The sequence below is a fragment of the Vibrio gelatinilyticus genome, assembly GCF_022836845.1.
Taxonomy (GTDB): domain Bacteria; phylum Pseudomonadota; class Gammaproteobacteria; order Enterobacterales; family Vibrionaceae; genus Vibrio; species Vibrio gelatinilyticus.
Genome location: NZ_JAJNNZ010000012.1, coordinates 1 through 115,343, shown reverse-complemented (window position 1 = coordinate 115,343; position 115,343 = coordinate 1). Strand labels below are relative to the sequence as shown.

The following is a 115,343-nucleotide window of genomic DNA, read 5'->3' as shown; positions in this document are numbered from 1 at the left end:
GAAAAATCGCGACGCTGACAGACTCACAGCAGCAAAGCACAGAAATGATCGCTACGGCCATGACAGAAATGGCATCGTCCGCCAATCATGTAGCGGACTCTGCAAGTGACACGGCAATTAACACAGATAATGCAGATAGCCAGAGCCAGCACGCTCAGAAGCTGATACAGGCAACGGTTTCAAATATTGAAGGATTGGCTTCGCAACTTTCTGAGGCAAGCCATGCGCTTTCTCAGCTGGATGGAGAGGTTAATAACATTGCCAGTGTGTTGCAGGTCATTGGCGATATCGCTGAGCAAACCAACTTGCTGGCCCTGAATGCAGCAATTGAAGCGGCTAGGGCTGGAGACCAAGGGCGAGGTTTTGCGGTAGTAGCTGATGAAGTTCGTAACCTTGCAGGGCGAACTCAAGAAAGTACCAAAGAAATCCAGCACAGGATGCAGAACTTACAGGCGGGTTCGGCTCAGGCGATCAAGAGCATGCAGATCTGTGCAAACACCAGTAAAGCTACAGTGAGTGAATCAATTAATGCCTCCAGCGCTCTGCAGGATGTCGTTGTTGCGCTTGAGTCTATATCAGCAATGGGCCACCAAATTGCAACGGCAGCAGCACAGCAGACTCAAGTGGGTGATGATATCTCCCAGCGTATCAATATGATCGAACAAAGCGGTATTGAACTTCGCCAGGTGGTAACGGAAACGCATGGAGCGACACAGGCATTAAGCACTTTGGCGAATGAGCTAAGCCAATGGATAAGTCGATTCGAAGTAAAATAGGAAAAATGTTCAAAAGAGCGGAAATGAGGGGGGGCTGTTTTTGTCGTCTTTCTGCTTTTTTTTTACGGTATATTAGAAAGTTTCTCGGTTTTTAATTCTATTGTATATAGTGCTCTGGGTTGATTGTGGGCACTAGATGCATAAAAACAGAGCGCTAAGTATAGAAAATCGACAAACGATATTTTTTTTGCAATTTAGTGTTGACCTAAAGCACGAAAAACCGTTTAATACACCTCGTCGCCCGGATAGCTCAGTCGGTAGAGCAGAGGATTGAAAATCCTCGTGTCGGTGGTTCGATTCCGCCTCCGGGCACCACAATTTAATATTGTTGGTGCTGTTAGACAGTACGAGCATTTAGAAGAATTTAGTGTGCCGACTTAGCTCAGTAGGTAGAGCAACTGACTTGTAATCAGTAGGTCACCAGTTCGACTCCGGTAGTCGGCACCATTCTTTATTCCCCCTTAGTTCAGTTGGTAGAACGGCGGACTGTTAATCCGTATGTCGCAGGTTCGAGTCCCGCAGGGGGAGCCATTTTCACTCAAGTCAATCTTGAGGAATATGAGCCGACTTAGCTCAGTAGGTAGAGCAACTGACTTGTAATCAGTAGGTCACCAGTTCGATTCCGGTAGTCGGCACCATCTTCTTAGTAGGAAGATGAAAAAAGTTTATTCCCCCTTAGTTCAGTTGGTAGAACGGCGGACTGTTAATCCGTATGTCGCAGGTTCGAGTCCCGCAGGGGGAGCCACATTAAGAAGCCTCATCGAAAGATGAGGCTTTTTTCTTACCTGCTATTTTTGTTCGCTAATTCATATCGATTTTAATGTTCGCAAGAGACGAGCTTTTCTGGCACTCAGTGGGTTGATTGCGCTTGAGCATTATTCTTAGATCGTTGGCAGAATCGGCGCAGCTTAATGCGTCGCTTTCACTAATTTTCTCTGCTGTGACCAGCGTATACAGAGCTTGATCAAATGTCTGCATACCAACGTCTTTAGAGCTAGCCATCGTCTGTTTTATTTTATGTAACTCTCCACGCTGGATGAGCTCAGAAACTCTTGGGCTGTTAAGCAGAACTTCAAAAACGCCATGACGACCTTTCCCTTCGCGCTTGCGTACTAATTGCTGTCCTAGAACCCCGCGTAAGTTATTCGATAAATCGAAGAGCAGCTGCTTTTTCTGATCTTCTGGAATGAGGTGAAGGATACGCTCTAGTGCCTGATGGGCATTATTCGCATGTAAGGTTGCCATACACAGATGGCCGGTTTCTGCAAACTGTAGAGCATACTCCATAGTTTCTCTAGTGCGGATCTCACCGATTACAATGACATCTGGAGCTTGTCTAAGGGAGTTTTTAAGTGCGACGGAATAGCTCTCAGTGTCGAGTCCAATCTCACGTTGGCTTATTAAGCACTTCTTGTGTTGATGGACAAACTCGATGGGATCCTCAACCGTTAAAATATGCCCAGTACGATGCTCATTTCGGTAGCCGACCATTGCCGCTAATGTACTTGATTTGCCCGAGCCCGTGGCCCCAACAATAAGCACTAATCCTCTCTTCGCAATCGAAAGATCTTGCAGAACGTCGGGAAGCCCTAGAGTCTCAAAGGTCGGAATTTGCGATTCAATGCGCCGAACCACTGCAGTAGCAAGTTCTCTTTGATAAAAAGCACTCACTCTAAAGCGACCATATTGATTGGCAATAGCAAAGTTGGCTTCCTTAGTGCGCTTAAAGGCTTCGAGTTCTGATTCGCCCAGCATCTGGGATAGTAAAGTTAAAATGTCAGTATGCGATAGGCGCTGTTGGTTTTGTTTTAGCTCGCCATCAATACGAAAGAGTGGTGAGGCGTCTACGGTCAGGTATAGATCAGAGGCTTTTGTCTCCACCATGTTCTTTAATAAGTCATTCAACTTCATTTGGCTAACCTAAATGGCCTGATGAAGCCACATCAGAGTGGTCTGGTGAAATCAAACCCTGGCTGATTAGCTTTTGCAAAGATTGCTCCATGGTTACCATTCCCATTGCAGAGCTGGTTTGGATAACCGAGTACATTTGCGGGATTTTGTCCTCACGGATCAAGTTCTTGATGGCCGGAGTGGCAAGCATGATTTCATGGCATGCGACTCGGCCACCCATATTCTTTTTAATTAACTTCTGAGCAACAACCGCTTGCAAAGACTCTGAAAGCATCGATCTAACGGCACTTTTTTCTGATGAGGAGAACACATCAATGATTCTGTTTATTGACTTCGCTGCGGATTGTGTGTGGAGTGTGGCCAGTACAAGGTGGCCGGTTTCTGCGGCGGTAATTGCTAGGCTGATTGTTTCCTTATCGCGCAGTTCACCAACTAAGATCACATCAGGGTCTTCCCTTAAAGAAGCTCGTAGAGCGGCTTGAAAGCTGAGAGCGTCTCTACGTACCTCTCTTTGATTAATCAAGCACCTTTTATTGGAATGAACGAATTCAATGGGATCTTCAATCGTCAGAATGTGTTTATTTTTGTTTCGATTTATATGGTCCACTATGGCCGCAAGGGTAGTGGATTTTCCCGAACCTGTGGGGCCTGCAACAAGTATTAGTCCGTGCTTTAATTCAGCTAACTGATTTAAGATACTAGGGGCGTTAAGGGTTGCTAATGTTGGAATGTCAGTAGGTATTAGACGAATGGATGCGGCGTTCCCTCTGGCTTGGTGAAAAATATTGGCACGAAAGCGCCCTAATGTTGGCAATTCAAAGCAGAAATCAACATCCAATTGTTCTTGGAATGCTTTTTGTTGATTATCATTCATGATTGCAAATATTAACTTATGAACATCGGATTGTGACAAGGCTGGTACGTCGAGCTTTCTAACCTCACCATCAATGCGTACCATAGGAGATACACCAGCAGAAAGGTGTAGATCTGACGCATTATGCTTTACACTAAATTCTAATAACTCAGTGATATCCATTCATTTTCCTTTTTTAATAGTGAACCATGAGCAATATTCAACAAAATATTCAACATATCACCTCGCAGATCAACGCTGCTGAGAAAAAGTGCGGTCGACCACAAGGTGACGTGCAACTGTTAGCGGTAAGCAAAACAAAACCTGTGGCCGCAATATATGATGCGCTACAAGCGGGTCAATGTAAGTTCGGTGAGAATTACGTACAAGAAGGGGTTGATAAGACCCAGTATTTTGCTGACAACCACCCTGAGCTATCAATAGAGTGGCATTTTATTGGCCCAATTCAGTCGAACAAAACTCGACCGATTGCCGAAAGCTTTGCCTGGGTGCATTCCATTGATAGAGCCAAGATTGCACAACGTCTAAATGATCAGCGTCCAGTCGCATTACTACCGTTGCAAGTGCTTATTCAAGTCAATACCAGTGGTGAAGCGAGTAAATCTGGGGTATCTGGCGACGAAGTATTTGAGCTCGCACGGTTGATATCCGAGCTTCCTAACCTCACCTTAAGAGGGGTGATGTCCATACCAGAGAACGTCAGTGACTATCAATCTCAGCTTGCGGCCTTCAAAACCCTCGCAGAGGTAAAAGACGCGTTGGTAAAGCAGTACCCACAAGTTGATACACTATCGATGGGTATGAGTGGTGATATGGAAGCTGCGATAGAAGCGGGCAGCACACTTGTTCGCATCGGCACCGCAATATTTGGCGCAAGAGATTACAGTAACAAAGCTTAGTTAGCGGCGCTCACAAGCTTTCATTTAGGATAAGTTTCATGGAACAAAGAAAAGTAGCCTTCATTGGCGCAGGTAATATGACCCGCTCAATCGTCGCAGGGCTGGTAGCTGGTGGTTACGATCCAAGTTGTCTTATTGCGACGAATCGTAGCAAGGGTAAGCTTACCGCTTTAGAGCAAGATTTCGGTGTCCAGGTCACTACAGACAATGTCGCAGCTGCAGAGCAAGCTGATGTCGTGGTGATGGCCGTCAAACCGCAGTTGATGGAGGAGGTGGCAAAACCACTACAAGCCATCGACTTCAGCAGCAAGTTAGTGATTTCTATTGCAGCGGGAATCAACGTGGAACGACTGCAGCAGATGTTCGCTTGCGAACTTAACTTGATCCGCGTGATGCCAAACACACCTTCGCTTGTCGGCAAAGGAATGAGTGGCTTATTTGCTTCATCAGTGACCCCGCAGGCAGATAAACAGTTTGCTGGTGAGCTAATGCAAGCCGTAGGCAAAGTGTGCTGGGTCGAAAAAGAGTCGGGTATTAATGATGTTATAGCCGCGGCAGGTAGTGCGCCCGCATACTTCTTCTTGTTTATGGAAGCGATGCAACAGCAAGCTATCGCAAGTGGTTTTGACGAAGAGACGGCAAGGCTGTTGGTTCAACAATCTGCGTTGGGCGCCGCTGAAATGGTGATAGCGAACCCGAATATAAAGCTTTGCACACTGCGTGAGCAGGTAACCTCTAAAGGCGGTACAACCGCTGAGGCCGTAAGAACATTTGAACAGAGCGATCTACGAGGTATTGTATCCAAAGCGATGCAAGCTGCAGTCAATCGAGCTGAAGAGATGGAAAAATTATTTTAGTCGCACCAGCGATGCTGATTTGTAGTAAGGGCTACGTATGAATGCAATGAGTTTCTTGGTATCAACACTGTTTGATCTTTATATTATGGTGGTAATTTTGAGGATCTGGCTCCAAGCTGCCAGAGCGGACTTTTACAATCCATTTTCCCAGTTTATTGTGAAAGCAACTCAGCCAGTGGTTGCTCCGCTGCGACGCCTAATTCCATCAATAGGCAGTATGGATATGGCAACGCTGCTGTTTGCGTATGTACTATGTGTCGCAAAGTATGTCGCCCTGGTACTAATTGCTGCGGGAAGTAACTTCTCTTTCGGTGTTGATTTCTTATTCCTGGGTCTGCTGTCCCTAATTAAAGCGGCTGGTGGCTTGCTGTTCTGGGTACTATTGATTCGCGCACTACTAAGTTGGATAAGCCAAGGACGCAGCCCCATTGAGTATGTGTTTCATCAACTAACAGAGCCTATGTTGGCCCCAATTCGCCGTATCATTCCTGCAATGGGCGGCTTTGACTTAAGTGTATTGGTGCTGTTTATTGTGCTTCAGTTCGCGAACTTCCTAATGGGCGACTTTATTGGACCGATTTGGTACCAACTATAGTGGCTGTTGCTGTTCGCGATGGAGTGGATCTCATTCTTAGGGTGTACGTTCAGCCTAAAGCCAGTCGTGACAAATTGGTTGGAGTGCATGGTGATGAATTTAAAGTGGTCATCACCGCTCCGCCTGTAGATGGTAAAGCCAATGCGCATTTGACTAAATATTTAGCACAGCAGTGCAAAGTGGCTAAGAGTCAAGTCATCATAGAAAAGGGAGCGCTTGGCCGACACAAGAAAATTCGCATTGAATCACCGGCCGTGTTGCCTGAACAACTAAAAGCCCTCCTGTGAGGGCTTTTTATATAGGAGAAAAACATGAAAAAATGGATGCAATTGTTGCTTATCATGTGTGTATCGGGGTCGGTCAACGCAGAACAGTTTAAAACCATAAAAGATGCAGAAGTGCATTACGTGGTTTTTAATTCGACGTTTTTGGCACCTAAAGTAGCTCGCAGTTACGAGTTAAAGCGTAATGGTTATATTGCTACCATCAACGTCTCGGTTTTAGATCGTATGAGTAATGGTAAGCCAGCAATGGACGTTGCGATCACGGGTACAGCTAAGAACCTTGTCGGCCAGGTAAAAACGCTAGAATTTAAACAGGTAAAAGAAGGCGAAGCGATTTACTACTTAGCGCAGTTTCCTTTTGCCAATGAAGAAACCTATAATTTCACATTAAACGTTGATGCTGGTATTAAGGGCAAAGGCCCGATCAAATTCAGCCAAAAATTGTATGTTGAAGAGTAATCAAAGAGATCACCGAATGAACAAAAAAATAGTGTTAGCAACGGGCAACCAGGGCAAAGTAAAAGAGATGTCAGATCTGCTGGTAGACTTTGGTTTTGACGTTCATGCTCAAAGTGATTTCAATGTATCTGATGTTGAAGAAACAGGTACAACATTTATTGAAAACGCGATCATTAAAGCGCGTCATGCGGCGAAAGAGACCGGCTTGCCAGCCATTGCTGATGATTCAGGCCTTGAAGTGGATTACCTTAAAGGGGCGCCGGGCATCTATTCCGCTCGTTATTCAGGCGCAGGCGCAACCGATCAACGCAATCTAGAGAAAGTGCTAAACGAAATGGATGGTGTTGATGACAGTCAGCGCAGTGCACGCTTCCATTGTGTATTGGTGTTGATGCGTCATGCTGATGACCCTACGCCTTTAGTGTGTCATGGTCAGTGGGAAGGAAAGATCCTGACTCAAGCACACGGTGATAATGGTTTTGGCTACGACCCGATCTTTTGGGTACCAGAAGAAGGCTGTGCGTCAGCAGAACTAGACGCGACACGTAAAAAGCAGTTGTCTCACCGCGGTAAGGCATTGAAGCAGCTGTTTGCTCTTATAGAATCAAAAGGTCTCTAAGTATGAAGATCTTACCTCCTCTGAGTTTGTACATTCATATTCCTTGGTGCGTACAAAAGTGCCCTTATTGTGATTTTAACTCGCATGCCCTAAAGGGAAATATACCTGAACAGCAATACATTAACGCGCTAGTTGAAGATTTAGAGCAAGATATCAGCCGCTATCAACTGACGGATGATGCGCGGTTATTACAATCAATCTTCATCGGTGGCGGTACGCCGAGTTTGATCGATCCAAGTTATATCGGTCAACTTTTGAGTGAGGTTAACCAACGCATTCCTTTTACCAAAGACATCGAAATTACCATGGAAGCAAACCCTGGAACGATTGAAGCGGCGCGATTCGCTGAATATCGACAGGCAGGAGTGACAAGGATCTCTATTGGGGTGCAGAGCTTTCAACAAGATAAGCTAAAGCGCTTAGGGCGAATTCATGGTCAATCCGAAGCGAAAAAAGCCGCTCAATTAGCACATCAGATCGGCCTTAATAGCTTTAATCTAGATCTTATGCATGGTTTACCCGATCAGACGGTTGAAGAAGCGTTGAGTGACTTACAGCAAGCGATTGAGTTGGAGCCTCCACATTTGTCATGGTATCAACTGACCATTGAACCTAATACCTTATTTCATTCTCGACCACCGACGTTACCTGACGATGATGCCTTATGGGATATCTTTGAACAGGGACACAAAATATTGACCGAGGCTGGATATCAACAATATGAGATCTCCGGTTATAGTAAGCCAGGCTATCAGTGCCAGCATAACCTCAACTATTGGCGATTTGGTGACTATCTTGGGATTGGCTGTGGGGCCCACGGTAAGTTAACGCTTGCCGATGGTCGCATAATGCGCACCGCTAAAGTTAAACATCCGAAAGGGTATTTGAATATGCTAAAACCCTACCTGGATTCCGAAAATTATGTTGATGATGTCGACAAGCCATTTGAGTTTTTCATGAATCGTTTTCGCCTGGTTGAACCTTGCCCCAAGGAGGAATTTGTTGAACGAACTGGTTTGCCGATCAGTGCTGTGCAGGAGACTATTTCGTGGGCGTTAGAAAAGCAATATCTAATTGAAGATGAGACAACATGGACAGTGACCGCAAAAGGTAAACTGTTTCTCAATGATTTGTTAGAAGCGTTTATGTAAATATCACCGGTGCTCCTTATGAACGATAAAGAGCACCGTAATGGCACCGTTAGAAAATTGAGCGGCCGATGCGCTCAGAAAGAAGCTCTAACGCTTTGGTACCAGCCAGTGAGTTTCCTGAAGTATCGAGTTCAGGAGACCAGACCGCAATGGTCATCTCTCCCGGTACAATAGCAATTATCCCGCCACCAACGCCGGATTTTCCAGGCATACCGACACGATACGCAAACTCTCCTGCGCCATCGTACAATCCACAGGTCGCTAACAATGCATTGAGCTGTTTGGTCTGCATTGGAGTGATAATTTGTTTACCAGTTTGTACAGAGGTGCCCTTGTTGGCCAGATAACTAAAAGTTTTCGCCAGATCGATGCAGTTCATTTTCAGAGCACACGCATGAAAGTAATTATTGAGCACTGGGATCACATCGTTATCGAAGTTTCCAAAAGAGCGCATCAGATAGGCGATGGCGGCATTGCGGTCGCTGTGCATCATTTCTGACGCCGCTACGACTTTGTCATAAACAATATGTGTGTCGCCAGACAGTTTACGAACAAACTCCAACAGACGCTGTCTCGGTGCCGATAAGCGGCTTTGCAGCAAATCAGCGATGACAATCGCACCAGCATTGATAAATGGGTTGCGAGGGATGCCACGCTCCATTTCAAGCTGGATCATTGAGTTAAAGGCTTGCCCAGAAGGCTCTTTACCGACTCGAGACCAGATTTCTTCAGGCTTGTAGAGCATCATTGCTAAAGTTAGGCTCAGCGCTTTCGAGATAGATTGAATCGAAAAAGCTTGCTCAGCATCACCGGCTTGTATCACTTTGCCGTCATTGGTATACACCGCTATTCCGAGGTTATGCCTCTCAACTCTTGCTAGGGCCGGAATATAATCGGCTACTTTGCCCTGGCCTATGAGAGGTCGAACTTCAGACAGTATTTGTGACAGTATTTGTGGTGTTGGTTTCATGCGAGATGCCCATTTGCTAGCAGGGTCAAAAAAGCCAACTTAATGTTGGCTTTTTTAGTTTAGTTTGTGCGGCGGTATTTGATATCCCAAACACCGTGGCCTAACCGGTGGCCTCGTGCTTCAAACTTGGTGAGTGGCCTCTCCTCTGGGCGAGGAATATAGTCACCGTCTTGAGCAATATTGCTAAAGCCTGGTGCCTGGTTCATCACTTCAATCATATGTTCAGCGTAATTTTCCCAATCTGTTGCCATGTGGAATACGCCACTATCGAGTTTAAGCTTCTGACGGATCATTTCAGCAAATTCAAGCTGAACGATACGACGCTTATGGTGACGCTTCTTATGCCATGGGTCAGGGAAGAACAACTGCAACGTTGTGAGGCTGTTATCAGGGATCATGTTCGCGAACACTTCGACAGCATCGTGGCACATCACGCGCAAATTCGTTATTCCTGCGTCGCGGGCTAATGACAAGCAGGCACCTACACCTGGGCTATGTACTTCGATACCGATGAAGTTAGCCTCAGGAGCATTCTTAGCCATCTCAACCAAAGAAGCGCCCATACCGAAACCAATTTCTAGTACCACTGGGTTGTCATTGCCAAAAACTTGCTGCCAATCAAGCAAAGTGTCTTGATAATCAATACCCATTGTCGGCCAGCATGCTCCCATCGCGGCTTCTTGCCCTTTTGTTAGGCGTCCTTCGCGACGTACAAAACTGCGTATCTTACGTACGAGTTTGCCGTCTTCAGTGTATTCATTTGTTGTCACTTCACTCATTGTTCTGCCTGTTTAATCAATAATCAGAGCGGGAATTATCCAAAGAAATGACATCGGTGCAAGTGTTATTCGTCATCATTAAACAGATATTTCCCAGTTCGTTTTACAACCTAGGCTAAGTGTGGTGCAATTTCGCCTTAAAAAGAAGAATGGAATGAGAAAAATTGTGACGCCTTTTGCACGCTCAATTTTGCAGTGGTATGACGATTACGGTCGTAAAACGCTACCATGGCAGCAAAACAAGACCCCTTATACAGTCTGGTTGTCGGAAATTATGTTGCAACAAACTCAGGTTGCCACGGTAATTCCGTACTACCAAAAATTTTTAGAACGCTTCCCGACAGTCGGTGATCTTGCCAAGGCTGAGCAAGATGAGGTTCTGCATTATTGGACGGGATTGGGCTATTACGCCCGTGCGAGAAATCTGCACAAAGCTGCGCAAGTGGTTATGAATGAGCATAGTGGTGAGTTTCCTACTACCTTAGAAGAAATGAACGCTTTACCTGGTGTAGGTCGCTCTACAGCAGCGGCCGTTCTTTCATCGGTTTTTAAGCTTCCCCATGCCATTTTAGATGGCAATGTGAAAAGAACTCTGGCTCGAAGCTTTGCTATCGAAGGATGGCCAGGTAAAAAACAAGTTGAGAATCAGCTGTGGCAATTTGCTGAGATGCACACCCCTGGGCAAGATGTCGACAAATACAACCAAGCCATGATGGATATGGGCGCCTTGGTGTGCACGCGTAGTCGCCCTAAGTGTACGCTTTGTCCCGTGCAGTCATTCTGTCTGGCAAATAAGCAAGGTAATCCGCTCGATTATCCGGGGAAAAAGCCGAAAAAGCAGAAACCAGAGAAGCAAACTTGGTTTGCTATTTGCGTGCATGAACAGCAAGTATGGTTGGAGCAAAGACCATCTTCAGGGATCTGGGGCGGGCTACATTGTTTTCCTCAAAGTGACAGTAGTGATATTTCTCTTTGCTTGGATTCGCTTGGTGTAGTGGATCATCAAATTATGAGTCAAACCGCACTCATTGCCTTTCGACACACCTTTAGTCACTATCATTTAGACATTACGCCTGTTCTCGTGAAGTTGAGCTCGCTTCCGAATCAGGTTATGGAAGACTCTAAGGGTCTCTGGTATAACTTAAACAAGCCAAATAAGGTTGGACTGGCAGCGCCTGTTAAGCAGCTGCTCGATACCCTTAACTATGAATTAAACTGAGGAATAAAGAATGAGCCGTACGGTTTTTTGTGAGCATTTAAAAAAAGAAGCTGAAGGTCTAGATTTTCAGCTTTATCCAGGTGACCTTGGCAAAAAAATCTTTGATTCGATATCTAAGGAAGCGTGGGGGCAATGGCAACTAAAGCAGACCATGCTCATTAATGAAAAAAAGCTTAATATGATGGACCCTGAGCACCGTAAGCTGCTTGAAACAGAAATGATTAATTTTCTCTTCGAGGGCAAGGATGTCATCATCGAGGGATATACTCCGCCGTCGGAGTAGGATTTAGCCTAAAAACACCATACTTCGTAAGAAGTGTGGTGTTTTTATGAGGAGCTTATGAAAAAACTGTTTTATTTTTTTATCCCTCTTTTGCTGGTGGGCTGTAGTCGTGAGTTGATTGAAAGAATCTACGATGTGAACTATCAACCAACAAACCGCTTTGCAAAAAACTTAGCCGAACTTCCCGGACAGTTTCAAAAAGACGTCAAAGCGCTGGATGCATTAATCAGTAGTTTCAACGGTAATATCGAGAAGCGTTGGGGAAGTCGTGAAATTAAAGTCGCGGGAAAAAGTAACTACGTAAAGTATATCGACAACTACCTTAGCCGCACGGAGGTCAACTTTAGCCGCGGTACCATCATTGTTGAGACCGTTTCGCCAACAGAGCCCGAGAAGCACCTTAAAAACGCCATAGTGACCACCTTACTGACTCCTGACGATCCCGCGAACGTTGATCTATTCTCTTCGCGCAGTATCACGTTAGAAGGGCGTCCATTTTTGTACAATCAAGTGGTGGATCAAGACAAGCAACCGATACAGTGGTCTTGGCGCGCCAATAAATACGCCGATTACCTCATTGCCAATAAACTGAAAACAAAACAGGTCGATTATAAAAAGGCGTATTACGTTGAGATCCCTATGGTGGCTGACCACGCAGAGAAACGCAGCTATAAATACGCCGATATTGTTCGTCGCGCCTCACAGAAATACGACATTCCAGAAGACTTGATTTACGCCATCATCAAAACAGAAAGCAGTTTTAACCCGTATGCGGTAAGCTGGGCAAATGCCTATGGGTTGATGCAGGTGGTTCCCAAAACTGCAGGGCGAGACGTTTTTAAATTAGTCAAAAAGCAACCAGGTGAGCCATCACCAGAATATTTGTTCAATCCAGAAAAAAACATCGATACGGGAACCGCGTATTTTTATATTTTGAAAAACCGTTACCTGCGCGATGTAAAACACCCCACGTCATTGGAATACAGTATGATTTCGGCATACAACGGCGGAACGGGTGGAGTGCTCAATACCTTTAGTAAGGACAGAAAACGAGCAATGAGCGATCTGAATTCTTTGCAACCGAATCAGGTTTATTGGGCATTAACGAAGAAACACCCAAATAGCGAATCGCGAAGATACCTAGAAAAAGTAACAAAATTCAAAAAGGATTTTAACGCAGGGAAGGGCTAAAAGCTGTTTTTGCTGAAAAATGCAGCAGTCGCGCATGTTTTTGAAGTTTTTTTAAAAAAGCAGTTGACGGGAGAGCCGAAAATCCGTTTAATAGCGCTCCGTTGCCCGGATAGCTCAGTCGGTAGAGCAGAGGATTGAAAATCCTCGTGTCGGTGGTTCGATTCCGCCTCCGGGCACCACAATTTGATTTGTTGGTGCCAACGATTTTTTAAATTAGCAGCACGAACAGAAGCATAAAGAATTTAGTGTGCCGACTTAGCTCAGTAGGTAGAGCAACTGACTTGTAATCAGTAGGTCACCAGTTCGACTCCGGTAGTCGGCACCATTCTTTTGCCTCGATAGCTCAGTCGGTAGAGCAGAGGATTGAAAATCCTCGTGTCGGTGGTTCGATTCCGCCTCGAGGCACCATTATTTGGTGCTTAGCATGAAAATGCTAACACAAATAATTCCCCCTTAGTTCAGTTGGTAGAACGGCGGACTGTTAATCCGTATGTCGCAGGTTCGAGTCCCGCAGGGGGAGCCACATTTTAAAGGCTGCATCTTATGATGCAGCCTTTTTTCGTTTTGATACGATAAATTTTCTGTGGTCAAGCTTTACACCGACGTTGCCAGATAATGCCCGCCCAACCAACCTTGGCCCTTAGACCGATCTCTTGATAATAAGTAGCCCGTAAACAAGCTGCTTTTGCACATCGATATCCGGCGTTTATTAGAGCATTACTTATTGCGGTACTGCCTGATTTTAGTGACGGCGATGATTCTAAATTCCAAATGGATATAAGCCCTGATAAGAATGTTGATTGTTAGGCTATTTAGCCGTCTAGATTTCTATTGTTTCTGTGATAGGATGTCATCAGTGAAAAAGGAATGAGGCAGTACTGTGGGACAAAATCTAAGAAACATAATTGAGAATCAACTTAAACAGCGCATACTACTGATTGATGGTGGTATGGGTACGATGATCCAGGGCTATCAGTTGGAAGAAGCGGATTATCGTGGCGAACGCTTTGCCGATTGGCACAGTGATTTAAAAGGCAATAACGATCTTCTTGTCCTTACTCAACCTGATTTAATTAAAGAAATCCACAGTGCTTACCTAGAAGCTGGCGCAGATATTCTTGAAACCAACACTTTTAACGCAACGACAATTGCCATGGCTGACTACGACATGGAAGAGTTGAGTTACGAGATTAACTTTGAAGCGGCAAAAATAGCCAGAGCGGCGGCTGATGAGTGGTCTATCAACACCCCAGAAAAGCCTCGTTTTGTAGCCGGTGTTCTTGGGCCAACGAATCGAACGTGTTCGCTTTCTCCTGATGTTAATGATCCTGGGTTTCGAAATGTTACCTTTGATGATTTGGTTGAAGCTTATTCAGAATCAACGCGTGCGTTGATTAAAGGTGGTTGTGACCTCATTCTTATTGAAACTATCTTTGATACACTTAATGCCAAGGCCTGTTCTTTTGCAGTTGAGTCGGTGTTTGAGGAGTTGTCGATTGAGCTGCCTGTGATGATCTCGGGTACCATTACCGATGCATCAGGACGAACGCTCTCAGGCCAAACGACAGAAGCATTCTACAATGCGATGCGCCATGTTAATCCAATTTCCTTTGGCCTTAACTGTGCACTTGGGCCTGATGAACTAAGACAATACGTAGACGAACTTTCGCGTATTTCAGAATGCCATGTCTCGGCTCACCCAAATGCGGGTTTACCCAATGCCTTTGGTGAATACGATCTATCGCCAGAAGATATGTCAGAGCATATATCGGAATGGGCGCAGAGCGGCTTTCTAAACCTTGTGGGCGGTTGTTGTGGTACTACGCCTGAGCATATCCGCCAGATGGCCAAAGCAGTTGAAGGCGTCACACCTAGGGCACTACCAAAATTAACTAAAGCGTGCCGCTTATCGGGTCTTGAGCCACTTACCATAGAGAAAGACACACTGTTTATCAATGTTGGTGAAAGAACCAATGTGACGGGCTCTGCACGGTTTAAGCGCTTAATTAAAGAAGAGCTGTACGATGAAGCTCTTGAAGTTGCTCGTCAACAAGTTGAAAACGGCGCGCAAATCATTGACATCAATATGGATGAAGGCATGTTGGATGCCGAAGCGTGTATGGTGCGTTTTCTTAATCTGTGTGCCACTGAGCCGGAAATATCCAAAGTGCCTATCATGGTGGACTCGTCCAAGTGGGAAGTCATCGAAGCTGGATTGAAGTGTATTCAGGGCAAAGGCATCGTGAACTCTATTTCTCTTAAAGAGGGGAAAGAGAAGTTTGTTGAGCAAGCTAAACTGATTCGCCGTTACGGTGCAGCCGTAATTGTGATGGCCTTTGATGAAGTTGGGCAGGCTGATACTCGTGAGCGCAAAGTCGAGATTTGTACCAAGGCTTACCGAGTTCTCGTCGACGAAGTTGGCTTTCCACCAGAGGATATTATCTTCGACCCAAACATCTTCGCTGTCGCGACCGGTATCGAAGAGCATAACAATTATGCGGTGGACTTTATTGAGGCGGTGGCAGACATCAAACGTGATCTGCCGTATGCAATGATTTCTGGCGGCGTCTCAAACGTGTCCTTCTCATTTAGAGGCAACAACTACGTTCGTGAAGCCATTCATGCAGTATTCCTATACCACTGTTTCAAAAACGGTATGGATATGGGGATCGTTAACGCCGGACAATTAGAAATCTATGACAATGTGCCAGAGAAACTTCGCGAAGCGGTAGAAGATGTGGTGCTAAACCGCAGAGACGATGGTACAGAGCGTTTGCTGGATATTGCAGCAGAGTTCGCAGGTAAAGGCGTTGGCAAAGAAGATGATGCTACAGCTCTGGAATGGCGAACCTGGTCAGTAGCCAAACGCTTAGAGCATGCGTTAGTGAAAGGCATTACTGAGTTTATTGTTGAAGACACCGAAGAAGCTCGTATTAATGCAGAGAAACCACTGCACGTGATTGAAGGTCCATTAATGGATGGCATGAACGTAGTCGGAGATTTATTTGGTGAAGGTAAAATGTTCTTACCTCAGGTGGTGAAATCCGCCCGAGTAATGAAACAAGCGGTTGCGCATCTAGAGCCATATATCAATGCGGAAAAACAAGCAGGGGCAACAAACGGTAAAATCCTGTTAGCGACGGTGAAAGGCGATGTTCATGACATCGGCAAGAACATCGTAGGGGTGGTTCTGCAATGCAATAACTATGAGATCGTAGATCTCGGCGTCATGGTCTCGTGCGAACACATCCTAAAAGTCGCTAAAGAAGAAAACGTTGATATCATCGGATTATCAGGCCTTATTACACCATCATTGGATGAGATGGTGCACGTTGCTAAAGAGATGGAGCGTCAGGGTTTCGATTTACCTTTACTTATTGGTGGTGCCACCACCTCTAAAGCGCACACAGCGGTGAAAATTGAACAAAACTATTCTCACCCAGTGGTGTATGTAAACAATGCTTCTCGTGCTGTTGGGGTTTGTTCATCATTGCTTTCCGATGAGTTGCGCCCTGCCTTTGTTGAAAAACTTGAACTCGACTATGAGAGAGTACGAGATCAACATAATCGTAAAAAACCGCGCACCAAACCCGTCACTCTCGAGGAAGCTCGGGCTAACAAAGTTGCCATTAACTGGGAAAGCTATACACCTCCAGCGCCAGTAAAACCGGGTGTGCATGTCTTTAGCGACGTTGATGTTGCTACCCTGCGCAAATACATCGATTGGACACCATTCTTTATGACGTGGACGTTGATGGGCAAGTACCCAAAAATCTTCGAACATGAAGAAGTGGGTGAAGAAGCCAAGCGCTTGTTTAAAGACGCCAACGACCTGATCGATAGAGTTGAGCGTGAAGGCTTACTTGAAGCTAGAGGTATTTGTGGACTGTTCCCAGCAGCGAGCGTTGATGATGACATTGAGGTTTACACCGATGAGTCTCGCAGCGAGGTTGCAAAGGTACTGTGCAATTTAAGGCAGCAGACTCTGAAGCCAAAAGGTTACAACTACTGTCTATCTGACTATGTTGCCCCGAAATCAAGCGGTAAGCTGGACTGGATAGGAGCCTTTGCCGTTACTGGCGGAATTGGTGAGCGCGAACTGGCCGATCAATACAAAGCGGCAGGGGATGACTATAACGCCATCATGATTCAGGCGGTCGCTGACCGTTTGGCTGAGGCATTTGCCGAGTATCTACACGAAAAGATCAGAAAAGAGATTTGGGGCTATTCACCAGATGAAACGCTCGATAATGAAGATCTGATCCGTGAAAAGTATCAGGGGATTCGTCCAGCACCGGGTTATCCTGCGTGTCCTGAACATACTGAAAAAGGGCCACTTTGGGAGTTACTTGCGGTAGAAGAAACCATTGGAATGTCGCTGACTTCAAGCTACGCCATGTGGCCAGGAGCATCGGTGTCTGGCTGGTATTTCTCGCACCCTGATTCTCGCTACTTTGCGATTGCCCAGATCCAAGAAGATCAACTCGATAGTTATGCGGACCGTAAAGGTTGGGGTCGGCTTGAAGCGGAAAAATGGTTAGGGCCTAACCTTAACTAAGAGTTATGAAGGCAGTTCGATTGGAAATAAAAAGCGGCTTGATTACAAGCCGCTTTTTTTAACATTACGATAAGGTATTGCTTAACGCTTTGGGAAAACTTTGACCATTTTAATGCGATTCTCTTCAAGCTCAACAATTTCCATCTGATGCTTTGCAACTTTGATGCTGAGGTGGCTTTCTGGGATCTCTTCGAGATATTCGAGTATCAGACCGTTAAGTGTACGTGGCCCATCAGTAGGCAAGCTCCACTTTAAGCCTTTATTAATATCTCGAATATTGGCACTCCCCTCAATAAGGAAGCTACCATCACCTTGCGGTGTAATTTCTTCAGAAAGGCTAGGGGCAATAGAGGTGGTGAATTCACCGATGATCTCTTCAAGGATATCTTCGAGAGTTACCAGACCAACAATATCACCATACTCATCAACGATTAACCCAATACGCTCTTTGTTGCGCTGAAACTTCAGCATCTGGATATTTAACGGCGTGCCTTCGGGAATAAAGTAAACTTCATCTGCCGAGCGCAGTAAGGTTTCTTTATTAAACTCATTTTTTTCGAGCATTAAGCGATAGGATTCACGCAACCTCAACATGCCAACCACTTCATCTATTTGATCGCGATAAAGTACGACTCGACCGTGTGCCGAGTGAGTCAGTTGGCGGACAATGGATTTCCAGTCGTCGTTGATATTGATCCCGGCGATCTCGTTACGAGGGATCATGATGTCGTTGACCGTCACATGCTCGAGATCTAAGATAGAAATCAACATATCCTGGTGACGTTTGGGAATTAAAGTGCCAGCTTCATTTACTACGGTGCGCAGTTCATCTGAACTGAGGTGATCATCACCATTATGATCGACTTTGATACCTAAGAGGCGAATAAAACCATTGGTAATGAAGTTCACTAATACCACCAAAGGCGACAGCAACTTCATCAGTAACGTGAGCAATATGCTACTGGTAAACGAAACTTTTTCTGGATATAACGAGGCCAAAGTTTTTGGCGTGACCTCGGCGAACACAAGAATAACTAGCGTTAAAGCGCCAGTGGCAATTGCCACTCCGATGTCGCCATAGAGACGCAAGCCCAAAACGGTCGCAATCGCTGAAGCGAGAATATTCACCAAGTTGTTCCCGATCAGAATAAGACCGATAAGGCGATCTGGGCGACTAAGCAGTTTTTCTACCCGCCTAGCCCCTTTGTGACCGGTTTTTGAAAGGTGTTTGAGTCGATATCGGTTCAAAGACATCATCCCTGTCTCTGAACCAGAAAAGTAGCCTGAAATAATAATAAGACCAGCTAGTATGGCAAATAATATAGCGGTGGAGATGTCTTCCAAAGCGAGTTAATTCCTTTTAATAGTAACAGGTTAATTTATGTACAATGTTGTCGTTGTTGTCAATGAGACTTTTGCACTAGAGAGCAGCACCGAACAGCACTGTTAGTTAGGTCAATATAATTTCTTTAACGAAGCGGCTACCAAAGTAGGCCAGCGTTAGTAATGTCGCGCCAGCGATGGCGAACCAGGTGACCCGGGTGCCTCTCCAGCCTTTCTGATAGTGTCCCCACAGCAACACGCTATAAATGACCCATGCAATAAAAGACAGGATGGCTTTGTGAGCCTTTCCTTGAGCAAACATATCTTGTACAAACACAAAGCCAGTGGCGAGCGTTAGGGTCAGTAAGGCTGTTCCGATCAAGATAATCTTGAAAAGTTGCCTCTCCACCATCATTAAAGGAGGGAGGTTAGGGTTAATGGTGAGCGCTTTCTTGCTTTTTAGCTTGTGATCCAACCAAGCCAGCTGGATCGCATAGAGTGCGCCGATGGATAAGGTTGAATAGGAAAACAGCGCCAATGAAATGTGCAGCAATAGTTCTGGATTGTGTTCTAAATGAGTGATGAAGGTATTCGGTACAAATGTCGCTACAGCGAGATTAATGGCAGAGAAGCTATACACCACTGGTAATAGGAACCAGATGCGTGTTTTAAGCATCGCGACACTCATCACGACCGAGATAATAAAGCTAATTAGTGAGGCGACATTAAGAATGCTAAGGTTTTGCCCAGAGCCTTCCAATATTAAGTCACTGAGTAGCCAAGCATGGAATAACAGTGCCAAAGCGGCACTGATGAAAACCGTTTTAGCTCGAATTCCAATATGTTGTACTAGGCCTGGGATAATTGTAGCGATAGAGGTTGCGTACAAAATTACAGCGGCAATTGCAATTATATTGTCCATTATTCCTAACAAAATCGGTTGCTTAATTAACGAATTATACCCTGCATCGGACCAATGAGCTATGGTCGATGCAAAACTATTGAATGACATTGAGAGTAGAATATGACTCTCTGTTCTGGCTAAGGTATACTCAGCCTAATTGATCGCAGATTTGAGCGAAGAGACAGATATGTTTGAAAATTTATCGGATCGTTTATCCAAAACGCTGAAAAACATCAGCGGTAAAGGTCGTTTGACCGAAGACAACATCAAGGAAACCCTTCGTGAAGTGCGTATGGCGCTGCTCGAGGCCGACGTGGCTTTGCCGGTTATTCGTGATTTTATTAAAGGTGTTAAAGAGCGCGCCGTTGGTGTAGAAGTATCAAAATCACTCACACCGGGCCAAGAATTCATCAAGATTGTCCAGTCTGAACTTGAAGCGGTTATGGGCGCTTCGAACGAGGCTCTTGATTTGGCGGCTCAGCCTCCAGCTGTGATCTTAATGGCTGGTCTACAGGGTGCGGGTAAGACAACCAGTGTTGGTAAGCTCTCTAAGTTATTGCATGAGCGTGAGAAGAAGAAAGTGCTGGTGGTTTCTGCCGACGTTTATCGCCCAGCGGCGATCAAACAGCTAGAAACGTTAGCTGGTGATATCGGTGTCGACTTCTTCCCTTCGTCAGCTGATCAAAAACCAATTGATATTGCTAACAGCGCTATCGATCACGCTAAGAAAAAGTTTTATGACGTATTGATTGTCGATACTGCAGGTCGCCTAGCGGTTGACCATGAAATGATGAATGAGATCAAAGATCTGCATTCAGCCATTACTCCGGTAGAAACTCTGTTCGTTGTTGACGCTATGACAGGTCAAGATGCGGCCAACACCGCAAAAGCCTTTGGCGATGCACTGCCGCTGACCGGTGTGATCCTAACTAAGGTTGATGGTGATGCCCGTGGTGGTGCGGCATTGTCTGTACGCCACATTACAGGAAAGCCTATTAAATTCTTAGGCGTCGGTGAGAAAACCGATGCTTTAGAACCGTTCCACCCAGAGCGTGTGGCCTCTCGTATTTTAGGTATGGGCGATGTGCTTTCTTTGATCGAAGATTTGCAGCGCAATGTCGATACAGAGAAAGCTGAGAAAATGGCGAAGAAGTTCAAGGAGAAGAAAGGCTTTGACCTTGAAGACTTCCGCGAACAACTTGGTCAGATGCAAAACATGGGCGGCATGATGGGCATGATGGACAAGCTTCCTGGCATGTCTAACCTACCTGACAATGTTAAAGATAAAGTTGATGACAAAGTTTTCAAACAAATGGAAGCGATCATAAGCTCTATGACCATGAAAGAGCGTAAACGCCCTGAGCTTATTAAAGGTTCTCGTAAAAAGCGCATTGCTGCGGGTTCTGGCACTCAAGTTCAAGACGTTAACCGTTTACTCAAGCAGTTCACCCAAATGCAAAAGATGATGAAGAAAATGCAAAAAGGTGGCATGCGCGGCATGATGCGAAACATGCAGGGTATGATGGGTGGCATGGGCGGCGGTGGCGGATTCAATCCATTTGGGCGATAGAAAGTTAGTTTTCAATCTGTTAACTGGCTCACAGTAAACGTTCTATTCACCAACTGGTGAAAAAATAGCTAAACCCCTTGCAATGCCCCGGAATAAGAGTAAAATTCCGGGGCTTTATTTTGGCACGAGACCTCATGTTGCTCACTAGAGAAACTCTGAGGTCATTTTTATTATTGAGAAAGCAAAAGAGGACGATATGGTAACCATTCGTTTGGCACGTCACGGCGCTAAGAAGCGTCCATTCTATCAAATCGTAGTAGCGGATAGCCGCAACGCTGCAACTGGCCGTTTCATCGAGAAAGTGGGTTTCTTTAACCCTACTGCTACTGGTCAAGAAGAAGGTCTACGTCTAGACCTAGACCGCGTTAACCACTGGGTTAGCCAAGGTGCTTCTGTATCTGACCGTGTAGCTAAGCTAGTTAAAGACGCTCAAAAAGCGGCTTAATTATTAGTTTAGAAAGCAGTATGTCGATGAAAGGTAAAGAACCAATGAGTGAGCAAGACGAAAAAATTGTTGTAGGTAAGTTTGGTGCTACTTATGGCATTCGTGGCTGGCTTAAAGTGTTCTCCTATACAGACAATCCCGAAAGCCTATTTGATTATCGACCTTGGTTTATTAAGCACAAGGGCGAGTGGGTAGAAAAGAAAGTTGAGAGTTGGAAACGCCATAACAAAGGTATGGTGTGTAAATTAGAAGGGCTAGAGGTTCGCGAGGACGCTCACCTACTAACTAACTTTGAAATCGCTATCGACCCAGCATCACTACCAGAATTGTCAGAAGATGAATTCTACTGGCGTGAATTGTTCGGTATGCAGGTTTTTACCACGAAGGGCTACAACTTAGGTGAAGTCTCGGACGTGTTAGAAACTGGCTCGAATGATGTTTTGGTTGTGAAAGCAAATCTAAAAGATGCTTTTGGACAAAAGGAACGGTTGATACCGTACCTTGAAGAGCAAGTGATCAAAAAAGTTGATCGCGAAGCTCAACGGATCGAAGTTGACTGGGATCCTGGATTCTAATTTACTTTATTTTCGGTAACACCTTATAGAGCGAGAGAACAGATGTGGGTTGGCGTAATTAGCCTGTTTCCTGAAATGTTCCGTTCTGTTACTGACTATGGAGTAACAGGTCAAGCGGTAAAAAAAGGTCTTTTGTCGATAGAGACATGGAATCCTCGTGATTTCACTCACGACAAACATCACACTGTTGATGATAGGCCTTATGGTGGTGGTCCTGGGATGTTGATGATGGTTCAGCCTTTGCGCGATGCCATTCACGCAGCAAAACAAGCCTCACCAGGAAAGACGAAAGTCATCTACCTATCACCTCAAGGTCGCAAGCTCGACCAACAAGGTGTGGAAGAGTTGGCTCACAATGAAAGCTTAGTGTTGATTTGTGGCCGCTACGAAGGAGTAGATGAGCGTATCATCCAAACCGAGGTTGACGAAGAATGGTCAATTGGGGATTTTGTGATGACGGGGGGAGAAATCCCAGCCATGACACTTATAGATTCGGTCTCTCGGTTTGTTCCGGGTGTTCTCGGAGATATGGCGTCAGCAGAAGAAGACTCTTTTGCCAATGGTTTATTAGATTGCCCACACTATACGCGCCCTGAAGTGTTAGATGGACTCGAAGTACCAACGGTACTGAAATCTGGAAATCACAAAGGAATTCGTCACTGGCGAGAAAAACAATCGCTGGGCCGTACTTGGCTAAGAAGACCAGAACTCCTGGAAAACCTAGCTCTGACTGACGAACAGGAACAATTACTGGCCGAATTCATTAAAGAGCATCGCTCTGGTGAAAAGTAAGCAGTAACCTATTTATTTTAGTATCAGTTTATTCTAGGAATTTAAAACATGAGTAACATCATCAAGGCTCTTGAAGAAGAGCAAATGAAATCAGACCTACCTAAATTTGCACCAGGTGACACTGTTGTAGTTCAGGTTAAAGTAAAAGAAGGTGACCGTGAGCGTCTACAGGCGTTCGAAGGTGTTGTGATCGGTATTCGTAACCGTGGTCTTCATTCAGCATTTACTGTTCGTAAAATCTCGAACGGTGAAGGTGTTGAGCGTACGTTCCAAACTCACTCTCCAATGGTTGATAGCATCGAAGTTAAACGCCGTGGTGCAGTACGTCGTGCCAAGTTGTACTACCTACGTGAGCGTTCTGGTAAGTCAGCTCGTATCAAAGAGAAACTTGCTAAGAAGTAATGCTATTTTGCTAGCGTTCTCAAATGAAAACGGAGCCCATACGGGCTCCGTTTTTTTATGTGTGAATCACTTTGGAAAGTGGAAAAAGATAACAGTACGCTATTCCTGCGCAGGCAGGAATCTACTTAAGGCTTGGTGATTACGTCGATAACATCCCTACCTGTGCAGGGATGATGTCCAACTTGATAGGGATGTGTATCTTCAGAAGTAAGCTTTAGGGAGAGCGAAGTTTTGCTCTTAAGTGTAGGGACTAGTAATTATCTTCAGACCAGCCATCGCTGTCAGACATATCTGGAGCACCTGCAATGCTATTTTCTTCATCGGCCCACTCACCAAAATCAATCATCTGACATTGTTTCGAGCAAAATGGACGATATGGGCTTTTGTCACTCCATTCGACATCTTGCTTACATTGTGGGCACGGGACGATGGTTAGCTTGGTCATGGATTATCAATTTCCTAATTATATTAACTACAAATGGCGAGTTCGAACTCGACATCATAAGGAAAGGCTTGCCCGGTTTCAAATGAGATAAACTTTATCGCAAATCTATTTTTATGACCCGAGATCATAGGATAGACACCATACTCCATCGGAATGCTCAGGCGAAGAATACTGGCATCTTCGGCATCACTTTGGAAAAAGCCAGTTCGGCCTATTTTAGGAACAAAACGTCCAGTCTCTCGTGTTAGTTTTAGCCAAAGGTTTAAGGCATTAATAAGAGGTTTAAGAGTGTCTAGCCATTGAGAAGCATCTTTAATTCGAGTTTCTAATGGTAGGTGTAACCAGTAGTGCAATGCAGGAAGGTCAAAACAGCATGCTCCACCGGGCAAACCAAAGCGTTGGCGAATAGCGCTTAAGAAACGATCTTCTTTTAGTGACTGACCAAAGCGCTCTGCGGCCATTAGATTGCGATGAACCTCGTTGAGATCATCGAGAATTTTCCCAAGCATGTTTTGATCAACGTCTTCAACATCGAGCCAGGCACGATATGTTTGACGCTGTTTCTCAAGATCTTTTGCCAGTTCACTTTTCAGTTGGATCTGATCGAAGATCTCAAGTAAATCAAATAAGGACTTCAAGAACAGTTGATACTGATGATTGTCCGCAAAAGACGAAGAAAACTGAAGCTGTCTCAATAGAGATTCAACTCTTAGATAGATACGTGTTTTTTCGTTAAGAGGGTGTTCGAATCTATTTTTGATCATTTAGCTAGCCTTAATACGCTTCTACGCTATTTTCACCGATTTTCACTGCACAATGCTAGGTACTTTTGATGCAATTTTGTGATTTGGGACAAAAGTTGAGCACCTTCTGCGTCATTGTTAATCACATCATCGGCGTGAGCAAGTCGAGCCTCACGTTCTGCTTGTGCTTTGAGTATAGAACGCACTTGAGACTCAGGCACCCTGTCTCTTGTCATTGTTCGGTTAATTTGAGTTTGCTCACTAACATCAACCACTAAAACTCGATTTGCCATGTGCTGAAGATCATTCTCAACCAGTAGTGGCACTACCAGTAAACTGTAGGGAGATGTGGAAAGTTGCAACTGGTGCTGCATCTCCTGACGAATTAGTGGATGCAATAAGTTGTTGATCCATTCCTTGTCCTGACTGTTGCTGAAAATCTTTTTTCGTAGTGCGGCGCGATCGAGTGTGCCATCTGGGTTTAAGATAGACCTCCCGAAGTGCTCGACAATTTGAGTAAGACCTTGTGTTCCCGGTTCAACAACTTGCCTTGCGACGACATCGGCATCAACCAAATGAATCCCAAAATGTTGATGAAACAAATTCGCCACGGTGGTTTTGCCGCTGGCAATTCCTCCGGTGATGGCAACGACAAGAGACATGGTGTTAGGTCCTTACTATGGTAAATAAATAATAATGGATGAGTTCATCTCCCCATAACGCGCCCAACCAACCCGCGATTGCAAGGTAGGGACCAAAGGGAAATGGCTTGCTGACGCCTTTGCGTTGCATTCTAAGTTGAATAACACCAAATACAACACCAATAACAGAAGAAAACAGAATGATTAACGGTAATTGTTGCCAGCCGAGCCATGCTCCTAGTGCTGCAAGCAATTTGAAATCCCCATACCCCATGCCTTCTTTGCCGGTAAGCAACTTAAATCCCCAGTAGACTAACCACAAACTTAAATAACCGCACATAGCACCAATCACAGAGTCAACTAAGGTGACTGGAGAAATGGACAGTAATGAAAGTGCGATACCAGCCCACATTAAAGGTAAGGTGAGCAGATCGGGTAAGAACATGGTGTCGATGTCGATAAACGCAGCAGATATTAGGGTAAAGGTAAAAAACAGCAGTGCCACGCTGTAGCCACTAACGCCCATTTTCAAGCTAACAATTAAGCAAAGCGACGCGGTTAAGGTTTCAACCAGTGGGTAGCGAGCCGAGATGCTTTGATGGCAATAGCGACACTGTCCTTTCAGCCACAACCAGCTGACAATGGGAATATTGTCCAACACCCGAAGTGGGGTTTCGCAGTTAGGGCACCTTGAGCGCGGAACGGCAATATTAAAGCGCTCTTTGTTTACGCTAAGCTGGCTGTCTGGAAAGGCCTCTGCACACTCTTGACGCCATTCTCGCTCCATCATTATCGGTAGGCGGTGAATCACCACATTGAGAAAGCTGCCAATGATCAGTGCAAAAATCGTTGCCAGAGTGGGGAACAGCCATGGATAGAAGTAAAACAGTTCCATAAGTGAAGTCATAAAGCCAAAAAATCAGTGAGTTAACTGTAATACTAGCTTATTACAGACATTAGGTTAAAGATAGGCAAATACATCGCAATCACTAATCCACCAATGAATACGCCAAGAAATAGTATGATCAACGGCTCGATGATCTTGCCAAGGTTATCGACTTTATCGTCGACCTCAAATTCGTAAATATCGGCTATCTGGTTCAGCATGTCATCAAGATTGCCTGTTTCTTCGCCAATCAAGATCATTTGCACTACTAACTCAGGAAATGTTTTGGTGTTTCTCATGGCATTGTGGATTGGCATGCCTGCAACGACATCGGAATGAATGGCCAAAATAGATTGCTGATAATGGTAATTGTCGGCTGTTTTAGCACTGGCTTGAATGCTGACAAGTATCGGGATCCCAGAACTGAAGCTGGTGGCCAGTGTGCGACAGAATTTGGCGATTGAGGCTTTAGCAAGGATCTCACCAACAATCGGGGAAGCAAGGGCGAGCCGACTGAGCTTTAATTGAACTGTGGTGCTTTTCTTTCTCATTACGGTAAGTAGTAACACCATTAACATTATCGTTAAAGCAGCGCTGCCAGTGTGGCGCTTTAGAGTGTGCGAGATATCGATGATCAGTTCAGTAAACCAGGGAAGTGAGGCACCAAATCCCTTAAACATCGCTTCAAATTCCGGAATAACCTGGGTCATCATCATCAAACCGACGAGTATTGAAGTGATCAACACCATAGCAGGGTAGATCATGGCCTTAATCACTTTTGAGCGCAGCGCTTGCTGTTTTTCTCTGTAGTAGGCTAGCCGCTCAAACACTTGCGCTAAATTGCCAGAGGCTTCACCAGTTGCAATCATATCCACGTAGAAACCATCGAAATGAGGGGATGCTGCTTGCAATGCTTTGGATATCGATACACCGGACTCTACGCTTTTGCACAGCATCAGTAACACTGACTTCATTTCAGCCTTTGGGTTGTTGTTTCGAATCAGATTAATGGCCTCTATAAGTGGAATGCCAGTATTCAAAAGAGTTGCAAACTGACGCGTCAGAAAAGTGATGTCTTGACGATTGATCTTGTGTCTCAATTTGGCAAGACTGGAAACACTTTGGCGAGTAATTCTAATGATCTGTATGCTTTGCTTTTGCAAGCTATCGCGAACCTCGACAGATTCGAAAGCCATCGACTTGCCAGAGATCTTTTTGCCACTCGCATCTAAGCCTTTCCAGCGAAAAGTGTGTAATTGATGTTTAGGTACCTTGACCATGATCGACGCGACTCCTTTAGTTCATTCGGTGACTAGCAATAAAGTACGCGCTGCAACTCTTCAAAACTTGTCACTCCCAAATGCATTTTTTCTAACCCAGACTGTTTGAGAGTTTGCATCCCTTGGCTTACGGCAAGAGCTTCTATATCAGAGATGCTGTGTTCTTCCATAACGGCGTTGGCAATGGTTTGGGTAAAGGGCAGCACTTCGTATATTCCAACCCTGCCAGCATAACCATAAGTACATTGATTGCAGCCTTGGTTGTTGGCGCGATAAATCGTGTCATGACTCAGATTTTCAAAGACGTTTTTTATGGGCTCAAGCTGCGTTTCGGGTTGCTTGCAATGTACGCAAAGAGTACGCACCAGTCTCTGGGCGATAATGAGCGACAGTGATGACACGAGGTTATAAGGCTCCACGTCCATGTTTTTGAGACGAATGATGCTTTCTGCCGCCGAGTTAGTGTGCAATGTTGATAGTACTAAGTGGCCGGTTTGAGAGGCTTTTACTGCAATTTCGGCGGTTTGCTTATCACGGATCTCACCAACCATCACCACATCAGGATCCTGTCGTAGAAAAGCGCGGAGCGCTTCGGCAAAGCCAAAGCCAATCTTATTGTTGAGCTGTACTTGATTTATGCCATCTAAATGAATCTCAACAGGATCTTCAGCGGTAGAAATATTACGCTGAGCATTGTTTAGGATCTTGAGGCCGCTATAAAGTGACACGGTTTTACCGCTCCCCGTAGGCCCTGTCATTAATATCATGCCTTGGGGCTGTTTGAGAGCGTCAAGGTAACGTTTTTTCTGATTTACGTTGTAACCAAGTTGATCGATGTCGAGATTAACAGCACCACCATCAAGGATCCTCAGCACAACCTTTTCTCCCCAGATCGTCGGTAAGGTTGATACACGAAGATCAATGGTTTTCAAGTCTGAAATGGCGAGTTTGATGCGGCCGTCCTGAGGGATGCGTCGTTCGGCAATATCGAGCTTTGCCAAGATTTTCAACCGTGAGGAGAGGCGTCGACTTAACCGGCTTGCAGGGTGATGCGATTCAATCAGAATTCCATCACATCGTAGTCGAATTCGATATTGGTTTTCATAGGGCTCAAAGTGGATATCAGAGGCTTTTTTTCTTACGGCATCAACAAGTACCTGGTAAATAAAACGGCTCACCGGGGAGTCATCGATACTCAGGTCGTCACTGGATTCGAGCTCACCTTCAGTGAGCGTTACCAGTGACGCGAGATCATCTTCCGTTAGTTCTAACGGTTGGTTGTCTGCTGATCCGCTTGATTCACCATAGAGGTGGCGTATGGCGCCGCGAATGTCGCTAGGATTGGCGAGAGCGAGATCGACATGGTAACCACTGGCAAAACGAAAGTCGTTTTCAATGTCCTGCACAGTCGGATCGCCAACGACAACGGTGAGTCTCCCATCGGCTAAGCGCACAGGCAATGCATGGTAGCGGACAATGAGCTCGCGCAGGCCAAAGCGCTGACAGAGTGATTGATAGTCAGATTGCGCTAATTCGATATGCTCAAGGCCGAACAGCAAAGTGAGCGTTTGAAAAAGCTCGCCACTGCTCAATATCCCCAATTCAATGATGCTTTCAATGACAGAACGATTGGCGGAAGTGGTGAGTTCATCAATGGTGCTTTGTTGCGACACGCTAATCACTTTCGCTTGCCGTAAAACGGCGCTAAGAGGGCTCATATTTACGCTTAGCCTAAGGTATTGTTTGGGCGGCGGTACATGACTTAGGTAATAGATCTTTATCAGAGACTGCATGCGTCGCTATACATTTCCAGCTTCCTTCACCGTCTCTTTGGAGCGCCATCTTTTTAGTTTTGTTTTGCGGTGTGGCATAGACGAATTCCATTATGATCTTTCCAGCGCCAGCAGTGCCAGACAAGGGAGCCAAAGAAAGGGTACCAATAGCAGCTGACGGCGATACACCCAGATCGGAGACGCTACTCGGGAAGGTGCCTTTCATTAGAGTTTCAGTTTCAACGACGGTTTTTAATGACGAAAGAGTCGCCAATACTGAAGATGTCTCCGTTTTCGCGATATGAGTTTGATACGCTGGGATAGCTATGGAGGATAAAACGCCAATGATGGCGACGACAATCATCAGTTCAATTAAGGTGAAGCCTTTTGTGTGATTTCTCATAGTCAGGTCCAAAAATTAAGAGAAAAAACAACGATAAAGATATAGAGATAGACACAAAACTACCGGGGTAGAGCGGCGCGAGTCAGTTAATAATAAATGTAACTAATTGCATACTTTACCAGTGAGAATGCGAGAGGCCTAATAGAAAAAGGCCTAGGTTTATTACCCAGGCCTTAAATCAATGAATATGGAATCGGCTGTATGGAGTGCTATTTAAAGCGCATAGAAAGATCCATTGCTGTCAGGTGTTTGGTCAGTGCGCCTACCGAGATGTAATCTACGCCAGTTTCAGCAAACTCAACAATAGTATCGAAAGTCACATTGCCAGAGTTTTCTAATGCTGCACGTCCTGCGTTTAGTTTGACGGCTGCACGCATCATGTCGGTCGTGAAGTTGTCGAGCATGATAATGTCAGCACCAGCTTCGATGGCTTGCTCAAGCTCTTCCAGAGATTCTGTCTCGACCTCAACAGGCTTACCTGGATTGAGTTTTTTCGCGGTTTCAATAGCTTTAGTGATGCCACCACAAGCGATGATGTGGTTTTCTTTGATAAGGTACGCGTCAAATACACCAATACGGTGGTTGAAACCGCCACCGCAAGCAACAGCATACTTTAATGCGCTTCTTAAACCCGGAATGGTTTTACGAGTGTCAAGCAGGCGACATTGGGTATGCGCGATCTTGGCTGCGTATTGAGCGGTTAATGTTGCACAACCAGACAGCGTTTGAATAAAGTTCATCGCATTACGCTCGCCTGTAAGCAGATCACGAGCTGGGCCTGACAAAGTACACAGGGTTTGATTTGGTTTCACCTTATCGCCATCTTCCACATGCCATTCGATACTCACCTGATCACCAAGCTGCTTAAATACTTCGTCAGCCCACATTTTTCCACAGAAAACACCATGCTCACGAGTAATAATAGTCGCTATATTTTGCGCCTCTTCTGGGATCAGGCTTGCGGTAATATCGGCGCTGGCGTCTAGAGTTCCGCCAAGATCCTCACGAAGAGTATCAGCGACGGCACGAGTGATTTCATGGGGAAGTTGCTGTTTTAGGTAATCAAGGCGTTCTAGGCTATTGTGTGTATTTTTCATCGCTAAGGAAATAAGGTGAGGAACAAAGTGGGCATGATACTCTGGGTTGATGCTAATTTCAGCTGTTAATCTCGCATTTTATTTCGGCTAGGGTAAAATCCTAGGGGAATACGAATGGCTAACAGGGTTCACCTATGCAAAATATGAATGATAGCAAGTTTTCGATTGACGAGCTTGGTTGGTGCCAACCCTCGCGACACGTACCATCGCCTCATTATGATGCTCGCCCGCCAGCCAGCGATGTATCCCTTTTGGTCGTACATAATATTAGCTTGCCACCGGGCCAATTTGGGGGTGATAGCATTGAGAAGTTTTTCCTCGGTCAGCTCAAGCCGAGTGACCACCCTTTCTTTTCTGTTATTGCCAATATGAAGGTGTCTGCTCATTGCCTTATTAGACGAACGGGTGAGGTAGTACAGTTTGTATCTTTCAATGATAGAGCTTGGCATGCTGGAAATTCCAGTTTTGCAGGGCAAGAGCGCTGTAATGATTATTCAATTGGTATCGAGCTTGAAGGCGTTGACTCCGTTGCATATGAGCAGGCGCAGTATCAGGCATTAGCGCGGCTGACTTTTGCCCTTCAGCAACATTACCAATTGATAACTAATGAGAGAATTACTGGACATCAGTATATCGCTCCGATAAGAAAAACCGATCCAGGTTTGGTGTTTGAATGGCCGAAGTTTCGCAACTTATTGAATTATATATCAACAGAGTATTAACCTCCCGGTTAACGCGCTTTCACTTCGCAAACACTCATTTTTTTGCCCTTTCCCTAGCACACACATAGTCAGTAGAACTACGTGTTAGCATCTCACCATTGCCCCCATAATCATCAGTGATCATATTTATCTTGGAGGTTTAACTTTGGTGTGTCTCGCCTTTGTCACTGAAATATATAATCTTTTCTAGCACGAGAAACACCAGGTAAGTTTCACTGATGTAATTGGTCTGACCGGTGCTGTTGGTGTTTTAAACGATTTTTGTTTTACTTATGTTAACGCGCGCCCTGTTCTATGATTTGAATCAACTTTTTTCTGGACAGTGGCGTTTTAATTATGTTAATTTTTACGCCATTCTTAAATTGGTAATACCAATTGACTGCAAAAAAAGTAAAACAATAACTATGGCTTATCAAAGGATTCGCCAGCCCAAGCTATCCGATGTCATTGAACAGGAGCTTGAGCGGCTGATAGTAGAAGGAACCCTTTCCGCAGGGCAGCAACTGCCACCGGAGAGAGAGTTAGCTAAACAATTTGATGTTTCTCGGCCATCGGTGCGAGAGGCCATTCAACGCCTTGAAGCCAAGCGTTTATTAACGCGCAAGCAAGGTGGCGGGACTTTTGTCAGTGAAAATGTTTGGACCAGCTTTTCGGACCCTTTATTGGAACTGCTTGCCTCTCATAGCGAAACTCAGCTCGATCTTTTAGAAGCGCGTCATGCAATGGAAGGTATTTCAGCTTATTTTGCGGCACTTCGAGGTACCGCTGAAGATTTTGCTCAAATTGAAGATTGTTTAACTAATATTTGTAGTGCGCAAGAAAACGGAAATATTGAAGCGGAAGCTTCAGCTGTTATGGCGTTTCTGACAGCATTGACAGAAGCGGCGCATAATGTCGTTTTATTGCACATAGTGAAAAGCTTAGCGCCTTTGCTCGAGCAAAACGTTTTGCAGAATTTGAAGCTTTTGCATCGCCGTTCAGAGGTGGTGGAAAAAGTGAGTAAACATCGCGCTAATATTGTGGATGCGATTGTTTCGGGCCAACCAGAAAAAGCCCGGGAAATGTCCCATTCCCATTTAGCTTATATTGAAGAAACACTGCTGGATCTGACAAGAGAAGAGTCGCGACGCGAGCGTTCCTTACGTCGAATTCAGCAGGGTAATGATTCATAACATTCTTGAATCGTTACGTGTTAAGTAGAATCCAACTAACAAAAGGATAGATTGCCATGTCTGACATGAAGCATGACGTTGATGCTCTAGAAACTCAAGAATGGTTACAAGCGCTTGAGTCGGTGGTACGTGAAGAAGGCGTAGAGCGTGCTCAGTTTTTATTAGAACAAGTTCTAGATAAAGCGCGTTTAGACGGCGTTGATATGCCAACAGGTATCAACACGAACTACATCAACACCATTCCAGCAGCACAAGAGCCAGCATACCCAGGCGACACAACACTAGAGCGCCGTATTCGCTCAATTATTCGCTGGAACGCAATCATGATCGTACTGCGTGCTTCTAAGAAAGACCTAGACCTAGGCGGCCACATGGCTTCTTACCAGTCGGCAGCGGCATTCTACGAAGTTTGTTTTAACCACTTCTTCCGTGCTCCAAATGAGACAGACGGTGGTGACTTGGTTTACTACCAAGGTCACATCTCTCCAGGTATTTACTCTCGTGCATTCGTTGAAGGCCGTTTAACAGAAGAGCAACTAGACAACTTCCGTCAAGAAGTGGATGGCAAGGGTGTTCCTTCATACCCGCACCCTAAACTGATGCCTGAGTTTTGGCAGTTCCCAACCGTTTCTATGGGTCTTGGTCCAATTTCTGCTATCTATCAAGCACGTTTCCTTAAATACCTTGAAGGCCGTGGCCTTAAAGATACATCTGCTCAACGTGTATACGCTTTCCTTGGTGACGGTGAGATGGATGAGCCCGAATCACGCGGTGCTATTTCTTTTGCGGCACGCGAGAAGCTAGACAACCTATGTTTCCTTATTAACTGTAACCTGCAACGCCTTGATGGTCCGGTAATGGGTAACGGTAGCATCATCCAAGAACTTGAAGGCCTATTTAAAGGCGCGGGTTGGAATGTTGTAAAAGTGATCTGGGGGAGCAACTGGGATGCTCTACTGGCGAAAGATACCTCCGGTAAGCTGCTTCAGCTTATGAACGAAACGATCGATGGCGACTACCAAACCTTCAAATCTAAAGATGGTGCCTACGTGCGTGAGCACTTCTTTGGTAAGTACCCGGAAACTGCTGCACTAGTAGCAGACATGACTGACGACCAAATCTTCGAATTGAAGCGTGGCGGTCACGATTCTTCTAAGCTGTTTGCTGCGTTCAACAACGCGAAAGAGACTGGCGGTAAACCAACAGTAATCCTAGCTAAAACGGTTAAGGGTTACGGCATGGGTGAAGCGGCAGAAGGTAAAAACATCGCTCACGGTGTGAAGAAGATGGACATGACGCACGTGCAATACTTACGTGATCGCCTAGGTCTACAAGATCTTCTTTCTGATGAGAAAGTAGCTGAACTTCCTTACCTAAAACTGGAAGAAGGCTCAGCTGAGTACCAATACCTTCACGCTCGTCGTAAAGCTTTAAAAGGGTATACACCTCAGCGTCTGCCTAAGTTTACTCAAGAATTCAAAGTGCCTGAATTGGATGCATTTGCTCCGTTGCTTGGTGAGCAAAAGCGTGATATCTCGACCACTATGGCTTATGTCCGTACGCTAAACATCCTTCTTAAAGATAAGAATATTGGTAAGAACATCGTTCCTATCATTTGTGATGAAGCTCGTACATTCGGTATGGAAGGTCTATTCCGTCAGGTAGGTATCTATAACCCACATGGTCAAGAATACACACCTGAAGACAAAGGCATCGTTTCTTACTACAAAGAAGCAACCTCTGGACAAGTTCTTCAAGAAGGTATCAACGAACTCGGTTCAATGGCGTCCTGGGTTGCTGCAGCGACGTCTTACAGCACCAACGATCTACCAATGATCCCGTTCTACATCTACTACTCAATGTTCGGTTTCCAACGTATTGGTGACATGGCATGGTTAGCTGGTGACCAACAGGCTCGCGGTTTCCTATTGGGTGCGACGGCTGGTCGTACAACGCTGAACGGCGAAGGTCTACAGCACGAAGATGGTCACTCGCACATTCAAGCGAACACTATCCCTAACTGTATTTCTTACGACCCAACGTTTGCTTACGAGCTAGCGGTAATCATGCAAGACGGTATTCGTCGTATGTACGGTCCTGAGCAAGAGAACGTTTACTACTACCTAACAGTAATGAACGAAAACTACGCTATGCCAGCTATGCCAGAAGGCGCTGAAGAAGGCATCCGTAAGGGTATCTATAAGCTAGAATCTCACGAAGGTGCTAAGGGCAAAGTACAGTTAATGAGCTCTGGTACTATCATGAACGAAGCGCGTAAAGCGGCTGAAATTCTAAGCGAAGAGTACGGCGTAGCCTCTGATGTCTTCTCTGTTACGTCGTTCAACGAACTGACTCGTGACGGCCAAGCGGTAGAGCGTGACAACATGCTTCACCCAGAAGCTGAAGAGAAAGTCCCGTATATCACAACCGTTCTTGGTAAAGAACCTGCTATCGCAGTGACTGACTACATGAAGAACTACGCTGAGCAAGTACGTGCATTTATGCCAAGCGAATCATACAAAGTACTGGGTACTGATGGTTTCGGTCGCTCTGATAGCCGTGAAAACCTACGTCGTCACTTCGAAGTTAACGCCGGTTACGTAGTAGTAGCAGCACTGACTGAGCTAGCTAAACGTGGTGATGTTGAAAAATCAGTGGTTGTAGAAGCGATTGCTAAATTTGGCATCGACACTGAAAAAACTAACCCGCAATACGCATAAGACTTCCATTAAGGTAGGAAATTACAATGACAATCGAAATTAATGTACCAGACATTGGTGCAGATGAGGTTGAAGTAACTGAGATTCTGGTTAACGTTGGCGACAAGGTTGAAGAAGAACAGTCACTGATCACTGTTGAAGGCGATAAGGCTTCTATGGAAGTTCCTGCGTCTCAAGCGGGTATCGTTAAGGAAATCAAAGTAGCAGAAGGCGATTCTGTTTCTACGGGTTCTCTTATCATGATTTTCGAAGAAGAGGCGGGTGCTGCGGCACCTGCTCCTGAAGCTGCAACAGTGGCTCCAGCTGCGGCAGCCCCTTCTGTTGCCAACGAGATTAAAGATGTTCACGTTCCAGATATCGGTGGTGATGAAGTCGAAGTGACTGAAATCATGGTCAAAGTGGGTGACGCAGTTGAAGAAGAACAGTCTCTTCTTACTGTGGAAGGTGACAAAGCGTCTATGGAAGTACCAGCACCATTCGCAGGTACTGTCAAAGAGATTAAGATTTCTGAAGGCGATTCAGTTACCACAGGCTCTTTGGTCATGGTATTTGAAACTGCGGGTTCAGGCACGGTAACTCCAGTAGCAGAAGCTCCGGCAGCACCAGCAGCGGCACCTTCGGCTGCAGCGAATCAAGACGTCAACGTACCAGACATTGGCGGTGACGAAGTTGAAGTTACTGAAGTTATGGTTGCGGTTGGCGATACTGTTGAAGAAGAGCAATCTCTCATCACTGTAGAAGGCGATAAGGCTTCTATGGAAGTACCAGCACCATTCGCTGGTACCGTAAAAGAAATCAAGATTGCAGCTGGCGATAAAGTCACGACTGGCTCACTGATCATGGTATTCGAAGTGGCCGGCACTCCGGTTGCTGGCGCAGCTTCAGCTCCTGTAGCAGCACAAGTACAAGCAGCAGCTCCCGCTCCAGTTGCTCCTGCAGCGAAAGCAGATGCAGCACCGAAAGCTAACGATTTCAAAGAAAACCACGAGTATGCACATGCTTCGCCAGTGGTACGTCGTATTGCTCGCGAATTTGGTGTTAACCTTTCTAAAGTGAAAGGAACGGGTCGTAAGAGCCGCATCCTAAAAGAAGATGTACAGTCTTATGTGAAAGAGGCACTGAAGCGTCTTGAATCTGGTGCAGCAGCATCGACAAAAGGCGGTGACGGCAGCGCTCTTGGCCTTCTACCTTGGCCAAAAGTGGACTTTAGTAAGTTTGGTGACACAGAGGTTCAGAAGCTTTCTAAGATCAAGAAGATCTCAGGCGCTAACCTACATCGTAACTGGGTAATGATCCCGCATGTAACTCAATGGGATAATGCTGATATCACGGCGCTTGAAGCATTCCGTAAAGAGCAAAATGCGATTGAAGCGAAGAAAGATACAGGCATGAAAATCACACCATTGGTGTTCATCATGAAGGCGGTAGCGAAAGCTCTAGAAGCCTTCCCTGCGTTTAACTCTTCTCTGTCTGAAGATGGCGAAAGTATCATTCTTAAGAAGTACGTTAACGTAGGTATCGCGGTCGATACACCAAATGGCCTTGTGGTTCCTGTCTTTAAAGACGTGAATAAGAAAGGCATTTACGAGCTATCCGAAGAGCTAATGGTTGTCTCTAAGAAAGCACGTTCAGGTAAATTGACTGCAGCTGATATGCAAGGTGGCTGCTTTACGATTTCTAGCTTAGGCGGGATCGGTGGTACAGCATTCACGCCAATCGTTAATGCGCCAGAAGTGGGTATTCTTGGTGTGTCTAAGTCTGAAATGAAGCCTGTTTGGAACGGTAAAGAATTTGAACCGCGACTACAGCTACCACTTTCGCTTTCATACGATCATCGTGTGATTGATGGCGCTGAAGGTGCTCGTTTCATCACTTACCTAAACAGCTGCTTGAGCGATATTCGTCGCTTAGTACTGTAAGTAATATTAAAGGAAAGGGTGGCACTGATAATGCCGCCCTCATTTACGTTATATAGCGACAATTTGAAAATTACTTCGTTTTTTACAAATCGAATTGTTGTCTAGCTCACAGGCTAAATTGATTTACTTTTCACACCATTAACATCTCTGTAAACTGTTGGCGGTCTGAACATACTCTGTTTAAAAAAATAATTTGGACATAGCAAGAATCAAAATTTATTCAGCCTGTTAGGGATAATGACTACAAGAGGTCAAAATGAGCAAAGAAATTAAAGCCCAAGTGGTAGTGCTTGGTGCCGGTCCTGCTGGTTACTCCGCTGCATTCCGTTGTGCCGATTTAGGCCTAGAAACAGTTCTTATCGAGCGATACAGCACGCTTGGCGGTGTATGTTTGAACGTGGGTTGTATTCCATCTAAAGCACTTCTTCACGTATCAAAAGTGATAGAAGAAGCGAAAGCGCTCGCTGAGCACGGTATCGTGTTTGGAGAACCTCAAACTGACATCGATAAAATCCGTCTTTGGAAAGAGAAAGTTATCAGCCAGCTAACGGGTGGACTTGGCGGCATGGCTAAAATGCGCAAAGTTACGGTTGTTAATGGCCTTGGCCAGTTCACAGGTCCTAACTCTATTGAAGTTGACGGCGAAGATGGAAAAACGACGGTTAACTTCGACAATGCGATTGTTGCTGCTGGTTCTCGTCCAATTAAACTGCCATTTATCCCACATGAAGACCCAAGAATTTGGGATTCTACTGATGCTCTAGAGCTAAAAGAAGTCCCAGGAAAACTGCTTATCATGGGCGGTGGCATCATCGGTCTAGAAATGGCGACGGTATATCACTCTCTAGGCTCTCAGATTGATGTCGTCGAAATGTTCGACCAGCTGATCCCTGCGGCTGATAAAGATATGGTTAAGGTCTATACCAAGCGCATTAAAAACAAGTTTAACTTGATGCTGGAAACTAAAGTTACCGCAGTTGAAGCGAAAGAAGATGGTATCTACGTTTCAATGGAAGGTAAAAAAGCACCAGCAGACGCTGAGCGTTATGACGCGGTACTTGTGGCTATCGGTCGTGTACCAAATGGTAAGCTATTGAATGCTGAAAAAGCGGGTATCGAAGTGGATGAACGCGGCTTTATCAATGTCGATAAGCAGATGCGTACTAATGTTCCACATATCCACGCTATTGGCGATATTGTTGGTCAACCAATGCTTGCTCACAAAGGTGTGCATGAAGGTCACGTAGCGGCAGAAGTCATTTCTGGTAAGAAGCACTACTTCGATCCAAAAGTGATTCCATCAATTGCTTATACTGAGCCAGAAGTGGCTTGGGTTGGGAAAACAGAGAAAGAAGCGAAAGCGGAAGGCATTAACTACGAAACGGCAACATTCCCGTGGGCTGCGTCAGGTCGAGCTATTGCATCTGACTGTGCCGACGGTATGACCAAGCTTATCTTCGACAAAGAAACCCATCGTGTTATCGGTGGTGCGATTGTTGGTACTAACGGTGGTGAATTGCTTGGTGAAATTGGTCTGGCAATCGAGATGGGTTGTGATGCTGAAGATATCGCATTGACGATTCACGCTCACCCAACATTGCATGAATCTGTTGGTTTGGCTGCAGAAGTGTTTGAAGGCACCATCACAGACCTTCCAAATGCGAAAGCTAAGAAGAAAAAGTAATTAACGCGCATAAACGCAAAAAGCCGCTCTAGTGAGCGGCTTTTTTTGTCCATTGAATATCGTAACTAACGATTAATGGGCATTGTCGTTTTTATAGATGCACACCATGTCCATATAGCAATCAGTCAACGACTTGATGTTGTCAGAATTTTTAGTGCGGTTTGCTTCAATAAACAGCGAGTAGCAAATGCCGTGGAATAGACTGGTGAGATGCTCAACCTCGTGATGCGGGCAAACTTCGCCACGTTCACGTGCTTTAATGAACATGTTCGAGATTAATGCCTGACTTGTTTTGTTTGAAGACACAAACAACGGCCAAACTTCATCGCGTGTCGAGGTGCTCCATTCAAACCAGACTTTCATCCAGTGGCAATCTTCGATAACCATATCGACAACACCGTCTAGGATGGTGCTTAGGTTCTCTTTAGCAGGTAAGTCTAGATCGATGCGGTTTGAGAGGAAATTGGAAAACTGAAAGACCACGTGGTTGAGTACTTCATCCACCAGATCTTCGCGAGTGGGAAAATAGTTAAACACAGTCGCTACCGATACTTGCGCGATCTCGGCGATATCAGCGTGCCCGCCGCGTCCAATACCACGAGTTGCAAAAACTTCTAAGGCAATCTCCATCAGTTGAAGCTTTCGCTTCTGTGGGGAAAGTCGGGTTCTCGGTCTTTTTTGTATTGAGTCCATGATTAAATTCCTTGCCAACGTTGTTTATTAGACGGGAGACTCTGAGAGCTCATCCCCTTATTTTTAATAATTTTTATAAATCAGAGCGCTACAAGTGATGTATTAAATTCTGTTCACTAGTCGTGGGTAACGTACAAAAGTGACATAACAATCAATAAAGTGACACTCTGCTCATTTTTTATGAGTAAATAAGTGTAATGGTGCATATGCGATCGGGTCAATACACATACAACAATAGTTATCAAAATTATTAATTATTTATTCTGTCATCACGATTATTGTTGAAAAACTTGGCAAGTTACAATTTGGGGAGTGGGTGAGTTCACCTAATTTTTGTTGGGGTTTTAGGGGCACTATTGGTCTTTTTAACTATAATTTCTCTCAATCGCGGTGAAGTGTTACTATACGCCGCCAAGAGAAATACCGTTGTCGTCACTATAGATCGTATTGTTATAATTTATACAATATTACGGCCTTTAACCTTTTGTTTTATTACTAAGTATCAGTGTGGCGATTAAAGAACGTTAAAATGAGAATACTATGAAGCATACTGTTGAAGTTATGATTTCTGAACAAGAGGTTCAGGAACGAGTTACTGCGTTAGGTAAAGAAATCACAGAATTTTATCAAGGTAGTGAAAACTTAGTTATGGTTGGACTACTACGCGGCTCCTTTGTGTTTATGGCTGACCTGACTCGAGCGATCAGCCTAACTCATCAGGTCGATTTCATGACGGCTTCTAGTTACGGTAACACAATGGAAAGTAGCCGCGATGTTCGAATTCTTAAAGACTTAGATGACGACATCAAGGGAAAAGACGTGCTTTTAGTTGAAGATATTATTGATACCGGTAATACCTTAAATAAAGTCAAAGAGATTTTGGAGCTAAGAGAGCCAAACTCAATTCAGATTTGTACATTGCTTGATAAGCCCTCCCGCAGAGAAGTGCATGTGGATGCGAAGTGGATTGGCTTTGAAATTCCAGATGAGTTTGTTGTTGGTGTTGGTATAGATTACGCACAGAACTATCGTCATCTACCCTACATAGGTAAGGTTGTGCCGCAGGAATAATGTTGACTGCTTAGCGAATATAAAAAAGTGCCCACCTCATTGAGGTGGGCACTTTTTTATCGTAGGGCTATTTAAGTACTTCAGTGCTTAAAATTTTTGACATAGCGGCTTGATAGTTTACTTCGAGGCTTTCTCTGCTCGAACACCGCACGCCAAGATCTTGCAGTTTTCCATCACCGATCCCGTAAACGACACCGTGAATTTCAACATCTTGGCCTCGTTCCCACGCATTTTGCATGATTGTTGAGTTGCCCAAATTATACACTTGCTCGGCAACGTTAATCTCACAAAGCTTGTCACCCCAAGTATCACGTGGCAACTCGCCAAGCCAATTGCGATGTTTGAGGTATAAATCGCGAATGTGCAATAGCCAGTTGTTGATGAGTCCTAATTGAGGGTTTTCAATCGCCGCATTGACACCGCCACACCCATAGTGACCACAGACAATAATGTGTTTGACTTTAAGAACATCAACCGCATATTGCACAACGGATAGGCAGTTGAGATCAGTATGAATTACTTGGTTGGCAACATTACGGTGGACAAAGAGTTCGCCCGAATATAGCCCAGTAAGTCGCTCGGCAGGTACGCGACTATCGGAACAGCCAATCCAAAGGAATCCAGGGTTTTGGCCTTCCTCTAGCTTGGTGAAATACTCTGGTCTTTCAGAGCGAATCTCTTCAGACCACTTTGAATTGTTTTCAAAGAGTTGTTTGATTTCCGGCATATTACTTCCCTTCAATGATTCCAGATACTATACACAAAGTTACAGCTTGAATCTTGAGAAAATAATATCAAGGTGTACTCATCTGAGGTGTTAGTGAGACTAGAATCATCGGCTAAACCTACCAGTGAAATTTACTTATATCTTATGTAAATAGAATGACTGTTATTACTTATTAACTTGATGTCACATTTGTTAATATAAGGCAATTTTGTGGTTGTTTCTCAAGGATAGTAATGAAGTTAGGACATCGTTTTGAAGATATGAGCCTGAAAGGGGATCTGTTTGGTGGGGTAACCACTGCGATTATCTCATTACCTTTAGCGTTGGCGTTTGGAGTGGCGTCGGGTGCAGGTGCTGAAGCTGGCCTATGGGGCGCCATTATGGTGGGGTTGTTTGCCTCGTTGTTTGGTGGTTCTTCCAGCTTAATCTCAGAGCCGACAGGCCCCATGACGGTGATCATGACCGCGGTTTTGACGGCTATGATGGCCAAATACCCAGAAACCGGCATGGCAATGACGTTTACTGTTGTGATGATGGCTGGCGTGTTTCAAATATTACTTGGTACCTTAAAGCTTGGTAAATATATCACTCTGATGCCTTACAGTGTGGTCTCTGGATTCATGTCCGGAATCGGTGTCATTTTAGTTATATTGCAGCTGGCACCTTTGCTTGGTCAAGCCGCGCCGACGGGAGGCGTGATAGAAACCATTAAGGCTATTCCAGAACTGATGGCAAATATTGATTTCGCGGAGCTGTTTCTGGGGTTGCTTACCTTGGCGATTTTATTCTTGCTACCTAAAAAGTATCGTCAACATGTCCCGCCTCAACTCGTGGCATTGGTGTTGGTTACACTGATTTCTATGCTGTTTTTTAGTAGTGATAGTATTCGACGAATCGGTGAGATCCCGGCGGGTTTGCCATCGTTGGTGATACCGCATTTTAACGCTGAAATGCTAACAACTATGCTCATCGATGCCTTGGTGCTTGGCACGTTGGGTTGTATTGATACTTTGTTGACTGCGGTGATTGGCGACTCGCTAACACGTAAAGAGCATGACTCGGACAAAGAACTACGAGGTCAGGGATTAGCGAATCTGATTGCTGGTCTTTTTGGCGCCCTACCAGGGGCGGGTGCAACTATGGGAACCGTGACCAATATTCAAGTCGGCGCGCGTTCACCTCTATCAGGGGTGGTGCGTGCACTGGTCCTTGCCTTAGTGGTGCTGGTTGCTAGCAATCTAACAGAACCAATCCCAATGGCAGTGCTGGCAGGCATCGCGGTGTATGTTGGTTTTAACATTCTGGATTGGAGTTTTATTCAGCGTGCCCATAAAGTCAGTTTGCCAGGCATGGTGATCATGTATGGGGTTATGCTTCTGACGGTCTTTGTTGATCTTATTGTTGCCGTCGGTCTTGGGGTGTTTATTTCCAATATCATTATTATTGAGCGTTTGAGTCGAGAGCAAGCAAGGCAAGTTAAGGCGATAAGTGATGCAGACGACGATGATGTTCCCCTCAGCCAAGCGGAAAGAGAATTGCTCGACCGCACTCAAGGTAAGGTACTGTTTTTTTATCTATCTGGGCCAATGATTTTTAGCGTGTCCAAAGCGATTTCTCGCCAGCACTCAAGTATTGCAGATTACCAAGCGATGATTCTTGATTTGACGGACGTACCGATGATCGATGTGACGGTTGGATTGGCATTAGAAAATGCGATAAAAGATGCCAAGGATGCGCAGTGCCAGGTGTATCTGTTATGCCCAAATCAACAAACTAGACAACAACTCGATAAGTTTCATGTTATCGATCTTGTGTCATGTGATAACATCTTCTCTCAACGAGAGCGTGCATTGGAAGCCGCGTATAACGCTACAGTTTAAGTATTATTGAAAAGCGAGTATCAGCAATACTCGCTTTTTTATCATCAATGTTTTCTAGTCACTTGAAAACGGATCAATTCATCATCATGTCTAGAAGCATATTCTTATTTTTCGATATCATTGGAAATATCAAATTATTCCAATGAGACATTCTTCGGTGCAAAAAATATGGTCGCATTAGAAATAAAACAGCTTAGAAAAACATACGCTGGTGGGTTTGAAGCGCTCAAAGGTGTCAGCTTAACCGTCGAACAAGGTGACTTTTATGCTTTGTTGGGGCCGAATGGTGCAGGGAAGTCGACAACGATTGGGGTGATCACTTCTTTAGTGAACAAAACATCGGGCTCAGTAAAGGTGTTTGGTTACGATATAGACAAAGAGTTGGAGCTTGCAAAGCAGCAACTTGGCTTAGTACCTCAAGAGTTTAATTTCAATCAGTTTGAAACTGTGCAGCAAATCGTATTGCAGCAGGCTGGTTACTATGGCGTTCCAAAAGATTTAGCCAAAGAACGTGCCAAAAAGTACCTTAGTCAGCTGGATCTTTGGGAAAAGAAGGATGAACGGGCACGTAACCTATCAGGGGGCATGAAGCGCCGTTTAATGATCGCTCGTGCGTTAATGCACGAACCTAATCTACTTATTCTTGATGAGCCAACAGCGGGTGTCGACATCGAGTTACGCCGTTCTATGTGGGACTTTCTAAAAGAAATTAACAAGCAAGGTATCACGATTATTTTGACCACTCACTACTTAGAAGAAGCGGAGTTGCTGTGTCGTAATATCGGGATAATCCAACGTGGTGAGTTGATTGAAAATACCTCAATGAAGTCACTATTGAACAAGCTACATGTCGAGACTTTTGTACTGGATGTTGATACTAACCAAACGATTCCTGAGTTGTCGGGTGTGAATTCACAACAAGTCGTTAATGGATCTTTGGAGATCGAGTTAGAGAAGACGAAAGGGCTCAATCACGTATTTGAGCAATTAAGTCGAGCTGATATCAAAGTGTTATCCATGAGAAATAAAGCCAACCGACTGGAAGAATTATTTGTGTCTATTGTACGTAAAGAGGAGCGATAAGATGTATCAAGTCTACTGGACTGCGTTTAAAAGTTTGCTCGCCAAAGAAATCAATCGCTTTACTCGAATTTGGGTACAAACATTGGTTCCGCCAGCGATTACTATGACGCTGTATTTCATTATTTTTGGTAATCTGATTGGTTCCAGAATTGGACAAATGAATGGTTTTAGCTACATGGAGTACATTGTACCCGGTCTTATCATGATGTCGGTGATTACCAATTCTTACTCAAACGTTGCCTCATCATTTTTTAGCGCCAAATTTCAACGTAATATTGAAGAGCTACTGGTTGCCCCGGTACCCAATTACGTCATTATTGGTGGTTTCGTTATGGGGGGCGTGGTACGCGGTCTTCTAGTGGGCACCATAGTAACCTTTGTATCTCTGTTCTTCGTTGATCTGCAAGTTGAACACTGGGCGGTGATTATTGCGACAGTCTTTATGACTTCCGTCGTGTTCTCGTTAGGCGGTCTTATTAATGCTGTTTATGCAAAGACGTTTGATGATATCTCGATCATCCCTACTTTCGTATTAACGCCATTGACCTATTTAGGAGGGGTTTTCTATTCAATTAGCTTGCTACCTGAATTTTGGCAAGGCGTGTCCAAAATTAACCCAATTGTCTATATGGTCAATGCGTTCCGCTATGGCTTTTTAGGCGTGTCGGATGTAGGGATTGTGACATCTTTTGGCGTACTCTTTGTATTTATCGTGATACTTTATGGGGTAGCCCATCATTTGGTGACTAAGGGAATTGGCCTTAGAAGCTAGAGCGTAGACCTAGCGTTATACACTAAAAACACATTGAATAAAGTGGTGGCGATGGCCGCCACTTTTTGTTTCAGCCGAGACAAGGACGATAAATGCAACTTCCAGTGGAACTACAAACCGATGCTCAACGTGCTTTTGAGCGAATTCAAGATACCTATTCAGATCTTTCTCATTGGAGCTCAGAACAGCTGGGCCAGCTCAAATATGTTGTGACAATGAGCAGCTTCGTGGAAGAGACATTGCTAAAAGATGATGGACTTTTCGCCGTGTTTCCGGAGATGTTGACACATACTGAGCGAGCAGAGCAATATCGGTCTTTATTGGCCAGTAAACTGCAAGCATGCAGCACGGAGATGGATGGGCATCGAACTCTGCGTCAATTCCGTAATAGAGAAATGAGCTATATTGCGTGGCGCGACTTTGTCGGCAGTTGGCGGCTGGAACAAAGCCTGCATCACCTTTCAATGTTGGCTGAAGCCATGATTTTTGAAACCTACAAATGGCAATACGAGCTGTGTTGTAAAGAGTGGGGAACACCATGTAACTCGCAAGGACAGGCGCAGCCCATGCTTGTTATTGGGATGGGCAAGTTAGGGGGCGGTGAGCTCAACTTTTCATCTGATATTGATCTGATTTTCACCTACCCAGAAAACGGTGATACACAGGGTGCGCGTCGCTCTATTGCCAATGCACAGTTCTTTACTCGCCTTGGTCAACGTATTATTAAAGCGCTCGATCAGCAAACATTTGATGGATTTTGTTATCGTGTGGATATGCGATTGCGTCCCTTTGGAGAAAGTGGACCGTTAGTGATGAGCTATGCTGCGCTCGAAGACTACTATCAAGAGCAGGGGCGTGATTGGGAGCGCTATGCGATGGTAAAAGCTCGCGTGATGGGCAGTGAAATGTACCCGCAATACCAAGAGCTTCGTCAAATGTTGCGTCCGTTTGTGTTTCGCCGTTATATCGATTTTAGCGCGATCCAATCACTGCGACGTATGAAATCGATGATCAGCAGTGAAGTGCGCCGAAGAGGATTAGGCAACAATATTAAACTGGGCCCAGGTGGAATTCGTGAAGTGGAATTTATTGCTCAGGTATTTCAATTGATCCGAGGCGGACGTGAGCCTAGCTTACGTGGTCGAGGCTTATTAGAAACACTTGATGCGATTGAAACGTTGAATTTACTCGGTGCAGAGGAGGTTAAACAACTTCGTTCAGCATATTGCTTTTTGCGTCGCCAAGAAAACCTGTTACAGGCCATGGCCGATAAGCAGACGCAAACATTACCTGAAAAGCTCTGTGAACAACGTAAACTCGCGTGTGCCATGCGGTTTGAGAGCTGGTCGCAAATGGTTGAAGCCACTGAGCAACATATGTTGAATGTGCATCAAGTGTTTTCCAATTTAATTGGTGAAGACGAGGGGGAAGAAGAGGCCAACCCAATAGCGAAATACTTCCATGAACTCTGGGATATGGCCCATAGCCCTGAGGTGGTCGAGAGCGTTTTACAACAAGATTTGAATGTTCAAAATGCGGCGGATAAGCGCAGTATTATTTGCCAGTTTAAAGAAGATCTTGCAAAAAAAACCCTCGGCCCAAGAGGACGAGAGGTGATCAATCGTTTGATGCCCAAAGTCTTCAATGCCATTTATGCTCATAAAGACGCTGAGTTTGGTCTTGCGCGAGTGCTGCATGTGTTACATAAAATTGTTACCCGGACCACGTATCTTGAGCTTCTCGAAGAGCACCCAGCTGCGCTCGTTCAGTTGGTCCGACTGTGTACTGCGAGCCCAATGATCTCAGAGCAATTGGGGCGCTACCCAATATTGCTTGATGAGCTGCTCGATCCTGCACACCTCTATAACCCAGTGCCTCTTGAATCTTATAAAACAGAACTTAGAGATTATCTGGCTCGTATTCCTGAAGAGGATATGGAGCAGCAGATGGAAGCACTACGGCAGTTTAAACAAACGTGTATTTTGCGGATAGCGGCAGCAGATATCGCTGGCGTGTTGCCCGTCATGAAAGTAAGTGATCACTTAACCTCTCTAGCCGAGGCCATCGTCGATGCTGGAATCAATCAGGCTTGGCAACAAATGGTCGAGAAATTTGGAGAGCCGACCCACCTCAAGGACCGAGGTAGTAAAGGCTTCGCCGTCATCGGCTATGGGAAAGTGGGTGGCTGGGAGTTGGGGTACAACTCTGATTTGGACATTGTCTTTATGCACGACTGTCCGGTTCATACTTATACTGATGGTAAAAAAGAAATAGACGGGCGACAGTTCTACCTGCGCTTGGCACAACGCATCATTCATATTTTCTCTACCCGTACCGCGTCAGGGATACTGTATGAAGTTGATACTCGTTTAAGACCCTCTGGGATTTCTGGTTTGCTTGTAAGCCCAGCGGACGCGTTTGATGAATACCAGCATAACGATGCATGGACCTGGGAACACCAGGCATTGGTCCGTGCCCGAATGATCTATGGTGATGCATCTCTTCAGCAAGCATTTGATACCACACGGCATAACGTGTTGTGTTCGGAGCGCGATCAATCAGAGCTTAAACAGCAGGTGTGTGAAATGAGAGAGAAGATGCGTCAACACTTAGGGGGTAAGAAGCAACAGCGTTTTATGCTCAAGCAAGATGCCGGTGGAATTACTGATATCGAATTCTTAGCTCAGTATCTGGTGCTTCGTTATAGTCATGACAAACCCAAATTGACGCGTTGGTCTGACAATGTTCGTATTTTTGAATCCATGTGGCAACAAGGGGTGATAAAACAAGAGCAGGCGATGAGCCTAACCCATGCCTACACGGCAATGCGTGATGAAATTCATCATCGAAACTTGTTAAACCTAGATGCTGATGTAGCTGAAGATAAGTTGCGTGGTGAAAGAGAGGCTGTTAAGGAAGCGTGGTCACATTGGTTGGCTTAATCGCATCTGCTAGCCGATCTAGGATAAGGTATACAGTTATGTTTGTGCTACTATCCTTGTCATAGAAACATAATGCAAAAAAAACGGATTGGCTCATGCCTTTCCGAGATGAAAGATTTGGAGTAACTAAATGAAACCCATCCTACCCGACTACAATGAGTCTGGCGTATTAATTGTTGGCGATGTTATGTTGGATCGCTATTGGTATGGGCCGACTGGCCGAATTTCACCTGAAGCGCCAGTGCCGGTGGTTAAAGTTGAGAACAACGAAGAGCGTCCTGGTGGTGCTGCAAACGTTGCGATGAATATTGCATCGCTTGGCGGTCACGCTCACACCATAGGTTTGGTTGGTATGGATGAGCCAGCAAAAGTCTTAACCGAAACTTTATCAGCACTTAAAGTGAATTGTGATTTTGTTGCTCTTCCTGATTATCCGACTATTACAAAGTTACGAGTGTTGAGTCGCGGCCAGCAGTTGATCCGTTTGGACTTTGAAGACAAATTTGAAAATACTGATCCACAACTGGTGTTGTCTAAAATGGATCAAGCTCTACCGAATGTGCGTTCAGTGATCTTGTCTGACTACGCGAAAGGGGCTCTTGAGCATGTTCAACAGTACATCCAAAAGGCGAAAGCAGCGGGTGTTCCGGTCTTTATCGATCCGAAAGGAGCTGATTTTGAAAGGTATCGTGGCGCGACTCTGTTAACGCCGAATATGGCCGAGTTCGAGCACGTCGTAGGTAAAGTGAAATCTGAAGAAGAGCTTGTCGAGAAAGGACTTAGTTTGATTGAGAAGTTCGATTTTGAAGCCTTACTGGTGACACGGAGTGAGCACGGTATGACCTTATTGCGTCGCAATGAAGAGCCGTTCCATTTGCCAACTCAAGCAAAAGAAGTGTACGACGTAACGGGTGCTGGCGATACCGTGATTTCAGTACTGGCCGCTTCAGTTGCCGCGGGTAAACCGTTAGATGAAGCATGTGCTCTGGCTAACGCTGCTGCTGGCATTGTTGTCGGTAAGTTGGGAACCTCAACGCTATCAACCATTGAACTTGCCGAAGCGGTTCACGGTAGTCAAGATACTGATTTTGGCGTTATCACAGAAACTGCCCTTATCGAAGCGGTTAAGAAAGCTCGCTCTAAAGGTGAAACTGTAGTAATGACCAACGGCTGTTTTGACATTCTTCATGCCGGACACGTATCTTATCTGAACCACGCAGCTGAGCTGGGCGATCGCCTGATCGTTGCAGTGAATACCGACGAGTCTGTACGCGGTCTTAAAGGTCCTGGTCGACCGGTTAATCCGACAGACCGTCGCATGGCGGTACTTGCCGGTTTAGGCGCGGTTGACTGGGTGGTACCATTTTCTGAAGAAACGCCCCAACGCCTGATCTCAGAAGTGTTGCCAACTTTGTTAGTGAAAGGTGGAGACTATAAACCAGATGAGATCGCTGGTGGCAAAGAGGTTATCGCGGCGGGTGGTGAGGTCAAAGTACTGAACTTTGAAGACGGCTGCTCGACCACTGAGATCATTGAAGCGATCAAAGGTGGCAAAGGCTAATTTTGACTCAATGAAATACAAAAAGGGACGCTCTTATAGAGCGTCCTTTTTTTAGTGGCTGTCGTGGTTAGCGGTGATTATTTTGCAGCTTTAAGACCTGCGTTAATATCCACAATGTCTTGCTCACTTAGGGTTCCAACGGCCTGACGCAGCTGAAGAACACTTAAAATGTAATCGTAGCGAGCATCCGATAGATTGCGACCTGCGTTGTAGAGTGCTTGTGTTGACTCAAGTACGTCAACAATGGTACGCGTACCGACATCAAAACCTGCTTTGGTCGCTTCTAGTGCTGACTCAGCAGACACTACCGATTGTTCGAAAGCACGGATGGCACCGATAGATGAATTAATGTTGTTGTTAAAGGCACGAACATCTTTTACCACACCACGGTAAGTCTGTTCGAGCTCTTCGCTGCTTGCCACGTATTGATATTCAGCTTGTTTGGTCAATGAGGTCGTATTACCACCAGTGTACAAGGGTACCGCAAGGTTAATCCCTGCATTGAACGAATTCGTCGCACCTGCTCTAGAGGTAATGGTGTCGTTTCTCTCATTGCCGTAGTTGTATCCACCATCCAGCGTCAGCCTTGGTAGGTGGCCAGAGCTGGCAAGTGTGATGTTGTCTTTAGCCACGTCTTGACCGATGCGGGCAGCCAACAAGCTTAGGTTTTTGGTTTGGGCTTCTTCAAGTAAGAAGTCGACTGATTTTTCTGGGCGTGTCGCAGAGAAACGATCGGTATCAAGAACGTTCAAGTCACTATGTGCCTGACCAGTGATTTCGCGAAGTAATTCGTATTTATTAACTAGCGCGTTCTCAGCCAAGACTTCATCGGCCAACACTCGGTCGTACTGTGCCTGGGCATCGTGCACGTCGGTAATCGCAGAAAGACCCACTTCAAAACGTTGTTTTGTTTGTTCTAGCTGACGAGCCACTGCCGACTTTTCAGCGCGTACAAATTCGAGGCTGTCAGATGAACGCAAGACTTCAAAATAGGTTTGCGCAGTACGCAGAATGAGAGCTTGTTGTACGGCAGCGTATGAACTATCTGCTTGGCGCGCCGTTTTTTCGGCGGTATCAAGGGTGATCCAGCTCGCTCGGTTGTAGAGTTCTTGTGAAAAGCCAATACCTGCAGTTAAACGATCGCTATCCTGAAAGTCATCATCACTACGGTTAATATTGTAACCTGCAGTTAGGTTAATCTGAGGTAATAAGCTACTACGTGCTGAGTTGATGCCTTCAAATGCAGCATCACGTTGCGCAGCGGCACGCAGCAATTGAGGATCATTTTGTTTCGCTTGATCATAGATTTCAGTGAGTGAGTCAGCCCACGTTGCCGCACTTATACTTCCTAGTGCAGCAGAGATAACAATTGGAAGCAGTTTTTTCATCTGTCCTAATCCTGCCTGTTGATACTTGTAGAGGGTATGATTCACAGTTTAACTTAAATTGAACGTAATACACTCGAAACTTTACTCTTTTTTACGTGTGATCATGTTAATAAATGATAAAAAAACGATTGGATTGAAAATATTTTTGAATCATTGCACCAAAAGTTGAAGCTCATCCTTGGTAGATTGGGTGGACCTTGAGTACACTATAAGATTGACCAAAAGAGGGCGAGTGATGCAGCAACGTGATAAACCACAAATACAGTTTTCTACAGAGGACGTAAATGTACTCTCAAAAGAAACCGTATTTAAAGGTTTTTTCCAGATGGTGAAGTATCGTTTTGAGCATCGGCTGTTTAAAGGTGGCTGGAGCCGTCCAGTGGATCGTGAAATGTTAGAACGAGGTCATGCTGCAGCCTTATTACCGTATGATCCTCAAAGTGATGATGTGGTGTTGATTGAACAGATACGAGTCGGCGCACTCGAGCACGCTCAACCCTGGCAAATTGAAATTGTCGCTGGCATCGTTGATAAAGAAGAAAGTGTCGAACAATTGGTTCGCAGAGAAGCTATGGAAGAAGCGGGCGTTGAGGTGGGTCAAATTGCCCCAATCACTTCATATTACCCCTCAGCGGGTGGCTGCTCAGAAAAAATCGATGTCTTTGTCGGTAGCGTTGATGCCACAACGGCAGCGGGTATTCATGGTTTATCCAGCGAAAACGAAGATATTCGAGTGATGGTGGTTTCTCGCGAACAAGCTTATCAAATGGTATTAGACGGGAAAATCGAAAATGGCGCTTCGATAATTGCTTTACAGTGGTTACAACTTAACTATCTGACGTTAAAGAAAGATTGGCAAGGTGGCAGTGATGGCCAAACTCGCTGATAATCGACCTTATCATGTCGATCTTGCTGAACTTATGCGTATTTATGAGACTAATTACGCTAAATTGAATCGATTGATACCGCTCCAACCATTGGTGGGTGATATACGTTGTTATCAGGCAGGGCGCTTGACTTATCAGTTAGAAGTGTCAGAAGTGACGAAGTACACAACATTAGTAGAAATATTCCAAGATGATGAGCTTCCTGTTTTCCCTTTGCCTAAAATGACGGTGCGCTTATATCACGATGCAAAAGTTGCAGAAGTTTGTCATTGTGAAAGTGCAACACGAGTGAAAGCGCGCTACGATTATCCGAACGCGAAAATGTTACAGAGAGACGAAAAGTTTCAGTTAAATCAGTTCTTAAGTGATTGGTTAACTTTTTGTTTGAAAAATGGAATTAGTCGAGCACCGATCATGTATCGGGGCTAACGACAAGTATAAAGTTTAGGTCTTACGATTTTGAATACAACGCCCAGTGATGAACTTCAGTCAAGCAGCGTCAAGCTATTGCAATTGACGGACACGCATCTCTTCGCACCTCGTGACGGTTGCTTGCTGAGCGTGAATACACAAGATAGTTTTAAAGCAGTCGTTAATGAAGTTGTGCTACAGGAAAAAATATTCGATGCGCTGCTAGCAACGGGTGATATTTCTCAAGATCACAGTGAGCATTCATACCGAAAATTTGAAGACGGAATTCAGCCGCTCAATTTACCTTGCTATTGGTTACCAGGTAATCACGACTTCAAGCCCAGCATGAACAGTTTGATTCCGTCACAACAGATCCACAGCGTGGATCATGTTTTGCTAGGTGAACACTGGCAAATAGTGCTTCTTGATTCGCAAGTCGTTGGGGTTCCTCATGGTCGGCTCAGTGAGCAACAGTTATCTAACCTCGAGCGGTACTTAAGCGACAATTCGCAGCGGCATACACTCATCCTACTGCATCACCATCCAATTCTAGTGGGCAGTGCTTGGCTTGATCAGCATAGCCTCAAAGATGCTGATGAGTTTTGGAGTATTGTTGAGCAACACAGCAACGCCAAAGCGGTATTGTGTGGGCATATCCATCAAGATCTGGATCGCGAGCGATCTGGAGTTCGAGTGATGGCAACACCGTCAACTTGTGTGCAGTTTAAACCTCAATCCAATGAGTTTGCTTTAGATACGCAGTCTCCAGGTTGGAGAGAGTTGGAATTGTTTGCTGATGGGAGAGTTGAAACGCAAGTGCATCGTTTACCATCTGGCAGTTTTCGTCCAGATTTTAGCGCCGATGGTTATTAGGAGTTTTTTTATGTCAGATAAACCTGCATTGCTGCTCTATATCCACGGTTTTAATAGCTCGCCGCAGTCGCTCAAAGCTAAGTTGATGGCAGAGTATTGTGCAGTGCAGCGACCTGATATTAAACTGATTGTGCCTCAATTGCCTTGTTATCCTAAGCAGGCTGCAGCTTATCTCGAAAGTATCGTTGAACTTCACCTTGAGCATTATAATATCGGATTAGTGGGCAGTTCATTAGGGGGCTACTTATCTACATGGCTTAACGATAAATATGGCGTTAAAGCGGTGGTGGTCAATCCGGCGGTGAAACCCTACGAGCTATTGGTGGATTATTTGGGTGAACAAACCAACCCCTATACAAACGAAACTTACACCTTAGAGCCGCATCATATCGATGAATTAAAACAGCTTGAAGTTCACAGCTTGCGCTCCCCTGGTGATTTTTGGTTATTGCAACAAGAAGGTGACGAAGTGCTTGATTATCGACAAGCGGTCGATAAGTTTCGAGATTCAAGACAAACGGTGGAGCCAAATGGCGATCATAGCTTCATTGATTTTGAACGCTATCCACAAAAAATTGTCGAATTCCTTACCCTTTAGAAAATATCACTTCAATTCATTGAGGTGATAGTCATAGTTTTACCTCCCACTTACTTGCGAGACTTGACATCGATCCAGGTGTTCCAGAGTATGGTGAGTCTATACTTGCGCATGAAGGTCCTGTTTTATTAGGATGTGGCTCAGCTTCCAATAAATCCCCTTGGATACTCGGTGCATAGGCTATGTAGTGATACACTGGTAAATCAGAGTCTGAGGGTACAACAGTTGTAAACTGCTTCTCGCAAATTGCTGCAAAGTATCGCTTAAATTATTTGAGTAAAATTCCGTATTATGACAGAACAATATAATGCTGGAGCCATTGAGGTTCTTAATGGTTTAGAGCCAGTACGTCGCCGACCAGGGATGTATACGGATACAGCGCGCCCAAATCACTTGGGACAAGAAGTTATCGATAATAGTGTCGATGAAGCGCTTGCCGGACATGCCTCAAAGGTACAAGTCATCCTCCATGCTGATCAGTCGTTAGAAGTTATTGACGACGGGCGAGGCATGCCTGTTGATATTCACCCAGAAGAAAAGATATCGGGAGTGGAACTTATATTTTGTAAGTTGCACGCTGGTGGTAAGTTTTCCAATAAAAACTACCAATTCTCTGGCGGTTTACATGGTGTAGGCATCTCGGTTGTGAACGCGCTTTCTAAGCGTGTAGAAGTGACGGTTCGACGTGAGGGTCAGGTCTATCAAATGGCCTTTGAGAACGGCAATAAAGTTGAAGAACTCACGGTTACCGGCACCTGTGGCCGCAGAAATAAAGGCACCAGTGTTCATTTCTGGCCAGATACGAGTTATTTCGATTCAGCCAATTTCTCGGTAACCAGGTTGATCAACAACCTGCGAGCAAAAGCCGTTCTATGTCCAGGGCTTGAAATCACTTTCTCTGACAAAGTTAATGAGAAAGAGCATCGCTGGTATTACGAAGATGGCTTAAAAGACTACCTGGCCGAAGGCGTCAAAGGTTATGCAGTATTGCCAGAGCAACCGTTTACCGGTGAATTCTCAGCAGAAACTGAAGCGGCAAGTTGGGCGCTAATTTGGCAGCCTGAAGGCGGTGAAATGATCACCGAGAGTTACGTCAACTTGATCCCTACCGCTCAGGGCGGTACACACGTTAATGGCCTGCGCCAAGGTTTGCTTGACGCTATGCGTGAGTTCTGTGAATTCCGTAACTTGTTGCCACGTGGTGTGAAGCTAACCGGAGATGACGTCTTTGATCGTTGTTCATATGTTCTGTCGATCAAAATGCAAGATCCTCAGTTTGCGGGGCAAACCAAAGAACGCTTATCTTCACGCCAGTGCGCGGCGTTTGTTTCAGGTGTTGTAAAAGATGCCTTTAGTTTATGGCTGAACGAGAAACCACAGCTAGCTGAACTACTAGCGGAAGCTTGCATTGCCAATGCTCACCGCAGAATGCGAGCAAGTAAAAAAGTGGTTCGTAAGAAAGTGGCTTCTGGACCAGCCCTACCGGGTAAACTAACCGACTGTTCTGTTCAGGATCTTAACCGTACTGAAATTTTCTTCGTGGAAGGTGACTCTGCGGGTGGCTCAGCTAAACAAGCACGAGATCGTGAATTCCAGGCCGTGATGCCACTTCGAGGGAAAATCCTTAACACTTGGGAAGTCTCCGCTGATCAGGTTCTGGCCTCTCAAGAAGTTCATGATATTTCAGTCGCATTAGGTATTGACCCCGATAGTGATAATTTAGAAAGCCTACGTTACGGCAAGATCTGCATTCTTGCCGATGCGGACTCCGACGGTTTGCACATTGCGACTTTATTGTGTGCACTATTTACTAAGCACTTTAGACCACTTGTTGAAGCTGGACATATCTATGTCGCGATGCCTCCACTCTATCGTATCGATTGCGGTAAAGAGGTGTACTACGCATTAGATGATGCAGAAAAAGATGGCATTTTAGAACGTTTAAGTAAGAAGAAATCGAAGATCAACGTACAGCGCTTTAAAGGATTGGGTGAGATGAACCCACTGCAACTGCGTGAAACTACGATGGACCCAAATACCCGTCGATTGGTTCAGTTGACTATCGATGATAGTGAAGCCACCAACGAAATGATGGATATGCTCTTAGGTAAGAAACGCGCCGACGATAGACGTTCTTGGCTGCAAACTAACGGCGATATGGCAGAGGTTTAAACAATGTCGACAGATATGTCTTTTGATGGCGTAGAACAACTACCAATGCGTAAGTTCACCGAAGACGCCTATTTGAATTATTCAATGTACGTCATTATGGATCGTGCATTGCCTTATATTGGTGACGGCCTTAAACCAGTACAGCGTCGTATTATCTATGCGATGTCTGAGTTGGGTTTATCTGCTGCCTCCAAATATAAGAAATCCGCTCGTACCGTGGGTGATGTTTTAGGTAAATATCACCCCCACGGTGACTCAGCGTGTTATGAAGCAATGGTATTGATGGCTCAGCCATTTTCGTATCGTTATCCGTTGGTAGATGGTCAAGGCAACTGGGGTGCTCCGGATGACCCGAAATCTTTTGCTGCGATGCGTTATACCGAAGCAAAACTCTCTAAGTTTGCCGAAGTTCTGCTGGGTGAATTAGGTCAAGGTACCGTGGATTGGCAGCCTAACTTTGATGGCACGATGAAAGAGCCACAAATGTTGCCTGCGCGTCTACCGCATATTCTACTTAATGGCGTTACAGGCATTGCGGTGGGCATGGCGACCGATATACCGCCTCACAATGTGCGAGAAATTGCCGATGCAACGATCCACCTGATCGACAATCCGAAATCGGAACTGAATGATGTTATGCAGTTCGTCAAAGGCCCGGATTATCCAACAGAAGCTGAGATTATTTCTCCGCAAGCGGATCTCGAGAAAATTTACCGTACCGGTCGCGGCAGTGTCAAAATGCGTGCTGTGTGGCACAAAGAAGGCTCGGACGTTGTCATCACGTCATTACCACATCAGGTGTCTGGTGCAAAATTACTTGAGCAAATCGCCAATCAGATGCGAGCTAAGAAGCTGCCGATGGTGGATGATCTTCGAGATGAATCGGATCATGAAAACCCAACACGCATTGTGATTGTGCCACGATCAAATCGTATTGATAGTGATCAGCTGATGAATCATTTATTTGCATCAACTGATCTTGAGCGCAGTTATCGCGTTAACTTAAACATGATAGGTCTTGATAACCGACCTCAAGTTAAAGGGTTAGTCAGTATTCTGTCTGAATGGATAGAGTACCGCCGTGCTACTGTTCGTCGCCGACTACAATATCGTTTGGATAAGGTATTATCACGATTACACATCTTAGAAGGTTTACTCGCCGCTTATCTAAATATCGATGAAGTGATCGAGATTATTCGTAACGAAGATGAGCCGAAGCCTGTTTTGATGAGCCGCTTTAATATCTCTGAGATCCAAGCGGATGCAATCTTAGATATTAAATTACGTAATCTCGCTAAGTTAGAAGAATTTAAGATTCGAGCAGAGCAAGATGAGCTAGCGAAAGAACGTGATAAGCTCGAGAAGTTGCTTGGCTCAGAACGTCGTCTAAATACACTGATCAAAAAAGAGATTCAGGCTGACGCTGATAAATATGGTGATGAGCGTCGTTCACCGATGGTAGAGCGTGCTGAAGCCAAAGCTATGACAGAGCGAGATCTAGTGCCTAGTGAACCAATCACGGTAGTGTTGTCTGAAAAAGGTTGGATACGTCATGCTAAAGGTCACGAAGTGGATGCAGCAGGGTTGAACTACAAGTCTGGCGACCAGTACTTAGCGAGTGCCAAAGGTAAGAGCAATCAACCTGCGATATTTCTCGGAAGTGACGGGAGAAGTTATTCACTTGAATCGCACTCTCTGCCATCGGCAAGAAGTCAAGGTGAGCCAATTACGGGCCGCTTAAATATCAGTGCGGGAAGCAGTATTCGTCAGGTGATCATGGGGGAAGAGAGTCAGTTGTGGCTTGTGGCCTCTGACGCTGGGTATGGCTTTGTGTGTAAGGGTGCAGAGTTCTTATCCAAAAACCGCAGTGGTAAAGCTTTGGTGAATTTGCCAAAGGGTGCTGAGATCCTGACTCCAAGTACCATCAGTGACTTGGACAGTGACGAAATCATGGCAATCACTAATCAGGGACGAATGTTATTATTCCCAATTCAAGACCTACCGCAGCTAAGTAAAGGTAAGGGTAATAAGATCATTAATATTCCTTCAGCGAAAGCCAAAGAGCGGGAAGAATTTGTCTCTCATTTACTATCGCTACCAAAAGGAGCGTCTTTGACGCTTTATGCCGGCAAACGTAAACTTGGGCTTAAACCGGATGATCTTGATAACTTCCGTGGTGAGCGTGGTCGACGTGGAGCTCTGCTTCCAAGAGGTCTTCAGCGAGTCACACGCATAGAAGTTGAATCGCCGTCAGATTCAGAGTCTGAGTAATTAAAGGCGGATGTAAAACGAAAGCATAAAAAAAACCTCCATACTTGGAGGTTTTTTTATGGTTATTAGAGCATTATTCTCTCGAATCTTCACCCACGGTGACTTGCAGTGTAATTTGTTCACTGTTTCGTAAAACCGTCATATCGACAGTGGTTCCAGGGCGAAGATCGGTAACCAGATCCAGCACGCCTTGTCTTCCGTTAAGCTTCTTACCATCAATCATCATCACAATGTCTTGCACCTTAATGCCGCCCATTGCAGCAGGACCGTTAGGATCGAGCCCTAGCACCACGATCCCGCCAATGTGTTCATTACCAAGTAGTCGCGCTGTTACCGAGTTGATGTCTTGCCCATCGATGCCGATATAACCACGAATAACACGCCCATCTGCGATGATCTTTTCCATTATCTTGCTTGCAAGTGGGTAGGGGATCGCAAAGGAAATACCATAAGTTTCAAGATCGGTAGCCTGCTGGAAAGAAGCCGTATTAATGCCAACAAGCTCTCCTTGGGTGTTAACTAGAGCCCCTCCCGAGTTACCCTGATTAATCGCCGCATCGGTTTGAATAAAGGCTTGAATGCCTCCGGCACTAATTGACGAGCGACCCGTGGCAGAAATAATGCCAAAGGTTGTTGTCTGACCAAGGTTGTACGGGTTGCCTATCGCCAATACCACGTCGCCCACTTTCGGCGAGTAGTCAGGGTTAAGTGGAATGACAGGCAAATTGCTGCCTTCAACGCGCAAAATGGCAATGTCTGTGCGCTGGTCTTTACCGACTAATTGAGCGGCAGCGACTCGGCCGTCTTGTAATGCTACGATAATTTGATCAGCATTAGCGACAACGTGGTAGTTGGTGATGATGTAGCCCTTGTCGCTAACAATTACCCCAGAGCCTAGGCCCTGGGTTGAGAGCTTCTTTTTGTCATTTTCTTGGTATTGGCGACTATATATATTAACGACAGCGGGAGCAGCTTTTCTTACCCCTTTATTAAAGGAGACCTGAAGGCTCGCAGCATCAGTGGGCTCTGATTCCAAAGTCGTGGCGACAAAGCCAGGCCTTAGCGTGGGGACGGCGAGAAGCACTAGAACTGCAATAACCAGTCCCATTGATACCGAGCGGATGAGAAAGTTCAGCATTGTGCCCTCTATGGTGGTTGCCTAGCCTAAATATCTTTTAAAAGCATATCACTTAGTTCTTATAGAATAAAAGGGCAGAACGGTTAAGTTCTGCCCTTTTTAGCGAATTACTAACGTTATATTTCTAGATTAGCGTACCACGAGATAAATAGTACGATCGTCTCGCTGAATATTGAGTGCTAATACACTAGGGTTATTTTCAAGCAGTTTTCTCAACTCACCTACGTTTTTAATGCGCTTACGATTGACACCAACAATAATGTCATTAGGTTGTAATTCATAATTGGCCGCAGGGGAGTTTTCTGCAACGGATTTAACTTTAACCCCTTCGACGGCGTCTTCTTTGGTGGTGTTGACTAGTTCGGCACCTTTTAAGCCCTCATGCAATTTTTCAGCTTTGGTCACAGGTTTTACTGCTTCACTTAACGTGACGTCATAGCTTTTCTCTTTACCGTCACGAATAATACCAAGCTTTACGGTCTTCCCTGCACCTAAAGTTGCGACTTTAGCTCTAAGCTCACTAAAGGTGTTGATGGATTTTCCATTAACAGAAACGATGATATCGCCGGCTTGCAGTCCAGCCTGATCAGCTGCACTATCAGGCACAACTTGGCTGACAAAAGCACCCTTGCTCGATTCATATCCAAGAGCTTCAGCAAGTTCAGATGTGACCTCGCCACCTTGAACACCCAACATTCCGCGCTTCACTTCGCCAAATTCAATAATCTGCTCAGTCAAGTTCTTCATCATATTTGCAGGGATGGCAAAACCTATACCTACATTGCCACCGTTAGGACCTAAAATTGCGGTGTTTATACCGATAAGCTCACCATTTAGATTGACTAAGGCACCACCCGAGTTACCACTATTAATGGCAGCGTCGGTTTGAATGAAGTTTTCAAAGTTTTCTAGGTTAAGTCCACTGCGTCCTAACGCAGAAACAATACCTGAAGTGACTGTCTGGCCTAAACCAAATGGGTTACCAATCGCGACGGTGAAATCTCCGACCCGCAATTTGTCGGAGTCTGCAATAGCGACTTGAGTCAGGTTCTTTGCTTTTTCTAGTTTCAGAAGAGCGACGTCGGACATTTCATCGCCACCTACGAGTTCTGCATCGTATTCTCTACCATCATGCAATTTGACACGGATCTCTTCTGCGCCGTTGATTACATGATAATTAGTGACGATATAGCCTTTATTAGCATCGATGATTACGCCCGAGCCTAATCCACGGAATGGGCGCTCTTGAAGCTGCTCGGATGGAAAGTCAGGACCAAAAAAGAAGCGAAATTGTTCTGGGATCCTTTGTCGTGAGACTTGAGTCCCTTCAACGGCAATGCTGACAACGGCAGGTGTGACCTTTTCTAGCATCGGAGCGAGACTAGGAAGTTGTTCACCATTGACGGTGAATGGTAACGCTGCGACAGCAGGTTGTGATGTGATGATTGAACTCAAGCCTAACGATAGGACCGTTAATGCAAGCAAAGATTTCTTCATCATAAAACTCCTATAAGGTTCGGTAAGGATTATGACTTAACAAATACTATAAAGTTCATAGATTGTGGTGAAAGGGTCGCCACTTAGATCAAATGGCGACCGTAAATTAATATTGAGATTATGAGGCTTTGGCTTGAGTTATCTCAGCTTCTACGACTTGAGGAGCTTTGATGACTTCCTTCTCTTCTTCACGAAGCAGTCCAGTAGCACCACTGGCGTAATCTTTAGGTTGTAGACCCGTTTCTGATACAGAAGCATTGTCGTTTTGTTGAGTGATACGTTTGATAAACGGGTTGTCTTGTTCAGGAAGGTTGGGCAGCAACTCCGAGGAGGTCTTTGCCATATGTTGATAAAGCTTGGTGTAATCTTTACCCAGTACATCGAGCATTTCGGCTGTTTGGGCAAAGTGATCAGCGAGTTCTTGTCGTTGTTGTTCCAGTGAAAACCTTGCAGATTCGAGCTCTTTTTGTGTCTCTTTCTGTTTTTTATATTGCGGAGTAGTTAGTCGAGAAATTACGATTCCAACAATAGCACCAACTAGTAAGCCGATAATGGCATATATCCAAGGCATAACAGCTCCTTTAAACGGTTATTAACATGTTTCTTACCTGACGGTTACACACGTCCTTCGGACATGTTACTATGAGAATTCAAGCCGATAAAGAAAAAATACGCCAGTTTAGGCGTCGATATGTTGTGGTAAAGCATAAATGACACCAATTGAAAAATACAATAACGATATTGAAGTGAATGGTTTTCAGCGTGATCCTGCACAGCGTCAAGCAGTAGAATCTTTAGACCAGCTGTATCATGAATTTGTAGAGTATTTAGCATTTGAACCGCCTAAGCTAACGATGCTTCAAAAGTTGTTTGGTCAGAAACAACAAGAGGCCACCCCACCGCAAGGGCTCTATTTCTGGGGAGGGGTTGGGCGCGGTAAAACATACTTAATGGATGCGTTTTTCGATAGTTTGCCGACATCGCGCAAAATGCGAGTCCATTTTCACCGCTTTATGTACCGAGTGCACGATGAACTGACTAAGCTGGGTGATGTTGCTGATCCGCTAGAGCATGTTGCTGAGACTTTCAAAAAAGAAACAGACGTTGTCTGTTTTGATGAGTTTTACGTGTCAGACATTACCGATGCAATGATCCTCGGCACGCTGTTACAAGCTTTGTTCAAAAGAGGCATCATTTTGGTAGCCACTTCGAATATTCCTCCCCACGATCTCTATAAAAACGGACTACAAAGAGCACGCTTTGTTCCTGCTATTAAATTGATTGAAAAAAATTGTCGGATACTCAATGTGGACAGTGGTATTGATTATCGATTGCGGACGCTTGAACAAGCGGAAATATATCACTCTCCGCTCGATAAGGCGGCAGGTGAAAATCTACAGCGTTATTTTGAGCAATTAGTGAATGATGATCGCGTACACGACGACAGCATTGAGATTAATCATCGAGATATTCCAATCATCGCGGCGGCAGATGGTGTGCTTTACGCGACATTTGAGCAGCTTTGCATGAGTATGCGCAGTCAGAACGACTATATTGAGATTTCACGTTTATATCACACAGTGTTACTTGCTGATGTCAAGCAAATGGGTACGACAATAGACGATGCAAGCCGCCGTTTTATTGCTTTGGTGGATGAGTTCTACGAGAGAAACGTGAAACTGATAATTTCAGCTGAAGTTGAGATGGAGGATTTGTACACGACTGGCCAGCTGGAGTTTGAATTTAGGCGTTGTATTTCTCGTTTAACGGAAATGCAAAGTCATGACTATTTGGCTTTAGAGCATCTTGCTTAATTTTTTTGGCCAGTATGTTTAAAAAATAGGTGATTTTTTCCTCTAGCTTCTCTATAATCCTGCGACCTACCGTTACTGCGAGCCTCTAGTTATGACGAAAGTCTGACTATGCCAAGTGTTTCCAACACTCGAAGGGGTGATGAATGGGACTCTTAGACAGTGGGAACAGTTTGTTCCTTAAGTGTAAATTTTTTTAATAGGTAATTATTAGCATGAAAACTTTCGTTGCTAAACCAGAAACTGTAAAACGTGACTGGTACGTTGTAGACGCAGAAGGCAAAACTCTTGGCCGTATCGCAAGTGAGATCGCATCTCGTCTTCGTGGTAAGCATAAAGCTGAATACACTCCTCACGTAGACACTGGTGATTACATCATCGTTGTTAACGCTGAGAAAGTTACTGTAACTGGTAACAAAGCTAAAGGTAAAGTGTATTACCGTCACACTGAGTTCCCAGGTGGTCTTAAGTCTATCACTTTTGAAAAGTTGATCGACAAGAAGCCAGAAATGGTAATCGAACTAGCTGTTAAAGGTATGCTACCACGTGGTCCTCTAGGCCGTGCTATGTACCGTAAGCTAAAAGTTTACGCTGGCGCTGAGCACAATCATGCTGCTCAACAACCACAAGTACTAGACATCTAATTGGGGATATCAGAAATGGCAGAGAATCAATACTACGGCACTGGTCGTCGCAAAAGCTCAGCTGCTCGCGTTTTTATTAAACCAGGCACTGGCAACATCGTAATCAACAAGCGTGAACTAGAAGTTTACTTCGGTCGCGAAACTTCTTGCATGGTAGTTCGTCAGCCTCTTGAGCTTACAGAACTAACTGAGAAGCTAGATCTATTCGTTACTGTTAAAGGTGGCGGTATTTCTGGTCAAGCTGGTGCAATCCGTCACGGTATCACTCGCGCGCTTATGGAATACGACGAAACTCTACGTCCTGTTCTACGTGCAGCTGGCTATGTTACGCGTGACGCTCGTTGCGTTGAGCGTAAGAAAGTTGGTCTACGTAAAGCACGTCGTAAGCCACAATTCTCAAAGCGTTAATTTTTCGTTCTTCGAAAAATCTACGCTCCAGTTTATACTGGTTTGTGGTCCAAAAGCTCAGCCTCTCGGCTGGGCTTTTTGTTTTTTTACTCCTCGCTAAGTCCCACATTTTTCTAATTCCCAATTCTAATAGTCTCTTTTTCACCTCTTTTGTGAAGTAGTGAGCGAATTCCCCCTATAGATGTTACGAAAAGGTAGCTTTATCTTGTCAAAAAGTAGGGTTTTCTTTATCATTTGCTATCAAATAAATATAACGAAATTCGTAAATTGTTAGCCATGCTTCGTTCGTGGAAATGATATGCCCAAATAGTCTCAAGTTGCCTAATTTAAAGTGACTTCTGCATCTTCAATTCAAGGAAACTAACCGAAGGAATGGTGACCCCCTTTCAAGGTTTTTCTGTGAAGTGAATTTGTGAGTTCCTTCTAAATGGTGAGTCCATTTTACTAATTAACATCGTTTGTGATGTTTCGGTATCAAGTGAAATGTTCATAAATATCGTGTTGTTAAGCATCGATGTTTTCACTGCATAGCACCTTGGGAGTGTGCGAGTATTGACCCAAAGGAGCAAATGGGAGAAATGTTGGATGAGCAATGCGCCTTTAAATAACGGTCGCAGGCGTTTCCTCACTGCTACAACAGCTGTTGTTGGTGGTTTGGGAGCAGCTGCAGTCGCCGTTCCTTTTATTAAATCTTGGAATCCAAGTGCCAAAGCGAAAGCTGCGGGTGCACCTGTCGAAGTGGATGTCAGTAAGCTTGAAGCGGGCCAAATGGTTCGTGTTGAGTGGCAAGGCAAGCCTGTTTGGGTAGTGCGTCGTGCTAAGTCGGTCTTGGACAACTTAACTAATTTAGCGGGTCAACTTCGTGACCCATCATCAGAAGAAGAGCAGCAGCCTGAATATGCACAAAACGAATTTCGCTCAATTAAGCCTGAGTTTTTCGTTGCTGTTGGCTTTTGTACTCACTTAGGTTGTTCACCAACGTACTTAGCCGACAGTTTTAGTGAGCAAGTGCAAGGTGTTAAATCTGGCTTCTTCTGTCCATGTCATGGGTCTAAGTTCGATATGGCTGGTCGCGTGTTCCAAGGTGTCCCCGCGCCACTAAACTTAGTGGTTCCTAAGCATATGTATTTGAGTGATACGAAAATACTCATCGGGATTGATGAAGGAGACAATGCATAATGCAAGCGCTAATTGATTGGGTAGAAAAACGTATACCTGCGATGAATGCTTATAAAAAGCACTTGTCCGAATATCCAATGCCAAAAACGTTCAACTTTTGGTACTTCTTTGGCTCGTTAGCGATGTTGGTTTTAGTTAACCAAATTCTAACGGGTATCTGGTTAACAATGAACTACGTTCCTTCTGGAGAGGGTGCGTTCGCTTCTGTTGAATACATCATGCGTGATGTTGAGTACGGTTGGCTGCTACGTTATATGCATTCCACTGGTGCCTCAGCATTTTTTGTTGTGGTTTACCTGCACATGTTCCGTGGGCTAATTTACGGTTCGTACCAAAAGCCTCGTGAGTTACTCTGGCTGTTCGGTATGCTTATATTCCTAGTCCTAATGGCCGAAGCTTTTATGGGCTACTTGCTACCTTGGGGACAGATGTCGTACTGGGGTGCTCAGGTTATTATCTCATTGTTTGGCGCGATACCGGTTATTGGTGACGACCTGACTTTGTGGATCCGCGGTGACTATATTATCTCGGGCGCAACACTTAACCGATTCTTTGCCCTGCATGTTATTGCCCTGCCTATCGTGCTACTTCTTTTGGTCGTGCTGCACATATTGGCCCTGCATGAAGTTGGCTCAAACAACCCTGATGGCATTGAAACTAAGCTGCCTAAAGGCTCTATGGGCGATGATTATAAGACTCAGTTCAAGTTCCATAAAGATTACACTAAGAAATACGACATCATTGATTCAATACCTTTCCATCCATACGGAACGGTGAAGGACTTGGTTGGTATTGCTGGTTTCTTATTCTTATTCTGTTATGTGTTGTTTTTCAATCCTGAAATGGGTGGATACTTCCTTGAGCCACCAAACTTTGAAGCGGCGAACCCACTGAAAACACCAGAGCATATTGCACCGGTTTGGTACTTCACTCCGTTCTATGCAATTTTGCGTGCAGTTCCTGATAAGCTGCTTGGTGTCATCGCAATGGGCGCATCGATTGTCGTGCTGTTCCTTCTTCCATGGTTTGACCGCTGTAAAGTGCGCTCGTACCGCTACAGAAGCAAACTTCATCTACTGAACATTATTCAATTTACAGTGAGCTTTATCGCTCTGGGTGTGTTGGGTGCATTACCTGCGACTCCAACGTACACCTTGTTAGCTCAGATCTTTAGTCTAGGTTACTTCATGTTCTTCGTATTGCTGTTCTTCTACAGTAAGAACGAGAATACCAAGCCATTACCAAAGAGGGTAAATTTCAAATGAAAAAGTGGATTGTAGTACTTTTCGCATTGTTACCTTCGATAGCGCTGGCTGCGGGTGGCAACGTACATCTTGATAAAGCAAACAATGACTTAACGGACAAAGCATCCTTGCAAAACGGTGCCAAGCTCTTTGTGAACTATTGTTTAGGCTGTCACTCAACTCAATATCAGCGATATGAGCGTGTGGCGAATGATCTGGATATTCCAGTAGAGCTTGCTAAAGAGAGCTTAGTGTTTGATCCAGAGGCTAAAATTGGTGATCTAATGGTCAATAGTATGCCTCAAAAACAAGCGGCTAACTGGTTTGGTGCTCCGCCACCAGATCTGACGCTAGTGGCTCGTGTTCGTGGTGCTGATTGGTTATATACATACCTACGCTCTTTCTATGCAGACCCTTCACGTCCATTTGGCGTGAACAATGTAACATTCCCCAATGTGGGTATGCCGCATGTTCTCGAGGAGCTACAGGGCGTGCCAAGCGCAATTTACGAGACCAAAATGGTTGATGGCGAAGAAGTTAAAGCTATTGTTGGAACTGAAACTGACGGTCGTGGTGAGCTAAGCTCAAGCGAATACGACAGCGCCGTTCGTGACCTAGTTAACTTCTTGGAATATTCCGGTGACCCGGTGAAGCTAGAGCGTCATGCTCTTGGTTGGTGGGTTATGGCTTTCTTAGTGTTGTTCACAATCGTTGTTGTGCTTCTTAAGAAAGAGTATTGGCGTGATGTTCACTAATTGTGCTATCATACCGTGCTAATTCCTAATTTTTAATACGCAATGGAGGCTCAGCCTCCATTGTTTTTTTGTAAGTGTTCCGGAGGGCTCCATGGCTGTAGCTGCCAATAAACGTTCTGTGATGACTCTTTTTTCTAGTGCTACTGATATGTATAGCCACCAAGTTCGAATCGTTCTTGCGGAAAAAGGTGTAAGTGTTGAAGTTGAGCTGGTTGATGAATTAAATATGCCAGCAGAACTGATTGAGCTTAATCCATACAAATCGGTACCAACTCTTGTTGATCGTGAACTCGCACTCTATGATTCAAAAATCATCATGGAATACCTAGATGAGCGTTTTCCTCATCCGCCATTAATGCCTGTTTATCCAGTCGCTCGTGGTAATAGCCGTTTAATGATTTACCGTATTGAACGCAACTGGTATACCCTAGCTGAAAAAGTAGTAAAGGGTTCTGCTGAAGAATCTGACGCTGCGCGTAACAAATTGCGCAACGATCTACTGACTCTAGCGCCTATTTTTGCTGAATATGAGTACTTCATGAGTGAAGAGTTCAGCCTAATCGACTGCTACCTAGCACCACTGCTATGGCGTTTGCCTGAGTTGGGTATTGAGCTAACAGGCCCTGGTGCAAAAGAAATCAAAGTGTACATGAACCGTGTATTTGAACGTGATTCATTCTTGGCTTCACTCACTGAAGCTGAACGTGAAATGCGCTTGGTTCGATAGGCAATATGGACATTGAAAACATGACTCCTCGTCGGCCATATATGCTTAGAGCATTTTATGACTGGCTTGTGGAAAACGACCTAACTCCTCATATTGTTGTTGATGCAACGATGTCTGGAGTTCGTGTTCCACAAGAGTTTATCCAAGACGGTCAAATTATACTGAACATTGCGCCAAGAGCGATTGGTCAACTTGAGCTCGGCAACGAAGCGATCACGTTCCACGCCCGCTTTAGCGGTCGACCTCATTCGGTGATTGTTCCATTGTATGCAGTTCAAGCGATATACGCTCGAGAGAATGGTGCAGGGACGATGTTTGAGCCAGAAGACGCTTACTTGTCTATTGATGAAGAAACCGTAACTGACGAGCCTGTTGGGCTAACGGTTGCGACAGAACACATTGAGCAAGAAGAGCTAGAAGTTCACGCTGAGTCAGATGCAGCCGAAGAGCCTGTTCGTGCGAAAGGACGTCCAAGTTTACGCGTTGTAAAATAAGATATTATTTACCATTTATTGAAAAAAGCCGCTTTTAAGCGGCTTTTTTTTTGCTTCATGCGATTTCGATACTTTTTACGGTGGGTTCAATCTCGCTTCTCATGCGTTCTAGGTAATCATCAAGAAGTTGTTTCGCGCCTTTTATATCTTTATCCAACGTCAATTTCATGATCTTTTCGTGCAGTTCAAGATCAAAGAGATCTTCAAAACTGTTGGGTTGATTATTTAGAGCAATGTGACGGTATCGTTTGATTTGGCGGGTAATATCATCAACAAAATTTAGCATATTTTTAGATAAGCAGCCCTTAATCAGTGAGTGATAAAAAGCATGCTGACGTTCTTCCCATTCGGTCCAATTAAAAGAGTCTCCTTGAAATTTAAAACGAGACAACTTATGGAACTCGGTCAGTATTTCAAGCTCCCAGGACTCACTGCCATTCTCGATGGACTTTTCGAGAAGAACTGATGAAATAATTCGCAAACTCTCGTAAAGATCATACAATTCAGATTTGCTGACGGGTGAAACCCAACAGCCTTTTTGAGGCTCAAGGGTAATGTACTTTATCCAAGATAGTTGGATAAGAGCTTCCCGAACGGGAGAGGCTCCAACTTGGTATTTTTCCTTTAGTTCCGCTACAACCAACTTTTGATTTGGCTTTAGCTCCCCAGACAATATATCCTGACAGATCAGCTTTGCTACTTTGTCTGTCAATGTAGGGCTTGACACTATACACCTCGTGATACTTTGAAAATAGCCAAACGCAGCATAGAATGCTGTGCTGTATAGTCGTCGATACTACTAGGTGTTGATTTTATCAGCAAGATAAATGTATAAAAAAAGAGGGCCTAAGCCCTCTTTATATAGATTTGCTGAATCTGTATTGTCGATTATAGGACGTGTACAGAAGCCGTGTTTGTTGTGCCTGAAGCTACAAGAGCACCAGATACCATGATCACGATGTCGCCTTTCTTACCAAGGCCTGAGTTCAGAGCGATCTCTTTACCATTGATGTAGAATTCATCAGTGCTGTTGATTGAATCCACAAGAACAGGTGCAACACCTTTACAAAGAACTAGCTGAGCAGCTGTCTTCTTGTTGGTTGTAACAGCAATGATGTTTGCTGTAGGGAAATACTTACGAACTGAACGAGCTGATTTACCCGCCTCAGTTGCAACAACGATTAGTGGTGCTGCTAGTTTCTCAGCGGTATCTACCGCACCTTTACATACTGCTTCAGTAATACGCAGACGTGGGCTATCTAAGCGAGAACCTAGTTCAGCTTTCAGTGCGCGGTCTGTACGAGAACAGATTTGTGCCATGATAGTCACAGCTTCAACTGGGTATTTACCTTTCGCAGTTTCGCCAGAAAGCATAACAGCATCAGTGCCATCCATAACAGCGTTCGCAACGTCACCCGCTTCTGCACGAGTTGGACGTGGGTTGCCAATCATAGAATCAAGCATTTGAGTTGCGGTAATAACCATCTTACGTGCACGGTTACACTTCTCGATCATCATCTTCTGAGCGAAGATGACTTCTTCTGCAGGGATTTCAACACCCAGATCACCACGAGCAACCATGATACCGTCAGAAGCTTCTAGGATTGAATCGAAGTTATCAACACCTTCTTGGTTTTCAATCTTAGAAATGATGTGGATGTTAGAACCACCGTTTGCATCAAGAAGAGCACGGATTTCTTTAACGTCTTCTTCTTTACGGATGAAAGATGCAGCTACGAAGTCAACGCCTTGCTCACAACCGAATTTCAGGTCAGCTTTGTCTTTTTCAGATAGAGCTGGAAGCTGAACAGAAACGCCAGGAAGGTTAACGCCTTTGTTTTCGCCAAGTGCGCCGTTGTTAAGAACTTTACACTTAACTTCTGTGTCAGTTGTTGAGATAACTTCCATTTCGATAAGGCCGTCATCTACCAGGATTGTGTTACCAGCAGATAGGTCGTTTGCAAAACCTACGTAAGTTACCGCTACGCGATCTTTGTTACCGACAACAGTTGCGTCTGTTGTGAATGTGAATTCTTGACCAGCAACTAGATTGACGTCTTCACCACCTTCTAGTTTGATAGTACGGATTTCTGGACCTTTAGTGTCAAGCAGGATAGCTAGCTGTTTGCCAGTCGCTTCCATTACAGAACGGAAGTTAGCGATACGAGTACCGTGCTCTTCAAAGTCACCGTGAGAGAAGTTCAGGCGCATTACGTTCATGCCTGCGTTTACAAGTTCAGTCAGCTTCTCTACAGATTCAGTTTTAGGGCCAATCGTACATACGATTTTGGTCTTTTTCATGGAAGATACTCTCCGGTAAGTAATTTTAAAATTTCATTAAGTGTAAAAGGTTGTGTACTGTGTCGCCCGCTTAACTAATTCATGCGAACTATCAATTGTTCATCCGTCCACAGACCTTTGAAAGATGAAAGTCTTTCAACAAGTTTAGTCATTTTATGACCAATTGCTTTGCTTTTGATAACGGTTTTTTGTGATGTAGCGCACTGATTTTCAATGTCTTTGCAAAAAAAATACCGCTATTTCTGTAATTTTTTTTCTTTTCGGGCGGGAATTCTACCACTGAATGGATCAAAATTCACTGTAAAAGACTTGTCTTAGAACAAGGTTTTACGGCTTTATATTTAATTTTTGCATCGAAATAAATAACGAGTAACATTTCATTCGAATTCGATTTTGTTTTTATGCGACAGTCTGATCAGCTTGAAAGAAAGAGATTTAAAGAAAGCTGTTATTTTGAGATCAATATCGGGTTAAGGCACGCTCATAAGAATAGAAAGAAGTGATGATTGAGTAGTCCAACAGAGAACTCTAGAGTTTATATGCCCGTAAATTGGAGGCATAGGCATGGCCGCGTTTCATGTTGGTCATTTTGATACTTCCAATATTTGTAGCGTAAGAATGAGTAAATTTATGTGCACATCCACACTTAACTCATTGATTGACGCATTTTATTACGGTTGTATGGTTAACATCTAAAATGGTTATATTGATAGTGATCAACACCGTCAACTCAGTAGAACGGGAAATAATCCCTAACCGCCTGCATTCTCTGTCCCAGAACTTACGCGAGCGTCTTACCCGTGATAGCTATGTTGAATAAGAACGGCGAGATAATTACACGTGCCTACTTGGGCGATGGGTGTGCTGATGGAGCAATTGTGAGGCAGCCTTGATCTGGGGAGCAACACTTATCAAAGTTTGCTTGAGTGTTTCTGTTGCCCATTGTGGTAAAGAGGGGGAAATGGAATAGAACGCCCATTGCCCTTTTCTCCTATCGACCACGATCCCACAGTTTCGTAATACCGCCAGTGCGCGAGATATTTTGGGTTGAGATTCTTGCAGTGCATCGCACAGCTCACCAACACTTAGCTCGATCTCAGAATAGAGTGCCATGGTGATCATTAGCCGAGTTTGATCTGATAAGCACTTGTGCAAAACCTGAGGATCAAAATGACTTTCTTGCGGCGCAGCATGAACCATAGAAAATAGAGATATTCGCTTTTGCAGATCGCTTAACGCCCCCTCAAACAGTGCGCCGTCTTGCGTGCTTGGCGCCGGCAGATCCCAAAATAAACTCTCCTCAGTATTTTCAAACACACCACATTCTTGATTGGCCGCTGAGCACAGCGTAATCACATAATCAAATTGCTCGGCCGCGAATTCAGTAATTGCTTTTGAGCGTAGATTGTCTGTGCTGTACCCATGGCGAGAGAGAGTTTCTAGCGTTCGAGGATCTACTTTGTTGGGGTGACTGCCGGCACTCACTGCATGGTATTGCGCCGAGTAATCGCGATTGATGATAGCTTCAGCAAGTTGCGAACGAGCTGAATTGCCTCGACAAATAAAGAGTATTTTTTGTGTCATGACGCCCTCATATATCGCGTTTACCTTGTAAAAAGTGCATTGAAAAATACTGGGACGCTATTATTAAATTTTTAGTAGTTCAATAAAAGATCCTTGACACTGACTGTTCAAAATTTAATATATACGCATATCCACATATAAGTATATAGCAGGAAATTCCGCAGAGGAACTTTTATTCAATTTTGCTCCTGTGCGTTTCGGTATCTTGCTTATCAACTAAACTTTAGCGGGTAAAAGTCATTTTCGAATGATCTATAACGCGTTAGTCAACATTAAGAGACATCAATATGACGATCAAAGTAGGAATCAATGGTTTTGGACGAATTGGCCGCTTGGCGCTTCGTGCAGCATTTGACTGGCAAGAGCTCGATTTTGTTTTAATTAACGACGTTGCTGGCGATGCAACAACACTCGGTCACTTGCTTGAATTCGACTCAGTTCAAGGTACCTGGCACCACGGTGTTACGGTTGAGGGTGATGAGCTAATCGTTGATGGAAAACGCATCAAAACAACTCAAGAACGCGATATCGACGCTATCGACTGGTCAGGTTGTGATGTTGTGATTGAAGCGACAGGTGTACACCGTAAAACTGAATTTTTGAACAAGTACCTCGAACAAGGCGTAAAACGTGTTGTGGTTTCCGCGCCTGTTAAAGAAGAGGGAATTGCAAACATCGTGGTTGGCATTAACGACGATATCTTTAACGCTGATGTTCACCGCATCGTCACTGCGGCATCTTGCACAACGAACTGCATCGCACCGGTTGTGAAAGTGATTCACGAAAAATTGGGCATTGAACAATCGTCTTTTACCACGATTCACGATTTAACAAATACCCAAACGATCCTCGATGCTCCACATAAAGATCTGCGCCGCGCACGTGCTTGTGGTATGAGCTTAATTCCAACCACGACGGGCAGTGCTACCGCTATCGTTGAAATATTCCCTGAGCTAAAAGATAAGATCAACGGTCACGCCGTGCGCGTCCCATTGGCGAATGCCTCGCTAACCGATATTATTTTTGACGTGAAGCGCGATACATCAGCGCAAGAAGTCAATGCTCTTCTAAAAGAAGCATCTGAAGGAGAGCTTAAAGGGATCCTTGGCTTTGAAGAGCGCCCATTGGTGTCTATCGATTACAGAGGCGATCAACGTTCAACGATTGTTGATGCGCAATCGACCATGGTCGTTGGCACTCGTATGGTCAAAATTTATGCGTGGTATGACAATGAAATGGGCTATGCAACTCGTACAGCTGAATTGGTTCGTAAAGTCGGATTAGCGGGGTAATGATTATGCATCCTACATGGGAACTTAATGTCGACAATGCAGCCCTTGTACTAACACCTTGCCCGGGCACTAAAGATGTCTCTTTAGATGAATCGTTGGCGCAACTGAAACAGCAAGGCGTTACTGTTGTGGTAACGGCACTAGAAGATGCCGAAATGCGTAACAAAGGTGTCTCTGAACTGGGTGAAAAAGTACAGGCCCTAGGAATGAAGTGGTACCAAACACCCATTGAAGATGACCGCGCGCCAGGCGACGACTTTGCGACTCTATGGAAGAGTATCTCACCGGCATTACATCAAGCGCTTCAAGCCAATGAGAAGATCGCCATGCATTGCATGGGAGGCTCTGGTCGCACGGGTCTATTGGCTGCTAATTTGCTACTCGAGAAAGGCTGGGATTTACAGACAATTCGCCGTGAAATTCAAGCGCTGCGACCAGGAGCATTCACAAAGCAGCCGCAAATCGACTATGTTGAGGCGTTAGCTGCAACGTTCTAACTTCGGTAAGTAAACATCATTTCTCTATGAATTCGTCACCTCTGCAAGGGTAGGGGTGACGAAAATGTCAGCAGGCAGAAGTACTATGTTGTCCAATCTTAGCAAAAGCGTTCGCCAGTATATGCTGGTCACTTTTAACTACTGGAATTTTACGATTACCGACGGTGCGCTGCGTATGCTGGTGGTGCTGTATTTCCACGACCTTGGCTACAGCACCCTCGCCATAGCTTCACTGTTTCTTTTCTATGAATTCTTTGGCGTCGTCACTAACCTTGTAGGTGGCTGGTTGGGAGCAAGGCTTGGGCTAAACCGCACTATGAACATCGGACTTGGAATGCAGATATTTGCGTTGCTGATGTTAGCAGTACCAAGTACATGGTTAACCATCCCTTGGGTTATGGGTGCACAGGCATTATCGGGAATTGCTAAAGATCTCAATAAAATGAGTGCCAAAAGTGCCATCAAAACGCTGGTGCCCGATGATCAACAAGGTGCGCTTTATAAGTGGGTTGCGATACTCACAGGTTCTAAAAATGCTTTAAAAGGGGCGGGCTTTTTTATTGGCGGTGTGTTGCTATCACTGGTCGGATTCCAATTTTCTGTACTGTTGATGGCCGCCATATTGGGACTCGTTTTGGTCGGCAGTTTACTTGGTCTAGAAAGTGAACTGGGGAAGGCGAAATCCAAACCTAAGTTTAAGCACATTTTTTCTAAGTCAGAAAGTATTAACATCCTTTCCGCCGCACGCATGTTCTTGTTTGGTGCCCGTGACGTATGGTTTGTCGTTGCGCTTCCTATTTATCTAGGTACCGTTTTTGGTTGGGATCATACCTGGGTCGGTGGCTTTTTAGCGCTGTGGGTGATTGCTTATGGATTTGTGCAAGGCATAGCTCCAAAGATAACGGGGAAAGCGCAAGGGCGAGTTCCAGACGGGTCTGCGGCTCTATGGTGGGTTTGCGCTTTGGCAGTGGTCACTGGACTCATCGCATTTGGTGTGCAAGTCGAATGGCACCCACAGTTGGTTATCGTGGTGGGTTTGATGGTGTTTGGCGCTATCTTTGCGGTGAACTCTTCACTGCACAGCTATTTGATCGTTAGCTACGCCAAAGGCGACGGTGTTTCAATGGATGTAGGCTTTTACTATATGGCGAATGCTATGGGAAGGCTCATTGGTACCGTTTTGTCGGGGTGGGTATACCAGGTGGCTGGCCTTTCAGCGTGTTTGTGGGTTTCGTTCGCGTTTTTGGTGTTAACGTCTTTGATTTCCATTCGCCTACCCAACCCATCAAAAATAATAACTCAATAGCTTAAAAAGAGTTAATCGTTTAAAAACGATTGACTCTTTTTTTTATGGGAGTACCTTAATCGTTATATGACGATTAAGGTAGTGTTATGACTCAGTGTAAAGTAGCAAGTGGCCAACTGTTTTCTGCCAGCGAGAATCAGCTACAAAAAGAGAAAACCATCGCTTTACAAGCTAAGGCGTTGTCTCATCCCGCTCGCTTGCGAATTCTGAATATTTTGTCTGCACTAGAACGGGATGGTGGATGCCTGAACAGCGATTTGGTATCTCAGTTGGGGCTAGCACAATCGACAGTATCGGAACACTTACGAATATTGAAAGTGGCTGGTTTTATCAGCGCTGAGCCGACACCGCCCAAGGTGTGCTATCGCATCAAGCGACAGAGTATTTTAACCTTTTCAGCGCTTATCGATAGCCAATTTAAATAGAGATTCAGTGGCTGGTTTCTGCTGGTCTTACTAACTGTATATTATCGTCATTCGACGATTTACGATTTAATTAACTGACTGCGGAGCGTCTGTGATGTACGAACAAACTGTAGAACACCCCAAAAGTCTCGGTTTTCTTGACCGTTTTCTTACTTTATGGATTTTTGTGGCGATGGGGATAGGCGTTATTGTTGGTGTGATATTCCCCAATGATGTGGCGCAATTGAATACTTCGATGACGGTGGGCAGTACCAATATCCCCTTGGCCATTGGCTTGATATTGATGATGTATCCGCCTCTGGCGAAAGTGAATTACAGTTTGATGAAAACTGTATTTAAAGACAGACGAGCCGTCACCCTATCGTTAGTGATGAACTGGTTAGTTGGTCCAACCCTTATGTTCGTTTTGGCGATTACCTTACTCGGTGATGAGCCGCATTTGATGACTGGTGTGATCCTAATTGGCTTGGCGCGCTGTATTGCCATGGTCCTGGTATGGAATGATATAGGAGGGGGCAACAAAGAGTATGGTGCAGCGCTGGTGGCGCTCAACAGCGTTTTTCAAATTGTAACCTATAGCTTTTTAGCCTGGCTATTTATAACCGTATTGCCACCAATCCTCGGGTATCAAGGGCAGGTGGTGGATATTTCTATGGGCGAGATTGCAGAAAGTGTACTGATTTATTTAGGTATTCCTTTCCTAGCAGGTTTTCTGAGCCGTAAGATCTTGGTCGCTCGCAAAGGGGAGAACTGGTACACAGAGACATTTATCCCTGCGATTTCACCAATGACTCTGGTGGCACTGCTAGCGACTATTGTTCTTATGTTTAGTCTTAAAGGTGAAATGATCATCGAGTTACCAATGCAAGTGGTTCGGGTCGCAATTCCGTTGATTATCTACTTTGTGTTGATGTTCTTTATCAGCTTCTTTGTGGCTAAGCGAATGGGAGTCCCATTTGATAAAAATGCTTCGATTGCTTACACCGCGACAGGAAATAATTTTGAACTGGCGATTGCCGTAGCCATTGCGGTATTCGGTTTGAACTCTCCTGAAGCTTTTGCTGGTGTTATTGGTCCTTTGGTTGAAGTACCAATATTGATTGCTTTGGTGAACTTCACGCTGCGCTATAAAAAACACTACAAGTAACGCACCCATTCAATCTTGATTTAAATACTGAGGCCCCAATTGGGAATCACTGATTGGTTGAAAGATTGACAGTCTTCTCGGGTGTCAATGCGCTACGCCGTATCTTTTAAGACCGATATAATGAAAAACCCCACTCCGAGGAGTGGGGTTAAACGACTACAGGAGCATTCATGTAGTTGTTTCGGGGACGTTATAGAAGAGGTTCAATCTCTCCCTTAAGAATCTCTGAGTGTGTACCAAAGATAGCTTGTAGGTTGTTTTCAGAAGGACGAACAACGGCGGTTGCACCTAACTGTTTCAAGCGTTCTTGGTCTACTTTTGATTCATCTTTAACGGTCATACGTAGACGTGTGATACATGCATCGATAGATTCAACGTTGTCTTTACCACCGAAAGCTTTCAGTACAAGTTGTGCTTGCTCAGATGTTTCCATCTCAGCCATCTCGCCCATGTCTTCGTCTTCACGGCCAACAGTCTTCAGGTTCAACATTTTGATAAGAGTTGTGAACACTACAAAGTAGATGACAGCGTAAACAAGACCCATACCAACTAGCAGCATACCGTTTGAAGAGTTACCGAACAGTAGCGTGAAGTCGAATAGACCGTGGCTGAATGTTGTACCGTGCTTAATGCCAAGCATGATCATCATTGGGAAAGCTGTAGCAGCAATCAGAGCGTGAGCAACGTATAGGATTGGAGCAACAAATAGGAATGCGAATTCAATTGGCTCAGTAATACCTGTTAGGAAAGACGTTAGAGCAGCAGAACCAAGGATTGAAGCTACTTTTAGCTTGTTCTCAGGCTTAGCTGTCACGTACATCGCTAGACACGCAGCTGGAAGACCGAACATCTTGAACATGTAGCCACCTGCAAGGTTACCAGCAGTAGGGTCACCCGCAAGGTAACGTGGGATTTCGCCCGTTACGACTTCACCAGCAGCAGTTGTGAATGAACCTACTTCGTAGAAGAATGGTGCGTTCCAGATGTGGTGTAGACCGAATGGAATGAGTGAACGCTCTACGAAACCGTAGATACCGAAAGCAAGTTCTGGAGACTGGTAAGCCGCCCAGTGTGAGAACGCAGCGATGCCAGCACCGATTGGTTGCCAAACTACCGCCAGGATACCAGCAACAAAACATGCTGCTAGAGACGTTACGATTGGAACGAAGCGCTTGCCACCAAAGAAACCAAGGTAACTCGGAAGCTTGATGTTGTGGTACTTGTTAAACAGCTGCGCTGCCACTAAGCCCATGATAACACCACCAAATACACCAACGTCGGTGCCTTCAGCAACAACGCCAAGTACGCGAGCCATAGTTAGGTAACCTAGCGTAGCAGCAAGTGCCGCAACACCGTCATTTTTTGTGAAGCCAAGAGCTACACCGATAGCGAATAGAAGAGCCATGTTCGCAAACACACCCAAACCAGCCTCGGTCATGATCTGCGCGACAATGTCAGGTAAAAATTTAGCGACTTCGGCGTTGCCACCGATACCAAGTAAAATCCCCGCCGCTGGCATACATGCCACTGGCAACATTAGAGATTTACCCATTTTCTGCATAGTGCCGAAAACGTTCATATGTTATTCCCCCAGGTTAAAACTATTTCTAATCAGTTGATTAGTGCATTTATTTAAAATTGTATATTTTGGTTTGAGTCGAATGTGACCCCCCGACTGGCTTTTATTTTACAAAGTGAAATAAAAAAGTATCCGACAGAAATCACATAAATATGAGTGATGGCTATTTGTGTAAATTTTTGTGATCCCTTTGGTGTTGATGCATTTTTGTTAATATTGTTTGCGAAGAAAGCGATTACTTGTAAGCGCTTTCTTCCTGTTTTGGACAAGTTAATCTGATTTTTTGCGAATGAAAATAGAGTAAATCATGAGTCTAACAGGCCATTTATAGAGGGGTTTTGTGATGAACTGTGAGGAGCATTGGCCTTAAGTTTATGATTGTATTGATTAACTATTCAAGGTCGCAATGTGGCTTGATTTATCGCAGTTAGAAAGAACACTGACTGTCCCACGCCGTTCGTCAAGCTGCAAACAAGGCGTAATTTTTCTGAAATACGCCACATTCTTTGAATGAAATTTGTAACAAAATGTCCAGCAACGAAGAATTACAGTATTTAGGAAGTTAAGTTAGACAGTTTATTTAATTTCCATGATTTGAGTATATTTGGTTTTGATAAATCGATTTTGCTTGCGTGACATCACACTTGGGCTTTATGACCGTTAAGGCGAGCTGGCTTCAGGTGTCGCTAATAGAGTAAAAATAGCATTAGGACGCTAAATCGATGGTCGAATCTAGATCAAGCAGTAAATCAAGAGTCGTATTGATGGCTAAGTAACGCCGTCATTTGAGTCTAAGGTAGAAGGGTAATAATAATTGTTGCCTAAGGTGAATTTTAGCCCCACCAATAAACACAGAGCTTCTGATGAAGGCCGGAATCGATATGAAGCGATGCCAATAGCTAAGTCATAGGGCACTTGGTACGAGCTAGCTTTATTGGCAGCTCTGGGTGATAGCAAACCCACATTTGCGACACAGAGAGTAGAAAAGCAAAAGGCCTGAGAGCATTATTGCTTCTCAGGCCTTTTTTGTTCTTATACGAACGAATTTGGTGGCCCCTCGCAGACTTGAACTGCGGACCAATCGATTATGAGTCGACTGCTCTAACCACTGAGCTAAGGGGCCGTATAGGGCAATGATTATAGGTGATGGCAGGTAAGCTGTCTAGACGTAACTGGGGCTAATTGCGCTTGCTTTTTAATCACTTAAACAGGGCAGATACAAAAAAGGTGAGCTAGTGCTCACCTTTTTACTAAATCGCGTATTTATTACTCGTCTAGGAAGCTGCGCAGAGTTTCTGAGCGGCTAGGGTGACGAAGTTTACGTAGTGCTTTCGCTTCGATTTGACGGATACGTTCACGGGTAACGTCGAACTGTTTACCTACTTCTTCCAAAGTATGGTCAGTGTTCATGTCGATACCAAAACGCATACGCAATACTTTTGCTTCACGAGGAGTTAAGCCTGCTAAGACGTCTTTAGTTGCCACACGTAGGCTGGTCATTGTCGCGGAATCTAGCGGCAACTCTAGCGTGGTATCTTCGATGAAGTCACCTAGATGCGAATCTTCGTCATCACCGATTGGTGTTTCCATCGAGATTGGCTCTTTAGCGATTTTCAGTACTTTACGGATCTTATCTTCAGGCATTTGCATACGTTCTGCCAATTCTTCTGGAAGTGGCTCACGGCCCATTTCTTGAAGCATTTGACGAGAGATGCGGTTTAGCTTGTTGATAGTTTCGATCATGTGTACTGGAATACGAATCGTACGCGCTTGATCTGCGATAGAACGAGTGATCGCCTGACGGATCCACCATGTCGCATAAGTAGAGAACTTATAACCACGGCGATATTCAAATTTATCAACGGCTTTCATCAGACCGATGTTACCCTCTTGGATAAGATCCAAGAATTGTAGACCACGGTTTGTGTACTTCTTAGCAATCGAAATTACTAGACGTAAGTTCGCTTCAACCATCTCTTTCTTCGCTCGGCGAGCTTTCGCTTCTCCGATAGACATACGGCGGCTGATGTCTTTGATGTTTTGAACTGTCAGTGATGTCTCTTCTTCTATCAGCTTTAGCTTTTGGATAGAACGACGGATTTCTTCTTCGCTACGACGTACTTTTTCAACGTATGGCTTGTCCGAGGACAAGACTTCGTTGAACCAAGCTTCGTTAGATTCATTACCGGTGAATAGAGCAATGAATGATTTCTTCGGCATTTTGCCGTACTCAACCGTTTGACGCATAATCAAACGTTCTTGAGTGCGGACGCGATCCATAGAAGTGCGAAGCTCGTTAACCAAGTAGTCAAACTGTTTTGGTGTCAGTCTGAATTCACGGAAAACTTCTTGTAAAAGTTCTGTCGCTTGCTTCGCTTTTGGACTGTCATTGCCGTGTTCATTTTGAACCAGTTGCAGATCTTGATAGGCATTGCGAAGCGATGTGAACTTCTCTAAAGCCAACTCTGGGTCGATACCAGTGTCTTCTTCTTCTTCTTCGTCATCGTCGCTTTCAGCGTCTTTTGCATCTGCGTCTTCATCTTCGAGATCTGCTTCTGACAGCTCAGAGCCGATGTGAGTCGCAGTCGGTGCCGCAGTCTCTTCTTCGTTAGGATCAACAAAGCCTTGGATGATATCTGTTAGACGCAGCTCTTCCGCTTGAACTTTATCAAATTGCTCAAGAAGGTAAGGGATGGTACCAGGGTATTCCGCGACAGAAATTTGAACTTGGTTGATCCCTTCTTCAATACGCTTAGCGATATCAATCTCGCCTTCACGAGTAAGGAGTTCAACCGTACCCATTTCACGCATATACATACGTACAGGATCAGTCGTACGACCGATTTCGCTCTCTACACTTGATAGTGCAGCGGCAGCAGCTTCGGCTGCATCTTCATCGGTGACTGTTTCGTCATCATTGAGGGCCAAGTCATCAGCATCAGGGGCAGTTTCTACTACCTTGATACCCATGTCGTTAATCATCTGAATGATGTCTTCTACCTGTTCAGAGTCAACAATTTCCTCTGGTAGGTGGTCATTTACTTCTGCGTAGGTCAGATAGCCTTGTTCCTTGCCCTTTAAGACAAGCAGTTTTAGCTGTGACTGCGGACTTTGCTCCATAGACGATATCCAACTTAAAATCTGGTGAAGGAATTAGTATGCGAAATGCAAACCACTAATAATAACAAATTTATTTAATGCTGACTAACTCAATTAGGGTTACGCTTTTAAATCTAGCATCAAGGCTAGCAGCTCCCTTTTTTCTTCGGCTGATAAACCGATACTTCTTGCTTTGGCCTGCAGATTTTCAATTTGTTGTTCTACGCATTGGGCAAGAATTTTGTCCAATGAGTCTAAAAATATGTCTTCTTGATTGTCTTCATCAAGAGGGATATCCCAGCTTGCAAGACGAGACAGAAGTGCCTCACTTTTTTCTCCACGCCAACGCTCTAATAGTTGGCCTGTAGACATATGGGGGTGCGATCGACATTTATCAACCACTTCCATTAATAAACTTAACCCCGGAAGGGATAATTCGCTCACCGAAGATAAATCTGGTATTAATTGAGCATAGCTCGGATTTTGTAGAAGCAAAGCGATAACTTCTCTCATTGGAGTTCGCTTAATTTCTTTGTGAGGCGCAGGTCTTATTTCTTGGTTATTTTGCTGTGCAATGAGCTGCTGTAATTGACGTTCGTCGACCAAGCCTAATTTGCGGCCAAGCAACTCCCTTAGGTATAGCCTTAATGTTCCACCCGGGACTTTTTCGATCAATGGTACGGCAAGAACGCTTAATTTCGCCATGCCTTCCTTGGAGCGAGTGTCGACTTGTTGCATCAACGTCGAGAACATAAACTCGCTCAATGGAGTCGCATTGTGCACCTCAGCTTCAAAGGCTTCTTTGCCGTTTTGTCGAATGTACGAATCGGGGTCTTCGCCATCGGGCAAAAACATAAACTTAAGCTGGCGACCATCATTGAGGTAAGGCAGGGCGTTTTCCATCGCGCGCCAAGCAGCGTCGCGCCCAGCTCTATCGCCATCGTAACAACACACCACGGTACTGGTCTGCCTAAACAAGGTCTGCAAATGATCGCCAGTGGTCGAGGTGCCAAGCGAGGCGACTGAATAATCTACGTCATACTGCGCCAGTGCCACGACATCCATATAACCTTCAACCACTAAAACCTGAGGCGGTTCTCGATAGGCTTGTAATACTTCATACAAACCATATAACTCTTTTCCTTTGTGGAAAACTGGCGTTTCGGGAGAGTTGAGGTACTTGGGGGTGTCATTGCCAAGAACGCGGCCGCCAAACCCAATGACGCGTCCGCGCCGATCTCGGATTGGAAACATGATGCGACCACGAAAACGGTCATAACGGTTGCCTTTGTCGTTTTCAATGAGCATGCCACCGGTGACCAACATGTCCTGGGTTTGCTTTTGTTGCCCAAAATTTTTGCGAATGCTATCCCACTCATCAGGCACATAGCCAATACCGAATTTCTTAACGATTTCCCCAGACAGGCCTCGAGCCTTTAGATATTCGATAGCCGCCTTGTTGCTCGGGACTTTCAGTTGGTCACGATAATATTGACCAATACTGCCGAGTAAATCGTAAAGTGAGCGTTTTTGTTCACTGTTCGTTGATGGGCCTTTTGTAAAACCGCCACCACTGCGCTGTTCGCGGGGGACATCGAGTCCGAGTGAGTTGGCTAGCTCTTCAATCGCTTCGACAAATTCGAGTCTGTCGAACTCCATGATGAAGTCGATGGCATTGCCGTGCACACCACAACCGAAACAGTGGTAGAACTGCTTCTCCTGACTGACGCTAAAAGATGGGGTTTTCTCGTTGTGGAACGGGCAACAGGCACCGTAGTTTTTGCCTTGCTTCTTGAGTTTTACGCGTGCATCAATAACGTCGACAATATCCAGTCGAGCAAGCATGTCATCAATGAAAGTGCGGGGGATTATTCCTGCCATAAAACCTATATACCAATAACCACAATTAACGTCGCGATACGCATTGCCAAAATCTACAGTTGCGCTGAAAACTTTGCAATTAGAATAACAAGTTACTGCAATCTTTGCCGTATTTTTAAACGGTAGAGCCCGGGTAAGATCGACATCAAAATGAAAAGGGACAGATACAAACAAGCCGTGCGTTCCGAAAGGATAGCACGGCTTGCTGCAATTTTTTGGGCGTTAAGCTAGTTTAGAGCGAACCAAACCACTTACTTTACCCATATCTGCACGGCCTTGAATTTGCGGCTTCAGCACACCCATTACTTTACCCATGTCTTGCATGCCCGCTGCACCAGATTCTGCGATAGCATTGGTAATCAATGCAGCCACTTCGTCATCGGTCAGTGGTTGAGGCATAAATTCCTCAAGGACTGTAATTTCGGCTTTTTCGGCATCAGCGAGATCTTGACGATTCGCAGCTTCAAATTGCGATACAGAGTCGCGACGTTGTTTGACCATTTTTGTCAGAATCGCAAGAATGTCGTCGTCGCCCAGAGTAATCTGTTCATCAACTTCACGTTGCTTAATGGCTGACATAGCCAAACGGATAGTGCCAAGGCGCGCTTTGTCCTTGGCTTTCATCGCTAATTTTTGCTCTTCTTTGAGCTGGTCAATAAGAGCCATAACTAAATTCCTATCGGACTCAGTTATTAGTACAGGCGAACGCGACGAGCGTTTTCGCGAGCTAGCTTCTTAGCGTGACGCTTTTGAGCTGCTGCTTTAGCGCGTTTGCGAACTGTAGTTGGTTTCTCATAGTGCTCACGACGACGCACTTCAGAAAGAATACCTGCTTTTTCGCAAGAGCGCTTGAAACGACGTAGTGCAACGTCGAACGGTTCGTTTTCACGTACTTTAACTACTGGCATATGCCTTTCACCTCAGGGGTTATATTCGTTAATGCTGATTCTTGTTATCGAGTCAGTAAGGAAACCCTTAGTTCTCGATGATTAATCAGCTAGATCAAAAATGGTGCGGAATTTTAATCCGATCAGGAGGGCTTTGTAAAGTACTTTGTCGTTTATCTCTTGTACAAAAAATTGTTTGCTGAGCTGCGACAAGGTAATATTGCGCCAAATTAGAATTACGCCGAGAAGATTATGCGCATTTTAGGTATTGAAACCTCTTGTGATGAAACAGGAATTGCCATCTATGACGACGAGAAAGGATTGCTTTCTCATCAACTATATAGCCAAGTTAAACTGCATGCTGACTATGGCGGTGTCGTACCTGAATTGGCGTCTCGAGATCATGTAAAGAAAACCATTCCATTGATCAAAGAAGCATTAAAAGCGGCCAATCTTACCCCTCAAGAGATTGATGGTGTGGCATATACAGCGGGACCTGGATTGGTCGGGGCGCTGCTTGTCGGTGCCACGATTGGTCGCAGTATCGCCTACGCATGGGATGTGCCAGCGGTACCCGTGCACCATATGGAAGGTCACCTTTTAGCCCCAATGCTAGAAGACACGCCACCGCCTTTTCCCTTCATCGCTTTGTTGGTCTCTGGCGGCCATACCATGATTGTGGAAGTTAAGGGGATTGGCGAATATCAGATCCTTGGTGAGTCCGTCGATGATGCAGCAGGTGAGGCGTTTGATAAAACAGCGAAATTGATGGGATTGGACTACCCTGGTGGACCTTTGCTTTCGAAACTGGCTGAAAAGGGCACTCCCGGTCGTTTTAAGTTCCCACGCCCTATGACTGACCGTCCTGGGCTTGATATGAGCTTTTCTGGCTTAAAGACCTTTGCAGCGAATACCATCTCGGCGAACGATGATTCTGAGCAAACTCGAGCGGATATTGCGTACGCTTTCCAAGAAGCGGTATGTGCAACGTTGGCGATAAAGTGTAAACGAGCATTGCAGCAAACGGGCATGAAGCGAATCGTTATTGCTGGTGGCGTCAGTGCCAATAAAGCACTGCGTGAGGAGCTGGAAACGCTAGCTAAAAAGGTAGGCGGTGAGGTTTACTACCCAAGAACAGAGTTTTGCACTGATAATGGTGCGATGATCGCCTACGCCGGTATGCAGAGATTGAAAAACGGTGAGGTAACTGATCTTGCTGTTCAAGCAACGCCTCGCTGGCCAATTGATCAGTTAAAGCCGATCAAATCGTAGCCTTTTTTGACAAGAGTAGATTGTATGAAAACATTCGTCATTGATGGTTCGAAGATGGCCTATTTAGATGTCGGTCAGGGACCGGTGATACTGTTTGGTCACAGCTATTTATGGAATAGCGCAATGTGGTCACCACAAATAGAGGTGTTGAGCCAATATTTTCGTTGTATCGTCCCCGATATGTGGGGACATGGTCAGTCAGAAGGGACACCTCAATCAACCACCGATTTAGGTGGCTACGCTGCGCAGTTGCTGGCACTCATGGATGAACTCAACATCGATCAATTTTCGGTAGTGGGGTTGTCTGTAGGTGGTATTTGGGGGGCAGAGCTTGCCACTATGGCTCCAAGCAGAGTGATGAGCTTAGTGCTTCTCGATACATTTGTTGGCCTTGAGCCGCAAGTGGCAAATGAAAAATACTACGCAATGTTATCAACTATTGAACAAGAAAAAGCGTTCACTGCTGAAGTGATTGAGGCATTGGCAAGATTGAACTTTGCTAATGCTAGCAAGAAATGCAACCCTGAATTGGTTGAGGGTTTTACTGAGTCCCTGTCAGCCATTAAGGGTTCACGTGCCCTTGAGCTGGCACGAGTGGGGCGAATGATATTTGGTCGTCGTGATTTGTGCGATGACGTTGAGACATTGGCGCTACCTACATTGGTCGTAGTCGGAGCGGAAGACAAAATGCGACCTGCGCTGGAGTCCTATCTGATGCATGATTTAATAACAGGCAGTGAGCTTCACGTGATCCCAAATGCAGGTCATATTAGTAATTTGGAGCAACCAGATATTGTGACCTCCTTATTAGAGCGCTTTCTTGTCCAACACGCTAATGAGCTGGATCTTTAATTCGGTAGCGAGTTCGCAAGAGTGAGTGCATTAATGCAAACCGCTATTTGGATAGCGGTTTTTTTTGCCCTAATTTTGGTTCACTGCCTTCGAACAATCGTCGGATATTTTGATGGTGGCGTAAAATGATTAAGCAGCTAAGCATCGCCACGGGGAAAGTATATTGTGGGGTTACCATCCAGGTGTAAACCGGTGCCATCATCACGGTCACCAACGCCGCCAATGATGAATAGCGAAAGACGATGGCGACAACTAGCCAGGTTCCGGTGATTAAACCTGTAAGATCCCAACCTATGGGGGCGATAGCACCTAATGCAGTCGCGACCCCTTTGCCACCTTTAAAGTGGAAAAAGAGTGGGTACATATGCCCTAAGCATGCGGCAATGGCGACAACGCCAAGAATGATAGGATCGATACCAAGCAGAAATCCACCCCAAACAGGAATGGTGCCTTTGAGCATGTCACACAGCAACACCGCAACTGCGGCGCCTTTACCTCCCACTCTCAGTACATTGGTTGCCCCAGGGTTATGAGAACCCACGGTCCGTGGATCAGGCAATCCAGCCACTCGACAGATCAATACCGCACTCGATACTGAACCGAGTAGGTAGGCAACAATGATCATTGCAAGTGCTAAGGGTGTCATAGCGAGCCTTTTAGCAAGAAATATTTAATTGGGACTGATATCATATCGGAAATAGTACGTTTTTCTCTACTTGATGGGTATCCGACCTGTGTATTCATCATAGTCGAAGTTGCATTGACGTTGACAGCATTCATTTCCTTGTTTTCGATCTCTCTACGCTTGGAAGTCAAAATTTTCATCTTCAGATGGCAGCTCGACGTATTTCGGTTAATTACAAGGACCCTTTTTTATGGCACTGGATAAGGTTTTTATTGAACAGCTCGAAGTTATCACGACTATTGGCGTTTACGACTGGGAGCAGGAAATCAAACAGAAACTTGTGTTGGACATTGAAATGGCACATGACAACGCACCAGCAGGCAGCAGTGATGATGTGGCAGATGCACTGGATTACTCACAAGTCAGCCAGGCGGTGATTGATCATATTGAAAATGGGCGCTTTTTGTTAGTCGAGCGTGTGGCCGAAGAAATTGCCGCATTAATCCAAACCCAGTTTTCAGTACCTTGGGTAAAAATTCGATTAACAAAACCGGGCGCAGTGGCTCAAGCTAAGGGTGTTGGTGTTGTTATTGAAAGGGGAGTGCAATGATCACTGCCTATATCGGCGTGGGTTCCAATCTTGAGCGTGAAAAACACATTCAAGCTGCACATCAAGAATTAAAGCGTTTGGCTGATTGTGTAGAGCCTTCGCCAGTGTACAGCTGTGAGTCTGTCGGTTTTTCAGGACATGAGTTTTATAACATGGTTTTTCGCATTGAGACCGAGCTATCACTGTCTGAGCTCAATGCGGCGTTAAAAGCGATCGAAATCAGGTGGGGTCGAGCTGTCGACGCAACCAAGTTCCAAAACCGTACTCTTGATCTCGACATTTTGCTGTTTGGTCAGTTGATCTCTCATGATAAGCCTAAGTTGCCGAGAGACGATATTTTTAAGTATCCGTTTGTTGTTCAGCCTCTGTTTGATTTAACGCCCGACCTATTGATTCCAGAAGATGGTCGAAGTGTGCGCGCTATTCGTGAGAACATGCCAGAGTGTACTGAGCTAAAAAGAATCACCTTTCAATTTTAATTGGTATTAATACATGAGTTATATAGAAGCTGTCATTTTGGCACTGATCCAGGGCCTAACCGAGTTCTTGCCGATTTCGAGCTCCGCGCATTTAATATTGCCGTCAGCCATTTTAGGCTGGGAAGATCAAGGTTTGGCATTCGATGTGGCAGTACATGTTGGCACACTTGCGGCGGTCGTCATTTATTTTCGACATGAAGTAGTTACGCTATTTGGCGCCTTGTTTGGATCAATTTTTAAAGGTGAGCGCAGCAAAGAATCTAACCTAGCGTGGATGATTGTTTTGGCTACCATTCCGGCTTGTCTCTTTGGACTGTTCTTGAAAGATTTTATCGAAATCTACTTGCGCAGTGCTTATGTTATTGCCGCGACTACTATCGTGTTTGGTTTGTTACTTTGGTGGGTTGATAAGAACTCAGCGCTTGCAGCAGATGAGTATCAAACGGGGTGGAAAAAAGCCTTGTTTATCGGTCTTGCTCAAGCGATGGCACTTATCCCAGGTACATCTCGTTCTGGTGCTACGATTACTGCGGCGCTGTATCTTGGCTTTACACGCGAAGCGGCGGCAAGATTTTCATTTCTAATGTCGATTCCTATTATCACTTTAGCGGGTGCCTATTTAGGCATGAAGTTAGTCACGGGGAATGAACCGATTCACTTCGGGTTCTTACTGACTGGGATTGCTGTCTCTTTTATAAGTGCCTATCTCTGTATCCACTTCTTCCTCAAGCTCATTTCCCGTATGGGAATGACCCCATTTGTGATCTATCGATTGATCTTGGGCGTCGGCCTACTTGGGTTCTTGCTGATGTCTTAGTCAAAGCGTAGGCAATAAATAAAAAAAGCGCAGCGTTGTAATATCGCTGCGCTTTTTTTAATTCACGGTTAGGGTGTCACTAACGGCAACCGATACCGACTCTGACAGCGGCAGCACGTCGCAGATCTTGCTCATCACGGATGTCTTTGCCTGTGAACCCATCTTGAATGATGGCCTGAACGTCAACCCCTAATGCCGCTTGATAGGCCATACGAAAGCGCTCGGCTTGTGGGTAGGGTTGTTGCTCGAGATTGAGGCGACCTAGATGATCTGCTTTACAGCACAGCAGCACATCGTTGAGAAAATCGGGCTTACGCCACACGTTAAGCTGTCCAAAAATTTTAATGAATGTCGTCGCCTTTAGCTCTGCGGCTCGATGCACGTTTGAGTGCTGAGCACACACCGCGACAGCAAGATCCCGAAAGTCATTTGGAATACGAATTCTCTGACACAGTGCTTTGATGATCTTCTGCCCTGTATGAGTATGCATTTTATGACTTGGCCATTCGCTTTCTGGGGTGATGCCTTTGCCTAGGTCGTGTACCTGAGCGGCAAAGCGAACAGTGGCTTTATCACTGAGCAACGCTGCTTGTTTTGCCACCATTAAGGTGTGGATCCCCGTATCGATTTCTGGGTGCCACTGCTCGGGTTGCGGAACGCCAAATAGAGCGTCTATCTCGGGCAGTACCACCGCAAGTGCGCCGCAAGCTCTGAGTGTCTCAAGAAACACTTCAGGGTGTTGGGTTAATAAAGACTTGTGCCACTCCTGCCAAACACGCTCGGCTGTCAGGTGCTGTAACTCACCGTTATCGACAATCATTGACATTAATTGCAGGGTTTCTTTCGCGATAGTAAAGCCAAGGTGATGTAACTTTGCTGCAAATCGTGCGACACGCAGCACTCGTAGGGGATCTTCAACAAACGCTGGTGACACATGTCTTAAAATGCGCTGGCTAAGATCTTGTTGGCCATTATAGGGGTCAACTATCTGACCATCACTATCTTGCGCCATGGCGTTGATGGTCAGATCGCGACGTTGTAGATCATCTTCTAACGTCACGTCGGGTGAAGAGAAGCATTCAAAACCAGTATAACCTTTTCCGGCTTTGCGCTCTGTCCTGGCAAGGGCATACTCTTGTTTGGTCTTGGGGTGCAAGAAAACAGGAAAGTCCTTTCCAACCGCTTGAAAGCCTTTGGCCAGCATTTGTTGAGGGGTCGAGCCGACAACGACCCAATCTTGATCGTAACACTCGATTGCCAATAATTTATCGCGGACAGCCCCGCCAACCAGATACGCTTTCAACGAATCCTCACATCATCTAAGTTGTATTGCTGCTCAGTATAACCCATTTGCCATTAACGTTTCATTTTGTGATGTATTGGCGACTTTATTGCTCGAATTGCGCGCGCGCTATCACGATGAGTGCTTTGCTTAATGATATCGCTGATATACTGGTTGGCATTAATATCTGGCGGTGTTACTTTCGAGGACATTAAAATCTAAGGGTTGCTGTATGTATAAGGATTATTTTGGCTTTTTTGAGGTGCCATTTTCGATAGTGCCAAGCTCTCGTTACCTCTTCTTAAGTCAGCGTCACAGAGAAGCAATGCAGCATTTGCAGGCGGGGCTAGGTGACGGTGGTGGATTTGCCATGTTAACTGGCGAAGTGGGCACTGGAAAAACCACGGTTGCTAAAGCGATGTTAGCTTCTCTGGATGATAAAACACGTGCTGGTCTGATACTCAACCCGACCTTTACCAGTCTGGATCTACTCGAAGCAATTTGTGATGAATTTCATCTGCATTACCCCGAAAAAGCGACCCTAAAGCAGCTGAGCCAGTGTATCTATCAATTTTTACAACTCAATGATAGTCAGGGCATTCAGACCCTAGTTGTGATTGACGAAGCGCAGCATTTAGCCGCTGATGTACTCGAGCAACTACGACTACTTACCAACTTAGAGACCGATGACAGAAAGTTGTTAAAGGTACTATTGATTGGTCAGCCGGAGCTCCAGGAGAAATTGCGCACCACTCAGTTGCGACAATTGTCTCAACGAATCACTGGCCGCTACCATCTTTTACCCCTAACAGAAGGCGAAATCCGCCAGTATATTGAATTTCGCCTAAGTACTGCTGGTGGCAGTATGGATGTGTTTACCCGCTCAGCAATCAGTACATTGGCTCGTGAAAGTCAGGGGATCCCTAGGCTTATTAACTTATTGGCCGATAAATCCCTGCAGTATGCATTTCATTCTGGCGTAAAGCAGGTCAGTAAAGATATCGCTCAAAAAGCCAGTCAGGATGTATTGTCTTTTCAGGCTCCAAATTTCTCGAGTTCAGTTCAAGAGCCGCATTCCGATAAGGCGAGTTATCTCAGCTATGCCATTGTTAGTGCGTTGGGTCTGGGGATTGCGACGGGCGTATATTGGCAGTCTGATAACATTGCCCCTTACTTGGATAAGCTTCGTTCCAGTAACAGCCTTGACAATCGGGCTATCGAACCTCTTGTCGCTACTTCGCCTGCGCCGGAGTCTTCACCTGAGCAAGTCGAGGATACGAATGTTGCTGCTAGTGTAACGCAGGCTGAAAGCTCTTTGCCGCCCGCCTTCGAGCAAGCCTTGAGAGAAAGCTCGGATCAGGTTCAAGCGGTTCGTGAGCTTTATAAATTATGGGGCTATCAGGCATCGGTGATGGATGGCATTTGTGAAGGACAAAGTAATGGGTTATTTCAATGTCGCTCTTATCTCGGTTCTTTGGCGCAAATTGAAGCATTGAACTTCCCAGTGGTATTGCAATTGAACATTGAACAAATGCGCTCTTTTGCTGTGCTGTATCGACTTGAAGACGCTGTGGCAGAAATACTTGTTGCAGACCAAAGAGTGCAGGTGCCAAGAGCATGGCTAGAGCAGGTGTGGTACGGAGAGTATATCTCTATATGGCAAAGGCAACTATCTGATACCTTAAAGGTGCACGACCAGGGCCCGCAAGTGCGCATACTTGATGACAAACTCTCTCAGGTACTGGGGGTTTCGCCGTTGGGACGCGACATATTTGACAGTGCACTGAAACAAAAAGTACAGGTATTCCAACGTTGGCAAAATATGGATGTGGATGGAATCGCAGGAAAAAATACGTTGAAACGCCTTGAGTTACTGACCCAAACTGAGGCTCCAGAATTGACTTTTAGCCCGACAGAAAGCCTACAACAAGGAGCATCGCGATGAGTCGTAACGGATTAAGCTTGGGGTTTTCAGTTTGCGCCGTCACCATACCGAGTGTTGTGGTAATTGGTTATCTTTTATTACAACCAGTCTCCCAACTTCAGCCTCGACAGGATAGAGTGGTTGCAAGTGAGTCTTCCCAAGTTGAAGTGGTTAAAGTTGAAGTGGCTAAAAGAGTCGATGAACAGGAAGCTAAATCTTACGATGTGCAATTCGTCATTCTCAATTACCCTAATTTCAGCAAGCTCAAAGCCTTGCCACAACCAGAGGTAAATCGTGATCAGCAAAGCCTTATTGCTGAAGTATCGAGTTCTATGGGTGAGAATTTATCCCTTCGAACTGACGCACAGAGCGAGCCGCCTTTTTCATTGGAAGAGTTAGACTTAAGTGAGTTATCGCCGCGAGTGGCGCAGCAGGTTAAAACCGCTCTCAATCATCGTCAGTACAATGAGAATAGTGAAGCGGCTTTGCAGCAACAGATTCAGTTAGAGAAAAATGAACAACGCTATCAAGGGCGCTTGCCCGCTCTAAATCTTCAAACGCACATGTATTCAAATGATACTCAGCGACGTTGGGTGAAGATTAATGGGATTGAGTTTAAAGAAGGAGAAGCGCTTAATAATCTTGTTGAACTTATCCTAATAGAACCACGTTCAGTGACCATTCGTTTTGACAACGAGCTAATCAAAATTCCAGCACTTTATGAGTGGAATGGCTGAAAAAAAACGCCTTGCGATAGCAAGGCGTTTTTCAACAATTTGGTCGTTACAAGCATTTATGCCCAACCGTTTGGAGACTTCTTACGGCGAGGGATGATATGTGGAAGAATCAAGCCTAATAGTAGACCGATACCTGCAACACCGCCACCGTACATGAAGTACTTCAGCAGAAGGTCTTCTTTTTGCGTATCAAGCCTTGCGCGAAGTTCGCGGATCTCAGACTGAGAAGAGGTCAGCTGGTTGCTGATGTCTGAGTAGTTTTGCTCAAGCTCAGCAATTTGCTTATTACGCGCATCAAGAGAGCTTGCAAGGCCGGCTTTTTCACTGTCTGCGTTTTGGCGAGCGTTAGCAAGCTGAGATTTTACTTGAGTGAGCTCTTTCTCAAGTCGTGGCAACCTGACAGCCATGCTCTCTTGCTTCATGACAAACTTAGACTCAATCCAACCTTTACGGCCGCGAGCATCAAGTATTTGCGAATAGCCAGTATCGCGATTCGTTGAAAGTAGTTTCACCTTGTCACCAGCATCGATGCTGCCAATGATGCGGAACTGGTTGCTTGGGCCAGAATGCATATAGGTAAAGAGTTGATCGGCAACATAGCGATCTTGTGCTAAAGCAGCTGGTGCAGCCAGCATTGCAACAAAGATCATGCAGATTAGTTTTTTCACGGCAAGTCCCTTAACAATTTCTTCAATGGGAAGTCATATTACGCATGGAGTTGAATTCGCAAAGCGAAGGCTTCGTAATTGCAACTCTCAAATTGTACACTATTTGGTTGGTGCAAATAGTATGAAGTTTCTGCGAGTGGTGCAACTAAGAAGGGAGGCTGAGCCTCCCTTTATGTGCTTTTGAGCCAATTATGACGTGAGCTTCACATCATTCTGACTTTAATGGCATGACGTTTAGCCGACAAATACAGCAAGCATACCGTAGTAGAATACGACAGCAAGTAGTGCACCAGCTGGTAGTGTAACAATCCAAGATGCCACGATGTTACGCACAACACCTAGGTTAAGCGCAGCAATACCACGAGCAAAACCTACACCTAATACCGCACCCACAAGCGTTTGTGTGGTCGAGATTGGTAAGCCAGTCCCCGATGCCAGTACAACAGTACATGCTGTTGCCAGCTGGGCAGCAAAACCACGGCTAGGCGTTAGTTCAGTGATACCTGTACCTACCGTTGCCATTACTTTGTGTCCCATCGTTGCAAGGCCAACCACGATACCAATACCGCCAAGAGGAAGGATCCACCAAGCAATGGTACTTTTTGTGGTGATTTCGCCCATGTGCTCAACTGTTGAAACAACAGCAGATAGAGGGCCAATAGCGTTGGCTACGTCGTTTGAACCGTGAGCAAATGCCATCGCACAAGCTGTGATAACCATTAAAACACTAAAGATACCTTCAACACCTGCGAATCCGTGCTCTTCTTCGCGGCTTGCAAATTTACGTTGAATGTAAATGTAACCCGCGACCATAACCGCGGTAGAAACCGCAGCTGCCCAGAACCAGGCTTCGCCATTGCTCAGGTGCAACCCAACGTGCTTAAGGCCTTTCTTAATGGTTACAAGCGCAATAACCATAGTGGTAATGAACATGTAAACAGGTACAAAACGCTTCGCATTGAACAGTGGCTTTTCGGTATCGAAAATCAATCGCTGTGCACTGACGAAAATGACATAAGCGAAGAAACCAGATATCACAGGAGTGACAACCCAGCTACCAACGATGCCTTTTACAGAAGCCCAATCTACTGCTTCAGTACCCACTGAAACACAAGCAAAACCAATAATGGCGCCAATGATTGAGTGTGTTGTAGAAACTGGCCAGCCCATATATGAAGCAAGTAGTAGCCATGTTCCTGCGGCTAGAAGCGATGACATCATGCCAAAAACAAGAATGTCAGGTTGGTGTGCAAAGAGAGATGTTTCAATAACCCCTTTACGAATTGTATCGGTAACTTCACCGCCCGCAAGGTAAGCCCCGGCGAACTCAAAGATCATCGCAATGATGATGGCTTGTTTTACTGTTAGTGCTTTGGAACCAACAGAAGTACCCATTGCATTGGCAACATCATTTGCACCGATACCGATCGCCATTAAGAAACCGAAAAGCGCTGCAATAATAATTAGGATAGTGCCGTAGTTTGCAAGAATATCCATCGTAATACCTAGTTTTGTTTTTAATAACAAGCGGAGTAAGCGAGACGCTAATCACACCTAAATGATGTTTGTGACCGACGCCTTTGAATTCTTACTCTTTGTTATTGAGTTAACATATGAATTATGAGCGTGATAGCATTAGTTCAAGACGAGCGCCAACACGCTGAGCTTGATCTGCAATACCACCGACCCATTCAAGAATCTTATAGAGGAACATGATGTCAATTGGATTGTGTTCATGTTCGATAGCCATTAGCTGTTGACGAAGTTCGATCTGCATTGCGTCAGTATCATCTTCGATAACATCGAGCTGATGGATCATTTCAGCAACAAGAGTCACTTCGCGACCTTTAAAGCCTGTCTCTAGTAGTTCGTCCAACTCATTAATGACTTTCTGAGCTTGATTTGCTGCGTCAAGACAACGCTTTACGTACGCAATAAAGTTTTCTTGTAGTGGTTGTGGGATGACAAGTTGACGGCCGTAAACACGACCAGCAATGTCTTTTGCTAGGTTGGCAAGTTTATCCTGCTGTGTTAATAGCTCTAGCATATCAGTGCGATCAACAGGTAAGAATAAACCTCTAGGAAGCTTAAGGCGGATTTCGCGCTTCAATACGTCGGCTTCTTTCTCTAAATGAGAAATTTGTGCACGGATTTCAGACGCTTTTTCCCAATCACCTTTAGAACTTGTTTCAAAGAAGTTCACAAGATGAGAGCAACATTCATTTACGCACACAACGTGGCGCTGCAAAGGTTTAATAGGGGACTTTGCAAATAACCCCATAATCGTATTGACTGGCATGGTCGTTCAACCTTATTAATATAACCTGAATAGAACATACACCAATTTCGAGGTGAAATGTTGAGCGGTGGCTATAAAGGCGCGCATGTTAACCTAATAAATCTCTTATTTAAACTGTTTTAGATCATCATTTGGGTGATCTTTGCCTCTTGCCGATGAGGATAATTGCCAATATCCTGTGGGTATCGTCTTTGAAAGGTATCGCTATGGAAACCGAGATAGAACTGAAGTTTTTTGTTTCACCTGAATTTTCAGAAATTTTACGCCGTAAGATTTCCGAAACCAAAGTACTTCAGCACAGTTGTCGAGAGCTTGGAAATACGTATTTCGACACGCCTGACAACTGGCTACGACAGCATGATATTGGCTTACGTATTCGACGCTACGAAGAGGTCTACGTACAAACCATGAAAACGGCTGGTCGTGTGGTTGCCGGACTGCACCAACGACCTGAATTCAACGCCGAACACACATCCAATGATCCCGACCTCACGCTTCACCCTAGTGACGTTTATCCGCCGGGAAAATCGATAGCGGAGTTGCAGTCGCAATTGGTTGCTATATTTTCAACTGACTTTACCCGAGAACAATGGCTGGTCGGTATGCCCGATGGTAGCCAGATTGAGGTTGCATACGACGTAGGTCGGGTGACCTCTGGCGAGCTTGAGTATCCTATTTGCGAAGTCGAATTAGAGCTTAAATCGGGACAAACCGATGCACTGTTTACACTTGCCCGTGATTTTAGTGATGAGGGTGGGGTTCGCCTTGGTAACTTAAGCAAAGCGGCACGTGGCTATCGTCTTGCTATGGAGTATGAAGGTGATCCGGTCAAAACATTGGATTTGGTGGAAACCCAAAGTGATGATTCCGTAGAAACTTGTTTCATCAATTCTCTTGAGCATGCGCTAGAGCATTGGCATTATCATGAGCAAATCTACGTAGAGCAGGAATCAATAGCGGCGCTGCACGAAATCAGTAACGCGATTAGCCTTATTCGTCAAACTCTTACTGTATTTGGCAGCATCGTTCCTCGTCGTGCGAGTGCCATTATTCGTCAGGAGCTAAAATGGCTTGAAGAAGAGTTAACTTGGTTGAAGACTTACGATTGTCTAGAAGATTTACTCGAGGATAAAGGTCACGTACTGAGAAAGCTGGACGCAAGAAAATTCTTAGTTTCAGAGCTTAAGGAGCAATTGCTTGATCTCCCAGAGCGAGAGGACGTGCTAACACTGATCCACTCCGCTCGTTATGCTGGCTTGTTGTTGGATTTGAGCCGCTGGATCCTATCACGTGGCTGGCAGCCGTTTCTTGATGATAAAGCGCGGACCAAAATGTCGCGTGACATTCGTCCGTTTTCCGTTAAACAACTCACCAGAACTTGGGCTGACTTGGTCGAAGCTTTCCCAGTCGAAAAAGAACTCAATAGACAAGAGTACATCGACCAACAATATCGATTGATGCGTAACCTCTATACTGGTGTCGGTTTTGCGAGTTTATATGATATTCAAGAGCGCAATAGTTTTCGATTGCCGTGGGCCGACTTACTGCAGGGTATCGACGATCTATTGATGTTACAACCATTGGAAAAACTCGTTGATAAACTTGAGGGCGATGAGCGAGAGCAGCTTAAGCGTTGGTTGAACCGTCAAGAACACTCGATTCTTCACGCGATGGAACAGACTCGACAAATCAGCCTAGAGGCTGAGCCATATTGGCAATCCTAGCCATGATGTCAATACGTATCAAAGAGGCCTCAGGGCCTCTTTTTTTGTTTGCCCAGCGAATGCGTGCTTCTGTATGAAGGGCTGCGTGGGGGGGGCAGAAGTAAAAACTGTGCAGTCGATCGTATCTTAATACACTCCGAGCACAAATCACTTTAGTTTAACGTCACAGTGTCGATAAAAAGTAATACGCATATTCGCACACTGACGTTGTTGATAGGCTAGAGATCACAAATATCAGGACAAATGCCAAGTAAGTGTCAATTAAGACATAGGGTTAGCCTTCATTTTGATATTATGTTTTTTCATACGAGGCTCGAAATAAATAATAGTGGCAAGTGAAACTTGTAGCAGGGCTGTTGCATTAATTATTACCACAGCAAGCAATGAGTAAGTTATGGCGATCGAAATCGTACTCTTAAACGATAAGAATTAATGGAGAATTAACAATGACAACCATGGTCTTTAAGCCTTGGGAGCGAATCATTACGGATATTCGTCTCGTTCCTAAAATGGTCATACTAATGGTATTTAGTACTGTGCTACTGATTGGCAAACAGCTTTGGGATGCGAGCACGTTCTATGACTCATTATTGGCAGCAACGCAAAATGTCGAAGTGGCTCAGCAACACTATGAAGCGTATCTGGTTCAGGTAGCTTGGCAAACGGCTTTGATGATTGTCTTGTTTGTGGTTCTGCTCATCGCGGCGGCTCGCATTATGTTGCGTCAAACACAATATTTGAGTGACTCCATCAAGCGTATGGCAGACAAGGACTTGTCACAGTCAATCGAGATGGATTGCAAAGATGAATATGGTGACGTTGCTCGCGAGCTTGAGCGCACACGAATTCAACTTCATGATGTAATAAAAATGCAGGTATCGACCTCACAGGAATTGTTTTCACTTACTGAAGTCATGACTTTGAGTATGTCTGAGACCAAAGAATCGGCGCAAGAAGAGTTTAATGAAATTGACCAGCTTGCCACCGCTATGAGTGAAATGAGTTCTACGGTTCAAACGGTTGCTGATCACGCTCAAAGTGCATCACAATTGACGGAGCAAGCGTCAGAGCAAGCAGGTACAGGCCAGCGCTTTGTGCAAGGTACAGTGACGAAGATGAACGAACTGTCTAATGACATTGCAGCGTCGGCTCAAGCCGTAAACCAAGTTGAAGAACGAGTGGATTCTATTGGCAGTGTCGTTGGCACTATTCAAGGCATCTCAGAGCAAACCAATCTACTGGCACTTAATGCAGCCATAGAAGCGGCGCGAGCGGGCGAAGCTGGTCGAGGCTTTGCTGTGGTCGCAGACGAAGTTCGTAACCTTGCACAGCGCACCCAACAAGCGACTGTTGAAATACAAGAAATGATTACTCAGCTGCAAAATAGCGCTAACTCAGCGGTAGAGTTGATGGAGAAAAGCGTAGTTGAAGCCGCGGAAGGGGTCGATCTGGTCACCAATGCGGGAACAGAGCTGGATGGCATTGTTTCGCAAGTGCATCAGATTAATGATATGAATTTCCAAATAGCCACCGCTGCGGGTCAGCAAAGTAGTGTGGCGGAAGAGATGAACCAAAACCTGACGAATGTTAGGGAGCTGGTAGAAGCCTCTGTCGTGGTGGTGACTGAGTTACTAGAAACATCGGAAATAATGCAAAGTAATGCAGAAGAGCTTGACGGTAAGATCCAATCTTTCAAGGTGTAATGCTGACACGAATATAGACATAAAAAAAGCCCATACGCGGGCTTTTTTAGTTTTTAAAGCGTTGGGTAGTTAACGCATTGATCTCTGTTATTCGTTCGCTTGAGTTTCTTGTTCACTGTCGGTCGCAACAGGCGCTAGATCCAAAACTTGGTTGTCGATCAGACGAGCTTTACCTAGGTAGGCAGACATCAAAATGACCGCTTGAGTAGAGTTGGCTGTGATAGGTTGCAAGGTTTTCGCATCACGAATAAATATTTCATCGGGTTGAAGATCGGCCGCTCTTAGCTGATCTTCAGCGTCTTCGATAACGGAATTGTAATCGTCACGTCCACCCCGGATGGCACTACTGATCCAACGCATTGTCTTTGCTAATACAGGAGCGCGTTGACGCTCGTCCATGGTTAGATAGCCATTGCGAGAACTCATTGCTAAGCCGTCAAGTTCACGTACCGTTGCGACACCGACAATCTCGATGTTCATTGCAAGATCTTCGGTCATTTGACGGATCAAGGCCAGTTGCTGGTAATCTTTTTCACCAAAACAGGCAACGTCTGGCTGAACAATATTGAACAGCTTAGCAACAATAGTTGAGACCCCACGAAAGTGACCTGGACGCGATGCACCTTCTAACATCGTTGAGATCCCCGGAACTTCAACAAATGTTTGCTTATCAAGCCCTTTTGGGTACATCACCTCAGGTGTGGGGGTGAACACCACATCTACGCCTTCTAAATTCAGCTTGCTGAGATCTTCTTCAAGCGTTCGAGGGTAATTGTTGAGGTCGTCAGCACGATCAAATTGCATTGGGTTGACAAAAATGCTGGCAACAACCACATCAGCATACTCACGCGCTTTTCGCACTAGAGTCAAATGCCCATCGTGTAGATTACCCATAGTCGGAACAAACGCGATACGGCGCTGTTCTCGTTTAAATTGAGCGATTTGTGCCCTAAGCTCAGCAATGTCAGCAAAAGTGTGCATAGCGCCCCCTAGGCAATCGTGTGAGCGTCGTCAGGGAACGCTCCGCTTTCAACATCGGCAATATATTTTGCCACTGCTTTTCGCATGTCACCGGTTTCTTCTAGGAAGTTTTTCGAGAACTTAGGCATATAGTTCGCTGAAATGCCGAACATATCATGCATTACTAAGATCTGGCCATCGGTTACATTACCTGCACCAATGCCGATAACAGGCACGTCTAATGCTTCAGTAATGCGTTGCGCCAATTCTGCTGGAACGCACTCAAGCAAGATGATTTGTGCGCCAGCATCTTGCAAAGCAAGAGCATCACGAACCATCTTGTCGGCATTTTTCTGATCGCGGCCTTGAACCTTATAACCACCAAAAATATTCACGCTCTGAGGTGTCAAACCAAGGTGTGCACAGACAGGAACAGCGCGTTCAGTTAGCATACGTACGGTATCCACCAACCAGTCACTGCCTTCAAGCTTGACCATGTTAGCACCTGCTTGCATCAGCGTCGCTGCGTTCATGCATGCCTGCTCAGGCGTCGAGTAACTCATAAACGGCATATCAGCCATTAATAAGCAGTTTGGGCTTCCTGCACGCACACAGCGCGTGTGATATGCAATTTCATCGACAGTTACAGCAAGCGTATCGTTTTTCCCTTGAAGTACCATTCCAAGCGAATCACCGACTAGCAGTAGCGGCATGCTCTGGCTTTCGAATAGCGAAGAAAAACTTGCATCATAAGCGGTAGAAGTCGCAAATTTGCGTCCTTCTTTTTTCCACTTCATAAGATCATTTATGGTGATTTTTTTCATTTTAGTTCCTTACTTGGGGATGGCTCTATTGGCCATACGCTTAACCCGTTGCGATCCACTTCTTTGAGCAGTTCAGCGAGTTGAGTCCCGTCAGGTAGTTGTAAACTTGGTGCGATTTCAGCGAGCGGGTAGAGCACAAACTCGCGCTCTTTCATTCCATAGTGAGGAACAGTAAGACGTTCGGAATCGATCACCTCATTGCCGTAAAGAATAATATCCAGATCCAGAGTTCTTGGGCCCCATCTCTCATCTTTACGGACACGCCCTTGCTCTAGTTCGATCCGTTGCGTGCAATCGAGCAGTTCAAGAGGCGTTAATTGGGTTTTAATTTCCACAACAGCATTGATGTAATCGGGTTGGTCTTGAGGACCCATTGGTCGACTACAATAGAGCGACGAACTGGCAATCCACTCACTGTTGGGCAGTAAGTGTAATGCTGCGATCGCTTCGTTAGCTTGTGAAACGGGGTCAGACACATTGCTGCCCACGGCAATGAAACAGGAAATCATTGGCTGCTCTTTGCCTTTTTCGAGCGTGGATTTCTGCGACGTCGGTAGCCCGATTTACTACCGCTACTACCGAGGTCGCTTACCATGGCTTGACGCATATTACGGCCAGCGTTCTGGAATGTATTCCACCACTTGGCCAATTCTTCTGTTTCGCCTTTTTCGACCTCGCCACGCATTTCTAAGAAATCGTAACCAGCTCGGAATTTATTGAGCTCCATGAGTCGGTAGGCTCGTTTTCCGGTTCGGCGAGATAATCTCTGTTGTAACTGCCAGATCTCGCGAATGGTTGCGGTATGACGACGAGGAATGGCGATAGATTTAACCTGCTCATCAAGGATGATGTTGCTGGCTTCCATGATGGCGTCGTATTCAGATAACTGGCGAGTTTCCATCAACTGCTTGGCGCACTCCGTCATTGGGTACCATAAGATCGCTGCAAACATAAAGGCAGGGTTGATGCGCTTGCCTTCCTCAATGCGAAGGTCGGTAGAGTCTAGTACCAGATCGAGCATTTCTTCTGTTGGTGAAGAGTAGTCTTCGGTAAACTGTTGCGCTACGGTTGGAAATAGCTGCTGAAATAGATTGTACTCTCTCATCAAATGGTAGGTTTCTAAACCTTGGCCAGATTGAAGCAATTTCAAAGATTCTTCAAATAGGCGCGCTGATGGAATATCCCTAAGTAGCGGCGCCAATTGCTCGATTGGATCTGCCGTGTCTTCCTCGATGTCAAAATCTAGCTTCGCGGCAAAACGAATCGCGCGCAGCATACGAACAGGATCTTCACGGTATCGTGTTTCTGGATCGCCGATCAGGCGAATCAGTTTGTCATTGAGATCCTCAATACCACCCGCGTAGTCGTGGATACTGTAGTCGGCAATGTTGTAGTACATTGCATTGATGGAGAAATCACGACGTTCTGCATCTTCGTCGATTGTGCCGTAGACATTGTCGCGAAGCAGCATACCCTCTTTCGACTGCTGAGAGATGTTTTTTTCAGTATCTTGGTGATGACCACGGAACGTCGCGACTTCGATAATATCGCGACCGAACATAATATGAGCCAATCTGAACCGTCTGCCAATTAGACGGCAATTACGAAACAGTTTTTTGATTTCTTCAGGTGTTGCATTGGTCGCGATGTCGAAATCTTTTGGATGGCCATCAAGCAGCAGATCTCGGACACCTCCACCGACAAGAAAGGCATCAAAACCCGCTCCATTTAGTCGATAGAGTACTTTTAAAGCATTGTCGCTGATCTGCTTGCGCGAAATATTGTGTTCTTCGCGGCCATAGACCTGCAGATCAATATCGTCATAGGTATTGTGAGTGTGCTGTGATTTTTCTATTTTATTCATCATCTTAACGCAATTGAGGCAATTAATGAGCCGTTTGTGTTCGGCCAGTTAAGCGCCTATCACTTGAATTTTGCCGCTAATAATAGCCTAGAGAGGGGCGTTTGAGAATCTTGGTATGATATTGAGTGCGTCTGGCAGTTGATTTATTTGCCAGTTTTTCACTCCCCAAGCCAATATTTTTTCTATTGATAACGCGCCTACGTCATTGTCTATTTTAAACCCTAAAAACGCCATAGCATTAAGCAGTGTCGGTTTTGGATTGCCTAAATCGATGGCAGTGGCATGATTTTGTTTTGACAGTTTATTGCCATTCTTGTCTATTGCTAACGGCAAATGGATATAGCTAACCGGTGTTTGACCGAGAGTTTGATACAAACTCATCTGTCGCCCCGTCGGTTCAATTAAATCTGCGCCACGCACTACTTCAGTGACACCCTGGTAGATGTCATCAAGCACCACTGCAAGGTTATATGCAAATAGGCCATCGCGACGTTTAATAATAAAGTCTTCTTGAGCCAAGGGCGTAGGTATTGTCATCGTACCGTGCTTTTGGTCTTCAAACGACTCAACAGGGTGAAGCATGCGCAGTCTTACCGCGCAATTTGTAACGCCGCTAAGCTGCTTACTTCGGCAGGTACCGAGATAGTAACCACCGGCTTCTTTGATCTGTTTTCGGGTACATTGGCATAAATATGCCTGACCTTGCTCTAACCACTGATCGATTTGTGCTTGATAATGGTTGAGTCGCTGACTTTGGTAAAGAACCTCATCGTCCCAATGCAGGTGGTAGACTTTTAAGGTTTTTAAAATAAGCTCTGCTGCACCGGCAACTTCTCGCGGAGGATCAATGTCTTCTATTCGAACTAACCACTTGCCTTGATTCGCCCGCGCTTGAAAATAGCTACCGAGTGCGGCAATCAATGAACCGAAGTGTAAAGGACCAGAAGGTGAGGGAGCGAATCTACCAATGTACATAATGTTAGATGGGTATTGTTAGCGAAATAAACGGGTGAAGGTACATGATCAAAAAAGGGAGCTTTGCTCCCTTTTCTTTTTTTAGCCTTGCATCTGTCTTTCTTTGATTTCCGCAAGTGTTTTGCAGTCAATACAAAGATCAGCCGTTGGGCGAGCTTCTAAGCGGCGGATACCGATTTCGATACCACACGACTCACAAAAACCGAAATCGTCGTCTTCGATTTTGGTCAGCGTTTTTTCGATCTTTTTGATCAATCGACGCTCACGATCGCGGTTACGCAATTCCAAGCTAAATTCTTCTTCTTGTGAAGCTCTGTCAACCGGGTCAGGAAAGTTCGCGGCTTCGTCTTGCATGTGATGCACAGTACGATCAACTTCTTCCCTAAGTTGGTTGCGCCAAGCGTCTAAAATTGTTCTAAAATGAGCCAGTTGCTCAGGTGACATGTACTCTTCACCTGCTTTCTCTTGGTATGGCTCAACCCCTGCAATGGCTAGGATGCCTAGCGCTTTTTTCTTAGATTCTGGCATACAGCATCTCCTACTAACACCTAGTCAACTGTTTGAACAGCTATTTTAAGGCGGGTATCTATAGCAAAAAGAAATGCATGTGGCAAATGATGTTTGTTAAAGTTCTTCTCTATGTGAAGTGAAATCAGTTTTATTTGAACTCTACACGTGAGAACAGCGATATTTCATTCTCAGAAAAATTCGCTTTATAACAAAGCACTTCGACACCTGCGTCTCTTGCTTGCTCTAATAATTGTGAATATTTCGCATCTATATGGTGTGCAATGGACACTTTTTCAATACCTGAGTGTAAAACTGAGAACAATAATACGGCTCTGCTTCCACTTTTGGCCATTTCTGTGAGCTCTCGCAGATGCTTCTGTCCGCGCACCGTTTGAGCATCAGGAAAGTAACCCTGACCGGGTTTAGTGTCATCAAGCAATGTGACGCTTTTGACTTCAATGTAACAATTATCACGCTCACTATCTTGTAACAAAATATCTATTCGGCTGTTTTCACTGCCGTATTTGACTTCGGTTTTTAAGCTTTGATATCCCTGTAGCTCTTGAATGACACCTGCTTGGATCGCCTCTACGGCCAGAGTGTTGGCTCTTATCGTATTCACACAAATGCTATGCCCTTGCTTAGTTTGGCTCAATTCCCAACTATTGGGGTATTTTCTTTTCGGATTGTCTGAAGTTGAGTACCAAACGGTGTTACCTGCCTCAGCACAACCAGTCATTGCCCCTGTGTTAGCACAATGAATAGTCAAGGGTTCTTGGTCTGGCTTGATGATGTCCGCGAGGAAGCGTTTGTAACGCTTTATCAAGGTTCCCTTCTTTAACGGGGGATCAAAGTGCATTTCAAGTCCGTTTTTGATTAGAATACAAAGCAACATTACATCATAAGGTGTTTACATTGTCACAATTGCCCATTGAAAAAGTGATGCCCCGATTGCTCGAGGCGCTATCACATTCCCGACAAGTTATTTTGAAGGCTGCCACCGGAGCGGGGAAATCGACTCACTTTCCACTCACGTTGGTCAAGCAGGGCTGTGTGCAAGGAAAAATAGTCATGCTGGAGCCAAGGCGTCTGGCGGCGCGAAGTATTGCTTATTATCTCGCTAAATGTCTGGGCGAGTCGGTAGGCGAGACTGTTGGTTATCGTATTCGCGGAGACGTTAAAACCAGTTCATCAACACAACTCGAGATAGTGACCGAAGGGGTGTTAACCCGAATGTTGCAAGATGATCCTGAGTTGACGGGTATTGATCTTGTCATCTTTGACGAATTTCACGAGCGCAGTTTGCACGCTGATACGGCGCTGGCATTTACGCTCGAGGTTCAGGAAGCGCTTAGGGATGATCTAACCGTGGTTATCATGTCTGCGACCTTAGAGCGCGAAACACTTGAACCGATAATGCCTGACGCGGCCTACATAGAGTCACAAGGACGCAGTTATCCGGTTGATATTCGTTATTCGCCATTGCGCCATAATGAGCCGTTAGCGGCCGCTATGAGTCGCATCATTTGTCATTTGATGGCGAACGAAAAAGGATCTTTATTAGCGTTCCTACCGGGAGTCTCGGCAATAAAGCGCGTACAGCAATCTTTAGCGTTGAGTGAGGGTTTTGAAGTGTGTCCGCTGTATGGCCAGCTTGATTTACACCAGCAGCAAAAAGCGATTCAACCAGCTGCGCCCGGACAAAGAAAGGTCGTTTTAGCGACCAATATTGCCGAAACCTCCTTGACGATAGAAGGCATTCGAATGGTGGTTGACTCTGGCTTGGAGAAAACGAGCTCGTTTGATTTAAAAACCGGCATCCTCAAGCTGGAGCAGTCGCGCATTGCTCAGTCGTCTTCAGTGCAGCGTACCGGGCGAGCCGGGCGGCTAGAAGAAGGGGTGTGCGTGCGTCTGTACAGTGAATCACAATTTGAGCAACAACCGCTCTCGTCAACACCCGAGATCCTGCGCAGTGATTTAGCCAGCCTGGTACTGGAATTACGCCGCTGGGGCTGCAGTGATGAAACGTCAATGAAGTGGCTCGATCACCCTAAGAAAGCCAATATTGAGCAAGCTAATGAGTTACTACATGCGTTGGCGCTTATCGGCGATAATGGGCAACTGACTCGCATTGGTGAAAGAGCTTATGGTTTGGGCTTAGAGCCCCGACTCGCGAGCATGGTCTTACAATCCTTAAGCAAAGGGAGTGAATTTGCGCATGCCGCGATTGCATTGAGCTGTCTATTGGAAGAAAAAGAACGCGTTGGCAATGATATAAGTATAAGTTTGCATCGCTGGCAGATGGGGAGTCACAGCAAAACCCACACGATGAACCGCCGCGCAAACATGCTGGCTCGAAGGGTGCAATGTCAATTTGATGTGCAGAAGGTTCAAGAATCTTTACTTGGATTTGTCGCAGCGTTAGCGTATCCCGATAGAATAGCCCAGCTTCGTTGTGGATCTGGTGGAGCCTTTCTACTTGCCAATGGCCACGGAGCGATGATTGAAGACGCACTTGCGTTAGCTGAAAATGATTATTTGGTGGCGTTAGATCTGCTAAATAGCGGCCGTGGTAACAGTCAGATCCATCTGGCCGTCGCGGTTGATGTCAGTCAGCTTAAACAGCATGCCAGTGCGTTATTTCGCAGTGAAGAGATCCTAGATTGGGACGATGCTAAGGGGCGAGTTATTTGTGCCCAAAAGACCTATTTGGGCCGCTTAGAAGTAGAAAATATTGAGCGGCCAATTCCAAGTAGTGTCAATGTTGCTCAGGCGCTGGCGGGTTATGTGCGTCGCAAAGGTCTTACTGTGCTTAATTGGCAAGCGAAAGATCTTGAGTTGCTAGAACGGATCCGTTGCGCGGGCGACTGGTTACCAGAATTGGATTGGCCTGATTTTAGTGACGCGTCATTACACAACGAATTAGACCTATGGTTAGAGCCATTTCTGATCGGCGTAAATTCAGCTAAGGCACTGCGGAAATTAAATTTACAACCTGCATTGGAAGCTCGGCTTGGTTGGAAAAGGCAACAGAAGCTCAATGAATTGCTGCCCACATATCTTGTCGTTGCTTCAGGGGCAAATAAAAAAATCCGATACCAGAGCGGTCACCCCCCAATGCTATCAGTAAAGTTACAGGAAATGTTTGGTGAAAAGTGCTCACCAACCATTGCCAACAATACTCAGGCAGTGGTGCTAGAGTTGCTGTCACCAGCACAAAGACCATTGCAGATAACACGTGATCTCGCGGCATTTTGGCAAGGCGCCTATCGCGAGGTACAAAAAGAAATGAAAGGTCGCTACCCCAAACATCCTTGGCCTGATGATCCGATAAATCATCAAGCGACCAATAAAACCAAAAGACAATTAAATTCATGAGCAGTAATCATAAAGGGGCGGCCCCAAAAAAGAGCCCAACACAAAAACCGGCCACTCGCAGTGCGAAGGCGAAAACTCGCGTCAAAGGCAAAAAGCGAGCTACATCGCGTAAAAAACGCGGTGCAAAAAAGCCGTTGGGACAGCGTCTTTGGTCAATAGGCTGGAAACTTGGCCTAGTAGGTTTGGTCGTTTTCGGGACCATTGGCTACTATCTCGATCAAGTCGTACAAGATCGTTTCGAAGGTAAACTATTTGATCTGCCTACTGTGGTTTACGCGCGCGTACTGGATTTATCAGTAGGGGATGAGATCACTCTACAAGAAGTACGCAACGAGCTTGATGTGCTGAATTACCGCAAAGTTCGTCAACCCAAACGTCCCGGAGAATACGCCGCTTCATCGACCAAGATTGAATTGATTCGTCGCCCTTTTGAGTTTACAGACGGTGCGGAATCCGATCGTCATGTCATGCTCTATTTTGATGATGTTAGTTTGCTACGCATCCAATCACGTGAGAAGCAAGGGGATTTAGGCTTTCTACGCATTGAGCCCAAAATGCTTGGAATGCTTGAAAAAAGTACCGACGAGCAGCGATTGTTCTTAAGGCGCGATCAGTTTCCTGAGTTTCTGGTTGATGCTTTGTTGGCCACTGAAGACCGAGACTTCTATCAACATGATGGTATATCACCGGTTGCCATTGCTCGCGCCTTGGTTGCGAACGTAAGAGCAGGACGAACGGTTCAGGGCGGAAGCACCCTCACACAACAGTTGGCAAAGAACTTGTTCTTAACCAAAGAGCGTACGATTTGGCGTAAATTACGTGAAGCCTACATCGCATTGATCCTTGATTACCGCTACAGCAAAGATGAAATCCTTGAAGCCTATTTGAACGAAGTCTATTTAGGGCAAAGTGGTGGAGAAGCGGTACATGGGTTTGGACTGGCTGCTCGCCTGTATTTTGGGCAACCAGTAGAAGAACTTAGAATTGATCAATTAGCCCTGTTAGTGGGTATGGTTAAGGGGCCGTCGTATTACAATCCAATTCGTTATCCAGAGCGAGCCAAAGAGCGTCGAGATCTGGTCTTAAGATTGATGATGCAACAAGAATTTCTTAGCGCCAGTCAATTTGAAATGGCAGCAAGCCGCGGTCTAGATTTGCAGAAAAATCCAAGGATAGCCAGTCGTCAACCTGCGTACTTTCAACAGGTGCAACGAGAGTTGAAGCAGCAGGTGGGTAATGCGTTTAAATCAGACAGTGGCATTCGCGTTTTCACGTCGTTAGATCCTGTGTCGCAAGATAAATTGGAGAAAGCGATCGCAAGTCGTGTACCTAAGCTAGAGAAAACCGCCGGACAAGGATTGGAAGCGGCCGCCATTGCTGTCGACAGAAACACCGGTGAGATCCGCGCCATGGTGGGGGGGAAACGGGCGGGCTACAGTGGCTTTAATCGTGCATTGAGCGCGAGTCGTCCCATTGGTTCTTTGGTGAAACCTGCGGTGTTCTTGACCGCACTAGAGCAGCCAGAGCAATATGATCTTGCAACCACATTGCAAGACAAACCTGTGACCCTAAAAGGAAGTCAAGGCAATATCTGGACGCCACGAAACTACGATCGTGAATTTCGAGGAGATGTACCGCTTTACGAAGCGTTGGCAAAATCTCTCAATGTCCCAACGGTTCGACTGGGTATGTCATTGGGCATCAAAAATGTCGCGGACAGCTTAGTGCGGTTAGGTATTGATAAAAATGAGATCCGACATGTCCCAGCGATGTTTCTGGGGGCGATTTCTTTGACGCCTTTTCAGGTGTCGCAAATGTATCAGACGCTAACCAACTCCGGACGTCAAGCGCCACTGTCGGCTTTGCGATCGGTGGTTTCAGTCGATGGTAAGATACTGTATCAATCTCTTCCTAAAGCATCGCAGAAAGTCCCTCAACAAGCGGCTTGGCTAACAACTTATGCGATGAAGAAAGGGGTTGCCGAAGGCACCGGACGTTTCCTTACTCACCAATTTGCTTGGGCCGCATTAGCCGGGAAAACAGGCACCAGTAATGATACTCGCGACAGCTGGTTTGTGGGGGTTGATGGCCGAGAAGTCACCACGATTTGGGTTGGACGAGACGACAACAAAAGTACCAAGCTAACGGGCTCTAGTGGTGCGTTGCGCGTTTACAACGACTACTTGAATGCCAGGATTCCAGAAAAGCTCACATTGCCGTGGCCCAAGGGCATCACGATGGTCGGATTTTCGCAAGCTCGAAGCGGGGCATTAGAGCTCGATTGTGGTAATGGTTTTGAATTACCTGTATGGGATGAAACCGGAGATATCAAAGCAAGCTGTGATAGTCAGCCTAAGCAGTGGATCAAGAACTTATTTAACTGGTAACGTCACTTGCGATAAACAAAGTACTTTCATTCTTAGATGGAATCAGGCAATTTATTGATATAATGAATTCAATGGTCATGTCGTTTAAGGATGAATGTGAGACGCTTATCTCAAGCCATTATTGTTTTTGCTGTCGGAGCTTTCAATAGTGCATTTGCGGCTGGCACTACACCAGAAAGCGAAGTTCGTGCTGAACTAGAACGTCCCAAAATAGGGGTAGTTCTTGCTGGCGGTGGTGCTAAAGGCGCCGCGCACATCGGTGTGCTCAAAGCTCTTGAAGAAATGTCGATTCCTGTAGATATTATCACTGGAACGAGTATGGGGGCGTATGTCGGCGGTCTATACGCGACAGGTATGAGCGCAGACGAAATCGAAAGCTTTATCTATACCGTAAACTGGAATGAAGGCTATGTGGATAGAGTTGAGCGTAGCCAACGTCGAGTGCGGGATAAAGAATACGAGGACCGCTACCAGATCCGCACCGATATTGGCTTGCATTGGGGGTCAATACAAGCGCCTACTGGCGTGGTTCAAGGCCAGAGCATGCTGCGTATTTTGCGCAGAACAACGGGGAATTTATCCTCCTTTGATTCTTTTGATGAACTTGCCATTCCCTACCGTTCGGTAGCCACTGACATTGTCAATCTAGAGCCCGTTATTCTCGAAAATGGCTACTTGGTGGACGCGATGATGGCTAGCATGTCAGTTCCGGGAGCGTTACCGCCCTACAAGCTCGACGGGCGGCTACTCGTTGATGGCGGGGTGACGGATAATATGCCAGTGAAATTGGCTAAGGAAATGGGGGCTGACATTATCATTGCTGTTGATATCAGTAGTGACTATAAGACAGAGAAAGATTTTAGCAGTTTTTTTAGTGTCGGTGAGCAACTATCCAATTACCTAGTGCGGCGAAGCACAGAGCAGCAAAAACAATTCCTTGATGAAGAGGATGTTTATCTCAAACCAAACGTAGGCCAATTTTCCACCACCGATTTTTCGATTATGCCGATCGCCTATCAACGCGGTTACGATGAAACTCGCCAGCAGCAGGAGCTGTTGGCGAGTTTGGCAGTATCCGCTTCTCAATATCAGGCATACATAGATAGAAAGCAGAACGCTCGACGAACCTTAAAGTACGGTGATGAAGTGGTTGTTGATAATATCAATATCAACAACCAAAGCCATTACAGCGACGAACTATTAAAAAGCCGCTTGGATTTGCGGCCTAACAAGGTGATAGCCACTGACGAGATCGAAAATAAAATAGAAGGCCTCTATGCACTGGATCGCTTTGAGCTGATTACCTACGAATACCAAGAAGTAGACAATGAAACTATTCTTGCTGTTGATGTAAAAGAGAAATCCTGGGGGCCCAATTACGTCGACTTCCGCTTTTTTCTAGAAGAGGATTTTAACGCCAATAGTGTGTACGCCATTGGAGTATCAACTAACTTTACGGGGTTGAACGAACGGGGGGCTGAGCTGCGATTGAATATCGATATGGGCACAGACAAGCGATTTGAAAGTGAGCTGTACTCACCATTTATGTTCAACCAAGACTATTTTTCGCTGTTTACCGTTACCTATAACAGTGATAAACGTAATGTGTTATTTGATGGCGATACTTCAAGGCCAGCGTTAGAAGGCAGTGCCGATTATGTGCCGATCAGTTATCGTGAGTTGGAAGGCCAAATTGCGGTCGGCTACCAACCGACGCTGTGGCAAGAGATCCGAACTGGGGCACGCATCACTAGCGGTAATACCACGGTATCTCCTTTGCCATCGGCAGGAGAATTTGATTTTAATCGTCGAGGGTTATTTGCCAACTATAAACTTGACACTCTAGATGACTTTAGTTTACCAACTAAGGGGTGGCTCCTGAACTTAGAGTACCTCTACTCTCACGATAAAGGTGAACAGACTCTTGGTGCTCCAGTCGATAACTTAGATTATTACGCTCAAGAGATCACTGCGCAGCTAAAACACGCTCGAACATTTGCTCGACATACGTTGGTCGGTTCGCTCGATTATGGTGCCATCAATACCGAGAATGAATCAGTAACCGTAAGCCCCAAAACCTTGGGCGGTTTTTTGAACTTTTCAGGCATACCGCGCGATAGCCTTGTTGGACAGAATAAAGCTTACGCCAGTATGGTGTATCGTTATCGATGGTTCGACAATGACTTTGGCATGTTCAAAAGCCCTGTCTACGTAGGAGCATCGGCCGAGTATGGAGGGGTATGGAGTGATCAGTCTGTCAGTTTATCTGATGCACCCCTGTTTTTAGCCGGCTCTGTGTTTGCTGGTATAGACTCGCCAGTAGGGCCGATTATGCTCTCATATGGGCAAGTCGAAACGGGCCTATATTCATTTTATTTGATCATTGGTACCACATTCAATTGAGGTGTCAATTTATCTGAAGAGTGGCAAAAAGGATGCAAAACAGCTCTAACTTTAGTCTAAAAGAGTAATTTTTCATCGCAACATGCTATGTTGGTCAAATTGATAAGATTTTAATTTATCGTTAAATTTGCTATTCTTCGCCCCACAGTTTGGCCTCTCTGGCACTGTTCATTAATTCTACTTGATGACGTCGTTGGCAAGGGAGAGCCAAGTTTCCAAGGATGTCCACTCCTAATTCTAATTATTCAGGAGGGACCGCAATGAGAGGAAGAAGTCGTGCTTGAAGCCTATCGTAAACACGTCGAAGAGCGTGCCGCTGAAGGAGTTGTACCTAAACCATTAGATGCTGAGCAAGTTTCTGGACTTGTTGAACTTCTGAAAAGCCCACCTCAAGGTGAAGAAGAATTCATTCTTGATCTACTAGAAAACCGCATTCCACCAGGCGTTGATGAAGCTGCTTATGTCAAAGCGGGTTTCTTAACGGCTGTCACCAAAGGTGAAGTTAGCTCACCACTTGTTAGCCGTGAAAAGGCCACTGAACTGCTTGGTACTATGCAAGGCGGTTATAACATCGAATCTCTCGTCTCTTTGCTTGATGATGCCGATTTAGCTCCTTTGGCGGTTAAGGCTCTGTCTCATACCCTGCTAATGTTTGACGCGTTTTATGATGTTGAAGAGAAAGCAAAAGCAGGTAATGCTTCTGCAAAACAAGTTCTTCAATCTTGGGCTGATGCGGACTGGTTCACTTCAAAAGACAAAGTAGCGGAAAAGATCACCGTTAAAGTATTTAAAGTCACTGGTGAAACAAACACCGATGACCTGTCCCCAGCTCCAGATGCTTGGTCACGTCCAGATATTCCAGTGCACGCGAAAGCGATGCTGAAGATGGAACGTGAGGGTATTACTCCTGACGAACAGGGTAGCGTTGGTCCAATCAATCAAATTGAAGAAATGCAAAAAGACGGTATTCCACTGGCGTATGTTGGTGATGTAGTCGGTACCGGTTCTTCACGTAAATCGGCGACAAACTCAGTACTTTGGTTCATGGGTGACGATATCCCATTTGTACCAAACAAACGCACTGGCGGTGTTTGTTTAGGTGGCAAGATCGCCCCAATCTTCTATAACACAATGGAAGATTCAGGCGCGCTACCGATCGAACTCAACGTACAAGACATGAACATGGGTGATGTCATTGATATCTTCCCTTATGAAGGTGTTGTTCGTAAAGCTGGTGCGGAAATCTCTAGCTTCAAGCTAAGTGATGTACTGCTTGATGAAGTACGTGCTGGTGGCCGTATTCCACTGATTATCGGTCGTGGTTTAACGAGTCGAGCTCGTGCATCTCTTGGTCTAGAAGAAACGGATCTGTTTGCTAAACCTATTGATCCTTCTGCCTCTGATAAAGGTTATACGCTAGCTCAGAAGATGGTAGGTAAAGCATGTGGTGTTGAAGGTGTTCGTGCAGGTCAATACTGCGAGCCTAAGATGACAACAGTTGGTTCTCAAGATACTACCGGTCCTATGACTCGTGATGAGCTTAAAGACCTGGCTTGTCTTGGTTTCTCAGCAGACCTTGTCATGCAGTCTTTCTGTCACACATCAGCATACCCCAAACCAGTCGATGTAAACACTCACCATACACTGCCTGATTTCATCATGAACCGTGCGGGTGTGTCACTTCGTCCGGGTGACGGTGTTATCCACTCATGGCTGAACCGTATGCTTCTTCCTGATACTGTAGGTACAGGTGGTGACTCACATACTCGTTTCCCTCTCGGTATTTCATTTCCTGCGGGTTCTGGTCTAGTTGCATTTGCAGCAGCGACAGGTGTAATGCCTCTTGATATGCCAGAATCAATCCTTGTTCGTTTCAAAGGTGAAATGCAACCGGGTATTACACTACGTGACTTGGTACATGCGATTCCTCTTTACGGCATCAAGCAAGGTCTGCTTACTGTTGAAAAAGCCGGTAAGATCAACGAATTCTCTGGTCGTGTACTAGAGATTGAAGGAGTTGAGCACCTGTCTGTTGAACAAGCATTTGAGCTTTCTGATGCATCTGCTGAGCGTTCTGCTGCAGGTTGTACGGTTAAGTTGTCCCAAGAGTCTATCTCCGAGTACCTGAACTCGAATATCGTTATGCTTAAGTGGATGATTGCTGAAGGTTACGGTGATGTTCGTACGATCGAACGTCGTATCACAGCAATGGAAGAGTGGCTAGCGAACCCTGAGTTGTTATCTGCTGATTCAGATGCTGAATACGCTCATGTTATCGAGATTGACCTTGCTGACATCGACCAACCAATCCTATGTGCACCAAACGACCCAGATGATGCTCGTCTTCTCTCTGACGTTCAAGGTACAGAGATTCAAGAAGTGTTCATCGGTTCTTGTATGACGAACATTGGTCACTTCCGTGCTGCAGGTAAGATGCTAGAGGAGTTTAACGGCTCGCTAAATACTCGCCTGTGGGTTGCTCCGCCGACGAAGATGGATAAAGATCAACTGACAGAAGAAGGTTACTACGGTATCTTCGGTCGTGCTGGGGTTCGTATTGAAACTCCGGGTTGTTCTCTATGTATGGGGAACCAAGCTCGAGTTGCTGATAATGCGACAGTCATGTCAACGTCGACACGTAACTTCCCTAACCGTTTGGGTACGGGCGCTAATGTTTATCTAGCTTCTGCTGAACTTGCTGCGGTTGGCGCGATTCTTGGTCGCATTCCAACGAAAGAAGAGTATCTAGAGTACTCTTCGAAGATAGATGCAACAGCAGCAGATACATATCGTTACTTGAATTTCCATAAAATGGCAGAGTACACAGACAAAGCAGACACGGTTATTTTCCAAGAACCGGCATAAACGCTGACTGCTAAAAAAATAAAAAGCCGCTGTCACTGAAA

Annotated in this window: 100 protein-coding genes and 10 tRNA genes (1 of these 110 running past the window's edge); 69 read left to right on the top strand and 41 right to left on the bottom strand. The window is 45.2% G+C overall.

The features are described from left to right. The 6 genes from LNL84_RS14685 to LNL84_RS14660 all read left to right on the top strand — a co-directional run. On the top strand, nt 1-776 hold the end of the coding sequence (locus LNL84_RS14685; RefSeq protein WP_244358309.1) for a methyl-accepting chemotaxis protein. It extends 847 nt beyond the left edge of the window; only the last 776 of its 1,623 coding nucleotides appear in the window; its start codon lies beyond the left edge, outside the window; it ends in the stop codon at nt 774-776. A gap of 239 nt (nt 777-1,015) precedes the next feature. Next, nucleotides 1,016-1,091: transfer RNA gene (locus LNL84_RS14680), tRNA-Phe, on the top strand. Between the two features lie 56 nt (nt 1,092-1,147). Further along, nucleotides 1,148-1,223, top strand: a tRNA-Thr gene (locus LNL84_RS14675). A gap of 8 nt (nt 1,224-1,231) precedes the next feature. Next, nucleotides 1,232-1,307, top strand: a tRNA-Asn gene (locus tag LNL84_RS14670). Nucleotides 1,308-1,338: 31 nt separating this feature from the next. After that, nucleotides 1,339-1,414: transfer RNA gene (locus LNL84_RS14665), tRNA-Thr, on the top strand. Nucleotides 1,415-1,445: 31 nt separating this feature from the next. Then, nucleotides 1,446-1,521, top strand: a tRNA-Asn gene (locus tag LNL84_RS14660). 56 nt (nt 1,522-1,577) lie between these two features. Here the strand turns inward: LNL84_RS14660 and LNL84_RS14655 are convergent. Together LNL84_RS14655 and LNL84_RS14650 are read right to left on the bottom strand one after the other, a co-directional pair. After that, nucleotides 1,578-2,660, bottom strand: a complete 1,083-nt coding sequence (locus LNL84_RS14655; protein ID WP_425244313.1) for a PilT/PilU family type 4a pilus ATPase — start codon at nt 2,658-2,660, stop codon at nt 1,578-1,580. A 31-nt stretch (nt 2,661-2,691) separates the two neighbouring features. Next, nucleotides 2,692-3,723 (bottom strand): type IV pilus twitching motility protein PilT, encoded by a 1,032-nt coding sequence (locus LNL84_RS14650; RefSeq protein ID WP_244358307.1) that lies wholly within the window; start codon nt 3,721-3,723, stop codon nt 2,692-2,694. A 26-nt stretch (nt 3,724-3,749) separates the two neighbouring features. On the opposite strand from LNL84_RS14650, the gene LNL84_RS14645 reads away from it, so the two are divergent. The 7 genes from LNL84_RS14645 to hemW are packed head-to-tail and all read left to right on the top strand — an operon-like array spanning nt 3,750 to nt 8,425. After that, a complete protein-coding gene (locus LNL84_RS14645; RefSeq protein WP_244358306.1) occupies nt 3,750-4,460 on the top strand; it encodes a YggS family pyridoxal phosphate-dependent enzyme in 711 nt (236 codons plus the stop codon). A 38-nt stretch (nt 4,461-4,498) separates the two neighbouring features. Further along, a complete protein-coding gene (gene proC / locus LNL84_RS14640) occupies nt 4,499-5,317 on the top strand; it encodes a pyrroline-5-carboxylate reductase (RefSeq protein ID WP_244358305.1) in 819 nt (272 codons plus the stop codon). Nucleotides 5,318-5,354: 37 nt separating this feature from the next. Further along, entirely contained in the window at nt 5,355-5,912 is a 558-nt protein-coding gene (locus LNL84_RS14635) for a YggT family protein (RefSeq protein ID WP_244358304.1), read from the top strand. After that, nucleotides 5,912-6,199 carry a DUF167 family protein YggU gene (gene yggU / locus LNL84_RS14630; RefSeq protein WP_244358317.1) on the top strand — a complete coding sequence of 96 codons (288 nt, stop codon included), beginning with the start codon at nt 5,912-5,914 and terminating at the stop codon, nt 6,197-6,199. Before LNL84_RS14635 ends, yggU begins: the two co-directional genes overlap by 1 nt. 24 nt (nt 6,200-6,223) lie before the next feature. Beyond that, complete coding sequence (locus tag LNL84_RS14625; protein ID WP_244358303.1) at nt 6,224-6,655, top strand: DUF4426 domain-containing protein; 432 nt, start codon at nt 6,224-6,226, stop codon at nt 6,653-6,655. A gap of 16 nt (nt 6,656-6,671) precedes the next feature. Next, nucleotides 6,672-7,274 (top strand): XTP/dITP diphosphatase, encoded by a 603-nt coding sequence (locus LNL84_RS14620; protein ID WP_244358302.1) that lies wholly within the window; start codon nt 6,672-6,674, stop codon nt 7,272-7,274. Between the two features lie 2 nt (nt 7,275-7,276). Next, entirely contained in the window at nt 7,277-8,425 is a 1,149-nt protein-coding gene (gene hemW / locus LNL84_RS14615) for a radical SAM family heme chaperone HemW (protein ID WP_244358301.1), read from the top strand. A 49-nt stretch (nt 8,426-8,474) separates the two neighbouring features. On the opposite strand, the gene glsB is transcribed toward hemW, so the two are convergent. Then, nucleotides 8,475-9,395, bottom strand: a complete 921-nt coding sequence (glsB, locus tag LNL84_RS14610) for a glutaminase B (protein ID WP_244358300.1) — start codon at nt 9,393-9,395, stop codon at nt 8,475-8,477. Nucleotides 9,396-9,454: 59 nt separating this feature from the next. Then, complete coding sequence (gene trmB / locus LNL84_RS14605; protein ID WP_244358299.1) at nt 9,455-10,174, bottom strand: tRNA (guanosine(46)-N7)-methyltransferase TrmB; 720 nt, start codon at nt 10,172-10,174, stop codon at nt 9,455-9,457. A 166-nt stretch (nt 10,175-10,340) separates the two neighbouring features. Between trmB and mutY the strand changes: the two genes are divergently transcribed. The 8 genes from mutY to metH all read left to right on the top strand — a co-directional run bounded on the left by mutY (nt 10,341) and on the right by metH (nt 17,425). Then, nucleotides 10,341-11,393, top strand: coding sequence for an A/G-specific adenine glycosylase (mutY, locus tag LNL84_RS14600; RefSeq protein ID WP_244358316.1), 1,053 nt, complete (start codon nt 10,341-10,343; stop codon nt 11,391-11,393). 10 nt (nt 11,394-11,403) lie between these two features. Further along, nucleotides 11,404-11,676 (top strand): oxidative damage protection protein, encoded by a 273-nt coding sequence (locus LNL84_RS14595; protein ID WP_244358298.1) that lies wholly within the window; start codon nt 11,404-11,406, stop codon nt 11,674-11,676. 57 nt (nt 11,677-11,733) lie between these two features. After that, a complete protein-coding gene (gene mltC / locus LNL84_RS14590; RefSeq protein ID WP_244358297.1) occupies nt 11,734-12,867 on the top strand; it encodes a membrane-bound lytic murein transglycosylase MltC in 1,134 nt (377 codons plus the stop codon). Nucleotides 12,868-12,970: 103 nt separating this feature from the next. After that, nucleotides 12,971-13,046 (top strand) — tRNA-Phe (locus tag LNL84_RS14585). 70 nt (nt 13,047-13,116) lie between these two features. After that, nucleotides 13,117-13,192: transfer RNA gene (locus tag LNL84_RS14580), tRNA-Thr, on the top strand. Nucleotides 13,193-13,199: 7 nt separating this feature from the next. Beyond that, a tRNA-Phe gene (locus LNL84_RS14575) sits at nt 13,200-13,275 on the top strand. Nucleotides 13,276-13,314: 39 nt separating this feature from the next. Beyond that, a tRNA-Asn gene (locus LNL84_RS14570) sits at nt 13,315-13,390 on the top strand. 357 nt (nt 13,391-13,747) lie between these two features. Then, nucleotides 13,748-17,425, top strand: a complete 3,678-nt coding sequence (gene metH, locus LNL84_RS14565; protein ID WP_244358296.1) for a methionine synthase — start codon at nt 13,748-13,750, stop codon at nt 17,423-17,425. 81 nt (nt 17,426-17,506) lie between these two features. On the opposite strand, the gene LNL84_RS14560 is transcribed toward metH, so the two are convergent. Together LNL84_RS14560 and LNL84_RS14555 are read right to left on the bottom strand one after the other, a co-directional pair. Next, entirely contained in the window at nt 17,507-18,769 is a 1,263-nt protein-coding gene (locus tag LNL84_RS14560; protein ID WP_244358295.1) for an HlyC/CorC family transporter, read from the bottom strand. Between the two features lie 106 nt (nt 18,770-18,875). After that, nucleotides 18,876-19,670, bottom strand: coding sequence for a cytochrome C assembly family protein (locus tag LNL84_RS14555; RefSeq protein ID WP_244358294.1), 795 nt, complete (start codon nt 19,668-19,670; stop codon nt 18,876-18,878). Nucleotides 19,671-19,839: 169 nt separating this feature from the next. Between LNL84_RS14555 and ffh the strand changes: the two genes are divergently transcribed. The 5 genes from ffh to rplS all read left to right on the top strand — a co-directional run bounded on the left by ffh (nt 19,840) and on the right by rplS (nt 23,436). Further along, nucleotides 19,840-21,222 (top strand): signal recognition particle protein, encoded by a 1,383-nt coding sequence (ffh, locus tag LNL84_RS14550; protein WP_244358293.1) that lies wholly within the window; start codon nt 19,840-19,842, stop codon nt 21,220-21,222. 196 nt (nt 21,223-21,418) lie between these two features. Beyond that, nucleotides 21,419-21,667, top strand: coding sequence for a 30S ribosomal protein S16 (gene rpsP, locus LNL84_RS14545; RefSeq protein ID WP_244358292.1), 249 nt, complete (start codon nt 21,419-21,421; stop codon nt 21,665-21,667). Nucleotides 21,668-21,687: 20 nt separating this feature from the next. Further along, nucleotides 21,688-22,242, top strand: a complete 555-nt coding sequence (gene rimM, locus LNL84_RS14540) for a ribosome maturation factor RimM (protein ID WP_244358291.1) — start codon at nt 21,688-21,690, stop codon at nt 22,240-22,242. Between the two features lie 42 nt (nt 22,243-22,284). Continuing rightward, nucleotides 22,285-23,034 (top strand): tRNA (guanosine(37)-N1)-methyltransferase TrmD, encoded by a 750-nt coding sequence (trmD, locus tag LNL84_RS14535; protein ID WP_244358290.1) that lies wholly within the window; start codon nt 22,285-22,287, stop codon nt 23,032-23,034. 48 nt (nt 23,035-23,082) lie between these two features. Beyond that, a complete protein-coding gene (gene rplS, locus LNL84_RS14530) occupies nt 23,083-23,436 on the top strand; it encodes a 50S ribosomal protein L19 (RefSeq protein WP_244358289.1) in 354 nt (117 codons plus the stop codon). 250 nt (nt 23,437-23,686) lie between these two features. On the opposite strand, the gene yacG is transcribed toward rplS, so the two are convergent. From yacG to nadC, 8 genes are all read right to left on the bottom strand, one after another. Continuing rightward, nucleotides 23,687-23,881, bottom strand: a complete 195-nt coding sequence (yacG, locus tag LNL84_RS14525) for a DNA gyrase inhibitor YacG (RefSeq protein ID WP_244358288.1) — start codon at nt 23,879-23,881, stop codon at nt 23,687-23,689. Between the two features lie 23 nt (nt 23,882-23,904). Next, the gene (gene zapD, locus LNL84_RS14520; protein ID WP_244358287.1) at nt 23,905-24,645 is read right to left on the bottom strand and encodes a cell division protein ZapD; all 741 of its coding nucleotides are present in this window, start codon (nt 24,643-24,645) and stop codon (nt 23,905-23,907) included. 32 nt (nt 24,646-24,677) lie between these two features. Continuing rightward, nucleotides 24,678-25,286, bottom strand: a complete 609-nt coding sequence (gene coaE / locus LNL84_RS14515) for a dephospho-CoA kinase (RefSeq protein WP_244358286.1) — start codon at nt 25,284-25,286, stop codon at nt 24,678-24,680. Nucleotides 25,287-25,290: 4 nt separating this feature from the next. Then, nucleotides 25,291-26,160 (bottom strand): prepilin peptidase, encoded by an 870-nt coding sequence (locus tag LNL84_RS14510; RefSeq protein ID WP_279611043.1) that lies wholly within the window; start codon nt 26,158-26,160, stop codon nt 25,291-25,293. Nucleotides 26,161-26,204: 44 nt separating this feature from the next. Beyond that, entirely contained in the window at nt 26,205-27,434 is a 1,230-nt protein-coding gene (locus LNL84_RS14505) for a type II secretion system F family protein (RefSeq protein WP_425244312.1), read from the bottom strand. Nucleotides 27,435-27,463: 29 nt separating this feature from the next. Beyond that, nucleotides 27,464-29,149, bottom strand: coding sequence for a type IV-A pilus assembly ATPase PilB (pilB, locus tag LNL84_RS14500; RefSeq protein ID WP_244358283.1), 1,686 nt, complete (start codon nt 29,147-29,149; stop codon nt 27,464-27,466). Between the two features lie 13 nt (nt 29,150-29,162). Next, nucleotides 29,163-29,606, bottom strand: coding sequence for a pilin (locus tag LNL84_RS14495; protein WP_279611042.1), 444 nt, complete (start codon nt 29,604-29,606; stop codon nt 29,163-29,165). Between the two features lie 209 nt (nt 29,607-29,815). Beyond that, nucleotides 29,816-30,703 carry a carboxylating nicotinate-nucleotide diphosphorylase gene (nadC, locus tag LNL84_RS14485; RefSeq protein ID WP_244358282.1) on the bottom strand — a complete coding sequence of 296 codons (888 nt, stop codon included), beginning with the start codon at nt 30,701-30,703 and terminating at the stop codon, nt 29,816-29,818. 134 nt (nt 30,704-30,837) lie between these two features. Between nadC and ampD the strand changes: the two genes are divergently transcribed. The 5 genes from ampD to lpdA all read left to right on the top strand — a co-directional run bounded on the left by ampD (nt 30,838) and on the right by lpdA (nt 38,920). Then, complete coding sequence (ampD, locus tag LNL84_RS14480) at nt 30,838-31,425, top strand: 1,6-anhydro-N-acetylmuramyl-L-alanine amidase AmpD (protein WP_244358281.1); 588 nt, start codon at nt 30,838-30,840, stop codon at nt 31,423-31,425. Between the two features lie 404 nt (nt 31,426-31,829). Further along, a complete protein-coding gene (gene pdhR, locus LNL84_RS14475) occupies nt 31,830-32,597 on the top strand; it encodes a pyruvate dehydrogenase complex transcriptional repressor PdhR (protein WP_244358314.1) in 768 nt (255 codons plus the stop codon). 56 nt (nt 32,598-32,653) lie between these two features. After that, nucleotides 32,654-35,317: a pyruvate dehydrogenase (acetyl-transferring), homodimeric type gene (aceE, locus tag LNL84_RS14470; RefSeq protein WP_244358280.1), complete on the top strand. Its 2,664-nt coding sequence runs from the start codon at nt 32,654-32,656 to the stop codon at nt 35,315-35,317. A gap of 26 nt (nt 35,318-35,343) precedes the next feature. After that, entirely contained in the window at nt 35,344-37,236 is a 1,893-nt protein-coding gene (aceF, locus tag LNL84_RS14465; RefSeq protein ID WP_244358279.1) for a pyruvate dehydrogenase complex dihydrolipoyllysine-residue acetyltransferase, read from the top strand. A 256-nt stretch (nt 37,237-37,492) separates the two neighbouring features. Beyond that, entirely contained in the window at nt 37,493-38,920 is a 1,428-nt protein-coding gene (gene lpdA, locus LNL84_RS14460) for a dihydrolipoyl dehydrogenase (protein WP_244358278.1), read from the top strand. 72 nt (nt 38,921-38,992) lie between these two features. Here lpdA and LNL84_RS14455 read toward each other — a convergent pair whose 3' ends face one another. Beyond that, nucleotides 38,993-39,613, bottom strand: a complete 621-nt coding sequence (locus LNL84_RS14455) for a LuxR/HapR/OpaR family quorum-sensing transcriptional regulator (RefSeq protein ID WP_244358277.1) — start codon at nt 39,611-39,613, stop codon at nt 38,993-38,995. A 540-nt stretch (nt 39,614-40,153) separates the two neighbouring features. Between LNL84_RS14455 and hpt the strand changes: the two genes are divergently transcribed. Further along, nucleotides 40,154-40,684 (top strand): hypoxanthine phosphoribosyltransferase, encoded by a 531-nt coding sequence (gene hpt / locus LNL84_RS14450; protein ID WP_244358276.1) that lies wholly within the window; start codon nt 40,154-40,156, stop codon nt 40,682-40,684. 67 nt (nt 40,685-40,751) lie between these two features. On the opposite strand, the gene can is transcribed toward hpt, so the two are convergent. Beyond that, the gene (gene can, locus LNL84_RS14445; protein ID WP_244358275.1) at nt 40,752-41,411 is read right to left on the bottom strand and encodes a carbonate dehydratase; all 660 of its coding nucleotides are present in this window, start codon (nt 41,409-41,411) and stop codon (nt 40,752-40,754) included. 233 nt (nt 41,412-41,644) lie between these two features. Between can and LNL84_RS14440 the strand changes: the two genes are divergently transcribed. From LNL84_RS14440 to hldE, 5 genes are all read left to right on the top strand, one after another. Beyond that, a complete protein-coding gene (locus LNL84_RS14440; RefSeq protein WP_244358274.1) occupies nt 41,645-43,291 on the top strand; it encodes a SulP family inorganic anion transporter in 1,647 nt (548 codons plus the stop codon). Nucleotides 43,292-43,459: 168 nt separating this feature from the next. Beyond that, the gene (locus tag LNL84_RS14435; protein WP_244358273.1) at nt 43,460-44,374 is read left to right on the top strand and encodes an ABC transporter ATP-binding protein; all 915 of its coding nucleotides are present in this window, start codon (nt 43,460-43,462) and stop codon (nt 44,372-44,374) included. A gap of 1 nt (nt 44,375) precedes the next feature. Further along, entirely contained in the window at nt 44,376-45,146 is a 771-nt protein-coding gene (locus LNL84_RS14430; RefSeq protein ID WP_244358272.1) for an ABC transporter permease, read from the top strand. Between the two features lie 92 nt (nt 45,147-45,238). After that, on the top strand, nt 45,239-48,088 hold the full coding sequence (gene glnE / locus LNL84_RS14425) for a bifunctional [glutamate--ammonia ligase]-adenylyl-L-tyrosine phosphorylase/[glutamate--ammonia-ligase] adenylyltransferase (RefSeq protein ID WP_244358271.1): 2,850 nt from the start codon (nt 45,239-45,241) through the stop codon (nt 48,086-48,088). Between the two features lie 130 nt (nt 48,089-48,218). Beyond that, nucleotides 48,219-49,649, top strand: coding sequence for a bifunctional D-glycero-beta-D-manno-heptose-7-phosphate kinase/D-glycero-beta-D-manno-heptose 1-phosphate adenylyltransferase HldE (gene hldE / locus LNL84_RS14420; RefSeq protein ID WP_244358270.1), 1,431 nt, complete (start codon nt 48,219-48,221; stop codon nt 49,647-49,649). A gap of 77 nt (nt 49,650-49,726) precedes the next feature. Here the strand turns inward: hldE and tolC are convergent, their stop codons facing one another. Continuing rightward, nucleotides 49,727-51,037, bottom strand: coding sequence for an outer membrane channel protein TolC (gene tolC, locus LNL84_RS14415; RefSeq protein WP_244358269.1), 1,311 nt, complete (start codon nt 51,035-51,037; stop codon nt 49,727-49,729). 235 nt (nt 51,038-51,272) lie between these two features. On the opposite strand from tolC, the gene nudF reads away from it, so the two are divergent. The 6 genes from nudF (at nt 51,273) to parC (ending at nt 58,249) form a co-directional block, all read left to right on the top strand. After that, nucleotides 51,273-51,923 (top strand): ADP-ribose diphosphatase, encoded by a 651-nt coding sequence (gene nudF / locus LNL84_RS14410; RefSeq protein ID WP_244358268.1) that lies wholly within the window; start codon nt 51,273-51,275, stop codon nt 51,921-51,923. Beyond that, a complete protein-coding gene (locus tag LNL84_RS14405; protein WP_244358267.1) occupies nt 51,907-52,353 on the top strand; it encodes a DUF1249 family protein in 447 nt (148 codons plus the stop codon). Before nudF ends, LNL84_RS14405 begins: the two co-directional genes overlap by 17 nt. 30 nt (nt 52,354-52,383) lie before the next feature. Next, nucleotides 52,384-53,208 (top strand): 3',5'-cyclic-AMP phosphodiesterase, encoded by an 825-nt coding sequence (cpdA, locus tag LNL84_RS14400; RefSeq protein WP_244358266.1) that lies wholly within the window; start codon nt 52,384-52,386, stop codon nt 53,206-53,208. Nucleotides 53,209-53,218: 10 nt separating this feature from the next. After that, nucleotides 53,219-53,806, top strand: coding sequence for an esterase YqiA (yqiA, locus tag LNL84_RS14395; RefSeq protein WP_244358265.1), 588 nt, complete (start codon nt 53,219-53,221; stop codon nt 53,804-53,806). 291 nt (nt 53,807-54,097) lie between these two features. Next, nucleotides 54,098-55,978, top strand: a complete 1,881-nt coding sequence (parE, locus tag LNL84_RS14390; protein WP_244358264.1) for a DNA topoisomerase IV subunit B — start codon at nt 54,098-54,100, stop codon at nt 55,976-55,978. 3 nt (nt 55,979-55,981) lie between these two features. Then, the gene (gene parC / locus LNL84_RS14385; protein WP_244358263.1) at nt 55,982-58,249 is read left to right on the top strand and encodes a DNA topoisomerase IV subunit A; all 2,268 of its coding nucleotides are present in this window, start codon (nt 55,982-55,984) and stop codon (nt 58,247-58,249) included. Nucleotides 58,250-58,322: 73 nt separating this feature from the next. On the opposite strand, the gene degS is transcribed toward parC, so the two are convergent. The 3 genes from degS to zapG form a co-directional block, all read right to left on the bottom strand. Beyond that, nucleotides 58,323-59,387, bottom strand: a complete 1,065-nt coding sequence (degS, locus tag LNL84_RS14380; protein ID WP_244358262.1) for an outer membrane-stress sensor serine endopeptidase DegS — start codon at nt 59,385-59,387, stop codon at nt 58,323-58,325. Between the two features lie 129 nt (nt 59,388-59,516). Next, the gene (locus LNL84_RS14375; protein ID WP_244358313.1) at nt 59,517-60,884 is read right to left on the bottom strand and encodes a Do family serine endopeptidase; all 1,368 of its coding nucleotides are present in this window, start codon (nt 60,882-60,884) and stop codon (nt 59,517-59,519) included. Between the two features lie 118 nt (nt 60,885-61,002). Next, complete coding sequence (gene zapG, locus LNL84_RS14370) at nt 61,003-61,455, bottom strand: Z-ring associated protein ZapG (protein WP_244358261.1); 453 nt, start codon at nt 61,453-61,455, stop codon at nt 61,003-61,005. 139 nt (nt 61,456-61,594) lie between these two features. On the opposite strand from zapG, the gene zapE reads away from it, so the two are divergent. The 8 genes from zapE to sspB all read left to right on the top strand — a co-directional run bounded on the left by zapE (nt 61,595) and on the right by sspB (nt 68,146). Beyond that, on the top strand, nt 61,595-62,698 hold the full coding sequence (gene zapE, locus LNL84_RS14365) for a cell division protein ZapE (protein WP_244358260.1): 1,104 nt from the start codon (nt 61,595-61,597) through the stop codon (nt 62,696-62,698). Nucleotides 62,699-62,910: 212 nt separating this feature from the next. Continuing rightward, nucleotides 62,911-63,339: a 50S ribosomal protein L13 gene (gene rplM, locus LNL84_RS14360; protein ID WP_244358259.1), complete on the top strand. Its 429-nt coding sequence runs from the start codon at nt 62,911-62,913 to the stop codon at nt 63,337-63,339. A gap of 15 nt (nt 63,340-63,354) precedes the next feature. Further along, nucleotides 63,355-63,747, top strand: coding sequence for a 30S ribosomal protein S9 (gene rpsI / locus LNL84_RS14355; protein ID WP_244358258.1), 393 nt, complete (start codon nt 63,355-63,357; stop codon nt 63,745-63,747). A gap of 585 nt (nt 63,748-64,332) precedes the next feature. Beyond that, on the top strand, nt 64,333-64,926 hold the full coding sequence (gene petA, locus LNL84_RS14350; RefSeq protein ID WP_244358257.1) for a ubiquinol-cytochrome c reductase iron-sulfur subunit: 594 nt from the start codon (nt 64,333-64,335) through the stop codon (nt 64,924-64,926). Further along, entirely contained in the window at nt 64,926-66,191 is a 1,266-nt protein-coding gene (locus LNL84_RS14345; protein ID WP_244358256.1) for a cytochrome b, read from the top strand. The genes petA and LNL84_RS14345 overlap by 1 nt, the downstream gene beginning before the upstream one ends. Further along, nucleotides 66,188-66,925, top strand: coding sequence for a cytochrome c1 (locus LNL84_RS14340; RefSeq protein WP_244358255.1), 738 nt, complete (start codon nt 66,188-66,190; stop codon nt 66,923-66,925). Before LNL84_RS14345 ends, LNL84_RS14340 begins: the two co-directional genes overlap by 4 nt. 91 nt (nt 66,926-67,016) lie before the next feature. Beyond that, nucleotides 67,017-67,652: a stringent starvation protein SspA gene (gene sspA / locus LNL84_RS14335; RefSeq protein ID WP_244358254.1), complete on the top strand. Its 636-nt coding sequence runs from the start codon at nt 67,017-67,019 to the stop codon at nt 67,650-67,652. A gap of 5 nt (nt 67,653-67,657) precedes the next feature. After that, complete coding sequence (gene sspB / locus LNL84_RS14330) at nt 67,658-68,146, top strand: ClpXP protease specificity-enhancing factor (RefSeq protein WP_244358253.1); 489 nt, start codon at nt 67,658-67,660, stop codon at nt 68,144-68,146. A gap of 55 nt (nt 68,147-68,201) precedes the next feature. Here the strand turns inward: sspB and LNL84_RS14325 are convergent, their stop codons facing one another. The 3 genes from LNL84_RS14325 to LNL84_RS14315 form a co-directional block, all read right to left on the bottom strand. Beyond that, nucleotides 68,202-68,873 (bottom strand): GntR family transcriptional regulator, encoded by a 672-nt coding sequence (locus LNL84_RS14325; RefSeq protein WP_244358252.1) that lies wholly within the window; start codon nt 68,871-68,873, stop codon nt 68,202-68,204. A 161-nt stretch (nt 68,874-69,034) separates the two neighbouring features. Then, nucleotides 69,035-70,447 (bottom strand): pyruvate kinase PykF, encoded by a 1,413-nt coding sequence (pykF, locus tag LNL84_RS14320; protein WP_244358251.1) that lies wholly within the window; start codon nt 70,445-70,447, stop codon nt 69,035-69,037. Nucleotides 70,448-71,281: 834 nt separating this feature from the next. Continuing rightward, complete coding sequence (locus LNL84_RS14315) at nt 71,282-72,031, bottom strand: metalloregulator ArsR/SmtB family transcription factor (protein WP_244358250.1); 750 nt, start codon at nt 72,029-72,031, stop codon at nt 71,282-71,284. 287 nt (nt 72,032-72,318) lie between these two features. On the opposite strand from LNL84_RS14315, the gene LNL84_RS14310 reads away from it, so the two are divergent. The 5 genes from LNL84_RS14310 (at nt 72,319) to arsB (ending at nt 76,698) form a co-directional block, all read left to right on the top strand. Beyond that, a complete protein-coding gene (locus tag LNL84_RS14310) occupies nt 72,319-73,323 on the top strand; it encodes an ArsJ-associated glyceraldehyde-3-phosphate dehydrogenase (protein ID WP_244358249.1) in 1,005 nt (334 codons plus the stop codon). Next, entirely contained in the window at nt 73,323-73,820 is a 498-nt protein-coding gene (locus LNL84_RS14305; protein ID WP_244358248.1) for a cyclin-dependent kinase inhibitor 3 family protein, read from the top strand. Before LNL84_RS14310 ends, LNL84_RS14305 begins: the two co-directional genes overlap by 1 nt. An 85-nt stretch (nt 73,821-73,905) precedes the next feature. Then, complete coding sequence (gene arsJ, locus LNL84_RS14300; RefSeq protein ID WP_244358312.1) at nt 73,906-75,126, top strand: organoarsenical effux MFS transporter ArsJ; 1,221 nt, start codon at nt 73,906-73,908, stop codon at nt 75,124-75,126. 86 nt (nt 75,127-75,212) lie between these two features. Next, nucleotides 75,213-75,551, top strand: a complete 339-nt coding sequence (locus LNL84_RS14295) for an ArsR/SmtB family transcription factor (RefSeq protein WP_244358247.1) — start codon at nt 75,213-75,215, stop codon at nt 75,549-75,551. A gap of 94 nt (nt 75,552-75,645) precedes the next feature. After that, nucleotides 75,646-76,698, top strand: a complete 1,053-nt coding sequence (gene arsB, locus LNL84_RS14290) for an ACR3 family arsenite efflux transporter (protein WP_244358246.1) — start codon at nt 75,646-75,648, stop codon at nt 76,696-76,698. Nucleotides 76,699-76,888: 190 nt separating this feature from the next. On the opposite strand, the gene ptsG is transcribed toward arsB, so the two are convergent. From ptsG to rpsU, 6 genes are all read right to left on the bottom strand, one after another. Next, entirely contained in the window at nt 76,889-78,277 is a 1,389-nt protein-coding gene (gene ptsG / locus LNL84_RS14285) for a glucose-specific PTS transporter subunit IIBC (protein WP_244358245.1), read from the bottom strand. 1,047 nt (nt 78,278-79,324) lie between these two features. Next, a tRNA-Ile gene (locus tag LNL84_RS14280) sits at nt 79,325-79,400 on the bottom strand. 143 nt (nt 79,401-79,543) lie between these two features. Continuing rightward, nucleotides 79,544-81,397, bottom strand: coding sequence for an RNA polymerase sigma factor RpoD (rpoD, locus tag LNL84_RS14275; RefSeq protein WP_244358244.1), 1,854 nt, complete (start codon nt 81,395-81,397; stop codon nt 79,544-79,546). Nucleotides 81,398-81,496: 99 nt separating this feature from the next. Further along, a complete protein-coding gene (gene dnaG / locus LNL84_RS14270; protein WP_244358243.1) occupies nt 81,497-83,257 on the bottom strand; it encodes a DNA primase in 1,761 nt (586 codons plus the stop codon). 222 nt (nt 83,258-83,479) lie between these two features. Next, nucleotides 83,480-83,923, bottom strand: a complete 444-nt coding sequence (locus tag LNL84_RS14265; protein WP_244358242.1) for a GatB/YqeY domain-containing protein — start codon at nt 83,921-83,923, stop codon at nt 83,480-83,482. A 26-nt stretch (nt 83,924-83,949) separates the two neighbouring features. Continuing rightward, nucleotides 83,950-84,165 carry a 30S ribosomal protein S21 gene (gene rpsU, locus LNL84_RS14260; protein WP_001145625.1) on the bottom strand — a complete coding sequence of 72 codons (216 nt, stop codon included), beginning with the start codon at nt 84,163-84,165 and terminating at the stop codon, nt 83,950-83,952. A 231-nt stretch (nt 84,166-84,396) separates the two neighbouring features. Between rpsU and tsaD the strand changes: the two genes are divergently transcribed. Together tsaD and LNL84_RS14250 are read left to right on the top strand one after the other, a co-directional pair. After that, nucleotides 84,397-85,416, top strand: a complete 1,020-nt coding sequence (gene tsaD, locus LNL84_RS14255; RefSeq protein WP_244358241.1) for a tRNA (adenosine(37)-N6)-threonylcarbamoyltransferase complex transferase subunit TsaD — start codon at nt 84,397-84,399, stop codon at nt 85,414-85,416. A 24-nt stretch (nt 85,417-85,440) separates the two neighbouring features. Beyond that, nucleotides 85,441-86,268 carry an alpha/beta fold hydrolase gene (locus LNL84_RS14250; protein WP_244358240.1) on the top strand — a complete coding sequence of 276 codons (828 nt, stop codon included), beginning with the start codon at nt 85,441-85,443 and terminating at the stop codon, nt 86,266-86,268. 43 nt (nt 86,269-86,311) lie between these two features. Here LNL84_RS14250 and plsY read toward each other — a convergent pair whose 3' ends face one another. After that, entirely contained in the window at nt 86,312-86,914 is a 603-nt protein-coding gene (gene plsY / locus LNL84_RS14245) for a glycerol-3-phosphate 1-O-acyltransferase PlsY (RefSeq protein WP_244358239.1), read from the bottom strand. A 229-nt stretch (nt 86,915-87,143) separates the two neighbouring features. On the opposite strand from plsY, the gene folB reads away from it, so the two are divergent. Genes folB through LNL84_RS14230 form a run of 3 tightly spaced genes read left to right on the top strand, consistent with a single transcriptional unit; the run spans nt 87,144 to nt 88,799 of the window. Further along, on the top strand, nt 87,144-87,503 hold the full coding sequence (gene folB, locus LNL84_RS14240) for a dihydroneopterin aldolase (protein ID WP_244358238.1): 360 nt from the start codon (nt 87,144-87,146) through the stop codon (nt 87,501-87,503). After that, entirely contained in the window at nt 87,500-87,982 is a 483-nt protein-coding gene (gene folK, locus LNL84_RS14235) for a 2-amino-4-hydroxy-6-hydroxymethyldihydropteridine diphosphokinase (protein ID WP_244358237.1), read from the top strand. The genes folB and folK (LNL84_RS14235) overlap by 4 nt, the downstream gene beginning before the upstream one ends. A gap of 13 nt (nt 87,983-87,995) precedes the next feature. After that, a complete protein-coding gene (locus LNL84_RS14230) occupies nt 87,996-88,799 on the top strand; it encodes an undecaprenyl-diphosphate phosphatase (protein WP_244358236.1) in 804 nt (267 codons plus the stop codon). A 79-nt stretch (nt 88,800-88,878) separates the two neighbouring features. Here the strand turns inward: LNL84_RS14230 and LNL84_RS14225 are convergent, their stop codons facing one another. Continuing rightward, complete coding sequence (locus LNL84_RS14225) at nt 88,879-90,102, bottom strand: multifunctional CCA addition/repair protein (RefSeq protein WP_244358235.1); 1,224 nt, start codon at nt 90,100-90,102, stop codon at nt 88,879-88,881. 211 nt (nt 90,103-90,313) lie between these two features. Between LNL84_RS14225 and LNL84_RS14220 the strand changes: the two genes are divergently transcribed. Both LNL84_RS14220 and LNL84_RS14215 read left to right on the top strand, forming a co-directional pair. Then, nucleotides 90,314-92,026, top strand: coding sequence for an ExeA family protein (locus LNL84_RS14220; protein WP_244358234.1), 1,713 nt, complete (start codon nt 90,314-90,316; stop codon nt 92,024-92,026). Then, a complete protein-coding gene (locus LNL84_RS14215; RefSeq protein WP_244358233.1) occupies nt 92,023-92,742 on the top strand; it encodes a general secretion pathway protein GspB in 720 nt (239 codons plus the stop codon). Before LNL84_RS14220 ends, LNL84_RS14215 begins: the two co-directional genes overlap by 4 nt. Nucleotides 92,743-92,798: 56 nt before the next feature. Here the strand turns inward: LNL84_RS14215 and LNL84_RS14210 are convergent, their stop codons facing one another. The 3 genes from LNL84_RS14210 to LNL84_RS14200 all read right to left on the bottom strand — a co-directional run bounded on the left by LNL84_RS14210 (nt 92,799) and on the right by LNL84_RS14200 (nt 95,709). Continuing rightward, on the bottom strand, nt 92,799-93,410 hold the full coding sequence (locus LNL84_RS14210) for a TIGR04211 family SH3 domain-containing protein (RefSeq protein WP_244358232.1): 612 nt from the start codon (nt 93,408-93,410) through the stop codon (nt 92,799-92,801). Between the two features lie 234 nt (nt 93,411-93,644). After that, nucleotides 93,645-94,907 carry an inorganic phosphate transporter gene (locus LNL84_RS14205; RefSeq protein WP_244358231.1) on the bottom strand — a complete coding sequence of 421 codons (1,263 nt, stop codon included), beginning with the start codon at nt 94,905-94,907 and terminating at the stop codon, nt 93,645-93,647. A 121-nt stretch (nt 94,908-95,028) separates the two neighbouring features. Then, a complete protein-coding gene (locus LNL84_RS14200) occupies nt 95,029-95,709 on the bottom strand; it encodes a TIGR00153 family protein (protein ID WP_244358230.1) in 681 nt (226 codons plus the stop codon). Between the two features lie 206 nt (nt 95,710-95,915). On the opposite strand from LNL84_RS14200, the gene LNL84_RS14195 reads away from it, so the two are divergent. Together LNL84_RS14195 and LNL84_RS14190 are read left to right on the top strand one after the other, a co-directional pair. Next, the gene (locus LNL84_RS14195) at nt 95,916-97,433 is read left to right on the top strand and encodes a CYTH and CHAD domain-containing protein (protein WP_244358229.1); all 1,518 of its coding nucleotides are present in this window, start codon (nt 95,916-95,918) and stop codon (nt 97,431-97,433) included. Between the two features lie 446 nt (nt 97,434-97,879). Continuing rightward, nucleotides 97,880-99,136, top strand: a complete 1,257-nt coding sequence (locus tag LNL84_RS14190) for a methyl-accepting chemotaxis protein (protein ID WP_244358228.1) — start codon at nt 97,880-97,882, stop codon at nt 99,134-99,136. A gap of 87 nt (nt 99,137-99,223) precedes the next feature. Here the strand turns inward: LNL84_RS14190 and panC are convergent, their stop codons facing one another. From panC to sfsA, 7 genes are all read right to left on the bottom strand, one after another. Beyond that, the gene (gene panC, locus LNL84_RS14185; RefSeq protein ID WP_244358227.1) at nt 99,224-100,117 is read right to left on the bottom strand and encodes a pantoate--beta-alanine ligase; all 894 of its coding nucleotides are present in this window, start codon (nt 100,115-100,117) and stop codon (nt 99,224-99,226) included. 8 nt (nt 100,118-100,125) lie between these two features. After that, the gene (panB, locus tag LNL84_RS14180; RefSeq protein WP_244358226.1) at nt 100,126-100,920 is read right to left on the bottom strand and encodes a 3-methyl-2-oxobutanoate hydroxymethyltransferase; all 795 of its coding nucleotides are present in this window, start codon (nt 100,918-100,920) and stop codon (nt 100,126-100,128) included. After that, the gene (gene folK / locus LNL84_RS14175; RefSeq protein WP_244358225.1) at nt 100,917-101,429 is read right to left on the bottom strand and encodes a 2-amino-4-hydroxy-6-hydroxymethyldihydropteridine diphosphokinase; all 513 of its coding nucleotides are present in this window, start codon (nt 101,427-101,429) and stop codon (nt 100,917-100,919) included. The genes panB and folK (LNL84_RS14175) overlap by 4 nt, the downstream gene beginning before the upstream one ends. Next, nucleotides 101,426-102,784 (bottom strand): polynucleotide adenylyltransferase PcnB, encoded by a 1,359-nt coding sequence (pcnB, locus tag LNL84_RS14170; RefSeq protein ID WP_244358311.1) that lies wholly within the window; start codon nt 102,782-102,784, stop codon nt 101,426-101,428. Before pcnB ends, folK (LNL84_RS14175) begins: the two co-directional genes overlap by 4 nt. Before the next feature lie 87 nt (nt 102,785-102,871). After that, nucleotides 102,872-103,759 (bottom strand): tRNA glutamyl-Q(34) synthetase GluQRS, encoded by an 888-nt coding sequence (gene gluQRS / locus LNL84_RS14165; RefSeq protein ID WP_244358224.1) that lies wholly within the window; start codon nt 103,757-103,759, stop codon nt 102,872-102,874. A gap of 81 nt (nt 103,760-103,840) precedes the next feature. Next, nucleotides 103,841-104,287: an RNA polymerase-binding protein DksA gene (gene dksA / locus LNL84_RS14160; protein WP_244358223.1), complete on the bottom strand. Its 447-nt coding sequence runs from the start codon at nt 104,285-104,287 to the stop codon at nt 103,841-103,843. Between the two features lie 130 nt (nt 104,288-104,417). Next, nucleotides 104,418-105,128: a DNA/RNA nuclease SfsA gene (gene sfsA, locus LNL84_RS14155; protein WP_244358222.1), complete on the bottom strand. Its 711-nt coding sequence runs from the start codon at nt 105,126-105,128 to the stop codon at nt 104,418-104,420. A gap of 83 nt (nt 105,129-105,211) precedes the next feature. Here sfsA and hrpB point away from each other — a divergent pair, with 83 nt between their 5' ends. From hrpB to acnB, 4 genes are all read left to right on the top strand, one after another. Then, nucleotides 105,212-107,647 carry an ATP-dependent helicase HrpB gene (gene hrpB, locus LNL84_RS14150; protein WP_244358310.1) on the top strand — a complete coding sequence of 812 codons (2,436 nt, stop codon included), beginning with the start codon at nt 105,212-105,214 and terminating at the stop codon, nt 107,645-107,647. Next, nucleotides 107,644-110,034 (top strand): penicillin-binding protein 1B, encoded by a 2,391-nt coding sequence (mrcB, locus tag LNL84_RS14145; RefSeq protein WP_244358221.1) that lies wholly within the window; start codon nt 107,644-107,646, stop codon nt 110,032-110,034. Before hrpB ends, mrcB begins: the two co-directional genes overlap by 4 nt. A 96-nt stretch (nt 110,035-110,130) precedes the next feature. After that, entirely contained in the window at nt 110,131-112,437 is a 2,307-nt protein-coding gene (locus LNL84_RS14140; protein ID WP_425244311.1) for a patatin-like phospholipase family protein, read from the top strand. A gap of 276 nt (nt 112,438-112,713) precedes the next feature. Then, a complete protein-coding gene (acnB, locus tag LNL84_RS14135) occupies nt 112,714-115,302 on the top strand; it encodes a bifunctional aconitate hydratase 2/2-methylisocitrate dehydratase (RefSeq protein ID WP_244358219.1) in 2,589 nt (862 codons plus the stop codon). Nucleotides 115,303-115,343 lie beyond the last annotated feature (41 nt).

Excerpts from the sequence above, each read along its gene's own strand:
- LNL84_RS14655 (WP_425244313.1), bottom strand. The coding sequence starts at position 2,660 with ATGGTGGAGACAAAAGCCTCTGATCTATACCTGACCGTAGACGCCTCA.
- LNL84_RS14650 (WP_244358307.1), bottom strand. The coding sequence starts at position 3,723 with ATGGATATCACTGAGTTATTAGAATTTAGTGTAAAGCATAATGCGTCA.
- LNL84_RS14645 (WP_244358306.1), top strand. The coding sequence starts at position 3,750 with ATGAGCAATATTCAACAAAATATTCAACATATCACCTCGCAGATCAAC.
- proC (WP_244358305.1), top strand. The coding sequence starts at position 4,499 with ATGGAACAAAGAAAAGTAGCCTTCATTGGCGCAGGTAATATGACCCGC.
- LNL84_RS14635 (WP_244358304.1), top strand. The coding sequence starts at position 5,355 with ATGAATGCAATGAGTTTCTTGGTATCAACACTGTTTGATCTTTATATT.
- LNL84_RS14625 (WP_244358303.1), top strand. The coding sequence starts at position 6,224 with ATGAAAAAATGGATGCAATTGTTGCTTATCATGTGTGTATCGGGGTCG.
- LNL84_RS14620 (WP_244358302.1), top strand. The coding sequence starts at position 6,672 with ATGAACAAAAAAATAGTGTTAGCAACGGGCAACCAGGGCAAAGTAAAA.
- hemW (WP_244358301.1), top strand. The coding sequence starts at position 7,277 with ATGAAGATCTTACCTCCTCTGAGTTTGTACATTCATATTCCTTGGTGC.
- glsB (WP_244358300.1), bottom strand. The coding sequence starts at position 9,395 with ATGAAACCAACACCACAAATACTGTCACAAATACTGTCTGAAGTTCGA.
- trmB (WP_244358299.1), bottom strand. The coding sequence starts at position 10,174 with ATGAGTGAAGTGACAACAAATGAATACACTGAAGACGGCAAACTCGTA.
- LNL84_RS14595 (WP_244358298.1), top strand. The coding sequence starts at position 11,404 with ATGAGCCGTACGGTTTTTTGTGAGCATTTAAAAAAAGAAGCTGAAGGT.
- mltC (WP_244358297.1), top strand. The coding sequence starts at position 11,734 with ATGAAAAAACTGTTTTATTTTTTTATCCCTCTTTTGCTGGTGGGCTGT.
- LNL84_RS14555 (WP_244358294.1), bottom strand. The coding sequence starts at position 19,670 with ATGGACAATATAATTGCAATTGCCGCTGTAATTTTGTACGCAACCTCT.
- ffh (WP_244358293.1), top strand. The coding sequence starts at position 19,840 with ATGTTTGAAAATTTATCGGATCGTTTATCCAAAACGCTGAAAAACATC.
- rpsP (WP_244358292.1), top strand. The coding sequence starts at position 21,419 with ATGGTAACCATTCGTTTGGCACGTCACGGCGCTAAGAAGCGTCCATTC.
- rimM (WP_244358291.1), top strand. The coding sequence starts at position 21,688 with ATGTCGATGAAAGGTAAAGAACCAATGAGTGAGCAAGACGAAAAAATT.
- trmD (WP_244358290.1), top strand. The coding sequence starts at position 22,285 with ATGTGGGTTGGCGTAATTAGCCTGTTTCCTGAAATGTTCCGTTCTGTT.
- rplS (WP_244358289.1), top strand. The coding sequence starts at position 23,083 with ATGAGTAACATCATCAAGGCTCTTGAAGAAGAGCAAATGAAATCAGAC.
- yacG (WP_244358288.1), bottom strand. The coding sequence starts at position 23,881 with ATGACCAAGCTAACCATCGTCCCGTGCCCACAATGTAAGCAAGATGTC.
- zapD (WP_244358287.1), bottom strand. The coding sequence starts at position 24,645 with ATGATCAAAAATAGATTCGAACACCCTCTTAACGAAAAAACACGTATC.
- coaE (WP_244358286.1), bottom strand. The coding sequence starts at position 25,286 with ATGTCTCTTGTCGTTGCCATCACCGGAGGAATTGCCAGCGGCAAAACC.
- LNL84_RS14510 (WP_279611043.1), bottom strand. The coding sequence starts at position 26,160 with ATGGAACTGTTTTACTTCTATCCATGGCTGTTCCCCACTCTGGCAACG.
- pilB (WP_244358283.1), bottom strand. The coding sequence starts at position 29,149 with ATGAGCCCTCTTAGCGCCGTTTTACGGCAAGCGAAAGTGATTAGCGTG.
- LNL84_RS14495 (WP_279611042.1), bottom strand. The coding sequence starts at position 29,606 with ATGAGAAATCACACAAAAGGCTTCACCTTAATTGAACTGATGATTGTC.
- nadC (WP_244358282.1), bottom strand. The coding sequence starts at position 30,703 with ATGAAAAATACACACAATAGCCTAGAACGCCTTGATTACCTAAAACAG.
- ampD (WP_244358281.1), top strand. The coding sequence starts at position 30,838 with ATGCAAAATATGAATGATAGCAAGTTTTCGATTGACGAGCTTGGTTGG.
- pdhR (WP_244358314.1), top strand. The coding sequence starts at position 31,830 with ATGGCTTATCAAAGGATTCGCCAGCCCAAGCTATCCGATGTCATTGAA.
- aceE (WP_244358280.1), top strand. The coding sequence starts at position 32,654 with ATGTCTGACATGAAGCATGACGTTGATGCTCTAGAAACTCAAGAATGG.
- aceF (WP_244358279.1), top strand. The coding sequence starts at position 35,344 with ATGACAATCGAAATTAATGTACCAGACATTGGTGCAGATGAGGTTGAA.
- lpdA (WP_244358278.1), top strand. The coding sequence starts at position 37,493 with ATGAGCAAAGAAATTAAAGCCCAAGTGGTAGTGCTTGGTGCCGGTCCT.
- LNL84_RS14455 (WP_244358277.1), bottom strand. The coding sequence starts at position 39,613 with ATGGACTCAATACAAAAAAGACCGAGAACCCGACTTTCCCCACAGAAG.
- hpt (WP_244358276.1), top strand. The coding sequence starts at position 40,154 with ATGAAGCATACTGTTGAAGTTATGATTTCTGAACAAGAGGTTCAGGAA.
- can (WP_244358275.1), bottom strand. The coding sequence starts at position 41,411 with ATGCCGGAAATCAAACAACTCTTTGAAAACAATTCAAAGTGGTCTGAA.
- LNL84_RS14440 (WP_244358274.1), top strand. The coding sequence starts at position 41,645 with ATGAAGTTAGGACATCGTTTTGAAGATATGAGCCTGAAAGGGGATCTG.
- LNL84_RS14435 (WP_244358273.1), top strand. The coding sequence starts at position 43,460 with ATGGTCGCATTAGAAATAAAACAGCTTAGAAAAACATACGCTGGTGGG.
- LNL84_RS14430 (WP_244358272.1), top strand. The coding sequence starts at position 44,376 with ATGTATCAAGTCTACTGGACTGCGTTTAAAAGTTTGCTCGCCAAAGAA.
- glnE (WP_244358271.1), top strand. The coding sequence starts at position 45,239 with ATGCAACTTCCAGTGGAACTACAAACCGATGCTCAACGTGCTTTTGAG.
- hldE (WP_244358270.1), top strand. The coding sequence starts at position 48,219 with ATGAAACCCATCCTACCCGACTACAATGAGTCTGGCGTATTAATTGTT.
- tolC (WP_244358269.1), bottom strand. The coding sequence starts at position 51,037 with ATGAAAAAACTGCTTCCAATTGTTATCTCTGCTGCACTAGGAAGTATA.
- nudF (WP_244358268.1), top strand. The coding sequence starts at position 51,273 with ATGCAGCAACGTGATAAACCACAAATACAGTTTTCTACAGAGGACGTA.
- LNL84_RS14405 (WP_244358267.1), top strand. The coding sequence starts at position 51,907 with ATGGCCAAACTCGCTGATAATCGACCTTATCATGTCGATCTTGCTGAA.
- yqiA (WP_244358265.1), top strand. The coding sequence starts at position 53,219 with ATGTCAGATAAACCTGCATTGCTGCTCTATATCCACGGTTTTAATAGC.
- parE (WP_244358264.1), top strand. The coding sequence starts at position 54,098 with ATGACAGAACAATATAATGCTGGAGCCATTGAGGTTCTTAATGGTTTA.
- parC (WP_244358263.1), top strand. The coding sequence starts at position 55,982 with ATGTCGACAGATATGTCTTTTGATGGCGTAGAACAACTACCAATGCGT.
- degS (WP_244358262.1), bottom strand. The coding sequence starts at position 59,387 with ATGCTGAACTTTCTCATCCGCTCGGTATCAATGGGACTGGTTATTGCA.
- LNL84_RS14375 (WP_244358313.1), bottom strand. The coding sequence starts at position 60,884 with ATGAAGAAATCTTTGCTTGCATTAACGGTCCTATCGTTAGGCTTGAGT.
- zapG (WP_244358261.1), bottom strand. The coding sequence starts at position 61,455 with ATGCCTTGGATATATGCCATTATCGGCTTACTAGTTGGTGCTATTGTT.
- zapE (WP_244358260.1), top strand. The coding sequence starts at position 61,595 with ATGACACCAATTGAAAAATACAATAACGATATTGAAGTGAATGGTTTT.
- rplM (WP_244358259.1), top strand. The coding sequence starts at position 62,911 with ATGAAAACTTTCGTTGCTAAACCAGAAACTGTAAAACGTGACTGGTAC.
- rpsI (WP_244358258.1), top strand. The coding sequence starts at position 63,355 with ATGGCAGAGAATCAATACTACGGCACTGGTCGTCGCAAAAGCTCAGCT.
- petA (WP_244358257.1), top strand. The coding sequence starts at position 64,333 with ATGAGCAATGCGCCTTTAAATAACGGTCGCAGGCGTTTCCTCACTGCT.
- LNL84_RS14345 (WP_244358256.1), top strand. The coding sequence starts at position 64,926 with ATGCAAGCGCTAATTGATTGGGTAGAAAAACGTATACCTGCGATGAAT.
- LNL84_RS14340 (WP_244358255.1), top strand. The coding sequence starts at position 66,188 with ATGAAAAAGTGGATTGTAGTACTTTTCGCATTGTTACCTTCGATAGCG.
- sspA (WP_244358254.1), top strand. The coding sequence starts at position 67,017 with ATGGCTGTAGCTGCCAATAAACGTTCTGTGATGACTCTTTTTTCTAGT.
- sspB (WP_244358253.1), top strand. The coding sequence starts at position 67,658 with ATGGACATTGAAAACATGACTCCTCGTCGGCCATATATGCTTAGAGCA.
- pykF (WP_244358251.1), bottom strand. The coding sequence starts at position 70,447 with ATGAAAAAGACCAAAATCGTATGTACGATTGGCCCTAAAACTGAATCT.
- LNL84_RS14315 (WP_244358250.1), bottom strand. The coding sequence starts at position 72,031 with ATGACACAAAAAATACTCTTTATTTGTCGAGGCAATTCAGCTCGTTCG.
- LNL84_RS14310 (WP_244358249.1), top strand. The coding sequence starts at position 72,319 with ATGACGATCAAAGTAGGAATCAATGGTTTTGGACGAATTGGCCGCTTG.
- LNL84_RS14305 (WP_244358248.1), top strand. The coding sequence starts at position 73,323 with ATGATTATGCATCCTACATGGGAACTTAATGTCGACAATGCAGCCCTT.
- arsJ (WP_244358312.1), top strand. The coding sequence starts at position 73,906 with ATGTTGTCCAATCTTAGCAAAAGCGTTCGCCAGTATATGCTGGTCACT.
- LNL84_RS14295 (WP_244358247.1), top strand. The coding sequence starts at position 75,213 with ATGACTCAGTGTAAAGTAGCAAGTGGCCAACTGTTTTCTGCCAGCGAG.
- arsB (WP_244358246.1), top strand. The coding sequence starts at position 75,646 with ATGTACGAACAAACTGTAGAACACCCCAAAAGTCTCGGTTTTCTTGAC.
- ptsG (WP_244358245.1), bottom strand. The coding sequence starts at position 78,277 with ATGAACGTTTTCGGCACTATGCAGAAAATGGGTAAATCTCTAATGTTG.
- rpoD (WP_244358244.1), bottom strand. The coding sequence starts at position 81,397 with ATGGAGCAAAGTCCGCAGTCACAGCTAAAACTGCTTGTCTTAAAGGGC.
- dnaG (WP_244358243.1), bottom strand. The coding sequence starts at position 83,257 with ATGGCAGGAATAATCCCCCGCACTTTCATTGATGACATGCTTGCTCGA.
- LNL84_RS14265 (WP_244358242.1), bottom strand. The coding sequence starts at position 83,923 with ATGGCTCTTATTGACCAGCTCAAAGAAGAGCAAAAATTAGCGATGAAA.
- rpsU (WP_001145625.1), bottom strand. The coding sequence starts at position 84,165 with ATGCCAGTAGTTAAAGTACGTGAAAACGAACCGTTCGACGTTGCACTA.
- tsaD (WP_244358241.1), top strand. The coding sequence starts at position 84,397 with ATGCGCATTTTAGGTATTGAAACCTCTTGTGATGAAACAGGAATTGCC.
- LNL84_RS14250 (WP_244358240.1), top strand. The coding sequence starts at position 85,441 with ATGAAAACATTCGTCATTGATGGTTCGAAGATGGCCTATTTAGATGTC.
- plsY (WP_244358239.1), bottom strand. The coding sequence starts at position 86,914 with ATGACACCCTTAGCACTTGCAATGATCATTGTTGCCTACCTACTCGGT.
- folB (WP_244358238.1), top strand. The coding sequence starts at position 87,144 with ATGGCACTGGATAAGGTTTTTATTGAACAGCTCGAAGTTATCACGACT.
- folK (WP_244358237.1), top strand. The coding sequence starts at position 87,500 with ATGATCACTGCCTATATCGGCGTGGGTTCCAATCTTGAGCGTGAAAAA.
- LNL84_RS14230 (WP_244358236.1), top strand. The coding sequence starts at position 87,996 with ATGAGTTATATAGAAGCTGTCATTTTGGCACTGATCCAGGGCCTAACC.
- LNL84_RS14220 (WP_244358234.1), top strand. The coding sequence starts at position 90,314 with ATGTATAAGGATTATTTTGGCTTTTTTGAGGTGCCATTTTCGATAGTG.
- LNL84_RS14215 (WP_244358233.1), top strand. The coding sequence starts at position 92,023 with ATGAGTCGTAACGGATTAAGCTTGGGGTTTTCAGTTTGCGCCGTCACC.
- LNL84_RS14205 (WP_244358231.1), bottom strand. The coding sequence starts at position 94,907 with ATGGATATTCTTGCAAACTACGGCACTATCCTAATTATTATTGCAGCG.
- LNL84_RS14200 (WP_244358230.1), bottom strand. The coding sequence starts at position 95,709 with ATGCCAGTCAATACGATTATGGGGTTATTTGCAAAGTCCCCTATTAAA.
- LNL84_RS14195 (WP_244358229.1), top strand. The coding sequence starts at position 95,916 with ATGGAAACCGAGATAGAACTGAAGTTTTTTGTTTCACCTGAATTTTCA.
- LNL84_RS14190 (WP_244358228.1), top strand. The coding sequence starts at position 97,880 with ATGACAACCATGGTCTTTAAGCCTTGGGAGCGAATCATTACGGATATT.
- panC (WP_244358227.1), bottom strand. The coding sequence starts at position 100,117 with ATGCACACTTTTGCTGACATTGCTGAGCTTAGGGCACAAATCGCTCAA.
- panB (WP_244358226.1), bottom strand. The coding sequence starts at position 100,920 with ATGAAAAAAATCACCATAAATGATCTTATGAAGTGGAAAAAAGAAGGA.
- folK (WP_244358225.1), bottom strand. The coding sequence starts at position 101,429 with ATGATTTCCTGTTTCATTGCCGTGGGCAGCAATGTGTCTGACCCCGTT.
- pcnB (WP_244358311.1), bottom strand. The coding sequence starts at position 102,784 with ATGAATAAAATAGAAAAATCACAGCACACTCACAATACCTATGACGAT.
- gluQRS (WP_244358224.1), bottom strand. The coding sequence starts at position 103,759 with ATGTACATTGGTAGATTCGCTCCCTCACCTTCTGGTCCTTTACACTTC.
- dksA (WP_244358223.1), bottom strand. The coding sequence starts at position 104,287 with ATGCCAGAATCTAAGAAAAAAGCGCTAGGCATCCTAGCCATTGCAGGG.
- sfsA (WP_244358222.1), bottom strand. The coding sequence starts at position 105,128 with ATGCACTTTGATCCCCCGTTAAAGAAGGGAACCTTGATAAAGCGTTAC.
- hrpB (WP_244358310.1), top strand. The coding sequence starts at position 105,212 with ATGCCCCGATTGCTCGAGGCGCTATCACATTCCCGACAAGTTATTTTG.
- mrcB (WP_244358221.1), top strand. The coding sequence starts at position 107,644 with ATGAGCAGTAATCATAAAGGGGCGGCCCCAAAAAAGAGCCCAACACAA.